General features: G+C 37.7%; 92 protein-coding genes, 6 tRNA genes and 1 pseudogene. 68 read left to right on the top strand and 31 right to left on the bottom strand.

What is annotated here, in order from left to right; all coding sequences use genetic code 11:
- Positions 1 to 362, top strand: a 362-nt coding sequence (locus B9T66_RS08820) for a hypothetical protein (protein ID WP_180763322.1), incomplete at its 5' end; no start/stop codon positions are given.
- Here B9T66_RS08820 and B9T66_RS03205 read toward each other — a convergent pair.
- Positions 363 to 788 (bottom strand): hypothetical protein, encoded by a 426-nt coding sequence (locus B9T66_RS03205; protein WP_095627554.1) that lies wholly within the window; start codon positions 786 to 788, stop codon positions 363 to 365.
- Positions 789 to 1,855: 1,067 nt separating this feature from the next.
- Here B9T66_RS03205 and B9T66_RS03200 point away from each other — a divergent pair.
- From B9T66_RS03200 to B9T66_RS03190, 3 genes are all read left to right on the top strand, one after another.
- A complete protein-coding gene (locus B9T66_RS03200; RefSeq protein WP_095627553.1) occupies positions 1,856 to 2,497 on the top strand; it encodes a hypothetical protein in 642 nt (213 codons plus the stop codon).
- Positions 2,498 to 2,840: 343 nt separating this feature from the next.
- Positions 2,841 to 3,473 carry a hypothetical protein gene (locus tag B9T66_RS03195; protein ID WP_095627552.1) on the top strand — a complete coding sequence of 211 codons (633 nt, stop codon included), beginning with the start codon at positions 2,841 to 2,843 and terminating at the stop codon, positions 3,471 to 3,473.
- A gap of 157 nt (positions 3,474 to 3,630) precedes the next feature.
- Positions 3,631 to 5,055, top strand: a complete 1,425-nt coding sequence (locus B9T66_RS03190) for a sodium-dependent transporter (protein WP_095627551.1) — start codon at positions 3,631 to 3,633, stop codon at positions 5,053 to 5,055.
- A 280-nt stretch (positions 5,056 to 5,335) separates the two neighbouring features.
- Here B9T66_RS03190 and B9T66_RS08755 read toward each other — a convergent pair whose 3' ends face one another.
- The 4 genes from B9T66_RS08755 to B9T66_RS03170 all read right to left on the bottom strand — a co-directional run bounded on the left by B9T66_RS08755 (position 5,336) and on the right by B9T66_RS03170 (position 9,661).
- Entirely contained in the window at positions 5,336 to 5,893 is a 558-nt protein-coding gene (locus B9T66_RS08755) for a hypothetical protein (protein ID WP_143429088.1), read from the bottom strand.
- A 928-nt stretch (positions 5,894 to 6,821) separates the two neighbouring features.
- Complete coding sequence (locus B9T66_RS03180; protein WP_095627549.1) at positions 6,822 to 8,165, bottom strand: UDP-glucose dehydrogenase family protein; 1,344 nt, start codon at positions 8,163 to 8,165, stop codon at positions 6,822 to 6,824.
- Positions 8,166 to 8,229: 64 nt separating this feature from the next.
- Positions 8,230 to 8,856, bottom strand: a complete 627-nt coding sequence (locus tag B9T66_RS09360; RefSeq protein ID WP_374220122.1) for a methyl-accepting chemotaxis protein — start codon at positions 8,854 to 8,856, stop codon at positions 8,230 to 8,232.
- A gap of 720 nt (positions 8,857 to 9,576) precedes the next feature.
- Positions 9,577 to 9,661, bottom strand: a tRNA-Leu gene (locus B9T66_RS03170).
- A gap of 124 nt (positions 9,662 to 9,785) precedes the next feature.
- Here B9T66_RS03170 and pgsA point away from each other — a divergent pair.
- From pgsA to mnmH, 4 genes are all read left to right on the top strand, one after another.
- Complete coding sequence (pgsA, locus tag B9T66_RS03165; RefSeq protein WP_095627547.1) at positions 9,786 to 10,331, top strand: CDP-diacylglycerol--glycerol-3-phosphate 3-phosphatidyltransferase; 546 nt, start codon at positions 9,786 to 9,788, stop codon at positions 10,329 to 10,331.
- A 3-nt stretch (positions 10,332 to 10,334) separates the two neighbouring features.
- On the top strand, positions 10,335 to 11,471 hold the full coding sequence (gene rseP / locus B9T66_RS03160; RefSeq protein WP_095627546.1) for an RIP metalloprotease RseP: 1,137 nt from the start codon (positions 10,335 to 10,337) through the stop codon (positions 11,469 to 11,471).
- 77 nt (positions 11,472 to 11,548) lie between these two features.
- Positions 11,549 to 12,028: an acyl-CoA thioesterase gene (locus B9T66_RS03155; RefSeq protein WP_095627545.1), complete on the top strand. Its 480-nt coding sequence runs from the start codon at positions 11,549 to 11,551 to the stop codon at positions 12,026 to 12,028.
- A 21-nt stretch (positions 12,029 to 12,049) separates the two neighbouring features.
- Positions 12,050 to 13,063, top strand: a complete 1,014-nt coding sequence (gene mnmH / locus B9T66_RS03150) for a tRNA 2-selenouridine(34) synthase MnmH (protein WP_095627544.1) — start codon at positions 12,050 to 12,052, stop codon at positions 13,061 to 13,063.
- Here the strand turns inward: mnmH and B9T66_RS03145 are convergent.
- Positions 13,053 to 13,601: a hypothetical protein gene (locus B9T66_RS03145; protein ID WP_095627543.1), complete on the bottom strand. Its 549-nt coding sequence runs from the start codon at positions 13,599 to 13,601 to the stop codon at positions 13,053 to 13,055. The two genes, mnmH and B9T66_RS03145, sit on opposite strands and share 11 nt — an antisense overlap.
- Positions 13,602 to 13,677: 76 nt before the next feature.
- The gene (gene purL / locus B9T66_RS03140; RefSeq protein WP_095627542.1) at positions 13,678 to 15,894 is read right to left on the bottom strand and encodes a phosphoribosylformylglycinamidine synthase subunit PurL; all 2,217 of its coding nucleotides are present in this window, start codon (positions 15,892 to 15,894) and stop codon (positions 13,678 to 13,680) included.
- A 163-nt stretch (positions 15,895 to 16,057) separates the two neighbouring features.
- Here purL and dapE point away from each other — a divergent pair, with 163 nt between their 5' ends.
- Positions 16,058 to 17,197 carry a succinyl-diaminopimelate desuccinylase gene (gene dapE / locus B9T66_RS03135; protein WP_095627541.1) on the top strand — a complete coding sequence of 380 codons (1,140 nt, stop codon included), beginning with the start codon at positions 16,058 to 16,060 and terminating at the stop codon, positions 17,195 to 17,197.
- 17 nt (positions 17,198 to 17,214) lie between these two features.
- Here dapE and B9T66_RS03130 read toward each other — a convergent pair whose 3' ends face one another.
- From B9T66_RS03130 to B9T66_RS03115, 4 genes are all read right to left on the bottom strand, one after another.
- A complete protein-coding gene (locus B9T66_RS03130) occupies positions 17,215 to 17,481 on the bottom strand; it encodes a putative Se/S carrier-like protein (RefSeq protein ID WP_095627540.1) in 267 nt (88 codons plus the stop codon).
- 9 nt (positions 17,482 to 17,490) lie between these two features.
- On the bottom strand, positions 17,491 to 19,290 hold the full coding sequence (gene oadA, locus B9T66_RS03125) for a sodium-extruding oxaloacetate decarboxylase subunit alpha (RefSeq protein ID WP_095627539.1): 1,800 nt from the start codon (positions 19,288 to 19,290) through the stop codon (positions 17,491 to 17,493).
- 109 nt (positions 19,291 to 19,399) lie between these two features.
- Positions 19,400 to 19,819 carry a toxin-antitoxin system YwqK family antitoxin gene (locus B9T66_RS03120; protein WP_095627538.1) on the bottom strand — a complete coding sequence of 140 codons (420 nt, stop codon included), beginning with the start codon at positions 19,817 to 19,819 and terminating at the stop codon, positions 19,400 to 19,402.
- A 13-nt stretch (positions 19,820 to 19,832) separates the two neighbouring features.
- Positions 19,833 to 20,783 (bottom strand): toxin-antitoxin system YwqK family antitoxin, encoded by a 951-nt coding sequence (locus B9T66_RS03115; protein ID WP_095627537.1) that lies wholly within the window; start codon positions 20,781 to 20,783, stop codon positions 19,833 to 19,835.
- Between the two features lie 197 nt (positions 20,784 to 20,980).
- Between B9T66_RS03115 and B9T66_RS03110 the strand changes: the two genes are divergently transcribed.
- The 26 genes from B9T66_RS03110 (at position 20,981) to fusA (ending at position 45,985) form a co-directional block, all read left to right on the top strand.
- Entirely contained in the window at positions 20,981 to 21,658 is a 678-nt protein-coding gene (locus B9T66_RS03110) for a uracil-DNA glycosylase family protein (RefSeq protein WP_095627536.1), read from the top strand.
- Positions 21,655 to 22,869 carry a hypothetical protein gene (locus tag B9T66_RS03105; RefSeq protein ID WP_095627535.1) on the top strand — a complete coding sequence of 405 codons (1,215 nt, stop codon included), beginning with the start codon at positions 21,655 to 21,657 and terminating at the stop codon, positions 22,867 to 22,869. Before B9T66_RS03110 ends, B9T66_RS03105 begins: the two co-directional genes overlap by 4 nt.
- Positions 22,856 to 23,248 (top strand): YkgJ family cysteine cluster protein, encoded by a 393-nt coding sequence (locus B9T66_RS03100; RefSeq protein ID WP_180763321.1) that lies wholly within the window; start codon positions 22,856 to 22,858, stop codon positions 23,246 to 23,248. The genes B9T66_RS03105 and B9T66_RS03100 overlap by 14 nt, the downstream gene beginning before the upstream one ends.
- Complete coding sequence (locus tag B9T66_RS03095) at positions 23,238 to 24,503, top strand: ATP-dependent nuclease (protein WP_095627534.1); 1,266 nt, start codon at positions 23,238 to 23,240, stop codon at positions 24,501 to 24,503. The genes B9T66_RS03100 and B9T66_RS03095 overlap by 11 nt, the downstream gene beginning before the upstream one ends.
- A gap of 67 nt (positions 24,504 to 24,570) precedes the next feature.
- A complete protein-coding gene (locus tag B9T66_RS03090) occupies positions 24,571 to 25,533 on the top strand; it encodes a chemotaxis protein (RefSeq protein WP_095627533.1) in 963 nt (320 codons plus the stop codon).
- Positions 25,534 to 25,555: 22 nt separating this feature from the next.
- Entirely contained in the window at positions 25,556 to 26,770 is a 1,215-nt protein-coding gene (nspC, locus tag B9T66_RS03085; protein ID WP_095627532.1) for a carboxynorspermidine decarboxylase, read from the top strand.
- Between the two features lie 25 nt (positions 26,771 to 26,795).
- Positions 26,796 to 27,755: a tRNA dihydrouridine synthase gene (locus B9T66_RS03080; RefSeq protein WP_095627558.1), complete on the top strand. Its 960-nt coding sequence runs from the start codon at positions 26,796 to 26,798 to the stop codon at positions 27,753 to 27,755.
- A 34-nt stretch (positions 27,756 to 27,789) separates the two neighbouring features.
- Positions 27,790 to 28,377: an HAD family hydrolase gene (locus tag B9T66_RS03075; protein WP_095627531.1), complete on the top strand. Its 588-nt coding sequence runs from the start codon at positions 27,790 to 27,792 to the stop codon at positions 28,375 to 28,377.
- Between the two features lie 9 nt (positions 28,378 to 28,386).
- Positions 28,387 to 28,971: a Holliday junction branch migration protein RuvA gene (gene ruvA / locus B9T66_RS03070; RefSeq protein ID WP_095627530.1), complete on the top strand. Its 585-nt coding sequence runs from the start codon at positions 28,387 to 28,389 to the stop codon at positions 28,969 to 28,971.
- Between the two features lie 79 nt (positions 28,972 to 29,050).
- Positions 29,051 to 29,126: transfer RNA gene (locus tag B9T66_RS03065), tRNA-Thr, on the top strand.
- Positions 29,127 to 29,183: 57 nt separating this feature from the next.
- Positions 29,184 to 29,268 (top strand) — tRNA-Tyr (locus B9T66_RS03060).
- Positions 29,269 to 29,336: 68 nt separating this feature from the next.
- A tRNA-Gly gene (locus B9T66_RS03055) sits at positions 29,337 to 29,413 on the top strand.
- Between the two features lie 105 nt (positions 29,414 to 29,518).
- Positions 29,519 to 29,593, top strand: a tRNA-Thr gene (locus tag B9T66_RS03050).
- Positions 29,594 to 29,670: 77 nt separating this feature from the next.
- Entirely contained in the window at positions 29,671 to 30,870 is a 1,200-nt protein-coding gene (gene tuf / locus B9T66_RS03045; RefSeq protein WP_095627529.1) for an elongation factor Tu, read from the top strand.
- Between the two features lie 8 nt (positions 30,871 to 30,878).
- Entirely contained in the window at positions 30,879 to 31,049 is a 171-nt protein-coding gene (gene rpmG, locus B9T66_RS03040) for a 50S ribosomal protein L33 (protein ID WP_095627528.1), read from the top strand.
- 18 nt (positions 31,050 to 31,067) lie between these two features.
- Positions 31,068 to 31,143, top strand: a tRNA-Trp gene (locus B9T66_RS03035).
- 60 nt (positions 31,144 to 31,203) lie between these two features.
- Positions 31,204 to 31,386 carry a preprotein translocase subunit SecE gene (gene secE, locus B9T66_RS03030; protein ID WP_095627527.1) on the top strand — a complete coding sequence of 61 codons (183 nt, stop codon included), beginning with the start codon at positions 31,204 to 31,206 and terminating at the stop codon, positions 31,384 to 31,386.
- Between the two features lie 31 nt (positions 31,387 to 31,417).
- Positions 31,418 to 31,933 carry a transcription termination/antitermination protein NusG gene (gene nusG / locus B9T66_RS03025; RefSeq protein WP_095627526.1) on the top strand — a complete coding sequence of 172 codons (516 nt, stop codon included), beginning with the start codon at positions 31,418 to 31,420 and terminating at the stop codon, positions 31,931 to 31,933.
- 32 nt (positions 31,934 to 31,965) lie between these two features.
- Entirely contained in the window at positions 31,966 to 32,391 is a 426-nt protein-coding gene (gene rplK / locus B9T66_RS03020; RefSeq protein WP_095627525.1) for a 50S ribosomal protein L11, read from the top strand.
- 20 nt (positions 32,392 to 32,411) lie between these two features.
- On the top strand, positions 32,412 to 33,116 hold the full coding sequence (gene rplA / locus B9T66_RS03015) for a 50S ribosomal protein L1 (protein ID WP_095627524.1): 705 nt from the start codon (positions 32,412 to 32,414) through the stop codon (positions 33,114 to 33,116).
- A gap of 93 nt (positions 33,117 to 33,209) precedes the next feature.
- Positions 33,210 to 33,692, top strand: coding sequence for a 50S ribosomal protein L10 (gene rplJ / locus B9T66_RS03010; protein WP_095627523.1), 483 nt, complete (start codon positions 33,210 to 33,212; stop codon positions 33,690 to 33,692).
- A gap of 30 nt (positions 33,693 to 33,722) precedes the next feature.
- Positions 33,723 to 34,100, top strand: coding sequence for a 50S ribosomal protein L7/L12 (gene rplL / locus B9T66_RS03005; RefSeq protein ID WP_095627522.1), 378 nt, complete (start codon positions 33,723 to 33,725; stop codon positions 34,098 to 34,100).
- A gap of 156 nt (positions 34,101 to 34,256) precedes the next feature.
- Positions 34,257 to 42,926 carry a DNA-directed RNA polymerase subunit beta/beta' gene (locus B9T66_RS03000; protein WP_095627521.1) on the top strand — a complete coding sequence of 2,890 codons (8,670 nt, stop codon included), beginning with the start codon at positions 34,257 to 34,259 and terminating at the stop codon, positions 42,924 to 42,926.
- An 82-nt stretch (positions 42,927 to 43,008) separates the two neighbouring features.
- Positions 43,009 to 43,398: a 30S ribosomal protein S12 gene (gene rpsL, locus B9T66_RS02995; RefSeq protein WP_095627520.1), complete on the top strand. Its 390-nt coding sequence runs from the start codon at positions 43,009 to 43,011 to the stop codon at positions 43,396 to 43,398.
- A 21-nt stretch (positions 43,399 to 43,419) separates the two neighbouring features.
- Positions 43,420 to 43,887: a 30S ribosomal protein S7 gene (gene rpsG, locus B9T66_RS02990; protein ID WP_095627519.1), complete on the top strand. Its 468-nt coding sequence runs from the start codon at positions 43,420 to 43,422 to the stop codon at positions 43,885 to 43,887.
- A gap of 19 nt (positions 43,888 to 43,906) precedes the next feature.
- Complete coding sequence (gene fusA, locus B9T66_RS02985; protein WP_095627518.1) at positions 43,907 to 45,985, top strand: elongation factor G; 2,079 nt, start codon at positions 43,907 to 43,909, stop codon at positions 45,983 to 45,985.
- Between the two features lie 88 nt (positions 45,986 to 46,073).
- Here the strand turns inward: fusA and B9T66_RS02980 are convergent, their stop codons facing one another.
- Positions 46,074 to 46,673 carry a DJ-1 family glyoxalase III gene (locus tag B9T66_RS02980; RefSeq protein ID WP_095627517.1) on the bottom strand — a complete coding sequence of 200 codons (600 nt, stop codon included), beginning with the start codon at positions 46,671 to 46,673 and terminating at the stop codon, positions 46,074 to 46,076.
- 83 nt (positions 46,674 to 46,756) lie between these two features.
- On the opposite strand from B9T66_RS02980, the gene B9T66_RS02975 reads away from it, so the two are divergent.
- From B9T66_RS02975 to B9T66_RS02885, 20 genes and pseudogenes are all read left to right on the top strand, one after another.
- Positions 46,757 to 47,053, top strand: coding sequence for an ATP-dependent Clp protease adaptor ClpS (locus B9T66_RS02975; RefSeq protein ID WP_095627516.1), 297 nt, complete (start codon positions 46,757 to 46,759; stop codon positions 47,051 to 47,053).
- A 9-nt stretch (positions 47,054 to 47,062) separates the two neighbouring features.
- Positions 47,063 to 49,255, top strand: coding sequence for an AAA family ATPase (locus B9T66_RS02970; RefSeq protein ID WP_095627515.1), 2,193 nt, complete (start codon positions 47,063 to 47,065; stop codon positions 49,253 to 49,255).
- Between the two features lie 27 nt (positions 49,256 to 49,282).
- The gene (locus tag B9T66_RS02965; RefSeq protein WP_180763320.1) at positions 49,283 to 50,206 is read left to right on the top strand and encodes a DNA ligase; all 924 of its coding nucleotides are present in this window, start codon (positions 49,283 to 49,285) and stop codon (positions 50,204 to 50,206) included.
- Positions 50,207 to 50,288: 82 nt separating this feature from the next.
- Positions 50,289 to 51,605 (top strand): diaminopimelate decarboxylase, encoded by a 1,317-nt coding sequence (gene lysA, locus B9T66_RS02960; protein WP_095627513.1) that lies wholly within the window; start codon positions 50,289 to 50,291, stop codon positions 51,603 to 51,605.
- Between the two features lies 1 nt (position 51,606).
- Positions 51,607 to 52,716 carry a prephenate dehydratase gene (gene pheA / locus B9T66_RS02955; RefSeq protein ID WP_095627512.1) on the top strand — a complete coding sequence of 370 codons (1,110 nt, stop codon included), beginning with the start codon at positions 51,607 to 51,609 and terminating at the stop codon, positions 52,714 to 52,716.
- A gap of 18 nt (positions 52,717 to 52,734) precedes the next feature.
- On the top strand, positions 52,735 to 53,700 hold the full coding sequence (locus B9T66_RS02950) for a DUF2156 domain-containing protein (protein WP_257874577.1): 966 nt from the start codon (positions 52,735 to 52,737) through the stop codon (positions 53,698 to 53,700).
- Positions 53,701 to 53,702: 2 nt separating this feature from the next.
- On the top strand, positions 53,703 to 56,498 hold the full coding sequence (locus tag B9T66_RS02945; protein ID WP_180763319.1) for a RecB-like helicase: 2,796 nt from the start codon (positions 53,703 to 53,705) through the stop codon (positions 56,496 to 56,498).
- Positions 56,499 to 56,577: 79 nt separating this feature from the next.
- Positions 56,578 to 57,981, top strand: coding sequence for an amidophosphoribosyltransferase (gene purF / locus B9T66_RS02940; RefSeq protein WP_095627510.1), 1,404 nt, complete (start codon positions 56,578 to 56,580; stop codon positions 57,979 to 57,981).
- 24 nt (positions 57,982 to 58,005) lie between these two features.
- Positions 58,006 to 58,968, top strand: a complete 963-nt coding sequence (locus B9T66_RS02935; RefSeq protein WP_095627509.1) for a TIGR01212 family radical SAM protein — start codon at positions 58,006 to 58,008, stop codon at positions 58,966 to 58,968.
- 20 nt (positions 58,969 to 58,988) lie between these two features.
- Positions 58,989 to 60,242 (top strand): MFS transporter, encoded by a 1,254-nt coding sequence (locus tag B9T66_RS02930; RefSeq protein ID WP_095627508.1) that lies wholly within the window; start codon positions 58,989 to 58,991, stop codon positions 60,240 to 60,242.
- A 73-nt stretch (positions 60,243 to 60,315) separates the two neighbouring features.
- Positions 60,316 to 61,350 carry an aldo/keto reductase gene (locus tag B9T66_RS02925; RefSeq protein WP_095627507.1) on the top strand — a complete coding sequence of 345 codons (1,035 nt, stop codon included), beginning with the start codon at positions 60,316 to 60,318 and terminating at the stop codon, positions 61,348 to 61,350.
- Positions 61,351 to 61,790: 440 nt separating this feature from the next.
- The gene (locus B9T66_RS02920) at positions 61,791 to 62,741 is read left to right on the top strand and encodes an HTH domain-containing protein (RefSeq protein WP_095627506.1); all 951 of its coding nucleotides are present in this window, start codon (positions 61,791 to 61,793) and stop codon (positions 62,739 to 62,741) included.
- A 13-nt stretch (positions 62,742 to 62,754) separates the two neighbouring features.
- Positions 62,755 to 63,390: pseudogene (gene guaA, locus B9T66_RS09015) on the top strand (glutamine-hydrolyzing GMP synthase); the annotation flags it as partial.
- Between the two features lie 447 nt (positions 63,391 to 63,837).
- Positions 63,838 to 65,430, top strand: coding sequence for a glutamine-hydrolyzing GMP synthase (gene guaA / locus B9T66_RS09010; RefSeq protein WP_374220121.1), 1,593 nt, complete (start codon positions 63,838 to 63,840; stop codon positions 65,428 to 65,430).
- A gap of 59 nt (positions 65,431 to 65,489) precedes the next feature.
- Positions 65,490 to 67,160 (top strand): DUF262 domain-containing protein, encoded by a 1,671-nt coding sequence (locus B9T66_RS02910; RefSeq protein WP_095627504.1) that lies wholly within the window; start codon positions 65,490 to 65,492, stop codon positions 67,158 to 67,160.
- Positions 67,157 to 69,370 (top strand): GmrSD restriction endonuclease domain-containing protein, encoded by a 2,214-nt coding sequence (locus tag B9T66_RS02905; RefSeq protein ID WP_095627503.1) that lies wholly within the window; start codon positions 67,157 to 67,159, stop codon positions 69,368 to 69,370. The genes B9T66_RS02910 and B9T66_RS02905 overlap by 4 nt, the downstream gene beginning before the upstream one ends.
- A 99-nt stretch (positions 69,371 to 69,469) precedes the next feature.
- Positions 69,470 to 70,309, top strand: coding sequence for a type II restriction endonuclease (locus tag B9T66_RS02900; protein ID WP_095627502.1), 840 nt, complete (start codon positions 69,470 to 69,472; stop codon positions 70,307 to 70,309).
- The gene (locus B9T66_RS02895) at positions 70,302 to 71,120 is read left to right on the top strand and encodes a DNA-methyltransferase (RefSeq protein ID WP_095627501.1); all 819 of its coding nucleotides are present in this window, start codon (positions 70,302 to 70,304) and stop codon (positions 71,118 to 71,120) included. The genes B9T66_RS02900 and B9T66_RS02895 overlap by 8 nt, the downstream gene beginning before the upstream one ends.
- Entirely contained in the window at positions 71,117 to 71,647 is a 531-nt protein-coding gene (locus B9T66_RS02890) for a hypothetical protein (protein ID WP_095627500.1), read from the top strand. The genes B9T66_RS02895 and B9T66_RS02890 overlap by 4 nt, the downstream gene beginning before the upstream one ends.
- Entirely contained in the window at positions 71,648 to 73,135 is a 1,488-nt protein-coding gene (locus B9T66_RS02885; protein WP_095627499.1) for a DNA/RNA helicase domain-containing protein, read from the top strand. It abuts the gene before it with no gap.
- A 405-nt stretch (positions 73,136 to 73,540) separates the two neighbouring features.
- Here the strand turns inward: B9T66_RS02885 and tcuB are convergent, their stop codons facing one another.
- The 6 genes from tcuB to B9T66_RS02855 all read right to left on the bottom strand — a co-directional run bounded on the left by tcuB (position 73,541) and on the right by B9T66_RS02855 (position 83,771).
- Positions 73,541 to 74,653, bottom strand: coding sequence for a tricarballylate utilization 4Fe-4S protein TcuB (tcuB, locus tag B9T66_RS02880; protein WP_143429087.1), 1,113 nt, complete (start codon positions 74,651 to 74,653; stop codon positions 73,541 to 73,543).
- A 9-nt stretch (positions 74,654 to 74,662) separates the two neighbouring features.
- Positions 74,663 to 76,060: an FAD-dependent tricarballylate dehydrogenase TcuA gene (gene tcuA, locus B9T66_RS02875; protein ID WP_095627498.1), complete on the bottom strand. Its 1,398-nt coding sequence runs from the start codon at positions 76,058 to 76,060 to the stop codon at positions 74,663 to 74,665.
- On the bottom strand, positions 76,057 to 77,367 hold the full coding sequence (locus B9T66_RS02870) for an MFS transporter (RefSeq protein WP_095627497.1): 1,311 nt from the start codon (positions 77,365 to 77,367) through the stop codon (positions 76,057 to 76,059). Before B9T66_RS02870 ends, tcuA begins: the two co-directional genes overlap by 4 nt.
- A gap of 275 nt (positions 77,368 to 77,642) precedes the next feature.
- Positions 77,643 to 79,433 (bottom strand): sodium:solute symporter family transporter, encoded by a 1,791-nt coding sequence (locus B9T66_RS02865; RefSeq protein ID WP_095627496.1) that lies wholly within the window; start codon positions 79,431 to 79,433, stop codon positions 77,643 to 77,645.
- A 12-nt stretch (positions 79,434 to 79,445) separates the two neighbouring features.
- Positions 79,446 to 82,925, bottom strand: coding sequence for a proline dehydrogenase family protein (locus B9T66_RS02860; RefSeq protein WP_095627495.1), 3,480 nt, complete (start codon positions 82,923 to 82,925; stop codon positions 79,446 to 79,448).
- A gap of 195 nt (positions 82,926 to 83,120) precedes the next feature.
- On the bottom strand, positions 83,121 to 83,771 hold the full coding sequence (locus B9T66_RS02855) for a GntR family transcriptional regulator (protein WP_095627494.1): 651 nt from the start codon (positions 83,769 to 83,771) through the stop codon (positions 83,121 to 83,123).
- Positions 83,772 to 84,072: 301 nt separating this feature from the next.
- Between B9T66_RS02855 and B9T66_RS02850 the strand changes: the two genes are divergently transcribed.
- Entirely contained in the window at positions 84,073 to 84,909 is an 837-nt protein-coding gene (locus B9T66_RS02850; protein ID WP_095627493.1) for an HpcH/HpaI aldolase/citrate lyase family protein, read from the top strand.
- Positions 84,910 to 84,996: 87 nt separating this feature from the next.
- On the opposite strand, the gene B9T66_RS02845 is transcribed toward B9T66_RS02850, so the two are convergent.
- The 5 genes from B9T66_RS02845 to lolA form a co-directional block, all read right to left on the bottom strand.
- Positions 84,997 to 86,850: a dynamin family protein gene (locus B9T66_RS02845; protein ID WP_095627492.1), complete on the bottom strand. Its 1,854-nt coding sequence runs from the start codon at positions 86,848 to 86,850 to the stop codon at positions 84,997 to 84,999.
- A complete protein-coding gene (locus tag B9T66_RS02840) occupies positions 86,847 to 89,069 on the bottom strand; it encodes a dynamin family protein (protein ID WP_095627491.1) in 2,223 nt (740 codons plus the stop codon). Before B9T66_RS02840 ends, B9T66_RS02845 begins: the two co-directional genes overlap by 4 nt.
- Positions 89,070 to 89,071: 2 nt before the next feature.
- Positions 89,072 to 89,605: a CiaD-like domain-containing protein gene (locus B9T66_RS02835; protein ID WP_095627490.1), complete on the bottom strand. Its 534-nt coding sequence runs from the start codon at positions 89,603 to 89,605 to the stop codon at positions 89,072 to 89,074.
- Complete coding sequence (locus B9T66_RS02830; RefSeq protein WP_095627489.1) at positions 89,596 to 89,847, bottom strand: tetratricopeptide repeat protein; 252 nt, start codon at positions 89,845 to 89,847, stop codon at positions 89,596 to 89,598. The genes B9T66_RS02835 and B9T66_RS02830 overlap by 10 nt, the downstream gene beginning before the upstream one ends.
- A 103-nt stretch (positions 89,848 to 89,950) precedes the next feature.
- Positions 89,951 to 90,508, bottom strand: a complete 558-nt coding sequence (gene lolA, locus B9T66_RS02825; RefSeq protein ID WP_180763318.1) for a LolA-like outer membrane lipoprotein chaperone — start codon at positions 90,506 to 90,508, stop codon at positions 89,951 to 89,953.
- Positions 90,509 to 90,628: 120 nt separating this feature from the next.
- On the opposite strand from lolA, the gene B9T66_RS02820 reads away from it, so the two are divergent.
- From B9T66_RS02820 to B9T66_RS02810, 3 genes are read left to right on the top strand one after another with little or no spacing between them, the layout of a single operon-like run.
- A complete protein-coding gene (locus B9T66_RS02820; RefSeq protein ID WP_095627487.1) occupies positions 90,629 to 92,050 on the top strand; it encodes an acetyl-CoA carboxylase subunit A in 1,422 nt (473 codons plus the stop codon).
- A gap of 1 nt (position 92,051) precedes the next feature.
- Positions 92,052 to 93,473, top strand: coding sequence for an NAD(P)H-hydrate dehydratase (locus B9T66_RS02815; protein WP_095627486.1), 1,422 nt, complete (start codon positions 92,052 to 92,054; stop codon positions 93,471 to 93,473).
- The gene (locus B9T66_RS02810; protein ID WP_095627485.1) at positions 93,466 to 94,248 is read left to right on the top strand and encodes a thiazole synthase; all 783 of its coding nucleotides are present in this window, start codon (positions 93,466 to 93,468) and stop codon (positions 94,246 to 94,248) included. Before B9T66_RS02815 ends, B9T66_RS02810 begins: the two co-directional genes overlap by 8 nt.
- Positions 94,249 to 94,283: 35 nt before the next feature.
- Here B9T66_RS02810 and B9T66_RS02805 read toward each other — a convergent pair whose 3' ends face one another.
- The 7 genes from B9T66_RS02805 to B9T66_RS02775 all read right to left on the bottom strand — a co-directional run bounded on the left by B9T66_RS02805 (position 94,284) and on the right by B9T66_RS02775 (position 102,137).
- Positions 94,284 to 95,420, bottom strand: coding sequence for a glycosyltransferase (locus B9T66_RS02805; protein ID WP_095627484.1), 1,137 nt, complete (start codon positions 95,418 to 95,420; stop codon positions 94,284 to 94,286).
- A gap of 146 nt (positions 95,421 to 95,566) precedes the next feature.
- The gene (locus B9T66_RS02800) at positions 95,567 to 96,910 is read right to left on the bottom strand and encodes a butyryl-CoA:acetate CoA-transferase (RefSeq protein ID WP_095627483.1); all 1,344 of its coding nucleotides are present in this window, start codon (positions 96,908 to 96,910) and stop codon (positions 95,567 to 95,569) included.
- Positions 96,911 to 96,955: 45 nt separating this feature from the next.
- Positions 96,956 to 98,410 carry a 2-methylcitrate dehydratase gene (gene prpD / locus B9T66_RS02795; protein ID WP_095627482.1) on the bottom strand — a complete coding sequence of 485 codons (1,455 nt, stop codon included), beginning with the start codon at positions 98,408 to 98,410 and terminating at the stop codon, positions 96,956 to 96,958.
- 80 nt (positions 98,411 to 98,490) lie between these two features.
- The gene (prpC, locus tag B9T66_RS02790; RefSeq protein WP_095627481.1) at positions 98,491 to 99,636 is read right to left on the bottom strand and encodes a bifunctional 2-methylcitrate synthase/citrate synthase; all 1,146 of its coding nucleotides are present in this window, start codon (positions 99,634 to 99,636) and stop codon (positions 98,491 to 98,493) included.
- Between the two features lie 20 nt (positions 99,637 to 99,656).
- Entirely contained in the window at positions 99,657 to 100,523 is an 867-nt protein-coding gene (gene prpB, locus B9T66_RS02785; protein WP_095627480.1) for a methylisocitrate lyase, read from the bottom strand.
- A 258-nt stretch (positions 100,524 to 100,781) separates the two neighbouring features.
- A complete protein-coding gene (locus tag B9T66_RS02780; RefSeq protein ID WP_095627479.1) occupies positions 100,782 to 101,279 on the bottom strand; it encodes a DinB family protein in 498 nt (165 codons plus the stop codon).
- A gap of 120 nt (positions 101,280 to 101,399) precedes the next feature.
- The gene (locus tag B9T66_RS02775; protein ID WP_095627478.1) at positions 101,400 to 102,137 is read right to left on the bottom strand and encodes a sulfite exporter TauE/SafE family protein; all 738 of its coding nucleotides are present in this window, start codon (positions 102,135 to 102,137) and stop codon (positions 101,400 to 101,402) included.
- Between the two features lie 166 nt (positions 102,138 to 102,303).
- Between B9T66_RS02775 and rpmE the strand changes: the two genes are divergently transcribed.
- The 9 genes from rpmE to B9T66_RS02730 are packed head-to-tail and all read left to right on the top strand — an operon-like array spanning position 102,304 to position 109,549.
- A complete protein-coding gene (gene rpmE / locus B9T66_RS02770) occupies positions 102,304 to 102,507 on the top strand; it encodes a 50S ribosomal protein L31 (RefSeq protein ID WP_095627477.1) in 204 nt (67 codons plus the stop codon).
- Positions 102,508 to 102,516: 9 nt separating this feature from the next.
- A complete protein-coding gene (rsmI, locus tag B9T66_RS02765; RefSeq protein ID WP_095627476.1) occupies positions 102,517 to 103,407 on the top strand; it encodes a 16S rRNA (cytidine(1402)-2'-O)-methyltransferase in 891 nt (296 codons plus the stop codon).
- A gap of 9 nt (positions 103,408 to 103,416) precedes the next feature.
- The gene (locus tag B9T66_RS02760; RefSeq protein ID WP_143429085.1) at positions 103,417 to 104,205 is read left to right on the top strand and encodes a TrmH family RNA methyltransferase; all 789 of its coding nucleotides are present in this window, start codon (positions 103,417 to 103,419) and stop codon (positions 104,203 to 104,205) included.
- 2 nt (positions 104,206 to 104,207) lie between these two features.
- Positions 104,208 to 105,344: a hypothetical protein gene (locus B9T66_RS02755; RefSeq protein ID WP_095627475.1), complete on the top strand. Its 1,137-nt coding sequence runs from the start codon at positions 104,208 to 104,210 to the stop codon at positions 105,342 to 105,344.
- A gap of 14 nt (positions 105,345 to 105,358) precedes the next feature.
- Positions 105,359 to 106,162 carry a hypothetical protein gene (locus B9T66_RS02750; protein ID WP_095627474.1) on the top strand — a complete coding sequence of 268 codons (804 nt, stop codon included), beginning with the start codon at positions 105,359 to 105,361 and terminating at the stop codon, positions 106,160 to 106,162.
- Positions 106,163 to 106,181: 19 nt separating this feature from the next.
- The gene (locus B9T66_RS02745) at positions 106,182 to 107,405 is read left to right on the top strand and encodes an LL-diaminopimelate aminotransferase (protein ID WP_095627473.1); all 1,224 of its coding nucleotides are present in this window, start codon (positions 106,182 to 106,184) and stop codon (positions 107,403 to 107,405) included.
- Between the two features lie 10 nt (positions 107,406 to 107,415).
- Entirely contained in the window at positions 107,416 to 108,696 is a 1,281-nt protein-coding gene (locus tag B9T66_RS02740) for a homoserine dehydrogenase (protein WP_095627472.1), read from the top strand.
- Between the two features lie 5 nt (positions 108,697 to 108,701).
- A complete protein-coding gene (locus B9T66_RS02735; RefSeq protein ID WP_095627471.1) occupies positions 108,702 to 109,040 on the top strand; it encodes a YraN family protein in 339 nt (112 codons plus the stop codon).
- A gap of 2 nt (positions 109,041 to 109,042) precedes the next feature.
- Positions 109,043 to 109,549, top strand: coding sequence for a 4Fe-4S binding protein (locus B9T66_RS02730; protein WP_095627470.1), 507 nt, complete (start codon positions 109,043 to 109,045; stop codon positions 109,547 to 109,549).
- A 73-nt stretch (positions 109,550 to 109,622) separates the two neighbouring features.
- Here the strand turns inward: B9T66_RS02730 and B9T66_RS02725 are convergent, their stop codons facing one another.
- Entirely contained in the window at positions 109,623 to 111,602 is a 1,980-nt protein-coding gene (locus B9T66_RS02725) for a methyl-accepting chemotaxis protein (RefSeq protein WP_095627469.1), read from the bottom strand.
- Positions 111,603 to 111,685 lie beyond the last annotated feature (83 nt).

The raw sequence follows: 111,685 nt of genomic DNA, 5'->3' as shown, positions 1-111,685 counted from the left end.
TTGATAGTAGCCTTAATGTATATGGTGGCTATAGAGTTGATATGGGAGATGCAAGTGCGGCAGCAGGTTATGCAGCAGGTGGTGTCAATGGTATGAGAACTGTAGGTGTGATAAATACTGCTAATAATTTTGTGCAAAATAGTTTCCAAAATGTAGCTTTCTATGCTCCAGGTGGAAGTGTTGCTAAGCTTGGCACAAATACAGGATTTATATCTTCTAATAGTAGATATGGTATGGGTGTAGGAAAGTATAACCAACAAATGGCTACACAAGGTATGAGGCAAGAACAAGGAGCAGCCTTAGGAGATACTAATGGGCTTGGGGGAGGAGGAATGAATGGGGGAGTAAAAAGTTTTGATTAATTAATCAATAACCCTATCCCCTCGTGACATAATGTTGTTTTTATATTCTCTAAGCTTTTTTAAATATAGAGGATTCTGAGCTTCCTCTCTAGTTTCATCAGCCCATATTGCACACAGATTGCCTTCTGCACCTGTAGGAGCTACAATTTTCCACTCTCCCCTTTCGATAAGGTCAGCCTGCTCATCTTGGGTCATATCTGGATAAATAGCTTTATGGAATCTAAGCCCCTCTTCATGATTTCTCAATCTCTCAATAACTTTTTCTTTACAGCCTCTATCCCAAGCCTTCCAATATGCTTCCCAATATGCCTTTTCCTCTATTTCTCTCAATCTAGCCTCTTCTGCTACGATTTCTTTTGCGATTTCATCTGCAGTGGGTGTGAATACTGCTGCCCACATTGCTGCACTTGCTATATTGCTAGCCATAGTGTCCTCCTTAGTTTTAATTTCTGTGTGGATTATAACAGAAAATATAGGTGGTTTCAAATAGGAAGTTCTCAAGTAGATTATAAAGAAAAAGTGGAATAGTGCCAGTAAAGAAAAGGTGGGGAGTGGTGCTAAAGCCCCACAATGCTTTAGCAGATTGTATTGTCTAAGGATACTTTAAGTGTGGGACTCTTATAATTTAATCCTAGAGTTTAAAGTTATGCTTACCTAAGTTTTATACTTAGGATAAGTAATGCCATTGACAAGATAAATATTATTATCGTATCTAGCATTATCTACCTCCTTTCGCTAAAGCCTTAAGCTTCTTTAAAAGGATTTCTTAGACACTGAGATTATATCAAAATAAATCGTGACTGACCAATACCTTGCCTATAAAGAGAGAGTTGAAGTGATGCTTGGAAGTGCTAAGAGTGGTTGGCAAACTAGATAGCATTAGATAATGATGTGGTGATTTGATGCTAAGGTGTTTGATGAGCTAGGTAGTGGCTTAGCTTGCTGTATAGTTTTTCCTCTTTAATGGCATATATACAAACAAGCTGGGAGGGTTGGATAAGATACCACCAACCGCTTGTGAGCTGGTGGTTTGGTGATCTTAGTAACACACATTGACTAATACAAAAAATATTAGTATAATGGCTACTAAGATTTTTCTGGAAATCTTATCCATAAGCCTTACCTCCTATTTTGGATTAAGGCTACTTCAAGAGGTCACTACCCTCTTGGAGCAACCTCGATACAATTATAACTAAAACTTTCTTTCTATTTCAAATAATATTTTGTTGTTCAGGTAGTTTGTGTTTTCGCGCTTAAAGGACTTTATTTGCAGAAGTATGCCTATAGTGCAGCGTGTGGTTGGCATATAAAATATAATCAGTGTTTTGGTATGGATAGTGTGGATCATACATACTAACTAGATTCAAAAAGGAGCGACAATGAAGTAGGGGAGTATGATAGAAATTATGGCTATATGGCGTATAACACAAAAAAGATAAGCCTAGTAAAATTTGAGAGTAGGCAATAATAAATTACATTGTAAGGAGAAAAACATGAAAAAGACTACATTAGCGGCATTATTTGGAATCTTGACATTAGGACAGGTATGCTTGGCACAAGAGGCAGGACAAGAAGCTACCACAAAACAAAATGTTGCACTAGAGAAAAAAGAGCACAATACCCAAGCAGATCCTAACAAAGGACATGAAATTACCACTGGGGATAATGGTATTTACACAACTATGACAATTCCTGGTTTGACAAGCTTTACGTTTGATAATGGACTTAGCACTTCTTATTTCAACTTTGATATACGAGCTGGATATTGGTATATGATTAATGACTATCTTGTAGCAAGAGGTGGAATAGGAATAGGTTTAGGTGTAATGACAAGTTCTGCACCTGGTGGCAATAGTGGTGGATCATTTGGAGGAATTTATGTCCCACTTGAAGCAGAAATAGGATTAGCTTCAAATTTCTATCTTTACAAACAAAACCCTGCACTTGCTATAGGACTTGGTGCTGAAATAGGCACAGTTCATAAAAAAGCAGAAGTGTATGCAAGAGTTAGAGTTCCATATACAGAAGGGCTTTCAATCAAACTTGGATATGGTTTTTATGGAGACATAAAACAAAATGGTATCCAACTTGATCCCTCAAGTGTCTATTCTATAGCACTTATAATGGGCTTTTAATATTTGGGGAAGTTTCCCCAACCCCCACTCATTGCGGGGAGATTCTGAATCTCTTTTATCTTGAGAATTTCTAAATGTATTATGTATTTAATATTAGTGGTTGTTTATAAATTTTGTTTTGTGCAGCGAATTTGGTTGATCTCGTAATGTATCGTAGGACTCATGCAGCATTTAGTTTGGATATATAGATGTATGTAAAATTTTAGAGACAAAATAATGTATAATATCTACAATCTTTAAGTGATTTTTCTAGGAGCAAAGATATATTTTAATTATGGTGCATGGCTGTAAATGGCTGTAAGAGGCGTGATTTTAGAGAATGGCGAAACAAAAGGACATGATGATGAAAATATTTGCTTTTTTGATATGTTTGTGTAGTGTGCTTGGTGCAGTGGATTATGCGACTTTGAGTGATTCTAAGATATACCAAAAATGGCTTAAAGATGCACAAAGTAATAGTGTATCAGGGATATGCACCAATCCGCAAGATAGGAGATGCCAAGAGGCTATTACTGAATCTTGTGAAACTTTTATAAATAATAGCGAAGATTATGAGTGGTGCAAAAATAAGATTATATCTACCAATACCACTGCTTATGGTGATTATACCACGCTCACAAATGACACACCTATGGCAATATCCGCTATAATACAAGCAGAAGATACTAGCGGACTTATGGCTATTATCCAAGCTATGCCAGATATTATGGGAGAGGATATAGCTACATTAGAAGAACAACAGGGAAGTAACTTTATAGCAGATACTTTTTGCTATGAGAATCTCTCCCCACAAAGCCTTGAGATTTTATTGCAAGTTGGCAAGTTAGATCCTAGAGACAGAAAATGCACGCTACATACATCACTTCTTGAAGGCATCAAACAAAAATGCAATGCATTGACGCATAATAAAGATTCTGATGCGCTAAAGAGTTGCGAGAGTATTCGTGCATTATTAGAGCAGTATGGCGCACAATAAGCCATAGGCTTATTTTGAGGTTTGTAGTAGCAAGGATAAGCACAAACAATATATCACGCAAATAGCACTCTCTTTTATCCCATAAGGTTTAGCGTATTATATAATCTTGGTTACAATGCCATTTCGTATTTTCTCACTCTAACTTTCAAGGGGAAGCATGACAACATTTTCTAAAATCGGTTTTATTATGGCGACACTTGGTAGCTCTATTGGTTTGGGGCATATTTGGCGCTTTCCTACTATGGCTGGACAAAATGGTGGTGCGGTGTTTATCATACTTTTTGTGTTTATCTCTGTGGCTATTGGTGTGTCTATGCTAGTGGCTGAAATGCTTATGGGTAATCGCACACACAAAAATGCACAAGATGCATTTTATGAGCTTGATGAGACTAAACATAAGCGATGGCATTATGCTGGGCTTACTGTGATTGGTGGTCCTCTTATCCTTACATTTTATGGTGTAGTTTTAGGTTGGGTATGTTATTACTTGGCGTCTGTGAGTTTTCATTTGCCCTCAAATATGGAAGAGAGTAAAGTAGTTTTTGGTGCGCTTACACAGAATTTTTGGGCACAGATTCTAAGTTTTGGTGTGGTGATGGCGCTTACAGCGTATTTTGTCGCAAAGGGTGTGAAAAGTGGTATAGAAAAGCTTAACTTTATTCTTATGCCTTTATTGTTTGTCATTTTCATAGGCTTATTGATATATGCGATAAGTATGGATAGCTTTGGGAAAAGTGTAAATTTTATGTTTGCTTCAGGCTTTGATTTTAATAGCATACAAGATCAGGGATTTATAGAATCTAGTAAGCAACTTTTTAGCTTTTTGTTTAATAAGATTACCCCAAGTGTGCTTGTAGATTCTATGGGACAGGTATTTTTTTCCTTGTCTCTTGGTATTGGCATTGTGATTACCTATGCTGCCTTTACACAAAAAAATCAAAACCTCTTTCACGCTGCGTTGTGGGTGCTTATCCCTGGTATTGTGATTTCTATCATTGCAGGTCTTACGATTTTTACTTTTGTGTTTGAATATGGTAGTGCAAGCGATGTAGGATCTGAAACAGGCTTAGTATTTATTACACTCCCTGTAATGTTTGAAAAAATGGGCACGACAGGGATTATAATTTGTATATTGTTTATGATAGGCTTGGGTTTTGCGGGTCTTTCTAGCACAATCTCGCTTCTTGAGCCATCTATCAAGTGGCTTGAGGATAAAACAGGTAAAAACAGAGTGTTTCTTTCATGGAGCTTGAGTGTGCTTATTTTTATTGTAGGAAGTGTGTTGATACTCTCTCTTAATGAAAGTCACAAGGAACTACAGATTATGGGCAAGAGTCTGTTTAAATGGGTGGATTGGATTAGTGCTAATGTGATTATGACATTTGGAGGAATTGCTGCTTGTGTATTTGTGGGCTATGCGATCAAAAAAGAGCATTTGCGAGAATGGACAAAGGACTATTTTGGTCCCGTTACGTTTGCATTCTGGCTTTTTGCTATCAGGATTTTAGCTCCACTTATGGTGCTTGCAATTTTTGTGTATGAGATTGTGAGTTTTGTGCATAAATTAATGTTGGTGCATTAGAAACTTATATTTGGTTTCTAATGCATGTGTCTTTGATAGTTATTTTTTAATTTTTCTGGCAATCTCATAACTTGGGTAGCTTTCCAAGGATTAGGTAATTTGCTTCAAAGTTTTGTAATTCCCATTATATCTGACCTGTAATTTAATAGAAAACCAACGCTTCTGTATTTCCTTCCGAGATAAGACTTATATTTTTCCATATAAGGATATGAGTTGAGTTATTTATGTGTGAATCGATATGGTACTCCCGAAAAATAAGAAATCACTAGTTTGTGATCCCTTATTTGCGTGATAGGACTATAAGTATGGATCCTGTATCTGTATAGATTGTTGCTTTTTCATCGATATTGAGTGCTAAATCCTTAAGTTGATTCTCCCAAGGTTCTTTTGGAAAATGACTTGCAAGAATCCATACGGTTTCGCAGCTAGAAGTATTTTGGAGAAGTTGTTGGAAAGATATGAGGTCAGAATCAAATACAGCATATGGGATTGCAAGATTGTCAAGTTGTGTATAATAGCTAAATGCTCGTTCAGATGCCTTATATACAAGCACACAAGCTTTCGGATTTAATTGTGTTGCAATTTGTTTAATAAAAGCATGGGTTTGCTGTATGTGATGTGTATTGGCACTCATTACTCGTATGTGTCGATAGAGCATAGGGAGTAAAAATATAATAATAAGACATAGTGTGCTTAAAATTCTATATATTCTGATGTGTTTGATTCGTGCATAGATATACCCCCCCCCTAAGGCACATATTAAAAAAAACATACTTGACATATAAAGTGAGAGCCTACCACCTATAATTCCATCATGTCCAAATGGGTATACGCGCATTAGGGAAAGTCCCACATAGATACCAAGCATACTTAGAATAGTTACGAAAAGATCTTGTCGTATCTTGTATAGGGCATAGAGTCCTACACAAGAAAGAAACATATAAAGGGGTATTACAAAACCTCTAGCAAATGGTGTAAACCCAAGGTAGATGTCTAAAAGGGTATTTTTAATGTAGGTTGGATACTCTAAGAGATTGTGTGGTAGAAAAAACCGTGCCCAATACTCGTAAAATCCTCCAACAGCTTGATATCGTATATAAAAAATATAATAAAACCCAAAGAAAATTAAAAGTGTTAAGAAATATGGAAAATTTACATAGATAAAAGTTTTTAAATTAGATTTATTTTGCCATATATAACCAATCACACATGCACATGTGACAAACATACTTGTATGGGAAAAGAGTATCGCTATGAGACTTATGAATATAAACCTTGACAAAGTAATACATTTTATATACAAATATAGGAGCAAAAAACCTAAAAATGCCTCGATACCATATTGTTTAAACTCTGTGCTGTAATGCAAGAGTCCCAAAGAACCACACACAAGTAAAATAAAAAATGTTTGTGTAAAGGAATCATGAAGTGTTCTTGAAATTTTAAAAGCCAAAAATAATGTGCCCAATGAAGAAACAAATGGCAAAAAATATAAGACATATTCATTTGCACCAAAAATTTCATATAGGGATTTTGTCCAAAGCAAGAATCCAAGAGGCACACTTTGTGTGAAAGGTAGGGGAGCAAAAAATATTTCTTGCCAAGTTGTATGTGTAATAGAAAATGTTAGGGAAGCTTCATCGAGCCATAAATCTTTATGAAATATGTATTGGTAGATTCTGGTACATACACTAGAAAATAAGGCGAATATCATTAACATTTGATAGATCGTAATTGTTTTATGGCGGTTTCCTAATAATTTTGTATCAGGGTTGAATGCTTGCATTTCTTACTCCTATTTGGTGATACTCAAAGCCTTTAGATTCTAAATGTAGCGTGTGGTAGATATTGCGTCCATCAAAGATAATAGGGCTTTTTAGTAATTTTGCTATTTCTTCAAAATCTGGGCTTCTAAACTCTCTCCACTCTGTGACAAGCACCATTGCATCACAATCTTTAAGCGCCTCATATTTGCCTGTCGTAAATGTAATATGTTCTAGTATGTCGCTAAGATAAAACTTCGCTTGTTCTATGGCTTTTGGATCATAAGCCTGTATCTGAGCACCACGCTTCACAAGCTCTCGTATAAGCACCAACGCACTTGCTTCACGCATATCATCGGTTTCTGGCTTAAAGGCTAATCCCCATATACCAAATTTTTTAGCCGATAAATCTTTGCCAAAACGCGCACATATCTTTTCTACCAAAAGCATTTTTTGTGCTGTATTGACCGAATCAATAGCTTGTAATATTTGTGGTGTGTAGCCAAAATCTAGCGCAACTTTTTCTAGGGCTTTGACATCTTTGGGAAAACAGCTTCCGCCATATCCGCACCCTGGATAGATAAAGCTATACCCAATGCGTGAATCTGATCCTATGCCAAGTCGCACATCATTGATATTGGCACCCACTCGCTCACAGATTTGACTCATTTCATTGATAAAGCTAATTTTGGTTGCAAGCATCGCATTTGCGGCATATTTTGTCATTTCAGCAGATTCTATACCCATGGCAATGAATCTATCACTTTTTACAAGAAATGGTGCATAAAGAGCTTTCATAATCTCTAAAGCCTTAGGAGAATCCGCACCTACTACAACTCTATCAGGGCTCATAAAATCCTTTATTGCCACGCCTTCTTTTAAGAATTCAGGGTTGCTTACTACATCAAAATTTTCTTGCATTCCGCGTTTTTGTAGCTCTTGTGTAATGATTTGACGCACCTTTCTAGCAGTGCCCACAGGCACGGTGGATTTATCCACGATTACCGCATAATCTGTAAGGTGTGCTCCTATGTCTTCTGCCACGGCACAGACATAGCGTAGGTCAGCGCTACCATCTTCTCCCATAGGAGTGCCTACTGCAATAAAAATTACTTCGGCATTGCTTAATGATTCTGTTTTGTCTGTGCTAAAGCGTAGAGTGCCTTTTTTGTGATTTTCTAGCACCATGGATTCTAATCCTGGTTCATAGATTGGAATAATACCTTTTTGGAGATTTGCAATTTTTGTAGAATCTACATCAAGACAGATGACATCATTACCCATTTGAGCAAAACACGCTCCAGCTACAAGTCCAACATAGCCACTACCGACAATCGTTACGCGCATACATTTCCTTTAGGAATTTAGATTCTAAAAGGCGGAATTGTAGCACACATAAACTTAAGCTTGTTTATGCGAGATTTTCTACGCTTTTTTTGAGCTCCCCAAAGCTATTTTGGATAGATAAAGATATGCTATGCACATTTTGAGAAGTTGTGAGATTATGTTTGGCAAAATCTAGGATTTTTTTCATATCTTCATTGATGATTGTGAGATCTTTGCTCATCACATCGCTATGATCGATAAGCTTTTGGGTAGTTTCAAAGCTTTCATTAAAGATATTCTCAAAAGTATCAATCTTGGTGTTTGCATCGTTGGTGCGTGAAAGCAGACTTTCTACATTTTCTTTATTTTCTATGATGACTTGCTTGCTTTCATTGACATCTTGAGTCATTGCTTTGACATTACTATCGATTTCACCAAGGCTGTGTTGGGTATTTTCTGCTAGTTTTCTTACTTCATCAGCTACCACGGCAAAGCCTCTTCCATGCTCTCCCGCTCTTGCAGCCTCAATAGCGGCATTAAGTGCTAAAAGATTTGTTTGATCAGCAATCGAGCGCACGGTTTCAACGATATTGATAATTGTATTGGTATTGTTTTCTAGAGATTCAAAGTGCGAGATGAGATTGGCATTTTGGCTAAAGATATTTTCTACCAGATTATATACATCTTTAAGGAGTGCCCTAATTTCTTGCATAGCAGTAAACATCGATTCTTGCTCGGATTTGGTTTGCAAAATTTCTTCGTTAAAGGTTTGCAAAAGCGTGCTTGTAGAATCTGCTTTTGTGTTTGTAGATTCTACGATAGTATTCATATCTTGCGTGAGGCTTTTAAGAGAATCTGCGATATTGCCAAGTCCGTTGATATCTGTTTGACCACTTTTGACTTTTTCATGTATAGTTTCTACTACGGCTTGTATGCGCGCCTTGAAGTCATCGATAAGTGCGAGAATCTTGCCATTTTCTGTGCTATATGAAGTATTAACCTTGATTTTTGAAGCTAGTGTGATAGATTTTAATTCCTTAGCAATGATTTTTGTCATATTCACACCCCAAGTCTTTTCATCAATATCGTGTATGATAAGTGCGACTACGATGACAAATTGCACAATTTGCCCTATGAGATTCTCAGTAAAGAGCAAGGCATTGGTTGCGAGTATAATAATGCCTAGAATGTGAATAATGCGCATACGAAAATAGAGTGATTTAAACATGATAACATCCTTTTTTAAAAAAAGTGCGTAATTCTAGCGTTAGAATCTTAATGTAAGCGTATAAATTCTAATGGTTTTTCTTTTTTGCTCTTTAGACAGGGAAGATTGTGATAGAGAAACCAAAAATTATTGATATACAAGAAAGAATGTGTCTAATGCAAAAAACAAGCAGGGAGAAAAATTGATTTTTTAATACTTAAGTAGTGGTGCGGAAGAGAGGACTTGAACCTCCATGCCTTGCGGCGCCAGATCCTAAGTCTGGTGCGTCTGCCAGTTTCGCCACTTCCGCGTTGCAAAAATAAAAGCGAAATTCTATAATGCAAATGTTAAATTTTGACTTAAATGCGTGAAAAATGATGCATGAAAATACACTTATTTTGTTATAATGCGGGGCAAAAACATAAGGATTTTCTTTGCGCCATATACCCAATATTTTAAGTATTTCTCGGATTTTGCTTGCCATATTGCTCCTTTTTATCGTGCTTGAGAGTGATAAGATTTTTCCTGCGTATATGGATACATCGTGGATTAATTACTTTGCTGCACTAACGTTTTGTATCGCGTCTTTGACTGATTTTTTTGATGGGTATATTGCAAGGGAATATCACCTCAAGTCATTATTTGGCGAAGTTTTTGATCCATTGGCTGATAAAATGCTTATTTTGTCTGCGTTTATTGCGCTTTTGGTGTTGCATCGTGCCTCACCTTGGCTTATTTTTTTAATCTTAAGTAGAGAATTTTTTATCACGGGATTGCGCGTAGTTGCGGCAGGTAGCGGTAAAAGTGTGGCAGCATCTAATGCTGGCAAATACAAGACAGGCGCACAAATTGCTGCAATCGCCTTTTTGTTGGCGGATTTTTTCCCCGGAGGGGAGGCATTGCTTTGGTTTGCGACATTTCTTACGCTGTATTCAGGATTAGAATACACAATAAGTTATTATAAAACTCTAAAGGCGTAGCGCGTGGGATTTATCCTCTCTTGCATTATTCTTGCATTTTTTATTTTGTTTCATGAGCTTGGGCATTTTTTGGTAGCGCGTTTGTGTGGCGTAAAGGTCGAGGTTTTTAGCATAGGATTTGGTAAGAAAATCTTTACCTTTACATATAGAGGCACACAATATGCAATTTCTGCCATACCATTGGGTGGATATGTCCAGCTAAAGGGACAACAAGAGGCATTTACACAAGCTACACAACCTAAAAAAGAATCTACAAACAAAGGCATAATCCATTCACACTCTACAGAGGATTTACAAGCAATGAGGCATAGCACTTTGGCACCAGCAGATTCATATCTTGCCAAATCGCCCATACAACGCATTGCCATACTTCTTGCAGGTTCGTTTTTTAATATCTTGTTAGGGTTTTTGTTGTATTTGTATGTGTGTTTACATGGGCTTGAAAGTGTGCCACCTATCGTAGGGGAAGTGCTAGATTCTACCCCCGCACAAGAAGCTAGAATAATAGCCGGAGATAGAATCTTAGCTATCAATGGCGTAGAAATTCGCACTTGGGATGAGTTATCAAAAAGGGTGCAAGATTCTAAGGGCGAGATTACTCTAAGTGTGCAGCGTGATTTGGAGCATATGGACATTATTCTTACGCCACATGTTATGCAATCACGTAATATATTTGGTGAGGTTATAGAACATAATGCCATAGGGATTCTTGCGACACAACAAACTCAAATCATTCGCTACACAGGCTTGCAAGCAATCACAAAGGCTTGGGAAAAAACTATAGAGGCTTCAAGGTTTATTATGCAGTCTTTGCAAAAGCTTCTTAGTGGTGTTGTTGGGGTGCAAAATGTCAGTAGCATTGTGGGTATCACACATACGATGTCCGCAGTCGCACAGAGCGATATGATAGCTTTTCTTACTTTGAGTGCGCTTATTTCTATCAATCTTGGAATCTTTAATCTCTTGCCCATTCCACCACTTGATGGCGGCCATATCCTTTTGACATTGTATCAAGCCATTATGCGTAGACCATTGCATATTAGTATCATAAATGGGATTGTGGCTGTGGGATTGGCATTGCTTTTGGGAATTATGGCACTTGGAATCTTTAATGATATAAATCGTATCATTGCACCATAAAAGCGCTACAAAAAACCCATATATTAACTTTCTTGGGTGCATAATAAGGGCTACATTACATTAAAAAGGTGGAAAGTATGGAAGATGTTTTTGACACGCGATGTTTGACAATGAGTATTCTAGCAAGTCCAAGTATGGCGAATTTTAGCGGTGTGGTGCATGGTGGTGAATTGATGAAGCTTCTTGATCAGGTGGCGTATGCATGTGCGACGCGTTATTGTGGGCACGGCGTAGTAACGCTAAGCGTAGATAATCTGATGTTTAAGCACCCCATTCCTATTGGATCGCTCATCACATTTCTTGCGAGCGTGAATTATGTAGGAAAGACAAGTTGTGAAGTAGGGATTAAGGTTGTAAGTGAGGATATCAAAAACCATTTTGTAACGCACTGCAACACTTGTTATTTTACAATGGTAGCTATTGACACAAAAACGGGTGAAAAAAAGACGATTCCACCTTTTGAGCCAAAAACTCCTCTTGAAATAAAGCGTTATGAAGAGGCGCTCAAACGTAAAAAAATGCGTGAGGAAAATGCCAAAAGCCTCAAATCAAAATAACTCTTAAATATCACACAAAGTATGCAAACCCTTAGCGCGCTAGAGTTTTTACAGACTAAAAGTTCTAGCGCTGCATCTTATGCAACAACCATTATTGATGTGCGTAGTCCTAGTGAGTTTGCGCATTCTCATATCCCAAATGCCATTAATTTAGCGGTTTTAGATGATGAGGAGCGTGCAAGGGTAGGCACATTGTATAAACATAATCCATTTGAGGCAAAACTTCTTGGAGCTGGACTGATTTGCCAAAATATCGCAAGTTTTCTCCCAACGTTTCTCTCAAATTTAGGGCTTACCCCCGCGCATATTATTAGAATCTATTGCGCTAGAGGCGGTATGCGTAGCCTTTCATTACAGACAATTTTGCATAATATTGGGTATCGCACTATTCGATTGCAAGGAGGATACAAGGCATATAGAAATGCTGTGCTTACAGATCTTGCGCGCACGCCAAATATGCAATTTTTTACCCTTGTAGGTCCTACTGGCAGTGGCAAGAGTGAGCTTCTTGCTTTGTATGAGTATGCGCTGGATATAGAATCTTTAGCAAAGCATTGTGGATCGAGTTTTGGAGCGATTTATGGAGCACAACCAAGTGTGGCAATGTTTGAAAATATGCTTTTTACGCGATTGGGGGAGTTGGAGGGTAAAAAAGTGCTTGTGGAGGGTGAGAGTAAAAAATTGGGAAATCTCATCGTGCCAAAAGCCCTCTATAATGCCTATCAAAGTGCGCCAAAAATCTATCTTCATACACCTATAGAGCTTCGCATACAAAGAATCTTAGGCTACTATCAGCATATTAGCGAGGAGTTTTTTGTCAATGCTATGCAAAAAATTGCACCTTTTATGCAAAAGAATTTTTGGCTTGAGGCTAAAGAGGCTTTTATGCGTGATGATAAATATATGGTTGCTCAGATTCTGCTAGAACACTATTATGATAAGGTGTATAAAAAGGAAGTATATGCGTATCGTATAGAATCTAGCAATTTACACGATGCACTAGATTCTATACGCGATATTATGGCTAGACACTAGCCCATATTGCAAGGGCAGTGAGCAATAAGCCAAGGGTAAATGTCAGCAACGCCTCTTTGCGTTTTTTCTTGCAAAATGAGGTTATGATGAGACCAGAGAAATAAAATATCATAAGAGAGATGGCAAAGCCAACGGCGATAATGTCAAAATAAAATTTGCCCTTTGCTTTGTGCATAAGCACCAAGATTCCATACAAGCCCCTATCAGTAACGCGCACAATCGCCTCTCCTTGCTTGTTTGTTGTGATACTTGCACTATAAGTAATAGATCCCATTGTTATATTGCCTTTTTGCACGCGAATGTCTGTGTTATTTGGGATTTTGAGATTATTGGCATGTAGCACAGAGAGGATTGTCGCTTGTTCTTCGCCTTGTTGGGGCATGGAGGGCAGGGTAAATTCTTGAATCTTTGCGTCGACATCTTCACGCACACCAAGAATATACAATGCTCCAGTCAAAACATAAATCAGTGCAACAGGGAGAAAAAAAAGACTCAAATACAAATGCACTTTCATCCATAGAGATTTATCAAATTTCATCTCACACTCCTTAGTTAAAGATTACGCGATTATATTTAAATATGTGTGATACAAATGTGAAATACACACACGTAAATCACACATTTTTTGCAAAACTCTCAAAATACAATTCTCTTGCCTTTTGGCTTGAGAGATGTAGGGAATCTATGCAAATATCTGTATCACTCACAACGCCAATTTCCCGCACCAATAATCCTAACTTGTTGGCTCTAGATTCTATAAAAGCACGATCTTGTGGCGCGACTTCTAGCACTACACAACTAGGACTTTGTGCAAAGAGTAGATCCCAAGATGCAAGCCCACTTTGCACACGCACGCCTTTGTCGCCCAAAAGCGCCATTTTTGTTAGGGCGATGGCTAATCCACCTTTGCCTACATCTTTGGCGCTTACAATTGCGGCATTATCCTCGCAGAGTAGATCCCACAGACGTGCTTCACGCGATAAATCTATGCGCGCAACCTCACCATAAATCTTGCCCTCACACAACTTTTGTGCGATACTTCCGGCAAAATCTGCTGTAATCTCACCCACTAACAACAAACTATTGCCTTGCGTTTTGAGAGCACTTGTGATAGTTTTTTGGGCATCTTGCACAACACCCACGCTTACAATACTAGGACTTGGATAAATATCAACTCCATCGCTTTGGTTATGGAGTGAGACATTACCACTTACTACCGGCGTATTGAGTGCCACACACGCTTCTTTGATCCCTTCACACGCTTCTTTAAATTCCCACATTACTTCGGGATTATTTGGCGAACCAAAATTAAGGCAATCACTTATGGCTTTTGGACGCACGCCCCTTGTTGCGCATTTGCGACCTGCTGCTGCCACGCTAAGTTTTGCTCCTTCTTTTGGGTTGAGGTAACACGCACGCACATCGCAACATACATTCATCGCCAAGCCAACGCCATTTTCTTTGACGCGCACTACGCTACCATCGCACATTCCCGGACCTATAATAGTGTTTGTTTGCACACTGCTATCATATTGGCTATACACCCATTTTTTGTCGCTAATCTCGACACTGCCTAACAATTTCTCAAAAACTTCTTGCGCACTTAGCTTTGTATGGAGTGTTTGCGCCTTTTGGGTTTCGCGCTTAGATTCTTTTAGTTCTTTAGAGAGTATAGGCGCATTATCGCTGAGTTTATCAATAGGGATTTGGGCACATTTTTCCCCATACCAATACAGCTCCATAACTCCGCTATTAGTAACTTCTCCAATCACAGCGACATCTAATTCCCATTTTTGAAAAATTTCTATGACTTTTTGCTCATAGCCCTTTTTGGCACAAATAAGCATGCGTTCTTGAGATTCACTTAGCATAAGTTCATAGGGATTCATGCCATTTTCTCGCATAGGCACTTTATCAAGATCTAGGCGCATACCACTTCCACTTTTTGCCGCCATTTCAAAACTAGAGCTTGTAAGCCCTGCTGCACCCATATCCTGAATCCCTACAATATAATCTTTTTGGAATAATTCTAAACAAGCCTCTAGCAGTAGTTTTTCGGCAAATGGATCGCCTACTTGCACGGTGGGACGCAACGCTTTAGAATCTGAAGTAAAGCTATCGCTACTCATCACCGCTCCACCTAGTCCATCTCGACCAGTTTTGCTTCCTACATACATCACAGGATTGCCTACACCTTCGGCTTTTGCATAAAAAATTTCCTCTTTTTTGGCTACACCTAGACAAAATGCATTAACCAAAATATTGCCATTGTAGCTAGATTCAAAGTCCATTTCTCCGCCAATTGTTGGCACACCCATACAATTACCATAACCACCTATGCCCTCAACCACGCCACGCAAAAGATAACGATGTTTTTTGCCTATCTCGCCTTGATTGGTTATATCTCCAAATCGTATCGAGTTAAGACTAGCCACTGGACGCGCACCCATTGTAAATATATCGCGCATAATACCGCCCACACCTGTAGCTGCACCGGCACATGGCTCGATAAAGCTTGGGTGGTTGTGAGATTCGATTTTAAAAACTGCGGCATATCCTCCGCCAATGTCTATCACACCGGCATTTTCACCAGGTCCTTGTATGACCCATGGAGCTTGTGTGGGAAAGCCACGCAAATATTTTTTGCTTGATTTATAGCTACAATGCTCGCTCCACATAGCCGAAAAAATTCCTATTTCTACGAGGTTTGGCACGCGTCCCAAAATTTCTACAATAGCTTTGTAATCATCATGACTTAGCTTGTGTGAATCCAAAATAGATTCTTTGTCGCTTTCTTGTATAGGTGCGTTTAGCGTAGTAATATCGCGCATATATTCTCCTTAGGGTGTAGGCATCACAATAAAAGGCGGTATTCTAGCATACAAACGCTTGTGCTATGCATAAGTGATTGCACTTTTTATGTTACAATCAGCTGTATAACAAAGGCTATGCCCCAAATACAATCCAAATCACGCTATATATGAAAGGAATTTTATGAATCTTAACCCCCTTTTGTTGTTAGAAAAGCTCGTGCAATACCCAAGTATCACCCCAAAGGAATGTGGTATATATGAGTTTGTGTTAGAAATTTTGACACAAACTTTGGGTGAGGGAGCATTTGAGGTTATCACGCAAGAGAAAGAGGGTGTGAAAAACCTTTTTATTTACACGCCACATCAAGCAGATGAGCATTTATGTTTTGCTGGGCATATTGATGTCGTGCCACCGGGTGAGGGTTGGAGTAGTGATCCATTTATGCCTACTTATGAGGGTGGGTATCTGTATGGGCGTGGTGTGCAGGATATGAAAAGTGGCGTGAGTGCGTTTATATGTGCCTTTAGGGATTTTTTGGCACAAAACCCTCATATCACACAAAAAATGCGATTTTCTCTTTTGCTTACAAGCGATGAGGAGGGTGATGGGACATATGGCACACAATATATGCTCCAAGAATTAGAATCTAAAGGCTTATTGCCTACTATGGCTATAGTAGCAGAGCCAACTGCGCATAGAATCTGTGGCGATACGATAAAGGTTGGGCGGCGTGGTAGTATCAATGGCAAGATAACTATTTTTGGCAAGCAAGGACATGTCGCCTATCCTCAAAATTGCATAAACCCTACAGAGCTTTTGGGAGCAAGGCTAGGCAAACTTGCTGGTGTGAATCTTGATGAGGGCGATACATATTTTGATCCAAGCAAACTTGTGATAACTGATATACGCGGTGGTATGGAGGTTGTGAATGTAACGCCAAATGAATTAAAGATTCTTTTTAATGTGCGTAATTCTCCCAAGACTACGATTAAAGATGTGGAATCGTATGTAAGAAGTGTGCTAGAAGGCTTAGAGTTTGACTTGCAGCTTAAGCAAAGTTCGGTAGGATTTTTGACAGATTCTATACTTGTGGATATGATGAGTGCATGTATCGCTTCTGTGTGTGGGAGAGAACCAGAGCTTAGCACAAGTGGTGGCACGAGTGATGCAAGGTTTTTTGGCGCTAGGAGCATACCAGTAGTGGAAGTGGGCGTGCCAAATGATACAATCCACGCCCTTAATGAGCGTGTTGTGCCTCAAGATGTGCAACGATTGTATGAAATTTTTATACATTTTTTAGGGCAATATGCTAAGCAATGAACTATTAGTGAGTTATCTCATAAAATGACTAGTTTGCATGTGCAGTTTTTGGCTGTTAGTTGTGAATCTAGGCGAGTATGTAGAGATTGTATATCTTGGGGTGTGTAGGTTTCATCGATACTTTCAAAATATAGCGCTAGTGTGCAATCGTTTGAATATTCTCTTGGTGCAGGGCAATATTCAAAGACTAGCCCAAATTCCTTAAAACTTGGACTGCCCAAAACTCTTCCAGTTTCAAATGCCTCACTCGTGCTTTTAAAAATACAATATCCACGAAACAGCATACCTAGAATCTAGCCTATAAACATAATCGCTGCGCCTGTTCCTACTTGCATACCTTCGGTGGCATAGATTTCTTTGACTACGCCATCAACTGCGGCAAGCACTTCATTTTCCATTTTCATTGCTTCAACGATTGCTAATGTATCGCCGACTTTTACGCTATCGCCTTGCTTGACTTTGATTTTGGTAAGTGTGCCGGGCATTGGACTTTGTGCATGTCCTACGCCTGTAGCTTGTGGCAAACCTGTGCGTGTGGGTTTGGGTTGTGTGGAATCTTTGTCTTGTGTGGTATCGAGATTTTCGACATACACTTCCCTAAGCTCTCCGTCAATACGCATAAAAAATGGACGCACACCCTCATTTTTCTCTCCGCTTCCTTCGATTTTTATGACATATTGTTCTCCATTAACGGTGATAGCGAATTCTTTTGGGAGTTTATCCACGCCTTTGTCTTCAAAGTTTTCTAGTGCTTCAGGTTGTAGGCAATTTTGGTTGCGTTCTTGGAGAAAAGTTTTGGCTACATTGCCAAATATAGCATATGAAATGACATCAGTTGGGCTTTTGGCAAAGTCTTTAGAATCTATGCGAGCTTGTGGCAATTCATCGCTCAACAAATCCGCAGGACGCACATCGATAGGCTGTGCATCGCCAAGCACTTTTGCGCTAAGTGTTTTTGAGATAGGCGCTGGTGTTTTGCCATATAGCCCTTTAACAATATTGCGTGTTTCTGTCGTGATTGTTTTGTAACGCTCACCCATAAGCACATTTAATACAGCTTGCGTGCCTACAATTTGGCTAGAAGGTGTCACAAGTGGGACAAAACCAAAATCCTCACGCACTTTTGGAATCTCTTTCATCACTTCATCCATTCTGTCTAGGGCATTTTGTTCTTTGAGTTGATTTGCCATATTTGAAATCATGCCGCCCGGAATTTGTGAGAGAAGCACACGCGTATCGATTTGATTATAGACAGATTCAAATTTTGCGTATTTACGGCGATTGCGTCGCAAGATTTCACTTGCCTCTTCCATAAGTTCTAATTTTAAGCCAGTATCATAAGGGGTATCTTTGAGTGTGGCAACCATAGATTGTGTGCATGGGTGGCTTGTGCCTTCAGCAAGGGCAGAGTTAGCTAGATCCAATACATCTACTCCTGCTTCAAGAGCCTTTAGGTGTGCCCCAAAAGCAAAACCAGCAGTAGCGTGTGTATGAAAGCTGATACTAACCCCTACTTCTTCTTTAAGTGCCTTGACAAGTTCATATGCCTTAAATGGTGTGATGAGTCCCGCCATATCCTTAATAGCAATGGAATCACAACCCATATTGACTAGTTCTTTAGCATACACAACAAAGCCTTGTGTTGTATGGATGGGTGAAGTTGTATAGCAGATAGCGCCTTGAGCGTGTTTATTATTTTTTTTGATAGATTCTATACTTGTTTTAAGATTTCGCGCATCATTAAATGCATCAAAGATTCTAAAAATATCCATACCAGCTTGTGCGCTTAATGTGATAAATTCTCGAACAACATCATCGGCATAATGTCGATATCCGATGAGGTTTTGCCCACGCAGGAGCATTTGTAATGGTGTGGTTTTGAAAATATCTTTAAATGTTGCTAGGCGTTCAAATGGATCCTCTTTTGTATAGCGTAAACATGCATCATATGTCGCTCCACCCCATACTTCCACGCTATAAAAGCCCACTTTTTCAAAGAGTTTGGCTGCCTCTACCATATCTTGTGTTCGCATTCTTGTAGCCAAAAGTGATTGATGTCCATCACGCAAGGAATTCTCTGTAATTTTTATCATTGTTTCACCTCTCAAAGTGTATTTGTAAACTGCATGGCTAGACTATTATATAGGAGTTTTTATAAAAAGCGTCATAATTTCACAAAATATTATATGATAGATGCCTTATTTACTCTCTACAGCTTTCGAAGATTTTGTGTATAATGTCTTTCTGTTCTTCTAACCCATGTATATTTGGAATCTCTTTGCCATCACCACACACACCAGAGACTATATTACCATTTTCATAAGTTACTTGTGCTTGTAAGCTTCCATTTTCATAATATTGTTTTACAACACCATGTAATTTACCATTTTCATATGGAATCTCGGATGCTAGTTTCCCATTTTCATAATATTCTTTTGCAACACCATGCTGCTTACCATTTTCATATGGAGCCTCATACGATACATTCCCATTTTCATAGTATCCTTTTTCCACACACCCGCTTATTTTATCTCGCTCACTTTTGCACTCTTGTAATGTTTGTGCTTGTATACATGCACACAACGCGACACAACCCACAGCATATAAAAGAATCTTTTTCATACAAACTCCTTGATTATTTCTTGCAGGTTGTAGAGATTTGGTTTTGAATGTCTCCCCAATATCCTAGCCCTTGTATATTTGGAATCTTTTTACCATCACCACACACACCAGAGACTATATTGCCATTTTCATAAGTTATTTGTGCTTGTAGATTCCCATTTTCATAATACCTTTCTTCCACACCATGTCGCATATTACTTTCAAATGGAGTTTTATATTTTAGATTCCCATTTTTATAATATATTTTTGTAACACCATGTTGCACACCATTTTCATATGGAGTCTCATACCATAGATTCCCATTTTCATAGTATTCTTTTTCCACACCATGTCGCTTTCCATTTTCATACGGAACCTCATGTTTTAGATTCCCATTTCCATAATACCACTTTTCTACGCCATGTCGCTCACCATTTTCAAATGAAATCTCATAATTGAGATTCCCATTTTCATAGTATTCTTTTGCAACACCATGCCATTCACCATTTTCAAATGGAGTCTCAGACCTTAGATTCCCATTTTCATAATACTCTTTTTCCACACCATGTTTTTTATCATTTTCGTATGGAGTCTCACGCACTAAATTCCCATTTTCATAATATTTTTTTAACATACCATGTGGCTTACCATTTTCATATGATGCCTCACTCATTAGTTTCCCATTGTCATCATAGTATTTTAGGGCACCATGTGGCTCACCATTTTTATATGGAATCTCGGACGCTAGTTTCCCATTTTCATAATACCTTTTTGCAATACCATGTTTTTTACCATTTTTGTATGGAGTCTCAAACCATAATCTCGCACCATATGCATCAACATACTCTTTTTCCACACACCCACTTATTTTATCTCGCTCATTTTTGCACTCTTGTAACTCTCGTGTTTGTGTAAATGCAAAATAACACACAACACAAAGCACTATAACCACACAACCCACAGCATATAAAAGAATCTTTTTCATACAAACTCCTGATAATAGATGTATTTGGTGTTTTTGTTTTTCGTGTAAGACTATTGTATCATATTGTAGTATCGATTATTATATTGCACGATATATCGCGATAAATCTCTGATAGATTCTAATGCTCAAAAAGTGTGTAGAATCAAAAACTTACACTATAATATGTAGTATGAATTTTACCTTACACAAGGATTGTAATGTCTGCGAGGATTTGGCAACTTTTGGCTTTAAAGCGACTATATCTCAAAAGAATGTGCGGAGAGCATTTTACACAGCTCCAAGAAAAAATGCCACAAAAAACGCATTCAATGACTTCTATCATGAATGGGCGCGGTGATGAGTTGGATTCTCTAATTGCTTCTTGTAGTCTATGCGCACGTTCTAAGCTTACCACAAAAAGAGTGAGTGGTTTTGTTAATCCTAGAGCCTTGATATGTTTTATTACAGCAAATCCTCTTGTGGAATCTACGCATAATCAACTTGTTTTTGCTCCTAACAAAAGTGCAACTATGCTACAAAATATGATTACTCATGTGTTCAAAATGTCGCCCCAAGCTTGTTCGATTCTCTCTTTGTTAAAATGTCCTGTAGAATCTACCCCACATATTGATGAAGTCTCAATGTGCTTGGAATTTTTGCATAAACAGCTTGAATGTATAGCGCCTAAGGTGATTGTGCTTTTTGGACGAGAGTGTGCACAATATATATTAGGACAGAATCTAGAGGGTGTGAGGGATTTTAGAGATTATGGTAGAATCTTGTGGCATAATAATCGCTCGTTTTTGCTTACCTATTCGTTAGGTGAGATTGTGCGTAATCCATCACTAAAGCCACAAGTTATGCAACATCTTTTGGTAGCTAAGGGAGTATTATGAGGGTTTTTGTCTTAGGTTGCTTGTTGTGTATGGGGTTGTGGGCAAAGAGTTATATTATCTCGCCTCTGCCTCTTCCTAAGCAAGAGATTATTGATTTTGAAGTGCGTTCGTGCGATAAACGATGCTTAAATAAACTCTATGAAGAGGGCTTGTATTTTTCATTTATTGGAAGATTCCAAGATGAGCAAGATTCTGATTTGCGATCTAAGCTTACTTTGGCGTTGCAAGAATTATCTATTCTTGATATACCTAGTGCCTCAAATGGTAATATCGCAAAGGTAAAACTTGCGCTTTTAATGCCCAAAAAAGTCATAGGGCGTTATTTTAGTGAAAGTATTGACATAATCCTCTCATATCTTATGACACGCGGTGTGGATTTTAGCTTTGAGGTATTTAATACTGATACAGAAGACACACAAGCGATTGAGCAAGCATATCAGCGTGCTATCAATGCTCAAAGCGACTTTGTGATTGGAATCTTTACCACTAGAGGTGCTATAGAGCTTGCAAAGAATATTAAAATTAGCATACCAATCTATTTACCTACGATCAACATTCACCAAATAGGCGATATAAAGATTCCTAAGAATCTATATTTTGGTGGTGTGGATTATGAAAGTCAAATAGAGCTTATTGCAAACCTTGCACGAGGTGAAAATATCGTAGCTTATAACGATAGTTCTCCTATGGGGCAGTATTTAGGATCGCTTTTGCGCGTAAAAGACACAAATATTATTTATGAGCAAAATATAGATTCTACGATAGCTAAGCGTTTTAACTCTACACTTGCACAACAAAAATCCTACCTTCAATCCAATGTCGTAGTATTTAATACTTCTGGAGCACGCACAGGACTTATGCTTTCGCAAATGTTTGTGAGCACCATAAAGCCTAAAAAAATGTTTTCTACACAAGTAAATTATGATTGGGCATTGCTAAATTCTGTGCAATATAGTGGCAAAGAAGAATTATATGTCATCAATGTGATTTCTGATATTAATCCGCAACTTTTGGAATATGCGTCTTTGTTGGGGAGAGACTTGAAATATAACTGGGTGAGTTATGCTACTGCTATAGGCGTAGAGCTTTTGTTGGGGGCGCAACTCTCTGATGAGGAGCGTTTTTTTCGTGAGCAATTTTTAGATAATCAGGTGCATTATACAAATAGAATCTATAAATTTTCTGGAAAGAGTTTTGATGAGTATCGTTAAAAAGGAAGGATTTAATTTTTCTTTTGATACACAAAAGTGCGAAGTGTGTGGCGGTAAATGCTGCACAGGAAGCGAAGGATATGTTTTTGTGAGCATTCAAGAAATGCTTGAGATAGCCCATATGCTTGGAATGGAGTTTGAGGAATTCACACACAAATTTGTGCGCAAGATTGGGTATAAGTTTTCATTTATTGAAAAGCCTTGTGATGATGGCTTAGCTTGTGTGTTTTATGACAATGGAAAGTGTAGGATTTATGCCAAACGCCCAAAGCAATGCAAAGATTTTCCATTTTGGGAGGGCTATAAACAAGAGAATCTAACATCACAAGATTCTAAGAGTTTGCAAAAAGAATGTATAGGAGTGTGTTTTGAGTCATAAGTTTTTGAGAATCTTGCTAGGCTTATTGTGTGCTATGAGCGTAGCATTTGGGGCATTTGATGAAGAAGATTATATGTTTAGGGCATTGGATTTGCAAGATCAGGGCAAAATTCAAGAAGCACGTGATATGTATCTTGTATTGTATGATGAGACAAAAAAACTTGAATACCTCAAAGAAAGCATCTTGCTTTCAAGTCGCTTTGAGCAGCCACATATTATTTTAAGCTATATCCAAGATTATAAACAACAAACCCAACAAGAGGACATAGAGATTAATAAAACACTCCTTGATGTATATCTTAAAACAAATGATTTAAACAAAGCCTTGCCTATCGCGCAAATGATAGCCACACAAGAAGATACGCCAATGATACATAATGTTTTGGGCGTGATTTATGCCAATCTTGGCGATTTACAGAGCGCTATTAATGAGTTTCAAGCACTCTATGAAGAGACAAAAGCACCAGAAGCCTTGCAAAGACTTGCAGTGTTGTATGGACAAACACAGCAATTCCAAAAGGGCATAGCGTTGCTTGATACATATTTTAGGGATAATGCGTGTGATGGTGAATTATGCGCAATGGCGATACAAATCTATGCTAAGGCTATGCAAGGGGATAAATTAGAATCTATTCTTAAAAAGCGCTATGAGGAAGATCCTACTATAGCAAATGCACAGAATCTTATTTATATTTATTCATTGCGCAAAAAATACAATGAAGCATTAAAAATCGCCTCTAGGTATCCTTTTGATCCAAAAATGCTTTTTGGTTTATATGTGGAAACAAAAGATTATAACAATGCCTATAAAACAGCTTTGGATATATATAAAAATTCTAAAGAATCTATATATTTAGGGTTTGCGCAGCTTTATAGGTTTGAAACTCTGACAAACAAAACAGATTCTAAAAAAGTTTTACCTATCTTACAAGATATGGATAAGGCAATCGAGCTTATTCAAAAAGATGGTGTGCCAGATAGCTTACAAAAAGAGAATCTTGGATTGTTTTATAATTTTATGGGATTTTTGTTGATTGATTTGGATTTAGATGTCGAAAAAGGTATCTCTTATGTGCAAAAAGCCTTAGAAATTGCACCAGGTAACATAGCATATTTGGATTCTTTGGCGTGGGGATATTATAAGCAAAAACATTGCAAGAGGGCAAAAGAAGTGTTTGCAAAGATTCCAAAAGAAAGTCTCTCTAGCGATGAAGAATTATTAAAACACGCTAAATCACTTGATTTATGTCAGTAAATAAGCCATTTTTTGTCGATGTTGTGTTACAATGCGAGGCAATTTTTTAGAAAGGGGCGTGTGAGAGATGTCTGCTAGTATGTCTAAAATCGATCAAGTAACCAGCCTACATAAAAATAACGAATTGCAGCTTTTGTGCTTTCGTTTAGAGAAAGACCGCGATTTGTATGCGGTGAATGTTTTTAAGATTCGTGAGGTGATCAAATATAATGGTGCGCTTACAATCATAAGCCACGAACCAAATGCACTTGTGGAGGGGTTGATTACTATTAGGGATCTTACTATCCCTCTTATTGATATGAAAAAATGGTTTTATTACGATCCTCGACAGAGAGATAGAGATCTACGCCAATACTCTATTAAACGCAACAAAGGTGAAGATGACATTATTATGATTTGTGAATTTTCACGATGGACAATAGGCGTGAGAATCTATGAAGCTGATAGAATCCTCAATAAAAAATGGACAGAAATTGAGCAAAGCGTAGGTGTAGGGGGCAATGGACAAAATGGCAAGCTAGTAAGTCGCACACGATATTTTGATGGACGCTTGGTGCAAGTGGTGGATATTGAAAAAATGCTCACCGATGTATTCCCATGGATAGAAAAAGAAAAAGAAGATGAAATGAAAAAAGTTTCACAAGTCCAAGCGACCAAGTCCGTGTTACTTGCAGATGATAGCCCAAGTGTTTTACGCACAATGCAAGTAATTCTAAATCGCATAGGCGTTGTGCATTATGATTTTGTGAATGGACGAAAACTTTTAGATTATCTGTTTGCCCCTACGACAGATATTAGTAGCATAGGTATGATTATCACAGACTTAGAAATGCCAGAAGTGAGCGGATTTGAGGTGATTAAACAAGTCAAAGCAAATGCCGCAACAGCACATATTCCTATCGTAGTTAATTCCTCTATGAGTGGTAGCAGTAACGAAGATATGGCACGCAGTCTTAATGCTGATGAATTTATCTCCAAATCCAATCCTGTGCAAATAGAAGCAGCTATCAAGCATCTTATGCTTCGATAGTTTTTGTGTATATATCATTATAATGAAAGAAGCTAGTAAGCGTGTGTCGCCAGATTGCCTAAATGCGATTGCTACGCCTTGTTATGTGCTAGAGCGTGATAGATTGATTGCAAATCTTGCTCTTTTAGAATCTGTGCAACATCGAAGCGGCGCAAAGATTCTCCTTGCGCTTAAAGGCTATGCATTTTGGCGTTGCTTTGAGGAATTGCGTGAGGCTTTGAGTGGAAGCACCGCAAGTGGATTATATGAGGCGCGTTTAGCGTATGAAGAAGTAGGTGGAAGAGAGCAAAATAAAGAAGTATGCGTATTTAGCCCTGCATACAAAGAAGTAGATTCTCTTTTACCTTATGCCACACACATTATTTTTAATTCTTTTGCGCAATGGCAAAAATTTTATCCTGCTATCCAAGCGCATAATCACGCCAATCCGACGCGCTATATTAGCGTTGGGTTGCGTGTAAATCCCCTATATAGCGAGGTTAGCCCTGAAATTTATAATCCTTGCGCGCCAAACTCTCGACTTGGTATTATTCCTAGTGAGTTTGAAAGGGGTGTGCAAGAATTCGGATTAGATGGCATTGATGGATTGCATTTTCATACACATTGTGAGCAAAATGCTGACGCACTGCAACGAACTTTGCTACATTTTTTACAATATTTTGGAGCATATTTGAATGGTAGAAAATGGGTAAATTTTGGTGGTGGGCATCACATCACGCGTGAAGATTATGATGTAGAGTTGCTAGTAAAACTTGTGCAAGACTTTAGGCAAACATATGGAGTAGAGGTCTTTTTGGAGCCTGGAGAGGCGGTAGGGTGGCAAGTTGGATTTCTTATTAGTGAAGTTGTGGATATAGTGCAAAATCAAGGAAACATCGCCATTCTTGATACAAGCGCTAGTGCGCATATGCCTGATTGTCTTGAAATGCCTTATCGACCAAGTGCCCTAAAGCTTAGCAATGGAGTTCTTGAATCTGATAAGGGGGAAAATGTTGGTGCATATCGCTATCGACTTGGGGGACCTACTTGTCTAGCTGGTGATGTGCTTGGGGATTTTAGTTTTGATACGCCACTACAGATTGGAGATAAGATTATTTTTGAAGATATGTTGCATTATACGATTGTAAAAAACAATACATTTAATGGTGTGCCATTGCCTTCTTTGGGCGTGATAGAAAATGGTAATTTTCGCACATTAAAGGAGTTTGATTATTTTGACTACAAACAACGTAACTAAGCCTATCGTTTTTGAAAATCTTCTTATGCTTGCTCCGCTCGCAGGTTACACAGATTTACCATTTCGTTCTGTGGTAAAAAAATTTGGTGTGGATATTACCGTGAGTGAAATGATAAGCTCACACGCTCTTGTGTATGCCAACAAAAAAACACTCAAAATGTTAGAAAAATCTCCTATAGAATCTCCATATGCTGTGCAAATAGCAGGTTCTAAACCAGAAGTTGTGCGATCAGCAGTAGAGATTCTCAACGCACAAGAAGGCATAGACATAATAGATCTTAATTGTGGTTGTCCAGCTCCAAAAGTGGCTAATCACGGCAATGGTAGCGGGTTATTAAAAGATTTGTCTTTGCTTGTAAAAATCGCAAATCTCATCAAGCAAACAAGCACAAAGTCTTATGTGAGTCTCAAACTTCGTTTGGGTTTTGATAAAAAGATTCCATTAGAAATTGCTGCGGCTATCAATGAAAGTAATGTGGATTATGTCGTGATACATGGACGCACACGTTGCGATGGTTATAAAAAAGATAAAATCGATTATGATAGCATCGCTGCCATTAAGCAACGTATTAACATACCATTGATTGCTAATGGCGAGATTGCAAGTGCTGCTGATGCAAGAATGGTGCTAGATAGGACAGGTGCTAATGGCGTGATGATAGGTAGAGCCGCGATTAAAGCACCTTGGATTTTTTGGCAGATTCGACATAATACAAATGAGATTCCGCCCATTGTCCGAAAAGACTTGATTTTGGAGCATTTTGATAAAATGGTGGAATTTTATGGTCCAAGGGGCGTGGTGATGTTTCGTAAGAATCTCCATGCATATAGCAAGAATTATCCAGGCGCAAGTGAATTTAGAAATATCGTAAATGCAATGAGTGATCCTAATGAGGCTCGTGCGCGCATTGAGGAATTTTTTGGGCAAGAGTATATAGCAGAGGAACTACCGCAACTTGTGCATCTTAATAAACGCACGAGTTAGTGTGTAGATTCTAAAGATTATGTAGGAATAGAGCGTGAAAAATATAGCATTTTTTGATTTTGATAAAACGATAACGACCAAAGATAGCTTATTTGTATTTGTGAAGTTTGCAGTAGGCAAATGGGCATTTTACAGAGGTTTTATTGCAAGATTTTGGATTTTGCTTGGCTATGTTGTAGGTTTGTATTCCAATGCCTACGCCAAAGAGTCGCTTATGCGATATTTTTTTAAGGGTTATAGCACAGCGGATTTTGCACTTTTGTGCGCGAATTTTCAAAGCACACTTTGTGGAATAACAAGAATCCAAGCGATGGAAAAAATAGCGTGGCACAAAGATAGAGGCGATGTTGTTGTGGTGGTGAGTGCGACGTTTGAGGAATATTTGAAGCCATTTTGTCAAAATATGGGGCTAGAATGTCTTGCAACCAAGCTAGAAGTCGTAAATGGCGTGCTAAGTGGGAATCTTGCGACACCAAATTGTTATGGAAAGCAAAAGGCAGTGCGTATCCAAGAAAGCTATGATCTTTCGCAATATGCAGAAATTTATGCATATGGGGATTCTAAGGGAGATTATGAGATGTTGGCATTAGCAACGCAGAGATTTTATAGAAAATTTTATTAAGGTAAAGCGATGATAGTTGCGCTAAAGGGTTATATTGAGAGATTAGAGCCTACATTTGTAGAGCTTGATGTGGGGGGCGTAGTGTATGGTTTGGGGATTTCTATTCATACAAGTATGCGTCTTAAGGATTGTTTAGATACATGTGTGAAAGTTTTGTGCGTGCAGATTATTCGCGAAGATTCACAAGCGCTTTTTGGATTTTTTGATGAAGTAGAGCGCTTGAGTTTTGAGCGTTTAATAAAAATTAATGGCGTTGGTCCAAAAGTTGCGTTAGCAATTCTTAGCACATATACGCCACAAAGTTTTGCCAAGATTTTAGAAGACAAGGACATACAAGCTTTGCAGCGCGTGCCGGGCATAGGTGCGAAAGGGGCTGGAAAGATTATGGTGGAGTTGGCGGGATTTTTTACTGAGCTCATAGAAGATAGGGTTGAGAAAAATACTACAAATAATATCAAGCATGAAGCAGCCCAAGCTTTAGAATCTTTGGGCTTTAAAAATGCGGATATTACTAATGCACTCAAAGAAGTGGGTGATGGGGAAGTAGCAGATGTCGTCAAGGAGGCGTTAAAAATTTTGGGTAAGAAAAAATAAGAAAACACGAATAAACCTTGACAAACATAGGTTTTGTGTATATAATTCGGACTTTTATTTTCATGGTTTTATCTTTTATGCTGGTTTAGCTCAGTTGGTAGAGCATCTGCCTTGTAAGCAGAGGGTCGGGGGTTCAAGTCCCTTAACCAGCTCCATTTTTCAAACTCTAGCAGTTTTCTGCTTTCAGTGTTTGACCAGTGTTAGCTATGTTTGGTGAGTTACTCAAGTGGCCAACGAGGGCAGACTGTAAATCTGCTGACTTTGTCTTCCGTGGTTCGAATCCACGACTCACCACCATTACATAGATTGGCTTTGTGTTAGCTAGGGATGAATGGTAGTCGAGATAGTTTGTTATTATAAGTGATGCGGGAATAGCTCAGTTGGCTAGAGCATCAGCCTTCCAAGCTGAGGGTCGCGGGTTCGAGCCCCGTTTCCCGCTCCATTTACTGGGAGCTGATTCTTTCATTGTCAAGTATATAGATGTGGATACGAGTGTATCACCACATACTTCAGAGAATCTAACCCTTTTTATGTCGTTGTTTTTGTTGCCCATATAGCTCAGTGGCAGAGCACTTCCTTGGTAAGGAAGAGGTCGGCGGTTCAATCCCGCTTATGGGCTCCAGTTTTTCTTGTAGAGAGAATCTTGAAGCTTTTTTGAGATGCGCTCTTAATACTACTAAAATTTTTAGGAGAGAGATTATGGCAAAGGAAAAGTTTAACAGAAGTAAGCCACACGTAAATGTCGGAACTATTGGACACGTGGATCATGGTAAGACTACTTTGAGTGCTGCAATTTCTGCTGTTTTGGCTACAAAAGGACTTGCAGAGCTTAAAGATTATGACAATATCGATAATGCCCCTGAAGAAAAAGAAAGAGGTATTACTATCGCAACTTCTCACATTGAGTATGAGACAGAAAATCGCCACTATGCGCATGTTGATTGTCCTGGACACGCAGACTATGTAAAAAACATGATTACTGGTGCTGCGCAAATGGATGGAGCTATTTTGGTTGTTTCTGCTGCAGATGGTCCTATGCCACAAACAAGAGAGCACATTTTGCTATCTCGCCAAGTGGGTGTTCCATACATTGTTGTGTTTTTGAATAAACAAGATATGGTTGATGATGCAGAGCTTTTGGAACTTGTGGAAATGGAAGTAAGAGAATTGCTTTCTAGCTATGAATTCCCTGGTGATGATACACCTATCGTTGCAGGTTCTGCGCTTAAAGCACTAGAAGAAGCAAAAGAAGGTAAAGTTGGTGAATGGGGTGAAAAAATCCTTAAACTTATGGATGAAGTAGATAGATACATTCCTACTCCTCAAAGAGATGTTGATAAAACATTCCTTATGCCAGTGGAAGATGTATTCTCAATCGCAGGTCGTGGAACTGTGGTAACTGGTAGAATTGAAAGAGGTGAAATCAAAGTTGGTGATGAAGTTGAAATTGTGGGAATTCGTGATACACAAAAAACAACTGTAACTGGCGTTGAAATGTTTAGAAAAGAGCTTGACAAAGGTGAAGCAGGGGATAACGTTGGTATCCTTTTAAGAGGAACAAAAAAAGAAGAAGTAGAAAGAGGTATGGTGCTATGTAAGCCAGGCTCTATTACACCTCATAAGAAATTTGAAGGCGAAATTTATGTGCTTTCTAAAGATGAGGGTGGACGCCATACACCATTCTTTAATGGATATAGACCACAATTTTATGTGCGCACTACTGACGTAACAGGTTCTATTCAGCTTCCTGATGGTGTAGAAATGGTTATGCCAGGTGATAACATTAAAATTACTGTTGAACTCATTAACCCAATCGCCCTTGAAGAAGGAACACGTTTTGCTATCCGAGAAGGTGGTAGAACAGTTGGTGCTGGTGTGGTAACTAAGATTATTGAATAGGGTTTGATATGGCTAAGGGAAATGTGGTAAAGATCGGTCTTAAATGTTCGGAGTGTGGTGATATTAACTATAGCACCACTAAGAATGCTAAGACTCATACAGAAAAACTGGAGCTTAGGAAGTTTTCTCCTCGTTTGAATAAACATACTATTCATAAGGAAGTAAAACTAAAAAGCTAGGTATTTACCTAGCTTTGTAGGTCAGTAGCTCCAATGGTAGAGCGTCGGTCTCCAAAACCGAGTGTTGGGGGTTCGAGTCCCTCCTGGCCTGCCATAAAGCTAAGTTTGAGTGTTTTAAAGTTGAGTATAGAGATTTAAAATTGTGGATGTGGCGATGAAAAAACTTGTAGCATATTATAGGAATGCAAAAGAAGAACTTGATAAGGTTATAAAACCTACAAAAGAACAGGTGAGAAATGCTTCTATATCTGTTATTACCGTTGTCGTTGTCATCACTTTGTTTTTAGCATTAGTTGATCTCATCTCATCTGTTTCTGTATCAAGTCTAGTATCTTAAGTTTAGATTGTAGTTTTTAAAGGGGTAGACTTTGGAATGGTATGCAATACAAACATATTCTGGCAGTGAACAATCTGTAAAAAGAGCTATTGAGAATCTTGCAATTGAAAATAGGATACAAGATAGATTCGAGCAGATTGTTGTTCCTACAGAAGCTATTTACGAAGATAAAAAGAAGCTAACACATAGAAGTGTATATCCTGGTTATGTGTTTGTGAAAGTTGATCTTGATACGAAATTGTGGCATATGATACAATCTCTACCAAGAGTTGGACGTTTCATCGGAGAGAGCAAGAAACCTACGCCGCTTAATGAAGTTGATGTTGAGAAGATACTTGACAAGATTAGAAATCCCGCAGAACCAAAACCTAAAGTTTTCTTTGAAAATGGCGAAGTTGTGCGTATTGTCGATGGTCCTTTTGCTAACTTTACTGGAACTGTCGAGGAATATGACATTGAGCATCGTAAATTGAAGCTTAATGTTTCTATTTTTAGTCGAAACACATTGGTGGAAATCCTGTATTCACAGGTAGAGAAAATCATCTGATACATTTATTTTACTAAGAGAGGATATGAATCATGGGAAAAAAAGTTATTGGTGAGCTTAAGTTACAAATACCTGCAGGAAAGGCTAATCCATCTCCTCCTGTTGGTCCAGCACTTGGACAAAGAGGTATTAACATTATGGAGTTTTGCAAAGCTTTTAATGAAAAAACCAAAGATATGGGGAATTTTAATATACCTGTATTGATTACCGTTTATCAAGACAAGAGCTTTAGTTTTATCACAAAGAAACCTCCAGTGACGGATTTGATTAAAAAAGCTATCAATCTTACTAAAGGTTCTGATAATCCTCTCAAAAATAAGGTAGGTAAGCTCACGCAAAAGCAATTACAAGAGATTGCAGAACAAAAACTTGAAGACCTAAATGCTGTGGATATAGATGCCGCAAAGAAAATTGTTGCCGGTAGTGCTAGAAGCATGGGTGTTGAAATAATAGATTAAATTTGTTACGGAGTTTAGAGATGGGAAAGAAAACAACAAAAAGGTTACAAGCTTTACAAGCAAAGATTGACACAAATAAGATTTATGATGTTGCAAGTGGGGTTAGTCTTGTTAAATCTTTGGCATCAGCAAAGTTTGATGAAACCGTAGAAATTGCTTTGAGACTTGGTGTTGATCCTCGACATGCCGATCAGATGATTCGTGGTGCAGTGGTATTGCCACATGGAACAGGTAAAAAAGTTCGTGTTGCTGTTTTTGCAAAAGGTATAAAAGCTGATGAAGCAAAGGTCGCAGGAGCAGATGTCGTAGGTGCTGATGATTTGGCTGAAGATATCAAAAATGGCAATATGGATTTTGATATGGTCATTGCTACACCAGATATGATGGCATTAGTAGGAAAAGTTGGTAGAATCTTGGGACCTAAGGGTTTGATGCCAAATCCTAAAACAGGGACAGTGACAGCTGATGTCAGTAAGGCTGTGGCAAATGCAAAAAGTGGTCAGGTAAACTTTCGTGTAGATAAAAAAGGTATTATTCATGCACCTGTTGGAAAGGTAAGTTTCCAAGAAGATAAGATCAAAGAAAACATGCTTGAGCTTGTGCGTGCGATTAATAGACTAAAACCTTCTTCTGCAAAGGGTAAATATATCAAAAGCAGCACATTATCTTTGACAATGAGTCCGGGAGTGAAGTTAGATTCACAAGAATTGATGGATACAAAATAAAGAGTTGTTATTTTTATCTTAGATCGAAGATCATCGGGGCTTTGTGCTTAAAAATTACACCCTATGTGAGATTTGGTCTGAAAGGAGAGAAGCATGACTAAGCAAAACAAGATTCAGGCTATACAAGACCTTACTTCTGAATTTCAAAATGCGAATTCTATGATCGTTTGTGATTATAGAGGTTTGAGTGTTGCGCAATTGGAAGCTTTGCGTTTAAAAGCAAGGGAAGAAGATATTAAAGTTCGTGTTATTAAAAATACACTTGCTAATATTGCTATGCGCAATGCACAATATCCGCAGTCAGAACTTAAGGGAACAAATATTTTCGTGTGGGGCAATGATCAAATTAAGCTTGCAAAAGTAGTTTGTAAGTTTGCAGATGCCAATGAAGATAAGTTTGTTGTGAAGTTTGGTTATTTTGATGGCAGTGTGGTCCAAAAAGATCATATTGTTTCTGTCTCAAAACTACCAAGCAAAGAAGAGCTTATTGGTATGTTGCTATCTGTTTGGACAGCGCCGGCAAGATATTTTGTTACAGGAATGGATAATCTAAGAAAGCAAAAAGAAGAAGCATAAAATAACATAAAAAAGCAAAAGGAGCGAAAAATGGCTATTTCAAAAGAAGAAGTGTTGGAATATATTGGCAATCTTTCAGTGTTGGAACTTTCAGAGCTTGTAAAAGCTTTTGAAGAGAAGTTTGGTGTGAGTGCTGCTCCTACCGTGGTAGCTGGAGCAGTAGCAGCAGGTGGTGGTGCAGGTGGTGCAGAAGAAAAAACAGAATTTAATATTATACTTGTTGATGCAGGTGCTAACAAAATTAATGTTATTAAAGCTGTTAGAGAAATCACAGGACTTGGTCTTAAAGAGGCTAAAGATGCCACAGAAAATACTCCAAGTACACTTAAAGAAGGTGTTAGCAAAGAAGATGCTGAAAACTTCAAAAAGAAACTTGAGGAAGCAGGTGCAAAAGTGGAAGTTAAATAAATTTCCCACACTTTTAGGTCCTAACGAGATGTTGCCCAATCTTGCTTAGTATAAGCGAGCTTGGGCTTTTTGTGTTTTTGGCACTTTGTAGAGGCTTTTGGGTGAAGCTTCTATAGAGTGCTACTCTTAAAAATCCATGTCATGAAGGTTGAGCAAATGTCAGAGCAAATAAAACAAAACAAAAGATTGCGCATAGATTTTACGAAAAATCCTCAGTTATTAGATGTTCCTGATCTATTGTCCTTGCAACGAGATAGTTATAATGATTTTTTGTTTGCGAATGCGACAAAAGAGAGTGGTATTGAAAAAGTTTTTAAATCCATTTTCCCTATCCAAGATGCTCAAAATCGTATTACTTTAGAATATGCTGGTTGTGAGTTTGGAAAGCCAAAATATACAACTAGAGAAGCTATGGAGCGTGGGATTACATATTCTATTCCGCTTAAAATAAAGATTCGACTTATTTTTTGGGAAAAAGATGAAAAAAGCGGAGAAAAACTTGCAGTAAAAGATGTGAAAGAACAAAGTATCTTTATCCGTGAAATTCCATTGATGACAGATAGGACAAGCTTTATTATCAATGGTGTTGAGCGCGTTGTAGTTAATCAGCTTCATAGAAGTCCAGGTGTTATTTTCAAAGAAGAAGAATCTAATACCGCGTCAAATAAACTTATTTATACCGGGCAAATTATTCCTGATAGAGGTGCTTGGTTATATTTTGAATATGATGCAAAAGACATTTTGTATGCGCGGATTAATAAGCGTAGAAAAATTCCTGTAACCGTTATTTTACGCGCTATTGGTTATACGAAACAAGATATCGTCAATATTTTTTATCCTTCATTGCATGTCCATTTTGAAAAAGACAAATGCTTTGTTCCTTTTAGTGTGGAAAATATAGGCGCTAAGGCGGAATTTGATATTAAAGATTCTAAAGGCAATCTGCTTTTAGCTTCAGGGAAAAGAGTAGGAAGTAAAAAACTTAAAGAACTTAAAGAACTTGAAAAAGATATAAAATGGATGGAATATCCAGTCCAAAGATTGAATGAGCGCTACCTTTCTGAAGCGATATATGATAAGAATGGTGAATTGCTTTTTGATATTTTGACACAACTTGATGAAAGCAAGATTCAAAAGATTCTAGAAAGTGGTGTGAAAGAATTTAAAATTGCAAATGATACCGCTAAGGGCTTGGATAATTCCTTGATGAATTCTTTTGTAAGTGATGTGGAGTCCCTGCGAAACCTTAAGCAAACAGAAAATATTGAAGATGAAAACGATCTCTCGGCTATTAGAATCTACAAGGTTATGCGTCCAGGAGAGCCTGTTACCAAGGATGTGGCAAAGACTTTTGTAAATCAACTCTTTTTTGATCCAGAGCGCTATGATCTTACGCGCGTTGGACGTATGAAAATGAATCACAAACTTGGTTTAGATGTGCCTGATTATGTGACAGTGCTTACGCATAATGACATTATCGCAACTATCAAATACCTTATGAATGTGCGTAATGGCGAGGGACATATTGATGATAGGGATCACTTAGGTAATAGAAGGATTCGATCTATTGGTGAGCTTTTGGCAAACGAGCTTCATACGGGGCTTGTGAAAATGCAAAAGGCTATTCGTGATAAATTAAGTTCCCTCAATGGTTCATTTGAGAATCTTATGCCTCATGACTTGATTAATTCCAAAATGATAACAAGCACAATTATGGAATTTTTTACAGGTGGGCAACTTTCTCAATTTATGGATCAAACAAACCCTCTTGCGGAGATTACGCATAAACGCAGACTTTCTGCGCTTGGAGAAGGTGGTCTTGTCAAAGAGCGTGTGGGCTTTGAAGCACGCGATGTGCACCCAACGCATTATGGTAGGATTTGCCCTATTGAGACTCCAGAGGGGCAAAATATTGGTTTGATTAATACGCTTTCAACCTTTACGCATGTCAATGATTTGGGCTTTATTGAAGCACCTTACAAAAAAGTCAAAGATGGCAAAGTAAGCAATGAAATCACCTATATTACAGCTGCTCAAGAAGAAGGGCTTATCATAGCTCCAGCTTCTACAAAAGTAGATAAAGATGGAAATATCATTGAGGATTTGATTGAAGCAAGACAAGATGGTGAAATTATTCTTGTGGAAAAATCCAAAGTAGAATTAATAGATTTAAGCCCAAGAATGCTTGTTGGTGTAGCCGCATCGCTCATTCCATTTTTGGAGCACGATGACGCTAACCGCGCATTGATGGGTTCAAACATGCAGCGCCAAGCAGTGCCATTACTTAAGCCTGATGCACCTGTTGTGGGGACTGGTATTGAAAAAGTGATTGCAAGAGATGCATGGGAAGCCATTAAGGCAAAACGAGGTGGAATTGTTGAAAAAGTCGATGCCAAAAGTATTTATATTCTAGGAGAAGACGAGAATGGTGCGTATATTGATTACTATTCGCTTTGCAAGAATCTCCGCACGAACCAAAATACATCTTTTTCTCAACGCCCAATCGTGCGAAAAGGTGATAGTGTCCAAGCAGGGCAGGTGATTGCTGATGGTCCAAGTATGGATAGCGGTGAGTTGGCACTTGGACAAAATATTCGCGTGGCTTTTATGCCTTGGAATGGATACAATTTTGAAGACGCGATTGTAGTTAGTGAGCGTCTTATCAAAGAAGATACCTTTACTTCTGTACATATTTATGAAAAAGAGATTGAAGCGCGTGAATTAAAACACGGAACAGAGGAGATTACTTCAGATATTCCGGGTGTCAAAGAAAGTGAGATAGCACATCTTGATGAAAGCGGTATTGTGCGCATTGGGACATATGTTTCTCAAGGTATGATTTTGGTGGGTAAGGTTTCACCAAAAGGTGAGGTTAAACCTACGCCAGAGGAGCGATTATTACGCGCTATTTTTGGTGAAAAAGCCGGACATGTTGTTAATAAATCTTTATATTGTCCTCCTTCTTTAGAGGGTGTAGTGGTAGATGTAAAAATCTTTACCAAAAAAGGCTATGAAAAGGATTTACGAGCTATTAGTGCTTATGAACAAGAAAAATCTGTGTTGGATATTGAACATCACGATAGACTAACAATGCTAAACCAAGAAGAGATGGTGAGAATCTCCACAATGCTTTCTAAGCAAAAGCTTGTGAGCGATGCAAGCATTGGCGATAAACAATTCAAAAAAGGGCAAAATATTCCTAAAGAAGATCTTGCAAATATTAATCGTTTTGCACTCAACACATTGATTAAAAGCTACTCTAAAGAGATGCAAGCAAAATATGAACAAATCAAAGCAAACTTCTTAGAGCAAAAGAAAGCCTTGGGTGAGGAGCACGAGGAGAAACTTTCTATTTTAGAAAAAGATGATATTTTGCCAAGTGGCGTTGTAAAGCTTGTAAAAATCTACATTGCAACAAAACGCAAGCTCAAAGTGGGCGATAAAATGGCGGGGCGACATGGAAATAAAGGTATCGTTTCTAATATCGTGCCATTAGTAGATATGCCTTACACCAAAGATGGCGAACCTGTGGATATTATTCTAAACCCACTTGGTGTGCCAAGCCGTATGAATATCGGACAGATTCTTGAGGTGCATTTGGGACTTGTAGGTAAGAATCTAGGTAGACAGATTGAGGATATTTTCACGCAACAAAGTCAATCATGGATTAAAGATTTGCGCAACAAAATGCTTGAAATCTCTGAGGTCGTAAATGCTGATAATCCAGTTGCTACGGAATTTTTGAAAAAACTCTCTGATGAAGAGTTAATGCTCTATGCCAAAGATTGGAGCAATGGCGTAAAATTTGCTATTCCAGTTTTTGAAGGCATTGAGCAAGAACGCTTCAATAAGCTTTTTGAGCTTGCAAAAATTGATATGGATGGTAAGACTGAACTATATGATGGTAGAACAGGCGAAAAGATGATTGAACGCGTTAATGTGGGATACATGTATATGCTTAAACTTCACCATCTTGTTGATGAAAAAGTGCATGCGCGAAGCACAGGACCATATAGCCTCGTAACCCAACAGCCAGTGGGTGGTAAGGCACTCTTTGGTGGACAAAGATTTGGTGAAATGGAAGTGTGGGCATTGGAAGCTTATGGTGCAGCTCATACGCTTAAAGAAATGCTCACTATCAAATCTGATGATACAGAGGGTAGAAAAGATGCTTACAAGGCTATTACAAGAGGCGAGCGCGTAGGCGAATCAAAGATTCCAGAGACATTTTATGTTTTGGCAAAAGAGCTTCAATCGCTTGTGCTTGATGTAAAAGTGTATGGTGATGAAGTCGATGAAGGTGGTATGCCTAAGCCATTGGTTATTAAAGAAGATGATCGCCCTAAAGATTTCAATGCATTCCAGCTTGTTTTAGCAAGTCCAGAGAGCATACGATCATGGAGTCGCGGTGAAGTTAAAAAACCAGAAACTATCAATTATCGCACGCTAAAGCCAGAGCGCGATGGATTATTCTGTGCAAAAATCTTTGGTCCTGTGAGAAATTATGAGTGTCTTTGTGGAAAATACAAAAAAATGCGCTATAAAGGCATGGTGTGTGAAAAGTGTGGTGTTGAAGTTACAGAATCTAAAGTAAGACGCTACAGAATGGGACATATTGAACTTGTGGCACCTGTGGCACATATTTGGTATGTAAGCTCATTGCCAAGTCGTATAGGCACATTGCTTGGTGTCAAGATGAAAGATCTTGAGCGTGTGTTGTATTATGAAGCATATATCGTAAAAGATCCTGGTGAGGCATCATATGATAATGAAGGCACAAAACCTATCATGAAATATGATGTTTTAAATGAAGAACAATACCAAAATATTTATCAACGCTTTGGAGATAAGGGCTTTGTAGCACAAATGGGTGCCGAGGCAGTGCGAGATCTGCTAGAGCAATTAGATTTGGTGGATTTGTTACAGAAATTACGTGAGGAGGCGAGATCTACAAACTCTGAGGCTAAGAAAAAAACTATTGTAAAACGCCTTAAAGTTGTAGAAAGCTTCATCAATTCTGGCAATCGTCCGGAGTGGATGATTCTCACCGCACTTCCTGTGTTGCCACCAGATTTGCGCCCACTTGTAGCACTTGATGGTGGAAAATTTGCGGTAAGTGATGTGAATGATTTGTATCGTCGCGTGATCAATAGAAATCAGCGCCTTAAGCGACTTATCGAACTAGATTCGCCAGAGATTATTATCCGCAATGAAAAGCGTATGCTTCAAGAAGCAGTAGATGCACTCTTTGACAATGGTAGAAATGCAAATGCCGTGAAAGGAGCAAATAAGCGTCCGCTTAAATCGCTTTCAGAAAATATAAAAGGAAAACAGGGAAGATTCCGTCAGAATCTACTTGGAAAACGCGTGGACTTTTCTGGACGAAGTGTTATTGTCGTAGGTCCAAACTTGCGTATGGATCAGTGTGGTTTGCCAAAAAATATGGCATTAGAATTGTTTAAACCGCATTTGTTTGCAAAGCTTGAAGAAAAAGGTTACGCTACTAACCTTAAACAAGCAACCAAAATGATTGCACAAAAAAATAATGAGGTGTGGGAGTGTTTGCAAGAGATTGTCGAGGATTATCCAGTGCTTTTAAACCGCGCACCGACATTGCATAAGCAATCTATCCAAGCTTTCCACCCAAAACTTATTGATGGTAAGGCTATTCAGCTTCATCCACTTGTGTGTTCAGCGTTTAATGCGGACTTTGATGGTGACCAAATGGCTGTGCATGTGCCTCTTTCTCAAGAAGCTATCGCAGAATGCAAGGTGCTTATGTTAAGCTCTATGAATATTTTGCTCCCTGCTAGTGGTAAGGCAGTAACCGTTCCTAGCCAAGATATGGTTTTGGGACTTTATTATTTGTCTTTGGAGAAAAAGGGCGCTAAGGGTGAGCATAAAATATTCTCAACTGCACAAGATGTGATGATTGCTATTGATTTAGGAGAGCTAGATATTAATGCTAAGATTCGTGTTTCTTATGAACGAAGGATTATAGAAACTACCGCAGGTCGTATGATTATTAGCTCTATTTTGCCGGATTTTGTGCCACTTAATCTTTGGAATAAAGTGCTTAAAAAGCAAGATATTGGTGCGCTTGTGGATTATGTCCATAAATATGGTGGATTAGGCATTACCGCTACTTTCCTTGATAACTTAAAGAATCTTGGATTTAAGTATGCGACAAAAGCAGGTATCTCGATTTCTGCACCTGATATCATCACACCTGATAAAAAACAAGCGATGATTGATGAGGCGCGTGCAAGTATTCAATCTGTGCAAAGAGTGTTTGATACAGGAAATATAACCGCACAAGAACGCCATAATAGGATTGTTAATATTTGGACACGCACAAGTGATGAAATGGGTAAAATCCTAGCTCAAAAAATCAAAGAGGATAAGCAAGGTTTTAACTCTATTCATATGATGGCAGATTCTGGTGCGCGTGGTAGTGCAGCACAGATACGACAGCTTTCAGCTATGCGTGGCTTGATGACTAAGCCAGATGGCACAATTATCGAGTCGCCTATTACCTCAAACTTTAAAGAGGGGCTAAATGTTCTTGAGTATTTTAACTCTACGCATGGTGCGAGAAAAGGTCTTGCGGATACCGCGCTTAAGACAGCAAACGCTGGATATTTGACAAGAAAGCTTATAGATGTGAGTCAAAATGTTAAGGTAACAATTGAGGATTGTGGCACACATGAAGGGGTTGAAATTTCAGATATTACCATTGGTGGATCACTTGTAGAATCTTTGCGCGAGAGTGTGCAAGGTAGAGTGTTAGCACGAGATGTGATTGATCCAATTACAAATGAAATTCTCTTTAGTGAGGGTGTGCTTATTGATGAAGAGATGGCATTGCGTATAGATGAAGCAGGTGTAAAAAATGTAACCATTCGCACCCCTGTAACATGTAAAGCGCCAAAGGGTGTTTGTGCTAAATGCTATGGGCTAAACCTTGGAGAATCCAAAATGGCAAAACCTGGCGATGCGGTTGGGGTATTGGCAGCACAAAGTATCGGTGAGCCTGGAACACAGCTCACACTAAGGACTTTCCACATCGGTGGGACTGCGAGCACAAGTCAAGAAGACGACACAATCATAGCAAATAAAGAAGGTTTTATCCGGTATTACAATATCAAAACCTTTAAAGACAAAGAGGGCAGACATATTGTGGCTAATAGGCGTAACGCTGCGGTATTGCTCGTGGAACCTAAGGTTAAGGTGCCTTTTGATGGTGTTGTGCATATTGAAAATGTTCATGATGAGGTTGTTATCACAATCGTTGGTGATAAAGATAAAGTGCATTACAATTTGCGAAAAGATGATATTGCCAAGAAAAATGAGCTCGCAGGTGTTACTGGTAAGGTTGATGGTAAGCTCCTTATCCCACACGATAGTGGTTACAAGGTAAGCGCTGGTGGTAGTATCGTGGATATTATCAAAGATAGCTGGAATGTGCCACATAGGATCCCATATGGTAGTGAGCTTAAAGTAGCTGATAATGCTCCAATTGCTTGTAAAATAGAAGCCAAAGAGAAGGGAATTGTGAAGTATTATTTCCTTAACTCTGATACTTTGGAGCGCAAACGAGATGTCAAAAAAGGTATGGTGATTGATGAAAAAGGTGTGTTTGCAGTGATTGCAGATGAGAACGATAGAGAATCTACACGCCATTATATCGCGCGAGATTCTAAGATTCTCATCGATGATAATAGTGCTGTAGATGTAGATAGCATCATCGCTGAACCTGTTAATAACGAAAATGTTGTGGTGGCAAAATGGGATTCTTATATCAACCCAACGATTGCAGAGGTAGCAGGTAGGGTAGAATATAGAGATATTATTTCTGGTATCACAGTGAATGAACAAGAAGATGCGATGACAGGCACAAAGATTTCTGTTGTGAGCGAGTATATTCCTGCAGATAAAAAGCCTGCTATTGTGCTAATTGATAAGGCTGGTAAGGAGCATTTCTATCCGCTAGAATCTAACACAACTATTACTATCCAAGATGGCGCAATGGTTGAGGAAGCAGAACTTTTGGCAAAAACACCTAAGGCATTGGTGAAATCCAAAGATATTACCGGTGGTTTGCCGCGCGTTTCAGAACTCTTTGAGGCAAGAAAACCAAAGGATATCGCGATACTTTCAGAAATCGATGGTGTTGTAAGCTTTGGTAAGGCAATAAGAGGCAAAGAGAGAATCATCGTTACCGCAGATGATGGTCGCGTAGCCGAATACCCTGTGGATAAAAATAAGAGAATCCTCGTGCGTGTTGGCGAATTTGTCCATGCGGGCGAAGCTATGACAGATGGTGTAGTTTCAAGCCATGATATTTTGCGAATCTCTGGTGAAAAAGCCTTGCACAAATATATCGTGAGCGAAGTGCAACAAGTCTATCGTCGACAAGGTGTGAATATCGCTGATAAACACATTGAGATTATTGTTTCACAAATGTTACGACAAGTGAAGATTATCGATAGTGGTGATACGAAGTTTATCGATGGCGATTTGATTAGTAAGCGCCATTTCAAAGAAGAAAACGATCGAATTTTGAAACTTGGTGGAGAACCAGCGATTGCGGAACCAGTATTGCTTGGTATCACAAGGGCAGCCATAGGTAGTGATTCTGTGATTTCAGCGGCGTCATTCCAAGAGACTACAAAAGTCTTGACAGAAGCAAGTATTGCAGCAAAAACAGATACGCTTGATGACCTAAAAGAAAATGTTGTGCTTGGTAGAATGATTCCAGTGGGAACTGGTCTTTACCACCACAAAAAATTCAAATATAGCGTCGATGAGGCAAAAGAGAGCTAATGTTGGCTCTCTCTAAGATAAATAAAAGTTTTGGTGGGCTATAATTCCACCATTTTTTACATTACTTTAGGAAAGGATATACGTGCCAACTATCAATCAGTTAATTCGGAAAGAGAGAAAAAAAGTTCTTAAAAAAACTAAGTCACCAGCGTTGTTAGAATGCCCACAAAGAAGAGGTGTTTGCACTCGTGTGTATACAACTACTCCAAAAAAACCAAACTCTGCGCTTAGAAAAGTAGCAAAGGTAAAACTCACATCTAAGTTTGAAGTCATTAGTTATATACCAGGGGAAGGACATAACCTTCAAGAACACTCTATCGTGCTTGTGCGTGGTGGTCGTGTAAAAGACTTGCCTGGTGTGAAGTATCATATCGTTCGTGGGGCTTTGGATACAGCGGGTGTTGCTAAGAGAACTGTTTCACGCAGTAAGTATGGTGCCAAAAAAGCCAAGAGTGGCGCTGATAAGAAATAAATCATTTAAGGAAGGTTTTGTATGAGAAGAAGAAAAGCTCCTGTTAGAGAGGTTTTGGGGGATCCTATCTATAATAATAAAGTAGTAACAAAGTTTATTAACAAAATGATGTATGATGGCAAGAAAAGTGTAAGCGAAAAAATCATCTATGCCGCTTTTGATAAAATTGAAGAAAAAAGTGGTGAAAAAGGAATTGAGGTTTTTGAAAAAGCTTTGGAAAAAGTTAAGCCACTTGTAGAAGTGCGCAGTCGTAGAGTAGGTGGTGCTACATATCAAGTGCCAGTAGAAGTTCGCCCTGCTAGACAACAATCACTTTCTATCCGATGGATTTTAGAAGCTACAAGAAAGCGCAATGAACGCACTATGGTAGAAAGATTGGCAAACGAATTAATGGATGCAGTTAATGATAGAGGTGCTGCATTTAAGAAAAGAGAAGATGTGCATAAAATGGCAGAAGCTAATAAAGCATTTGCGCATTATCGTTGGTAATATGAGTTAAGGACTAGATATGGCAAGACAAACTCCCCTAAATAGAATTAGAAATATAGGTATTGCAGCGCATATTGACGCCGGTAAAACAACGACTTCAGAAAGAATCTTGTTTTATACTGGGGTTAGCCACAAAATTGGTGAAGTGCATGATGGTGCCGCGACAATGGACTGGATGGAGCAAGAAAAAGAAAGAGGTATTACAATTACTTCTGCTGCGACAACTTGTTTTTGGAAAGATTATCAAATAAACCTTATCGACACTCCCGGACACGTGGATTTTACCATTGAAGTAGAACGCTCTATGCGTGTATTAGATGGCGCTGTAGCAGTGTTTTGTTCTGTGGGTGGTGTGCAACCACAAAGCGAAACCGTTTGGAGACAAGCTAATAAATATGGCGTGCCAAGAATGGTGTTTGTCAACAAAATGGATAGAATTGGAGCTAATTTCTATAATGTTGAAGCACAGATTAAACAACGTCTAAAGGCTAATCCTGTGCCGGTTAATATCCCAATTGGAGCAGAAGAAAACTTTAAGGGCGTAGTGGATCTTATTGCTATGAAGGCTATTGTTTGGAATGATGAATCTATGGGTGCTAAGTATGACATAGAAGAGATTCCAGCAGATCTTATGGATAAGGCGCAAGAGTATCGCGAAAAACTTCTTGAATCTGTGGCAGAGCAAGATGAAGTGTTGATGGAAAAATATCTTGGTGGTGAAGAACTTAGTGTTGAAGAAATTAAAAAAGGTATCAAGGCTGGTTGTCTTAATATGAGTCTTATTCCTATGCTTTGTGGTTCTAGCTTTAAAAACAAAGGTGTGCAAACACTTTTAGATGCAGTGGTAGATTTTCTTCCTGCGCCTACAGAGGTTGCAGAAATTAGAGGTATTAATCCAAAAGATGAGAGTGAGATTAGCGTAGAATCTAGTGACAAAGGTGCGTTTGCTGGTCTAGCATTTAAGATTATGACCGACCCATTTGTTGGGCAGCTTACATTCGTGCGTGCTTATAGAGGTATGTTAGAATCTGGAAGCTATGTGCTAAACTCTACCAAAGGTAAAAAAGAGCGTGTTGGTAGACTTTTAAAAATGCACTCAAATAAACGAGAAGACATTAAAGAAATTTATGCCGGTGAGATTTGTGCTTTTGTAGGTTTGAAAGATACACTTACTGGGGATACATTGTGTGATGAAAAAGAGCCGGTTATTTTGGAGAGAATGGAATTTCCAGAGCCAGTGATTCAAATTGCAGTTGAACCAAAGACAAAGGCAGACCAAGAAAAAATGTCTATTGCTTTAGGGAAGCTTGCTGAAGAAGATCCGAGCTTTAGGGTAAGCACACAAGAAGAAATAGGGCAAACACTCATCGGTGGTATGGGAGAATTGCACCTAGAGATTATTGTTGATAGATTAAAAAGAGAATTCAAAGTTGAAGCAGAAGTAGGACAACCTCAAGTTGCATTTAGAGAGACAGTGCGTAGTGCGGTAGAGCAAGAATGCAAATATGCTAAGCAATCCGGTGGTAGAGGACAATATGGACATGTCTTTATCCGCTTGGAGCCAAAAGAGCCTGGTAGTGGATATGAATTTGTGAATAATATTAGTGGTGGTGTGATTCCAAAAGAATATATCCCTGCTGTGGATAAGGGTATCCAAGAAGCTATGCAAAATGGTGTTTTGGCAGGGTATCCTGTGGTGGATTTCAAAGTTACGCTATATGATGGAAGCTATCACGAAGTGGATTCTTCAGAAATGGCATTTAAGATTGCTGGATCTATGGCATTTAAAGATGCGTGTAGGAAGGCTAATGCGGTGTTGTTAGAGCCACTTATGAAAGTAGAAGTAGAAGTTCCAGAAGAATACATGGGTGATGTGATAGGCGATTTAAATCGTAGAAGAGGACAAATCAATTCTATGGACGATCGCATGGGACTTAAAATTGTGAATGCCTTTGTGCCATTGGCTGAAATGTTTGGATACTCTACGGATTTGCGTTCTGCAACACAAGGGCGTGGTACTTACACAATGGAATTTGACCATTATGGAGAAGTTCCTAATAACATTGCCAAAGAGATCATGGAGAAACGCAACTCATAGATTCTCTTTGTCTCTCATATCCTTTACTTATGATATCTCTAAGTCTTTTACAAGACTTAGAGATAATATCCTTGCTTTTAGTTACTTATTATGTATGATATAACAAGCCCTCTGCTACTTTTTGCACTTGTGTATTTTGAAATGTCTGATCTATTTGATATGTAGCAAAATCCTCTGCTAATACAATATCTGCAAGTCTAAGTGCAAACTCCATAGCTGTCGCTGGTCCTTGAGAGGTGAGAATGCGATCTTCAAAATATACGTTTTGATGCATAAAGTTTGAAGTTTTGGCTTTATCTAGCACTTCGTGTTGGCATGATGGATAACAGGTAAAATTATTCTGTAACACACCAAAATGTGCTAAAACAATAGGAGAGGCACATAGAGCAGCAATAAGTTTATGTCGTTGGTAAAAATCTGTGAGAATCTCCCCTAGCTGATAATTCTGACACATGCGTTGCATATTTTCATAGCCACCTGCAAGCGCAATACATGCATAATCTTGGTAGCTTTTGCTTCCAAATATATCATCTGCATATAGCGTAATGTTATGCGCACCTACAACTTCTTTGTGAGATTCTAGTGAGAGAATCTCTACTGGGATTTGGACTCGGCGTAAAATATCCACAATGCTTATAAGCTCAATTTCTTCAAATCCTTTTGCAATTGGCACAATAACTTTTTTCATATAATCTCCTTTCTATGTATGTGGGAATGCGACATTATACAAAGTTTGGTAAAATGCTCTAAAAATTTAGGAGATAGCCTAGCATGCCACAAACTATCCAAGAAAGCGCTACAGATATTGCACTCGAAGAGCCAACGCTATATCAAGTTATTCTATTAAATGATGATTGGACCGCAATGGATTTTGTTGTGAGTGTATTGGTGCAAATTTTTGAAAAAAGCAACGATGAGGCAGTAGAGATTATGCTAAAAATCCACAAAGAAGGTTCTGGAGTATGTGGCATATATCCTTATGACATAGCTGAATTAAAAGCAAAGATTACTCTTGAATTGGCAAAGCAAAGTGGCTATCCACTTCGTGTAGAAACAAAACAACTTTAAAGGCATACAATGACACATAATTTACCTCTTATTATTAGTGAAGCAACAGAAATAGCAAAAGAAATGCAACATAATATTTTGACAACAGAACATATTTTTTTGGCACTTTTATATAGCAAGGAAGGTAGCGAGTTTTTGGGGAAGTTTGGTGGCAATGTGAGTGAAATGGCAAGTATCACCTATACATATCTCAAACGCTACATTCCAAGCGCTCAAAAACTTGATGATATGCCTATGCATACGCCATCTTTGGAGAGAATCTTTGGATTAATGATGGGGCATTTACAAGCGCAAGGAAGAAAAAAACAACCTGATATCGGAGATTTTATCGCTGCAGTGCTTGAAGAAAAGCAATGCTATAGTGCTAAGATTCTGCATTCTCAAGGCATTGATCGATATTCTGTGTTGACATATCTGACACAAGAACAAGAGCAAAAAGCTGCTAATGACGAACAAAAACAAGCAAGTTATCTTGCGCAATTTGCCAAAAATCTCACACAAGCTGCTATTGATGGGAAAATTGATCCTATCATTGGGCGTAGCGAGGAGATTTTGCGCATTAGTGAGATTTTGTGTAGGCGCAAAAAAAATAACCCCGTGCTTATTGGTGAATCTGGAGTAGGTAAGAGCGCGATAGCCGAAGGATTAGCATTAGAGATTAGCAAAAAACGAGTGCCACAAGCCTTGCATAATGCACAGATTTTTATGCTTGATCTTGCCGCTATGGTGTCTGGAAGTAAATATCGCGGAGATTTTGAAAAACGCCTTAAGGGTGTGCTAACCGAACTTGAAGCAATTCCAAATAGTATTGTATTTATTGATGAGATACACACGATTGTAGGTGCTGGTGCAGCAAATAGCTCAAGTCTTGATGCCTCCAATCTCCTTAAACCCGCTTTGGCTAATGGATCTTTGCGTTGCATTGGTGCGACAACCTTTAATGAATTTAAACAGACTTTTGACAAAGACAAAGCACTTTTGAGGCGTTTTTGTAAGGTAGAAGTTAAAGAACCTAGTGTAGAAGATTGTTATAAGATTTTAGAGGGTTTAAAGCCTATTTATGAAAAGTTTCATAATGTCAAATATACAGAATCTGCCTTGCACGCTTGTGTAGATCTCTCTCATCGTTATATTACAGATAGGTTTTTGCCTGATAAAGCAATTGATTTACTTGATGAAAGTGGTGCATATTTTAAGATAAATGCCACAGATTCTATCCCTGTCATCAAGCCAAAAGATATTGAACTTATCATCTCAAAGAGTGTGCATATCCCAAAAACGCAAGTCAATCGTGATGAAAGCAAAGTGCTTAAAAATTTAGAAAAAACGCTAAAAAAACGCATTTTTTCACAAGATAAAGCAATTACAGAAGTTGTGCGCGTCATCAAGAAAAATAAAGCCGGTTTAGGTGAATCTAATAAGCCTATTGGAAGTTTTGTATTTGCAGGACCAAGCGGTGTAGGGAAAACAGAGCTTAGCATAGAACTTGCCAAGGCATTAGGGATTGCATTTGTAAAATTTGATATGAGTGAATATATGGAGCCACATTCTATATCTCGGCTTATTGGAGCACCGGCAGGTTATGTGGGATTTGAGCAAGGGGGATTGCTTGTAGATTCTATACGAAAACATCCTTATTGTGTGTTATTGCTTGATGAGATTGAAAAGGCACATAGCGATATTTATAATGTGCTTTTACAGGTGCTAGATTCTGCGAGTTTGACAGATAATGCAGGTAATCGTGCGGATTTTAAAAATGTCATTGTGATTATGACAAGCAACGCTGGAAGCAAGGAAGGCAATACGCTAGGATTTAATGCTGATAATAAGGGCAGGAGTGAAGGAGCGATTAAACATCTTTTTTCTCCAGAATTTCGATCGCGTCTTGATGGAGTGGTGCATTTTAGCGCTCTTGGTGTGGAAGAATATCGCTTGATCGCACAAAAATATCTAGAGGATCTTAATGAGAATCTAGCAAGTAAAAATATTGAATTGTTGCCAGATTCTAAAGCACTGCAATATTTAGCAAATCAAAGTGTGGATAATACTTTAGGCGCTCGTGAGATACGACGATTGATAGATACGCAAATTAAACTACCACTTAGTGATGAAATTCTCTTTGGCAAACTGAAAAAAGGTGGCAAGGTAAAAATTACCACACAACATCAAGCTCTACACTTACAGGTGCTCACCCACTCATAAGTTTTGATGCGATACAAGAAACTTGCGATGTGTTTAGGATTTTGGAGCAAGGGTATGTGTCGCGTTGTCGGTATTATGTGCATATGTGCGTGTTATGCTTTTGGGTTAGAGGTTATAGAGTTTAGAATCTACCAAAAGCAATTGTTAGATTCTGTGCGTTATTTGGTGAGTGAAAAATATGATGGAGTTCGTGCTGTATGGGATTCAAAACATTTACAAACCAAAAGAGGCAATCTCATTTCCGCACCGCAGTGTTTTTTACAACAATTACCACCTTTTGGGCTTGATGGAGAATTATGGATAGGATATGGGAAGTTTGAGGAGATTCAAGGTCTTGTCAATACCAAAGATTCTATATGTGAGCAATGGGCTAGTGTGCAGTATCTTATCTTTGATTCTCCTAGTTGTGGAATTAAGGGAGGGGATTGCACATTGAGTGAGCGTTTGGAAGAAGTGAGAAAATTTATAGACACACATAAGCCACCAAATATACATCTTATCACACAACATACTATACAGCTCCAAGACAAAACCACATTTGATACATATGTGCATACTATGTTAAAAGAAGTTTTAGGGCGCGGTGGAGAAGGGCTTATCATTCGTCCTGATGAGTTGGGGTATCGTGCTGGTAGAGCCAAAAATGCCTTTAAACTCAAAGCTCATACCGATAGTGAATGCAAGGTGGTGGGCTATACACAAGGAAATGGACGATTACACGGAAAAATTGGTGCGCTTGTGTGTGAGCAGATTTTACAAAGCAATGCAGATGCGCCACTACCCAAAGCGTGGCATAATAAACACATAACATTTAAAATTGGTAGCGGACTTACTGACACTTTGCGCACCAATCCTCCAAAAATAGGCGCTATTATCACCTATCAATACACAGGTTTTAGTAAAAATGGCATTCCCAAACACACGAGATTTTTAAGGATATATGATGAGTAGGTATTTTTTGTGATTAAGGCTATTTTAAAGCTATGTGGTTAGAATAACCGCTTATCAAAACCCCTATGGAGCCTTAACAATTATGGATAATTCCCTAGATAATGCCTTACTTGCACATTGTGCAAAACAATATGGCACGCCTTTGTATGTATATGATTTTCAATCCATTACCACGCAATTTGAAGCCTTTAAGAATGCTTTTAAGGCGCGCAAGTCTCTCATTTGTTATGCCCTAAAGGCAAACTCTAATCTTAGTATTATTAATCACCTCGCTAAGCTTGGTTCAGGTGCGGATTGTGTGTCTATCGGTGAAGTGCGACGCGCAATTATGGCAGGAATCCCTAAATATAAAATTATTTATAGCGGCGTGGGTAAGCGTGATGATGAAATACGCGAGGCATTGATGAGTGATATTTTGTTTTTAAATGTCGAAAGCAGGGCAGAATTAGAGCGTATAGAATCTATTGCCAAAGATTTGGGTGTTGTGGCGAGAATCTCTGTGCGCGTTAATCCCAATATCGATGCTAAAACACATCCTTATATTTCCACAGGCTTACATGAAAATAAATTTGGCGTAGATATTCAAAGTGCTAAACAAATGTATATTTTTGCCAAAAATTCTCCCCACATAGAGCCCATAGGCATACATTTTCATATAGGTTCACAACTCACAGATTTAGATCCTATCAAGCAGGGTGCTAAAAAAATTGCCGAGCTTACCCATAGCCTTTTGGCGCTTAGGATTGATATTCGCTTTTTTGATGTAGGTGGTGGCGTAGGTATCCGCTATACAGATGAGTGCGAGATTTCATTATATGATTATGCGCAAGTGATTTTAGATGCGTTACGCGGACTTGATGTGACTATTATTTGCGAGCCAGGTAGATATATCGTGGGTAAAAGTGGCGTGCTTGTGAGTAGTGTGCTGTATGAAAAAGATAATGGACACAAGCGCTTTGTTATCATTGATGCCGCGATGAATGATCTTATGCGCCCAGCTCTTTATGATGCTATCCATACCATACAGATTGTGCAAAAAGATGGTGTAATATGCCAAGATTCACAAGAAACATCGCCACAATCCACCTCTACACAGACTTTTTCACAAGCTGATGTTGTTGGAGCGATTTGTGAATCTAGTGATTTTTTAGCAAAAAATGTCGAGTTACCACCTTTGGCACATGGTGATATTATTGCATTTGCAAATGCTGGAGCATATGGCTATAGTATGGCACACACCTATAACACAAGGGCACGAGCTCCAGAAGTAGGGGTGCTAGATAACAAAGATTTTCTTATTAAACCTGCCGATCGTTTTGAAACTATGGTGGCTGATGAGCTAGAAATCTTAGAAAAGAGGCGCGGGTTGGCAGTAGATTCTCTAGAAAGTGGGCGATAACATGGCACAGCACAATATCAATGATGATAAGCATTTGCAGACATTACGCAAGAGTATTGATGAGGTTGATACACAAATTTTACAATTACTCAAAAATCGTATGAAGCTTGTGCATCAAGTAGGAGTGCAAAAGCACCAAAGCGGTAGTTCTATCTATCGCCCAGAGCGTGAGAGGGCGATTATTGAGCGCTTGAGTGCAGAGCTTGGAGATGAGGACTTTTTGGATAAAAAGGCAGTAAGTGCGATTTATCAAGAAATTTTTGCAATTTCTCGCAATCTTGAAATGCGCCAAAAAGTCGCGTTTTTGGGTCCTATTGGGAGCTACACACATCAAGCAGCACGAGAGAGATTTGGTGCGATGAGTGAATATATCGCGCTAAATACTATTCCTGCGGTTTTTAAGGCACTTGAGCAAAAACGCGTGAAATATGGTGTCGTGCCTATTGAAAATAACACAAATGGCGTAGTTGGTGCTACCATAGATCACTTAAATAACTCTGATTTAAAGATTATTGCAGAGTTGGTGCTCCCTATTCATCATAGCTTTATTTCTAGATGTGAGCATTTAAGCCAGCTTCGTAGAATCTATTCCAAAGATATAGCATTTGGGCAATGTAGTGAATTTTTGAAATCACATAATTTAGATGAATTGGAGTTTATCTCTGTAGATTCGACAGCTAAAGCCGCGCAAATTGCAAGTGAGGATCCACAGAGTGCGGCGATTTGCTCCAAGGTTGCTGCTAAGTTGTATGAGATTCCTATAATGTTTGAAAATATCGAGGATACCCACGATAATCGCACACGCTTTGTGGTGGTGAGTGATTTTGTCAATGCACCAAGCGGTAATGACAAAACTTCTGTGTTTGCGACTTTACGAAATTATAAGGAAACGGCTGCACTCTTTGGCTTGTTAGAGGATTTTAAACATTTTGGTATCAATTTAACAAAGATAGATTCTCGCCCTATTAAGTCTAAGCATAGCTTTGCCTTTGGCTTTTTTATCGATTTTAAGGGACATTATCTTGATGAAAATGTCCAAGCACTTTTTGCAAAGCGCAAAGAAGAATTAAAGTGGCTTGGGAGCTATGTTGCAGGGTTTGATTTTGAATGAGATGATAAAGGTGAGGAAATGATTGAGTTTTCACCCATTACTTTAGATGCGCAAAAGATTTTTGGGCAATATATGATGCGAGATAATATCGCACTTTCTGATATGAATTTTACAAATTGTTTTATGTGGCGTCATGCGCGAGAGATACATTATGCGGTGCTGCAAGATACGCTGATTATTCAAACCTGCTATCAGGGTAGTGAGCCTTTTGTATTCTTCCCTATAGGTGCATCTTCTATTTCCCATGCATTGCGCGTTTTAGAGGCATTAAAGACGCATTATCGCGCACTTGGTTTTGGATTGCACCTTGCTTCACTTAGCAAACAGCAAGCTAGTGCGATAGATTCACATTTTGGGGTGCAGAGTGTGGCGGTGCGAGAAAAATTTGATTATATCTATGATGTAGCAGAGCTTATTGCGCTCAATGGGCGTAAATACCACAAGAAAAAAAATCATTTAAATGCTTTTTTGCAAGAATATGGTAATTTTGTGTTTGAGGAAATTAGTGCGCATAATATCCCTGCGATTCTTGAGGCATATGAGAAGTGGTTTGAGGCAAATCTAAATAAAAGTGATGGCTTACAATTTGAATACCTTGGGATACAAGATGCACTCAATTCGTATGAGAATCTAGGGCTACAGGGTGGCGTGATTTTTATTGATGGAAAAGTTGGGGCATTTAGCTTTGGTGAAGTGCTTGCGTGCAATTTGGCGTATGAACAAAGTGATCTTACACAGCCATCAAGTGGAGAATCTTATATAAACAAATCTGGCAAGGTTGCTGTTATGCATATTGAAAAAGCAGATTCACAATACCGCGGAATCTATCAAGCTATCAATCAGCAAGTGTTGCAACATTGTTTTAGTGATTGTGTGTGGGTCAATCGCGAAGAAGATTTGGGTATAGAGGGATTGCGCAAAGCAAAGCAAAGCTACCAACCTGCGTTTTTGCTTGAAAAATTTAAGGTTAGCATACAAGGATAAGTGTGGAGCAGTATCTAGCGCTTAGGGCTTCTGCTGGTAGTGGCAAGACTTTTGCTCTAGCGTTGCGCTATGTGTATTTATTGTGCAAGGGTGCTAAGCCCTATGAGATTTTAACGCTCACATTCACCAACAAAGCCTCGCACGAGATGCGTCATAGAATCTCTCAAAGCCTAAAAAATCTCCTCCAAGACACACAAAATAACACACTTACAGAGAATGTATTTTTTAAAGAACTCCAAAAAAATGGCATTACCCAAGACTTCATACAGCAACACATCGCACGCATTTATGATGAATTTAATCAAGCACATACGCGCATTACGACGCTAGATTCATTCTTTTATACGATTTTGCAAAAGTTTTGCTGGTATGTGGGTGTGGCAAGTGATTTTAAGATTGGTAGATATACGCAAAAAGATATTTATGAGCGATTTTTGCAATCTTTTAGTCCAAATGAATTACGCGATTTTGTGCGATTTTGTGATCAATATTTTGGCACAAACCAAAAGATTCTGAATTTTTTGGATATCTTGTGGCATTATGATGAGTTAGAGGAAGTTTTTTCGCATTTCACCACAAACACGCCACTAAAGCAAATCACACAAGCCATAGAATCTAAAGTCGCCTTTTTACAAGCAAAAATTACAAATATCGAGGGGATTAGCCAAAGCAGGATTAATGCTTTTGCAGACACAAAAATAGAAACTCTTGCTACCAAAAAATGGGTGATTGATGGCTCACAATATCATTATTTTAAAAAGTTAAAGATTCAATCCCTAGATTCAGAATTTGAAGCATTGCGAGAGTTACTTAGACAATATTTTTCTTGCAAGGAAAATGAGATTTTTTCGCGCGTGTTTTTATATATTGAAAGATTTAGAGCCATAAAAAATGCCTATCTTAGTCAAACAAATATTTTGAATTATCATGATATTACATATAAGGTTTTGGAGTTGTTATACACGCATCACGATCGCGCGTTTTTTTATTTTCGGCTTGATGATAAGATTATGCATATCTTGCTTGATGAGTTTCAAGACACAAGTGTTGTGCAATACCAAATCCTCTTGCCATTGATTGAAGAGATTCTCTCTGGTAGTGGAAGAATCCAAGATCGTAGTGTATTTATGGTGGGCGATACAAAACAGAGTATTTATGGCTTTAGAGGAGGCTTTAGCGAGGTATTTGACACAATGGCACAAAGACTTAAAGTTGATGAGTTAGCCTATAATTATCGCTCAAGTAATAATGTGCTAGAGTTTATTAATACGATTTTTGGCGCACAATATGGGGCAAGTTATATCCCCCAAAAACTCAAAAACCAAGATTCACAAGGCTATGTGTCGGTGCGATTTACAAACACACAAGATTCACAAGCAATGAGTGATGAGGTATGTGAGATTATCTATCAAAGCGTGTGCGAGTTATTAGAACATGGCGCTAAACTTGATGAAATTACGATTGTAACTTTTACAAATCAAGAAGTTGAGATGTTGCGTGATTTTCTCAAATTTCGTGATCCTAATTTGCAAATTATTGTTGAGACTTCACAAAATTTCTTTGATACGTTTCCGTGCAATGTGATTCTCAATGCCTTGTATTATGCCCATACCCAAAATATACTCTATAAATACAATATAGCTAAACTTTTGGGCAAGGAATTGTTTTGGAATCCGCCACTTCCTGCCTCTGTAACCAATTGTGCACAATATGTGTATGAAGTTATAGAATCTTTGCATTTAGGGTGTGTAGCAAGTATGCGATTTTTGGAGCAGGCGTGTGAGTATGAAAACATACAAGATTTTCTTCAAGCCTATGAGTTACTTGAAGTCAATGCACCAAAAGAAAGCTCTTATGGCATTAGGATTATGACTATCCATAAATCTAAGGGACTAGAGTTTAAACATCTTATTGTTAGTGATTCTCTAAAAACAAAGCTTGGCACATCATATAGCAAGATCGTGTATGAATATAAAGGCATTAATTTAGTGAATGCGTATTATGCATATGGTGGGCGAGAGAATATTGATAGTGCGTATAAAACCGCCAAGGACGCCAAAAATGCACTAGATGAGATAGAAAGCCTTAATCAACTCTATGTTGCTTTTACACGTGCAAAACAAAGCCTTATTGTTGCAGCCAAAAGTGCCAAATCGCGTTTTGAACGCCTAAATCTTACGCCTTGCACACAAGGGAGCTTAGAATCTAATGAGATTACGCCACACACACCCAAACAAACACAGGTGCTAAAAAATCCCTATACACCACTTCCAAAGCTTGGAAGACAAGGGGATTTTATGCGTATAGAATCTGATAATGAGCCACAAGAATTTTCTATAGAATCTATCCTCTTTGGAAAGGCATTGCATAGTTATTTTGAGTATTTGTTGGGGAAACAATGCACACCACAAGATACAGAGCAAATGCAACACATCGCGCGCAATCTCTATGGTTTTGTGCTTCCACAACATACGCTACAAGCAGTGCAAGATACATTTTTGCGTGCAATCCATAATCAAGAATTTATGGAGCTTTACACATCTCGCAAGGTGCATACAGAGGTATCATATTTGCATAATGGAAGATTTTTTAGGGTAGATGCTATTTTGCAAGATGATAATGAGCTGATTGTGCTAGATTACAAAAGCTCTCATCTTCCAAAAGATGAGCATTTTATGCAGGTCAAAGAATATGTAGATTTTTTAGGTATGCTAAGTGGTAAGCCTACAAAGGGTTATCTTATCTATCCTGCCAAAACGCAAATGTGCGTAGCGATTCAAGGAGGATTAGATATGTAGCCAAAATTACAAAGGGCGTTAGGCTATAGATGCATGTTTGTTATTTTTTATGTGAAAAGTTTGAACATAGGAGTAGAGAATGAAAGATTGGAATGAAGAGTGTGCGGTAGTAGGTGTTTATAATGTGAATAATGCCGCGATTTTAAGCTATTATTCGTTGTTTGCAATGCAGCACAGAGGGCAAGAAGCTAGTGGTATTAGCACCTCTGATGGCACAAAAATCACGACACTTAAAGGCAATGGTTTAGTGACAAAAGTTTTTGATGAAGAAAATCTCAAAAAACTTCAAGGTAAATCAAGCATAGGACACAATCGCTATTCTACTGCAGGAGAAGATTCTATTAATGAAGCACAACCTATTTTTGCACGCTATTCACTTGGTGAAATGGCAATCGTGCATAATGGCAACCTCACAAATGCCAAAGCAGTGCGTAAAATGCTCATAGATAAAGGTGCGATATTTCAAAGTCATCTTGATACAGAGAATCTTATTCATCTTATTGCCCACTCTCAAAAAGAACATCTCATAGATCGCATTATTGATGCGCTAAGTTATGTTGATGGCGCGTATTGTTTTGTGTTTCTTTCACGAAGCAAAATGTTTGTCGTGCGTGATCGCTATGGATTGCGTCCATTGAGTTTGGGCAAGATATATAATGATGATGGCAGCGTGGGGTATATCGTGGCAAGCGAAACTTGTGCCTTTGATCTTGTGGGGGCAGAGTATGTGCGTGATGTTGCACCCGGTGAAATGCTAATTTTTGAAGGAGCATATACACCACTTAATGCGTGTGAGCCAAAAAGCGTGCAGGTTTTTGCACCAAAACCTAAGCCGTGCGTGTTTGAGTATATGTATTTTTCTCGCCCTGATAGTCAAGTGTATGGCAAAAATGTGTATGAGATTCGCAAAAATATGGGGATTGAACTTGCCAAAGAGCATAAACTCAATGCTGATATTGTTATCCCTGTCCCAGATTCTGGAGTAGCAGCGGCACTTGGATACGCAAAGCAAAGTGGCATAGACTTTGAGCTTGGGATTATTAGAAATCACTATGTGGGACGGACATTTATCGAGCCTTTGCAAAGAATGCGTGAATTAAAAGTGCGACTTAAGCTTAATCCTATTTCTAGTGTTATACAAGGCAAAGAAATCATTGTGATTGATGATTCTGTAGTGCGTGGGACGACAAGTAAGCAGATTGTGCAGATTCTGCGTAAGGCAGGGGCGAAAAAAGTATATCTCCTTATTTCTGCGCCTCCTACCATATCGCCGTGCTATTATGGTGTGGATACACCTGATAAAGATCAGCTTATTTGTGCAAACAAAAGCATAGAGGAAGTGCGATCGTATATTGGGGCAGATTTTTTGGGCTTTTTGTCTATTGATGGTATGTTGCGTAGCATAGGAGGAAATCAAGAATTTTGCAAGGCGTGTTTTGATGGGCAGTATGTCGATGAATATTTACTCCAAAGTGCTAAATAGGGATAAAAATTTTAAGGAGTAAATATGCGTGTGATCCTTACTGTTGGGCGGTATTTTAAAAAGCGTTTTGGGAGTAGAGTGCGCAAGATCCCCATTTCTTTACAGGGCTTTACATGTCCAAATATCGATGGGAGTGTTGCAAAGGGAGGATGTATTTATTGCGATAACGAATCATTTTCGCCAAGTCTTGTGAAAATCGATAAGCGTAGTGAAGTGAAAATGAATTTTACACTCAAAAATAACCCACTTTTAGACAAACAACTTACACAACTTAGAGAACAATTTGCGTGGCATGCGGAGTTTCACGAGCGAAAATTTGGCATTTCAAAATATATGGTGTATTTTCAATCTTATACCAACACATATGCCCATATCGATACGCTTAAAGCCTTGTATGATTGCGCATTAGGGTTGCCCAATGTCGTGGGTATGAGCATTGGCACTCGGATTGATTGTGTGAGTGATGAGGTGCTAGATTTACTAGAGGGCTATGTCAAGGCAGGGAAAGAGATTTGGCTTGAATATGGGATTCAATCAGTATATAACAAAACCTTAGAGCTCACCAACAGAGGACATAGCATAGATGGTGCTAAGGAACTCTTTGCCAAAACTCGCGCTAGAGGGATAAAGGTGTGCGCACACATTATCTATGGATTGCCCCAAGAAACTGAAGAAATGATGTTGCATACACTAGATTGCGTTATAGAATGGGGGATTGATAGTATCAAGATTCACCCTATGTATGTTGTGAATGGAACGCGATTAGCAAAACTCTATAAAGATGGAGAATATAAACCTATTAGCTTAGAAATGTTTGGAGATCTTATCGTAGAATCTTTGCGTCGCCTACCACCTGAAGTCGTGGTGCAACGCATTAGCGCAGGAGCACACGATGAAACTCTTCTTGCGCCACAATGGTGTTTTGATAAAAATATTCAAATGCGTTACATACGCGATAGGCTAAAAGCAATAGGCATTGAATACTAAACTTTGTGCAAAGAAAATAGATGAGTGCCTATAACGCTTTAGCGTGGTTAAATTTCTTTATTGCTGATGTGCGTGATGGCTTAGGTCCTTATCTAGGCGTATTTTTAAAAAACTATCATTTCTCAGAGGGGCAAATTGGGCTTATTGGCACAATTACTTCTCTTTGCGCGTTGCTTTTTGGTGTGCCACTTGGAATCTTAGTCGATAAGACACCTTATAAACGCACACTTATTGCATTTTGTATTTGTGCTATTAGTGGTAGTGTGTTGTTAAACTTCTTGTATCCAACATTTCTTTTTACACTCATCGCACAACTTGCTATCGCTTTGTGTGGCGTGTTTCTCGCTCCTGCTTTTGCGGCGATAACGCTTGGGATTGTTGGTAGAGAGCAATATGCACTCCAAACAAGCAAAAATGAAGCTTACAAACACGCTGGGACTGCTTTTAGCGCAGGATTAAGCCTCGTGTGTGCTTGGTATTATGGGATAACCTCGATTTTTATCATCACTATTCTTATGGGAGTCTTTTCGTTATTATGTCTTGCATTGTTACGCAATGTCTCTATAAACCACGCTTTAGCAAGGGGTGATGAAGAATCTACTGCCACTATGCTTAAGCCAAAATCTCTTAAAAGAAGCTTTATGGATAAACGCATTATGGCGCTAAGTTTTGCAATGTTTTGCTTTCATCTTAGCAATGCTGCTATGCTTCCGCTTTTAAGTCAGCGCGCGCATACTTTGGGGATAGATTCAAGTGGTGCGTATGCAGCAGCTACTATTATCATCGCTCAAAGCACAATGATTCTTATCGCGCTTGTATGTGGCAAACTTATTGTAAATCCTTTGGGGGATTCTCATAGAGATTTGCACGATGATAGTAATTCCAAGCTCTCAAAAACCCTTTTTGCTCTTATGGCAATTTCTCTTTTAGGACTTTGTGTGCGTGCGATGATTGCGGCAAATTATGAGGGCTTGGGCGGTATGGTCGCTACACAGATTCTAGATGGAGTTGGTGCTGGGATTACAGGTGTGATTGTGCCTATTTTGGTGGCGATAGTCTTGCGTGGTAGTGGGCATATCAATGCCGGATTTAGTTTTGTGATGACTTGGGGTGGTATCGGTGGTGCATTAAGTGGAAGTTTGGGTGGTTTTGTAGCGCAGTATTTTGGGTATTTTTATGCATATATAGCTTTGGGTAGTGCAGCGTTGCTTGGGTTAATTGTGTGGAGTTTTTCTTGGGTTGTTTTTAGACATCTTGCACAAGTGCATTTTTGAATCTAGGGTTTGTTGAAATGTATCGCATGGCGTGTATAATGCCAAGTTTAATTATTTGTTATAGGAGATATGTATGAAATACAGATATTTAGGCAATAGTGGGCAAGTTATCCCAAATATGATGCTAGGAACTGCGACATTTGGAGGCAGCACAGAAGTTTTTAAAAAATGGGGTAGCACTCAAGTAGATGAGGCTAAGGCTTTGATTAAAGTGTGTATGGATTTGGGGTTTAATGCCTTTGATACCGCAGATTGTTATTCTCTTGGAGATTCTGAAATTATTTTGGGACAAGCCCTTAAGGACTACAAAAGATCTGAAGTTTTTATCTCTACAAAAACAGGTATGTGGATGAGCGATAATCCAAATGACATCGGCACTTCAAGATCAAAGATTTTACAAAGTGTTGAAGCGAGTTTGCAGAGATTGCAAACAGATTATATTGATTTGTATCATTTGCATTGCTATGATGCAAGAACTCCACATATAGAAGCCTTACAAACACTTAATGACTTAGTCAAATCAGGCAAAATACGCTATTTTGGAGTGAGCAATTATTCAGGTTGGCATTTGATGAAAATGCTTAGTGTTGCAGATGCCTATAATCTCCAAAGACCCGTGGTGCATCAAGCGTATTATTCGCTTGGTGCGAGAGAATTTGAAAATGAGTTAATGCCACTTGGCATAGAAGAAAAAATAGGCACACTTGTTTGGAGTCCTTTGAGTGGATCTCTGCTATCAGGTAAAATCACAAGAAGTAAGCAAAACATCGATGATTCTAGATTAGGAAGAGGCGGTGCTTGGGATATGGATAGAGAGCATTTATTAAGTATTGTAGATGAGTTAGAATCTATTAGCAAAGAAATTGGTCATTCAATAGCACAAATTGCACTTGCTTGGGTATTATCAAGACCGACAATTAGCTCCCTTGTGATAGGTGCTACAAAAGTTGAGCAATTAAAAGAAAATTTGCAAGCTAGTGAGTTACAGCTTGATGTAGAACATATCAAAAGATTAGATAAGGCTAGTCAAACAAAATTGGCATATCCATATTGGCATCAGAGATTTACGGTAGATAACAGAGATCCTTATCCTGTGAATCTGTATTAAAATTACTAACAACAAAGCCCCAACAAGCACAAAATTTTGCTTGGTAATGGGCTAACACAAGAACTAAAAATGCGTGATATTTTCATCACAAGATTTATCCCATTAAGCTTTAATGTATTGAGTCCTGCTTTGTGGGATTTTTCTTCACTTCTTTGTGAAAAATAATTTACAAGGATTTACCGAATAATCAGCCACAGGAAGATTGGATTTGCTCAAAATGCTTTTAGTTTGGATTTGAGTAAGTTTAAATTTGCTCATTTTTACCTTGCTTTTTGTAATGTTATTTACCTATTATCTAAAAATATTGTGTGAAAAATCTTTTTATACTTTTTAAGCTAGAATACTTGCATTTTAACAAAATTGCTTATACACTAGCCTTATGTCTTTAAGTAAAAATACAATATAATACCCCACATCAAAACCTAACAGCAGGGAATCCTATGGCAAAAATGACATTTTTGGAGTTAGCAAAGCAGATTTTGCAAGAAGCTAAGCAGCCTATGACTTACCAACAAATATGGGATATGGCTACGCAAAAGGGACTTATACAATTCTTAGACAGCACCAGTAAAATACCTTGGAAAACCTTGGCAGGTCAGCTTTATTTTAATACTAAAAGGCAAGATTCTATCTTTTTCATTACTACCAAGCGACCTACCACCTTTTGGCTCAAATCTCGCAAAGATGAACTCAAAGAAGATGTGCAAGAACTCATCACCAAAGAAGAAACAGAAAGCCTAAAAAACACCAAATACAAAGAGCGAGATTTGCACCCTTTGCTTGTGTATTATCTCGCAAATGCAACTGAATTTAGATTGCAATGCAAAACAATCTATCACGAAAAAAGCAAAAAACAAATAAGTGGCAAAGACAAATGGGAAAACCCCGATATTGCAGGCGTTTATATACCTTTTAATGATTATGAACCCCAAACCCTTGAAATCCTCAAACATATCAATCACAATGTGTACAGCCTCTTTTCGTTTGAATTAAAAGTCAAGGTAAATTTTGGGAATCTAAAAGAATCTTATTTCCAAGCAGTTTCTAATTCTAGTTGGGCAAATGAAGGCTATTTGGTGATTTTTGAAGACATAGAAGATGATGTGCTAGAGGAATTAAGGCGACTTAATGCAAGTTTTGGGATAGGAGTGATTAAGCTAGAGGCAAATCCTTTGGATTCTCGAGTGTTGTTGTCGGCAAAAAGAAGCGAGATTGATTTGCAAACTATGGATAGACTTGTGGATTCAAATCCTAATTTTAGGGAGTTTGTAGCGGATATCAACAAACAAATCAAAGTCGGAGCGGATACAAAAATCCAAGCTTGTTTTGATGAGGTGCTAGAGGAAGAAGCCCTAGAAAAATATCTCAAAAACACCATATATTTAGACTAAGTAAGGAAAGAAAATGAATAATGTTGAAATGTTAGTGCTTGACTTTGGGAGTCAATACACGCAGCTTATCGCTAGGAGACTTCGGGAGTTTGGCGTTTATACCGAGATCGTGCCTTATTTTGAAAGCATAGATTCTATCAAGGCTAAGAATCCTAAGGGCATTATTTTAAGTGGCGGTCCTGCGAGTGTGTATGAGGAGGGAGCGTATAAGCCTGATAACAAAGTCTTTGAGCTTGGCATTCCTGTGCTTGGGATTTGTTATGGTATGCAATATATCGCGTATCATTTTGGCGGTGCGGTGGTGCGAGCCAAAGAGCAGGAGTTTGGCAAGGCACAATTAGAGATTCTAGCTCCTGATACAGCACTTTTTGCAAATGTCAAAAATAATTCTATTGTGTGGATGAGTCACGCTGATAAGGTAGAAAAAATTCCGCAAGGCTTTAGTGAATTAGCCAAAAGTGTCAATACACATTATTGCGCCATAGCAGACACAAAGCGTCAAATCTATGCCTTGCAGTTTCACCCTGAAGTCGTGCATAGCGAGTGTGGTGGGGAGATTCTCAAAAATTTCGCGGTGAATATTTGCAGAGCAGACACAAGCTGGAATATGAAAAATTTTATCACCTATGAGATAGATAAGATTCGTAAAATCACAGGGATACTATCCCAAACACCCACATTCCAACGCACCAAGGATTGTGCGCAACAAGAGCAAATTTTTGCCCTATGGCAAGAGAGCTTCACAAAAGCACACGGATTTATGGGAGCAAAATTATTAGAGCATATTGCCACGACGCTAAAACAACGCATTCATAATTCAGAGCATTTTTTTGCTAGAAAAGATGATGTAGGAAATGTAAGTGCCTTTGGCTTTTGTGTGTATGTAGAGGATACAAGCGGCTATCGGTGCAATTTTGAGTGTTATATCATCGATAGGAATCTAACACAAAAAGAAGTAGTGCAATCTTTTTTAGATACGCTTATGCAATTTGAAAATGCACAGAGCTTCCACACACAATGGGATACACACGACAAAAAGGGGCTAAAGGTTTTTAGCGAACTTGGTTTTGAAAAAGGTGCGGTATGTGGTGATATGGTGGAGTTAGCTTTGGATTATGTAGCGACGACTACACAGCCACTACAACGATGCGGTTGGATTTACCGAGGGTATGATGCCTCTGATAAAGCCACACAAAAACTTTATCAAGATTATCATGACTTTGAGTGGGGCATTCCACAGCACGATGATAAGCGACTTTTTGAGCAACTTGTGCTAGAGGGTATGCAAGCAGGGCTTTCGTGGATCACGATACTTAAAAAACGTGAGGCTTTTAGGGCAGCCTTTGATGACTTTGATCCTCATATTGTAGCCACTTATGATGAGGCAAAGATACAAGAACTTATGGAAAATCCAGATATTATCCGCAATCGTGCCAAGATAGAATCTGCTATCAACAATGCCAAAAGATTCTTAGAGATTGAGCGTGAGTTTGGGAGCTTTGCGAAGTTTCTTTGGGATTATGTAGATAATACACCAATTATCAATCATTTCGAGAGTTTGGAGGAGATTCCCACACATACGCCACTTTCTGATACGATCGCAAATGATCTCAAAAAGCGAGGCTTTAGCTTTGTAGGAAGCACAGGGATTTATGCCTTTATGCAGTCTGTGGGGCTTGTGTGCGATCATTTGACAAGCTGTGCATTTGGGCATACAGATAAGGCTAAAGCATCTATTGACGAAGCAAAAAACAAGCTCCACGATGTATCGCCAAAAGCTAAACCTCACAAGGTGCTATGTGCGGTGAGTGGTGGGGTGGATTCTAGCGTCGTAGCTACCTTGCTTTATCGTGCGATTGGGGAAAACCTTATCCCTATTTTTGTGGATACTGGGCTTCTGCGTAAAGGCGAGAGAGAAGCGGTGGAGAAAATGTTTAGAGAAAACTTGCATGTGCCACTTATCACCATTGATGCAAGTGAAGAGTTTTTGGGATTGCTTAAAGGTGTGCGAGATCCTGAGAGTAAGCGTAAAATCATCGGTGAGACTTTTATCAAGGTTTTTGAAAGAGAGGCAAAAAAACATAATGCTAATGGCGAGATAAAATTCCTCGCACAAGGCACGCTGTATCCTGATGTAATCGAATCTGTGAGCGTAAAAGGACCAAGCAAAACGATAAAATCTCATCACAATGTAGGGGGCTTGCCTGAATGGATGAAATTTGAGCTAATCGAGCCACTAAGGGAGCTTTTCAAAGATGAGGTGAGGGCTTTGGGGCGAGAGCTTGGTATGCCAGAATCTATGCTTATGCGTCACCCATTCCCAGGACCAGGACTTGCTATTCGTATTATGGGAGAAGTCAATCAAGCGGATTTGGATCTTTTGAAAGAAGCGGATTGCATTTTTATAGAAGAGTTGCATAAGTGGAATCTATATGATAGCGTGTGGCAAGCGTTTTGTGTGCTTTTGAATGTCAAAAGCGTGGGGGTAATGGGCGATAACCGCACCTATGATAACACAATTTGTGTGCGAGCAGTAGAAGCGCTTGATGGAATGACAGCGACTTTTTCGCATTTGCCTCACGAATTTTTAGAATCTGTGTCTAATCGTATCATTAATGAAGTAGAGGGCATAAACCGCGTGGTGTATGACATTACTTCCAAACCACCAGGCACGATTGAGTGGGAGTAGGGAATGTAATATGCTGCAATTTTTGTTGTAAAATTTAGAGAAATTATAAAAGGGTAAAAATGAATCAAGAAAATCAATCTTTAAGAGCCATTGAGGATTTAAAAGACAAAAGCTTTATTGTTCCAAGCTATCAAAGAGGGTATCGCTGGGGTGAAAGAGAAGTTCAAGCTTTGTTGCAAGATATTTGTGATTTCGCACAAATGCAGAATCAACCTGATTTTTATTGCCTACAGCCTGTGGTTGTGAAAAACAATAAAGAAGAATATCAAATCATTGATGGGCAACAAAGATTAACGACAATATTTTTAATCATAAAATTCCTTGAAAATAAAGATTTCTTTCATATTTCCTATAAAACTCGTCTCAAGAGCACTGATTTTTTGAAAAATATCAAAGATAAAAGCAAAAAAGAAGTTGAAAATATAGATTTTTACCATTTTCATAAAGCCTATGAAGTTATACAAAAATTTTTCAAAGATGAAAACATTGATAAAGATGAATTCTTAAAGACATTGCTCAATAAATGTAAAGTTCTCTGGTATGAAATAGCCCCCAAAGAAAATGAAAATGAAGTCTTTATTCGCCTGAATATTGGAAAAATCCCTTTAGAAGAAGCAGAAAATATTAAAGCCTTATTTTTGAGTAAAAATGATGAATTAGATTCCGATGATTTGAAACGTAGGGCAGAACTTTGGTATCAAAGCGAGATTGAAGCGAGAAAAAATAGGGATTTTAGATATTGTGTATTAAATAAAATTAATGAGAAAGAAGATATAGAGAACAAAATTCTAAAAGATGATATTCAACGAATTGAGGCATATTTAAAATCACTTGTTCCCTATTCTAAAGAAAAGTATTATTTGTTTGAATATTTCTACAAATGCTATAAAAATGGGACACTCAATGACCAATGGAGTGAGTTAGAGAATGCAATCAGTACACTCTCTGGCTTTGCAAGTGGAGATGGGAATGACAAAATAGATAGAGAAATTTTTCACTATCTTGGATTTTTGATTTTAAGTGGAGAAAATATTTATTCCCTCTATAAAGAATGGAAAAATTATACCAACAAAGAATTATTTTCGCAAAAGCTTTTAGCAAAAATTCAAAATAAAATTTCAAAGATTGAAAATATGGAGCAACTACGGTATAAAAAAGATAATGCAAAAATAAAAGAGATTCTCTTACTTTTTAATTTGGAATATCTTATTCGTGAGGAAAGTTCCAATGAATATTTTAAATTCAATCGTTTTGTGCTGGAGCAATGGAGTTTAGAGCATATTTACGCTCAAAATTCTAAAAGTATAAAAGGCAAAGACAATGAAAGTATTACTCAATGGCTTGAGGAAACTTTATTATACATTGATGATGATAAGCTCAAGCAAGAAATTAAACAAAGCATCAAAGAATCTAATTTTGCCGATGAATTATTTAATGAAATTAATGACAATTTTAAAAACGATGAAACTTTACATACAATCCAAAATCTCACATTGCTTGACAAAGATTCAAATAGTCGAATTGGCAATCAAATATTTAGTCAAAAACGCAAAGCAATACAGAAACTCGGCGAACAGGACAAACTCATTCCCATTGCTACAAGAAAAGTGTTTGAAAAAGTATTTTCTGAAAACAAGAGTAATCCTGATATTTTTGAGCAAAAAGACCAAGAGGATTATCTTGCAGCTATCAAAGAGTCTTTAAAAAGATACACAAAGGAGAATAAATGAATCTCAAAGAATTGCTAGAAAAATATAGAATTGAAATTCCTATATTACAAAGAGACTACGCACAGGGCAGAAAGTCTCAAAGTAAAATTGCCAATGAGTTTTTATCTGCAATCTTTAATGTATTAAACGGCAAAAGGCAATCCTTACATATCGATTTTATTTATGGCTACCAAGAAAATGATAAATTTTTGCTCATTGATGGACAACAGCGTATTACAACGCTTTGGTTATTACATTTTTACCTTTATAAAAAAGCAGATTGTTTGGAGCAAATAAAAGATTTGTTGAAAAAGTTTTCTTACAACACGCGCACAAGCTCTGCAAATTTTTGCAAAAATTTATTGCAAAAAGACTTTGATTTAAACAAAAAACCAAGTGAAGCTATTAGGAATAAAGGTGGGGAGTTTGAGAAAGCAGAAAATCTCAATAATGACCCCACTATTAAAGCAATGCTAAATATGCTTGATTTAATCTTTGAAATAGTTGAGAATAAAAAAGATATTCAAAAACTTGTGGAAAATCTAGATAGTATCACCTTTGATTTATTTGATATGGGGAAGTTTGAGCTTGGTGAAGAGCTATATATCAAAATGAATGCAAGAGGCAAACAGCTTAGTAAATATGAAAACCTTAAGTCTTTTATTGAAAAAGATTCTAAAATCTCTAAAGAACAAGAACTTTTAAAGAATATAGATACCAATTGGAGTGATTATTTCTTTGATAGTAAAAATCCAGAAAAGTTTGATACACGAGGGTGTAATTTCCTTCATTATGCTACTCTCTTTTTTGCATTAGAAAGGGAGGAAATAGAATCTAAAGATATTAAAAAAGCTATTGAAAATCCTAATCAGCAGGTAAATGAATTTTATAAACCTTTGCAGGATATCGAGAATATCAAATTACTTAATAGGGTAATCAATTTATGTATTTTATTTGATACTCTAGAAATTAAGGAAGCTTTAAAAATAAAGGATTCCTATTTTTTTGATAAAATATTGAGCTATCCAGATATTTGCTATTTTTTCTCTATTTTATTTTTTATGAAAGAAAATATAGAGGTAGAGAATATTGATAAATCTGCATTTAATGATTATTTAAGAGTGTGTAGGCATTTTATTGAAAATCATCGCCTTGATAAACCAGAAGAGCATATACCCCAATTTTTTAGATTATTTAAACATCTCTCGCAAGGACATCAAAATATTTATCAATTTTTAGCAAATAGTCCTACACATAGTTTTCATTCCAATATTTACCATTTAGAAGCAAGAAAAGCAAAACTGATTTTGGCTAGTCGTGAGGGAGGAGAAAATTGGGAGGAAATACTCAACCAGACAAGTGAGCATAAAATTTTAAAAGGTTGGGTGGATTTCCTCCTTGATTTTAGTGATGAAGAGTTTGATTTTGAATCTTATAGCAAAAAATCCGAATTTTTAAAACAACCAAACCTATATAAATTTCAGCAATATGCGAATATAACAATGCAAATTTTAGATAAGGAGGGATTTTTAGATAAGAATCTTACGCTTTTTCAAAGAGCCTTTTTATGTATAGGGGATTTTAGTTTTTCTTATACAAATTACTTTTATGGCAATTCCCCCTATGATATTTTTAGAGATAGGGAAGCCTTAAATTGGATTCTTAAAGGAGATAAAAATGATTCAAATTGGCCTTATTTCAAGCAGTTTTTAGACACTTTGCTAGAGTGCAAAGGTAAAAATTTAATCGATAAAATGCAAGAGATAATTGAACAAAAAACTGATTTATCACAAAAAGAATGGTGGGAGCAACTTTTAATTGGAGAGTCAGCACTATTTGATTTCCTTAATGAGAGAAAAGAGACTTTTCAAAGATATTCTAGAATCCGATACTTCTATCTGGAGTATAGTGTTAATAAGGTTGAACTTTTACCCGGTTTAAGAAATATAACAAATGTAAAAGATTTGCTTGATTATGGTTTCTACTGCTATTGTGAAGATAAAGGTTTAAAAGTTTCAGATTATGAATGTGGTGATAAACAATATGGAGATAAATTTGATTTGTCACCACATTTTTCTTTAGATGATATGGAAGTTTTATGCAATAGTATGGAATCAAAGATTTACTTTGACGAAAAAGAATATCCAATCAATCTTGAAAAAGGCAGTAATATTTTTAATGAATTTGATAGAATTTTAAAGTTAATTGATGAGGACAGAGTTATCAAATGAACCACTTTCTAAATCAAAGCATAGAACTTGCAAATCAAATTCTGTCTCAAACCACCAGGCACGATTGAGTGGGAGTAGGGAAGGATTTTAGGATTTAAAATGAAGAATGTATTATGTTTTGATGATTTTGTCAGTTCTTTGCAACCCACGAATAGAGCTCTTGATTTTTATGTAGATTGGGAAAAATGTATACAAAATGTAGATAAAGTAAAAATTTCACTCAATCATCTTAATTTTCTGCTCGGTGTGCAGCAATGTGAATTGCAAGAAAAGATTACAGTGTTGTTTGATGAGTATCCTAAAGCTTTTCAAGTATTGCCTTTGTTAATTGCTATTAGAAAGTCTAGTAATGAGCAATTGTTGGATGAGAATAATAAAGTGTGTGATATGAATTCTTATCTAACAGAACCGCAAAAAATTTATAAGTTTATTTGTGAAAGTGGGTTGGATAAAATTTTTAGCGATAGGAAAATAAAAGATTTAAACGATTTTGTTTTTGGGATAGAAGTTGGTCTTGACACAAATGCACGAAAAAATCGTGGTGGTAGTGTGATGGAGGCTATAATAAGTAATATTTTTACAAAGGCAGGCTTAGATTTTAAAGAGCAAGTTTATATTGGTGAATTTTCAAAGCTTTATAAAACTTTTGGTGATGATGTAAAAAAATTTGATTTTGTAATTTTTACTCCTGATAAAACTTATTGTATAGAATGTAATTTTTATACAAGTGGGGGAAGTAAATTGAATGAAGTTGCAAGAGCTTATCAAGATTTGGTTGTAAAATTTGAAACTTTTGATGAATATGAATTTATCTGGATAACAGATGGAAAGGGGTGGTTAGAAGCTAAAAATAAGCTAGCAGAGGCTTATAAAAAAGTAGAAATTTACAATCTCTCTAATATTGATGAATTTGTATCAAAGGTTAAAAAAAATGTCTAATGCTACTTTTGCTAGTAAGGATGCTTTATTTTCTCTCTATCAAGGGGATTGCAATGAGATATTGCCAAGCTTTAGAGACAAAATAGATTTGATATTTGCCGATCCACCTTATTTTTTATCAAATGATGGTTTGAGTATTCAAAGTGGAAAAATTGTAAGCGTAAATAAGGGGCAATGGGATAAGGGCGACAATATAGATGAAATAGATGCTTTTAATCTTACTTGGATACAAAATGCAAAGCTTGCATTGAAAGATACCGGTAGCATTCTTATTAGTGGAACTTATCATAATATTTTTTCACTTGGTAGGATTTTGCAAAAGCTTGATTTTAAGATTCTAAATATCATTACATGGCAAAAGACTAATCCACCGCCAAATTTTAGTTGTAGGTATCTTACGCATTCTACAGAACAGGTTATTTGGGCTAGAAAAAGTGCTAAACATAAACATATTTTTAATTATGAACTTTTAAAGCAATTAAATGACAATAAACAAATGCGAGATGTTTGGACTTTTCCTGCTATCGCTCCTTGGGAAAAAGTAAATGGTAAGCATCCTACGCAAAAACCTCTTGCTTTGCTTGCACGTTTAATTTTAATGGCAAGCAATGGGGATTCTGTAATTTGCGATCCATTTAGCGGGAGCTCTACCACTGGAATTGCAGCAAATTTGCTTAAAAGAAGATTTATAGGTATAGAGAAAGAAAATGAATTTATAGATATATCTATAAAAAGAAAAATGGAGTTAGAAAATAATTTTAAAACCATATATTCAAAAATAAAAGATTTAAATATAAAAGGATTATTGTGATACAAGGTGGAATGGGTGGAGGCAATACACAAACTGGATTAATTTTTGAGGGGCAAGTTGATTTAGCAATGTTTATATCACAACAAGAAGACTATGCAATAAACGAAAAGCAAGAGGTATTTTTTAACAATAAAAAAATAGCAAGGATTTTTAAAAAGCACAAACTTTATGATTTTTTAAAAGAATTAGACATTAATTGGAAAGAGTGCATTTCTAGAAAACTTTTGCCTGATGATAGTATTTATGTAATCATTAATAATACTTTGCATATTATTGAATGTAAATTTCAAAGTGTAGAAGGATCTGCGGACGAGAAACTGCAAACTTGTGATTTTAAGAAAAAGCAATACCAAAAGTTATTTTCTAGAGCAAATGTTGAGGTGGAATATATTTATCTCTTAAATGATTGGTTTAGAAAGCCTGAATATAAAGATGTGTTAGATTATATTATTAGTGTGCGATGTCAGTATTATTTTAATTACATTCCACTGCAAAAACTTGGGTTGCCAATGATAGAAAGCAATTAAATGTCTAAACAAAACCTATTAAATCTTGCCAATATAATTAAATATGGTTTGGTAGATAAAGCAAATGTGACTCATTGTTTGAATATTGCAAAGTGCAAAAAACATGAATTGGAAGATATTAATATTTTATGCAATCTTATGAAAAAGAGCTCTTCAGAATTACAAATTTTTGAAAATTATTATGTTGGCTATCAGATACCACAAATTGGTAAAGAATTCGATTTGCTAAAAATTGGAAGCAATGCTGTTGTAAATATAGAATTAAAACATGAAGAAATTAAAGAGGATAAGATTGTAAAGCAGCTTCAAAGAAATTATTATTATTTATCAGCAATAAGAGATAAAGTATATTGTTATGTTTTTATTGCTAGTAAGCAACAATTTTACTATTACAATAATCAATCAAAAAGTATTGTTGATATAACTATAAAAAAGATGCTAGACATTATAGCAAACATGGATGATGTAAACAAGCATCTAGATCAGTTGTTTGTGCCAACACGATACTTAGTTTCTCCTTTTAATAATACTATTGAATTTTTAAATGAGCAATACTTTCTTACAGATCATCAAGAGGGGATTAAAAAGAGAATTATAACAAATATAGACAAACATAAAATATTTTCAATTTCAGGCAGTGCTGGAACAGGGAAAACACTACTAACTTATGATATTGCAAGAACACTTATACGTGAGAATTATAAAGTAATCGTAGTTCATTGTGCCTTGATAAATGATGGTGTTCATAAATTAAACGATAATGGCATGAATATCGTTTCAATTAAAGATTTTAATAGTCTATTAAAAAATAATAATGTCAAATATGATGTCGTAATTTTTGATGAAGCACAGCGTATCGGTAATGAAATTGATGATATTTTTGAGCAATTAAGTGAAAGCATACTTATTTTTTCACATGATGTGAGACAAAGACTTAATAAAAAGAACAATGCTGAGGAAGTGGTCGGAAAAATTAAGCAAAAAGCAAAAATTCGCTCTGAATTAACAAACAAAATTAGACACAATAAAGAATTGTATTCTTTTATCAGGAAGCTATTTGATTTTAATAAATTAAAAGGTGATAATTTGACAGGACAGGACTATAAAAATATATCTATTTTCTATACAGAAGATATACAAGAAGCAGGGAGATACATAGATTATCTAGAAAGCAATGATTGGAAATATATTTATCTTTCAACAAGTTTATTTACAGAAGAGAACTTAGATGCCATAAGATTTAATTCTAAGACAAGCGCACATCAAGCTATAGGACAAGAATATGATAGGGTTGTAGTGGCAATCACTCAAGACTTTTACTATACACAGGATAACAAACTTCAGTATAAAGCAGCATCTCATTATCCTCCAATTGAAACGCTTTTTCAAGCTATTACAAGAACCAAGAAAGAGTTAACAATTGTCATTATAAACAATAAAAGCGTGTATCAAAGGTGTATAAATATTATGAATGCAAATAAAATTTAAGCATAACAAAAGATTTTATTCAAAAATCTATTTTGGGCAATGTATAAATCTCTCTGAAGCCTCTTAAGAAAATATTTAGTTTTATGGGATTTTGGCGAGAAAGTGAGGTAAATTAGGGAGTTAAAAAAGATACTTACACCAAGAATAAGCTAAAAAAAAGATATTGAATCTAGAAATAAAGAAATTTATCAAAGATTATATGAGTTTTTTAAAGAATATATTTAGGATATTCTTATTTTTTGTAAGTGTGTATTTGCACCACAAGCGAGGCAAAATGATACCTTTGTCTTGTATCGTAATGTTTTTAAAAGATTCTAAACCAAAGCCCTTGAAATATTAGGCGATGTTTTTAAGTGTATCCAAATACGCTATGCATATAAGATATGGATAACCTAAGAAGAAGCCTTAAGCTTCTTCTTGTGCATTGTATTTGAGCAATGCTATAAAGCGATAAAAAATATGCACGAATTTCGAGTATGGAATCATAAGGAAAAAGACCATAATGCAGCTTAAGTGAAACCACAATGCATAAGATAGTAGAGCACTTTCTTTGACAAACATCAACAACAATCCACTAAAACTTGCGATAAATAGCATAAACAAAAAGGCATAATCCATACTTACACTTTTTTCATCTACAATTTCTCTATCAGCTATAAGCTTTAGCACAAACAATCCCAAAACACCAATACAAAGCGCAACCCCACCAATGCTACCAAAAATCTTGGGAAGTTGTGTTATGTCATAAGGCGCAGAGAGATGTAAAAAATGATGATAAAACGCTCCTAAGCTTGTCGCGATAAAACAAAATACAAATCCATATGCCGTAAAATGGTGAAAGATTCTGCGTGCGTTGCTTCTTTTGTCATTTGGATATGTGCAGCCCTCGCTTTTATGCCCACCAAGATATTTTAGCGTGAGCGCATCTTTGAGACTTCGCACAAACACTCTAGCATTCACACCGCTTAATTCAATAGCCCTAGCAAATTTCACAAATCCAGTGATTAAAGCCACCAAGACAAAAATAGAAACAATACTAAAGGTGCTTACCATATATTCATAAGGTATCACGGCAAAAAAGTCTCCTCTTGCTTGTTCTCCTGCCATTGTTTGCGTAGAAGCTACAAAAAATCCAGCAAATAGCGCTACAACAAGCAAAATCGTTGTCAGCCACGCACTGCTATCAAACGCTCTACCTAAAAAGTTTGGAAAGGCGTATTTTTTGTAGCTTTCTTTGCGCACTTGTGCAAATTGTGTAGGAATAGAGACATTAAACTCATGCGGAGGAGCGTATTGACAATCATAAAAGCACTCACTGCACTGATGACAAAGGTTTGCTAGATAATCAATTTGCCTATCTGAAAATTCTCGATATTTTTCCATTGCCGGAAATACCGCACAAAGCCCCTCGCAATACCGACAAGAATTGCAAATCACGCAAGATTTTGTCGCGATAGTATAAATGTTTGAATCATCTTTGGTTTCTTTGATAGTCCAAATAGGTTGTGTTGTTTGCATACTTACTCCTTATATACTTTTGGCGGCATTTTGTCCAGCTAATCTACCAAACACCGTTCCAATGCTCATACCAAAACCTGCTACATAGCCTTGTGTCAAGATATTTCCTGCCATAATTTCTCCAGCAGCAAAGAGATTGGCAAAGAGATTCTCATCACTCGCATAGACTTGAGCATTTTTATTGACTTTGACACCCATATATGTAAAGGTAACGCCCGGTCGCAATGGATAGGCATAAAAAGGTGGGGTATCAATTCTCAATGCCCAATGCGTTTTTTCTACTTCTAAGCCTTTAGTATGACAATTATCTTGAATTGTATGATTAAAATCTCCATCAACCACACTTGCGTTATATTCGGTTATGGTTTGTTGCAAGGCTTTAGAATCTAGTCCAATTTTTTGGGCTAACTCCTCGATACTTTGTGCAACAATAGGAGGGAAAAGAGAAGGCATATAGCATTTTTGCACTTTAGAATCTGTGATAGAAAAAGCAATTTGATCTTCTTGTTGTGCAACAAGTCTTCCCCATATCGCATATCGCTTAGGCCAAAAATCCTCACCCTCATCATAGAATCTTTTTGCATATTTATTAACCACAATCCCCAAAGAAACGCAATCCACCCTTGAGGCAATCCCTCCGTCATATTTTGGTGTTCTTGCATCGATAGCCACCATATGTCCTTGTGTTGGATCTCCAATGATTTTCGCATTTCCTTTTTGCAGTGCTTGTAGCATTTTGCCTTGATTAAATCGTGTGCCACGAATGATAAAGTTTCTTGCTTTTTCACCCCACGCTTCTTCAAGCCATTCTAGGTTTGATTCAAACCCACCGCTTGCAATAATAAAGGCTTTTGCAACAAATCGCAATTCTTCTTTAGATTGCTTATCTAAAACAATCACTTCTTTGCAAGTTTTGTCTTCTATGATTAAGTCTAAAGCCTCGTGTTCATAAAAAATCTCAATTCCTAGCTCATTTGCACAGGCAAAATACGCATTTACTAAAGACTTTCCACCACCAAGAAAAAAGGCATTTGTCCGACCCAAATGCAAAGTCCCACGCATAGAGGGTTGGAATCTAACGCCGTGATTTTTCGCCCACACTACCGCTTCTGGTGTGTGAGAAATAACAAATCTTGCATATTCTTCGTTTGTTTGTCCTTTTGTAACCTTAAAGACATCATCAAAAAATTCATCTTCACTATATGTATCAGTCAAAACATCAGTTGGAGCATCGTGCATAGAACGCAAGTTTCGTGTGTGTTGGGAGTTGCCCCCTCGCCATTTTTTTGGCGAAGATTCTAAGAGAGCAACTTTAAGATTATTATTTGCTTCTTTGGCGCTGATAGCCGCACACAATGCAGCATTACCACCGCCAATAACAATAATATCAAATTCTTTTAATTTCATTGATGTTCTCCTTGTTGTTGTCTATCATAAAAACCACCTCTTCTAAAAATAACCACACTGGCTATAAAAGAGCAAATCGCAGCAAAGGTAAGCCAAAGCGCTGGAGACGCTGGATTGCCTGTATATTTAGTAAGGAAAGTTGAAACCGCAGGAGTAAAGCCTCCAAAAATTGCTACCGTAATAGAATATGAAAAGGAGAATCCTAAGGCTTTTACGTGTTTTGGCATTATTTCAGATAATGCACACACCATCGCTCCATTGTATCCACCAAAAATAAAGCTAAACCAAAGCTCCACCAAAACAAATTTACCAAAAGTTAATGTGCCACTCTCTGCCATTCCTGCTAACCAACCCAACATAGGATAAGCAGAAATCATACCCAAAAAAGTCATAAGCAACGCGACTTTTTTGCGACCAATTTTATCACCTACAAATCCAGAGACAGGCAACCAAAAAAGATTGCTCACCCCTACAATCGCAGTTACAATAAACGCCTCTAATTTAGTAAAGTTCAAAATATTGCTTGCAAAATGTGGCGTAAAGGAGGTAACAAAATAAAATGTAACCGTTGTCATCATTACAAAAAATACCCCAGCAATAATAACAGGAAAATTTTCTGCCATATTCTCAAAGATTGCTGCAAAAGTTTTAGGGGCATGATGTTTTTTTGCCTCAAATTCAGGTGTTTCTTCTAACGTGCGTCTAATATAAAAAATAAATGGCACAACAAGACAACCAATGATAAAAGGTATCCTCCAACCCCACGCTTCCATAATGGCATCCCCAATCCAATAGTGCAATCCAACCCCAATAGCTCCTGCAAAAATGGTGGCAACTTGTTGGCTACCACTTTGCCATGAAACATAGAATCCTCGCAAGTGTTTTGGTGCAATTTCAGCAAGATACACGCTTGCCCCACCTACTTCAGCTCCAGCACTAAAACCTTGCAAAAGTCGTCCAATCACAACAATAATTGGTGCCAAAACCCCAATACTCTCATAACCCGGACACAACGCAATAGTAAGTGTGCCTATTGCCATTAAAGTAAGCGTAACCAAAAGTCCTTTTTTACGACCATGTTTGTCCATATATCCACCAAGCACAATCGCACCCAACGGACGCATTAAAAATCCCACTCCAAAAGCTAAAAAGCTTTGCATAATGGAAAGAAACTCATTTTCTGCAGGGAAGAAAATCTTTGCAATAAAAGCAGCATAGAATCCATACACCGCAAAATCATACATTTCCAAAAAGTTACCACTTGATACGCGAAAAATCGCTTTAGCATCTTCTCTTGCTCTTGACATAAATGCTCCTTTCTGTTTTGAATTTTGTAGAACAATGTTGCTCTACCTGTAATGATTGTAAAAAAAATTTTTCTTTTTTAATATTAAAAAGAATTCTTTTGTATACAAAAATTTATTTTTGTTACAAAAAAACACAATAGGAATCCATTCTCTAATACATATAGGTTTTATGCGTGTAGAAATGTGGCGTTGGGAAGCATAAAAGAATGCTAAATTTTAATAAGGTTTATATCTTGAAGAGTGTTTTGAGGGTCAGAAGCGTAGAGGACTTCTGACTAAAGGTTCTTTAACATTTTTTGATAAGCGTCTTTAGTTCCAGGACGCACATCACTCATAAGACTAAAAATAACAATGGCTAGAGATGCTATCAAAAATCCCGGAATAATCTCATAGATACCCGTATAACCAAAAAATTGCTTCCATAGCACCACTACAGCCGCACCACTAATCATTCCTGCAATGGCACCAATTCTTGTCATTCTGCTCCAAAAGAGTGAAAAAATCATCACAGATCCAAAAGACGCTCCAAACCCCGCCCAAGCATAAGCTACAATACTTAAAACACTTGAATCTTTATCAGTAGAAATAACAAATGCAATCAAGGCGACTATAAGCACCCCGATTTTACCTAGGCGTAATACCATGGCGCTAGAAGCCTCTTGTTTGAAAATTTTTTTATAAAAATCCTCTGCAATCGTGGAACTAGAAACAAGTAGCTGTGAGCTAGCTGTGCTCATAATAGCTGCCAAAATTGCACTCAATAGGATTCCAGCAATCCATGGGTTAAATAATAATTGAGACATCATAATAAAAATTCTTTCTGGATCTGCTAAGGTGAGATTAAATTTATTGATGTAGGCTATACCTAGTACACCAATAGAGCAAGATGCAGCAAGGCAAATAATCATCCAACTTATACCAATAAAAGTTGCTTTTGATACATCTTTGGTTGATCGAATTGACATAAAACGCACAAGGATATGAGGTTGCCCAAAATAACCAATCCCCCAAGCAAGGGCAGAAATAATACTAATTAATGACACACCACTAAGCCATTGTAATCTCTCTTTTGCTGCAAAAGGTATTTTTGAGAATGCCAAAAGCAACGAAGTTAAAGTTTCACTATCATTGGTTTCTACTGCTAATTCAAGTCTTTTAGCAAGATCGCTTGAAGTAATTAAAGAGTTTAAATCTTGATTAAAAAGCATCAAAATTTGTGTATCATTTTTAAGATTTTTATCGAGATTGGCAGCGCTAATATTACGATCTTGAGTATTTTTAAGCGCTGCAATTAAAGATTGTATTTTTTCTTGAGATTCTGTAGATTGGAGATTACTGAGTATGCTTGGGATTTGCCCTTGAATTTCTACGATCTTTTTGCTCGAATCATCAGAGAGACTAATATATTTCTTTGCTTCACTCAAACCCCCAATGTGTGAAAGCATTACAAGTGGTAAGATGACAAGTGCAGAAAGCATTAGTAAGCCCTGAATCATGTCTGTCCAACACACCGCCTTATAACCTCCAAAAAAGGTATAGGCTACAATAATCAAAGTTCCTGTAGTGAGTGCATAAGAATATTTAATCCCAAAGACTTCCTCAAAAAGTTTCGCACCACTTACAAGCCCCGATGAAACATAAAAAGTAAAGAAAATAAGAATCACCACCGCGCAAACCACGCGTAAAATATGTTTATCATCGCTAAAGCGTGTCTCAAAATAATCGGGAATTGTCAATGAATCAGCTACAACACTCGTATAAATGCGAAGTCTCTTGGCGACAAAAATCCAATTCAAACTTGCTCCTATAGTTAAACCTATGGCAATGTAGCTATCGATAAACCCACTTATATATAATGCTCCCGGTAAGCCCATAAGCAACCATCCGCTCATATCTGAAGCTCCAGCACTTAGTGCTGAAACCACAGGACCCATAGAACGCCCACCTAGAAAATAATCTTCACTACTTTTATTTTGTCGGTAAAAATAAAAACCTATAAAAAGCATTAAAGTTGCATAAGCAACAAACATAACTGCAATAGGCGTATTGATTCTTACAGCTTCCATTATGTCCTCCTGTTATTTTTCTAAAGCTCGGATTCCTAAATTTCCATAGCGATGATAAGATATACTCACAGATTTTTCATTGTGATAGAATAGAAGCTCAAATCGACCATTTATAAGTGGCTTCTCTCTAATAATAATCTTAGCCAATCTTGAAGCTTCCTTATAAATCTTATCATCAACATTTGGTATCAAGTGGTAGCGGATTCTTTCATAATTTGAAATTTTATTCACAAAATCCTCTTGTGTTTCTTCTAAGAACTCAACTTTAAAGCCTAGCTTTTGACACAATTCCTTTGCTTTTTGTATGTATGGATTTTCTTCAAAGCTTACTAAAAGCTCTATTGTTGCTATATTTGCAGCCAAAATAACCCCCAAAATATCTCTTAGGCTATCCTCTTTGCAAACCCTGTAAGCTAGATTTTTAATCTTAGTGTAAGAAAAGAGATTATCCTCGCCCCTAATATCAACATAATCTTTTGCTACAGAAAATTCATTTTTATAATGATAGGCATAAGATTGTGCCATTTTATCAAGCTCACTCATTCCCAAATCTTTAAGTGTTGTTGAAATTCTATTTTCAAGCAAATGATTATCTGCTTCTTCTTGGGTAATTTCTAAAAATTGCGTAATGTAGTTATAAATTCCCACCTTTCTACCAAAACCTATGGCTGATTTTTTCACTCCACCAAAAGGCTGGCGAAGCACGATAGCACCAGTAGTTGGCTTATTGATATAAATATTTCCTGCTTCTATATGCGTATGGAAATACTCCCATTCTCTTTCATCAAGACTTTCAAAACCAGCTGTCAAACCATATCCTGTAGCATTAACTATCTCAATAGCTTCCTTAAGATCTTTTGCCCTCATCACACTAAGAATGGGCGCAAAAAGCTCTGTCATATGCGTAAAATCACCTTTTTTGGTGCCATATTTTATGCCCGGACTCATTAAATGTTTATTGTCATCTATAAATTTTGGTTTTAACGCCCATTCTTCATAAGGCTTCAATTCATCTAAGGCTCTTTGGACTTTTGGATCAATTTCATCACAAAGTGCTGCAATTTTATTTTTAAATTCAAAAGGTGAGCCAACTAGCATAGATGAAGCTGCATCCACAAGGGTTTTTTTGAATTCTTTATCATTATAAACCTCATCTTCAAGAACAAGCAAAGAAGTAGCTGAACACTTCTGTCCTGAATTTGAAAAAGCAGAGTGGATAATGTTTTTAATCGCACTATCCCTATCGGCAAATTTTGAGACAATGGTAGCATTTTTACCGCCAGTTTCTGCGCTTAAAAGCAAGGTTGGGTTAGCTTCTAGCATCCTATAGGCTGTCTCTTCTCCTCCTGTGAGAATAGCAAATTTTATCGCTTCATTAGTGAGTAAATATTTTGAAATATCACTTCCTTTTGAAGGCAAGAAAATAAGGGCATCTTTTGGCACTCCAGCTTCCCACAAACATTCACATATCATATACCCTGTGAGTGTAGATAAAGATGAAGGCTTATAAATCACTGCATTACCTGCTGCCAATGGAGCTACTATTGTCCCCACTGAGATTCCAACAGGGAAATTCCAAGGGGCTATTGTTACTCCAACACCTTTGGGTGCAAATTTTGTTTTTGGATTTTGCTTGATTAATGTAGCCAAAGAATGAGGATAGAATTCAGTAAAATCAATAGCTTCACTCACTTCAGGATCAATTTCTAAAAAAGTCTTTCCTACTTCTAGGGCTGCAATTCCTATTAAATCCCCTCTTTTTTCCCTCATAATCTTAGCTGCCTTGGCTAAAATTTGATGAATCTCATCAAAACTTTTTTCTTTAAATTTAGAATTTCTAGCAACTTCTAGGGCTTGTTTAATCTCTTTTTCACCGGCTAAATGCACTTGAGCAATCAAACGATTTTTAATCTTATCTCTTACTTCTATGTGTTTTAAATCCGCCTTTTTAATCACTTCAGAAATCACAGGATAGACTTTATAGGCTTCTAAATTTTCATATTTTTCTTTGATTTTTTTTGCCCATTCTCTATTTTGAGGCAAAATAAAATCTGTATCACTTTCATTTTTGAATACCTTAGTTTCATAGGCGCTTTTGATTGTTGGTTCTTTATTTCTATCTTGCGTTCTATGGGTGCTATTATCCAAATTTTTGATGCCTTCAAGGCTTTTTAAAAACAATGCTTTTTGTGCTTGCCAATTTGCATCACCTACCTTTAAATTAAAGAAATATCGCATAAAGTTATCTTCACTTGTATTTTCATCAAGTCTTCGAACAAGATAAGCTATGGCATTATTAAAATGTGCTTCATCACACACGGGCGCATACAAAATAAGATTATGAAGTTTAGAAATCTCATAAGAACATTGCAAACTCATACCCTCAAGCATTTCAAAGGTGAAGCTTTCAAACGCGTTTGCTTCCTTGATTCTTGTATAGGCATAAGCAATTTCAAAAATGTTATGACTTGCTATACCAATGTTGATATATTTATAATTTTCATCTTGTAAGATAAAATCAAGCATTTTATTATAATTACTATCTGTATCAATCTTTTTAGAGAAAGTAGGAAGCTCCCAGCCCCTTTGACTAGCGATTGTCTCCTCACTCTCCATATTTGCACCTTTTACAAAGCGAATTTTTATAGGTTTTTTACCTTCCTGCACTCTTTGTTTTGAAAAAGCAAAGAGTTTTTTAAGATATTCATAAGAATCCGGTATATAAGCCTGTAAAACAATACCTGCTTTAATATTAAATTTAGAAAGACTTTCCATAAAGGCAGCAACTGTTAGCTCAAGATCCCGAAATTCTTCCATATCAAGATTGATAAATTTCTCCACACCTTGCCTTTTTTCCTCCACTTCGGCTAGGGCATAAAGATGATCGAGTCTTTTTACCACTTCATTTTTTGAATATTCAAAGTCTATAATGTTGATTTGTGAAAAAATAGTGGTGATTTTGATAGAAATATATGTAATAAAGCTTGATTGCAAAGCTTCTTCATACTTTTGGATTCTATATTGCGATTCTGCTTCACCCAAGACCTCTTCACCAATTAAATTTACATTTAAAGTAATGTGATCATTTTGTTTTCTTTTTTCTATGTGAGGTTTTAAAAAGTTTTTATCTGCATCTAACACCATAGCACTTGTATCTTTTCTCAAATGAGAGACAAAAAAGGGAACAGAAACATTTGGCGCGAATCGACCCAAAGTAATAAAACTATAAAGCAAGAATTTCTCAAAAGGCGAGAAAAAGTCTGCTATACCAAATTTATTTAAAGTATGTTCTATTAACTCAAAAGAGGCTCTTTTATCTTTGCACCTAAAAGAGCGATCCAAAAGCTCTATAAGCATAACTTTATTTTTGGGATTGTTAAGTAATTTTTGCATTTTGCCATGAAATTCTTGCTCACTTTGTGAAATATTTGCTTCAATCTTGCTTTGTAGCTCTTCAGCAAATTTAAGAGATTCTTCTATTACTTGTTCCATGATCACTCCCTTTTTGAAATTCATTACCTTGCTTTATTCTATAAAAAACAATAGGGTTTCAGAAATAAAGTTACATCAAAACTCATATTAGTGTATATTTTAGTAACATTAATAATACTAATAAACCTCAATCATGGTATTGAATGAGGAATCAAGTAATGAGATAAAAGGAAATATAAATGTAGGATGTGTGAACTAAGATTTATTTTTTAAAACTCTCTCAAGGCGTATTTTGTAGGCTTGATGAATATGAAATCGTGCCATTTCTTGTGCTTTTTTTTCATCACCTTTTCTAATGGCTTCAAAAATATTTGCATGTTCCATATAAGTTTCTTGGATTCTCTCTGGCTTTGCCAAAGTGCTTTCTCCAAGCAAGATAAGGGATTTATCCAAATTTTGCATAATTTTAAAAAGGTAATTATTATTAGAGCAACGATAAATCATCTCGTGAAACAACACATTATTAGCTCTTGCTTCTGCAATATCACTAATATGTTTTTGTTCTTCTATGATATTGTGCAAAATTTCTATCTCAACCTTAGAGACAAACAAAGTTGCCAATCGTGCTGCTTCTCCCTCTAAAAACTCGCGCATTTCATAAAGTTTGGTAATAGAAATTAAGTCCAAACCAGAAACCATTAATCCCTTTTTTCCATCTTGGACTAAGATACCCTCATTAACCAAGATTCCCAATGCCTCTCGTATAGGCGTTCTGCTTAATCCTGTTTCTTGAATCAAATCCTGTTCTTTGATTCTATCCTTGGGTTTAAATTTGCCTTGTTTAATGGATTCTATGATGTAATCATAGATTTTATCACTAGAATTTTTTTGGTTACTTTTTTGCATGAACACTTCTTTTGTTTGATTTGTTTGACACATTATAACTTAAAATTTTATTCTTGATAGAGTAGATTTGGTTTCTGATGTGTATTTTGTATACTTAGATAACGCTAATGTATATTTTGATATGATGTTGCTAAACGTTGCGTGAAAGTTGCATACTCAAACTTATAGTAAAAGAAAGTATGTTGCATTCAATAGAATACATTTTAATATTTTAGTATATTTTTGTTTAAAAATTTTGTATTTCTGCTATAATCTTTGCTAGATCTATTACAGATTACATTCTTTTTTTAAAGGATATACAATGTCTAATTCTACTTATCCCAAGGCTAAAAGCCTCCTTTTTGTTTCTAGTATCAAGCCAGAGAATTTTATGCCAAGTTTTGAAAGTGAAGCCGATGCCATTATTTTGGATTTGGAAGATTCTGTGCCAAGTGAGCGCAAAGATGAGGGTAGAGCTAATGTTTTGCGTTTTTGTCTCGATAATGCACAATATAAATTTTTTGTTCGTGTCAATGATGCGCAAAGTCCATTTTTTGCAGATGATATGAAGTTTTTGCTAGAGCTTGGTTTAGATAAGCTTCATGGTGTTATGTTGGCTAAAACTGAGCAAAAAGCACATATAGAATCTGTCATCAATGCACTTGGAGAGATTCCATTACTTTTGCTTATCGAAAGCGCATTGGGTGTGCAAAATTTACCTATCACAGCCTCACAACCATGTGTAAAACAGCTCGCTTTTGGGGCATTTGATATGATTTTGGATTTGGGCTTGAGAGATGGTGAAGGTAAGGATTTTATGCTTAATTATGTGCGCACACAAATGGCATTGGCTAGTAGAATCAATAATCTGTTGCCTCCTATTAATCGTGTTTTCCCAAATACTAGAGATGAGTCAAGACTTAAGACAAATATGGAATTAGCGTATTCTATGGGTTTTGGAGGATCATTGACATTTTATCCAAATCAGCTTGCAATTATTAATGCAATTTTTGCTCAAGGCAATAATCAAATTGAATGGGCAAAAGAAATATTGCGCTTAGTAGAGCTTCATAAGGGAGAAACATTTAGCTTTGAGGGCAATGTAGTGGATATTCCTATGATTAAAAAAGCGCAAGGTATTTTAGAAAGAAAATACTAAAACATAGAGGGTGGTTAGTCCTTGATATTTAGGATTCTCACCCTGTGTGTGGCATAAGTAGTAGGCTTGTAGTCGCAAATGCAAGGGCTATATTGTGTAAGAAGATTGTAATTTTTGGATATGGTCTTTTAGCTGTGTGAGAATCTGTGTATTGAGTGTTTTTATAGTTTGTAATGTTTGTATGTGTTGCTCACTCACGGATTTGAGTGCAGATTGTGTATCTCGTATAAGGGCTTTGGCGATGTTGTTGTGCAAAAAAAGCCGATCCTGATAGTATTCAAACCCTATTGCATTATTTAGCATATCACGAATATTTTCCATATTTGGTTCATAAAGTGGAAATGTGTCGCTGTCTTTTTGGTGATTTTGGATTCCTTGTTTGATTTTAGAATCTATTTCAAGACACACAAGTTTAATGGCATTTTTTAGTGTTTTGTCCAAAAGTTGCGCGAGTGCTTGTGTTTGACCTTGTAGAGAGGTTTTGAGTATGTCTATGGTGGCTTGAAATGCTAGAGGAATTTCATGAAAACATAAAAACCATTCTTGCAAATGCGATGGGAGACTTGAGACATAGGGTAAAAAGAGGGGTGTATGTCGTTGGTGCGTGTGTAAAGCGCGGTTTTCCCATTCTTGCAAGATTGTCGTAAATGATGGGAGAGTATCAAGAAATTCCATGCCAAAGTGCTTTATTGCACCAAAAAGGGTATGCCATTGTGATGTAAGTGGGTTATCTTGTCTCTGCAAGGTATTTAGCACCGAATCTAGTGGCAATATATACACATCTTTTTCATATTCTTGTGTCGTTTTTAGTCCTATAGCATTCTTTCGCGCCTTGCTAAAAGAAAGCTTGGTTCGCTCCAATGCACCAAAAAGTTGCTGCGTGAGCGTGAGCAAACGCGAATCTAATGCACCAAAAAGTTGTTGGGATTGTTTGATAAGTTCTTGGTTCATCTCCAATGCGCCATATGATTCTAGGCTTGTTGCTAGGTTGTTGAGATGAATTTGTGGGATATGCAAACGCCGATAATATTTAAGCACTAATCCACGCAAGACATACAATGTTTTATGCACCTTGTTTTGCGTTTTTTGTGGCATAAGGTGCGTGTGAATAAATTCCAACACTTCATTAAAGCCAGATTCTATATAAAGCGTTTCTTTCTCGTCATTTGTGATTTGGGATTGTTTTTGGGATTTTGCCTTGAGTGCATTTTTGGCAGAAATTGCGATAATGTTTTCAAAAATTCCGCTAAATGCTTCTTGTGCATAACGCAAACTCGTATGAAGTTCGGTAGCATTTTTTAATCTATCTTTTTGGTTTAGCACACATAAACTTTTAGCGCGATAATGTCGGATATGTGTATTGAGGATTTCGCGTTCGCTATTTTTGCCAACATTATCAATGAGGCTTACCCAAATGATTCCATCGACTTCTTGGAGGATTGTATTGGTTATGTCGGTATCTTCTTGATTTTGGGAGTTAAAACCTGGTGTGTCCAAAAATGTAACTTCTTGGAGAAGTGGCACGGGTGCATAGAGTTTGTAATGGCTAATTTGTGTATTTATCGTTGGCTGCACTTGTTCTAAAAACTCAAGTGGTGCAAAAGTATGTGTGCCATCTTTATAAAAAATCTCTAGGTGCAAATTTTCCCCATAGCTAATCTCACACACTTTGGAGGTAAGCGGTATGATTCCACTAGGTAGGATTTCTTGTTCAAGCAACGCATTTAAAAAAGTGCTTTTACCGCTAGAGAATTGTCCTATTACCGCAATTTTTAGCGGTGCGTCAAGCTGTGTAAGAAGTTTTTGAAATAGTGCAGAATCTGTAGAATCTAGCACAAAATGTTGGCTAAGAAGTGTGCGTGTAGCAATGATGCTTTTGGCTAGAGGATTTTGGTAGGCAAGCGCGCTAAATTGGGTGATAAAATCTTGCAAAACACTCATTCTAGCTCCTTATAGGCTTGTGTGATACGCTCTTTAAGTTGTATGATAGAATCTAGCTTGGAGGCAAGAGCATCTTTTGTTTCTTGATTATTGCTTTTTTCAAATTGTTCTAGGGCTTTTTGCAATGCCTCATTTTTGTGTGCGATTTGGCGTTGAAAGTCTTGTGCGATAGCCATACTAATGCTATCAAAAAACTCCAATAATGCTTGTTTTGTATGTGTGGATTTAGTAAAGATTAATTCGCTAAATTGCTTAAAGGTATCGCTAAATAGTGAATCTAGCTTATTTGCAAGTGCGCTTGATGATTTAAGCGTAAAAACCTCTTGGCTTAGTGTATGCACAAAATGTGCAATTTGTTCATCTTTGGCATAAAAACTAAAGCTTGGTGGTGTGTGCGAGAGATTGAGATTTATGCAAAATTCTTGCAATTTTGTATCCACTTCTTGGATAAGATGTGTGATTTTGGTGTTAAGTTTGTATTTGTATTCGCGTGTGATGTCTGTAAAAATATCTTTGAGCGCGATACTAAAGAGTTCATTAAGATCGTCTTTGGTAATACTGCGGTTTTGTTTTGTCGCGTATGTGAGGTTTTGTGTAACGCGCTCTTTTAGTCTATCTTGAGAAGTTTGGAGCGACATTGTGATAAAGTCATTGAGAATCTTGAGTGTGCTTTGGAGTTCTTGTTTTTGGGTTGTAATTGTCTGGGCAATATGTGCAGATTTCTTTTCTAGTAGGGCATTTTGTGCTTGTTGTTGAGCGATAAAATCTTGTAATTCCTCTTTACTTGCATGTAAAATCTTAGATTCTAAAGAGAGATTTTGTGTGATGTCTTGGGCAATGTTGGCAAAAGATTTGAGACAAAGATAGGCTATATCACGCGCTTTAAGGCTATTTTCACCTAAAAGCATAGTATCTAGGTATTCTTCGATAGCCAAAATACCTGTTTGCTCTATAGGCATTGGTGCAACATCTTGTGTGCGTGCCATAAGGGCGTTATAACTAGAGATTGGCAAAAATGTAATGCGCGAAAGAATTGCGTGTGAATCAAGGCTTTGAGAAATTTTTACAATAGCATTTTGGAGACTTTGCTTTGTGTATTCTAAACTTTGGTGTAGCTCCTCTGGTGTGATGAGATCTGATCGTGTGAGCACCACAAGAAGTCGTGAAATATTGCGCTCTATGAGAGTTTCTAGTATAAAATCCACATCAACTTGTGTCGCGGCACAACTTGCATTCATAAGGTGAATGAGCAAATCACAATCTTTAATATAGTCTTTGGTAATTTCTTCACGCTTAGTAATTGGATCATCTAATCCGGGTGTATCGACTATATGCACGCCACCTTGCAAAAATTTTAGAGGAGTAAAAAGCTCTACTTTTTTGATGAGGTTGCACATTTTGCTTGTGTGATTGGCTGAAGTATAGGCGTTAAGCTCGTGAAGTTCAATGTGTTTTTGTAAGCCTTGTGGCGTGATGTATTCTTGTAATGTATCTGCAAATGCTTCTTGTGTTTGTTGCACAAAGCGCCTAAGTCCTTCATCGGTAGCTGAATCTAGCAGAATCTCCTCCCATTCTTTTTGATTCCAAAAATGCACCTTAGCATATTGTGTTGTATCGTATTGTAACACCGTGAGATTGGCAGTCTCTGGGATCGTAGAGCTTCCCAAAATTTCCTCACCAAGTAACGCATTTAAAAAGGTGCTTTTTCCTGCGCTAAGCACTCCTGTAACGCCTATGGAAAATTTTTGCTCTTTTGTGTTGTGCCATATTTTGTGGAGGGCTTGTGTTTGAGAATCTTGAGTGCATAGGCTTTGGAGAGCTTGGTAAAATTCTTCTATGCGCGCGTGTATGTGGCAAAGATCTTTTTGGGTAGAGTGCGTGTGCGTGGGAGTTTGTGAATCTTGTTTGTGTGATTGGATACTAAGCAAAAGATGATGAAAATACGCCTTGCTAATGACTTGTGCTTCACAGAGTGTGAGAAAATGTTTCATAAGTGTAGCATACAGAGGCTGTGTAAGTTTGGGGGTGATAAGATGTTTTATTGTATTAAGATCATTGATAGTAGGGGTTTTGTCAAAAAATTGTGTAAAAAAATCCTGCATAACCTGTGTTTGGCTAAATTTTGGCAAAAGCGCTTCATCACACGCATAGACAAGAGCAAGCATTTCATCATTTTCTAAGAGATATGTATCTAGCTTGTGTAGCTGCTCTTGTGTCATATCTATAATCCTTTTTTACTGGTATCCTCAAGATTTTCTAGGCGTTTGGCAATAACACTTAATTGGTATTGTAAAAAATTGAGCACCATTGTGAGTTTTTGTGGATCTTGTTGTGGCATACTCAAACCCTCAAAAAGCACCAATAAGCGATCTTGCAAGAGTTTTAGAAATGTTTTTTCATCATTGAGGGCTTGTTTGTTGTGAGATTCATTAATTACAGAAATCATAGAGGGTTTTAAGCGTGTCTTGGGGTTAGTATGTGTTGTTTGGATTTGGTTTGTTGTGTGATTTGTGGATGTAGGTGGTGTGTTTGTGGCTACTTTGTCTTGTGTAAAAGGTCCTTGAAGCATTGTATTAAGGGTTTTTAGATCCATAGGTTCTGTATTAGTATCTATAGATTCAGGTGTGAGCTGCGTTGTTTGTGTGTGTGAATCTTGTGTTGTGGCTTTGTGTGTTGGAGAATGCGCTGGTGTATCTAAAGTGTTATCACTCTCAAGTGTGTTAATTGTCTCTAAGATAATATCTTTTAGTTCCATTGGAGTAACCATTCTTGAAATTTTTTATTTTGTGCGGGATTTGCAAGTTGTGCAAAAACCTCTAGCCATTGAGGATTAGCAAGTGTGCTCGTGGAGTTTGTGCTTAGGCGTATGACACCCAAACGCGCTTCTTGATTATCTGGCTGAAGTTCTAGGATATCTTGATAGATTTTGAGCGCATCTTCTTTTAAGCCTTGATTTTCATAAATCGTTGCTAGGGTAATGGTTTTTATGCTACTCATATCTGTCCTTAGTTAGAAAAGCTTGTGTATTCAAAGCGCGGATTATATCATTTTGTTATGGATTCTAACATGAAAATACAGCAAAAATTTTTCAAATTTTGCTTTATTTTGGTGTGATGATATCTACGCCTTGTGGTGGGTTAAAGACAAAAAGTGAATCTACAAGTTTTGGGTTTATTTTATGGTGGCTAAACACAATGCGCGTGGTTTGCTGGAGTGAATCTTCATAGCTAATTTCAAGTGGCATTCCTTTAGAATCAAGGACTATCGCATATAGCGTATCATCGATTGTGGTGGTGTATTTGCCTGTAGGCTTACCATTAGAATCTAGCTCCGGAGTAGCTTTGTCTAAAATCTCAAATATATCACTTTGTGTTGTAAGTTCACTGATATGCACCTGCTTTAGTGGTGGTTCATAAACGCTAATTTTCCCTTCATTGACATATACTTCTTTTTGCATAGGGGGTTCATAAATCCACTTTGCTTTATTTGGTGCTTTGGCTTGTAGCGTGCCAAAATAACTCGCCTCTGCACCATCTTGGGTGATGATGATTTGTTCAAAATCAGCCTCAAGGCTTTTGAGGTTTTTTTGAATCTGCGCACCAAAAAGTGGCGCAATAAGACACATAACAAAAACATACATTGTGCAATACTTTTTCATAATCGTCGTTCCTTTTTGTTGATTGCGATACAAAAGTTCTCGCATTATACAGAAATTAAAGCAAAACACAACCAAACTAAGATACAATGTTTGCTTAAAGCAAATATCAAGGATAAAGCAATGTTAAGTAAGATTCTCATCGCAAATCGTGGCGAAATAGCTGTGCGAATTATTCGTGCTTGTAGGGATTTACACATACAAAGTGTGGCTATTTATTCTCGTGCTGATAGAGATTCTATGCATGTAAAAATGGCTGATGAATCTTATGAGATTAGTGATGATCCATTGCGTGGGTATCTTGATGCGGATCTTATCGTGGAAGCAGCGCTCAAGATGGGTGCGGATGCGATCCACCCAGGGTATGGATTTTTGAGTGAAAATGCTGCGTTTGCGCGTAAAGTGCAAGAAGCAAAGCTTATTTGGATTGGTCCAAATGCTGATGTGATTACCAAAATGGGCGATAAAAATCAAGCGCGATCAATCATGCAACAAAATGGCATTCCTATCGTGCCTGGCACAGAACCGCTCAATCACCTTAGTATGGAAAAAATCGCAAAAATCGCACAAAAAATCGGTTATCCTGTGATTTTAAAAGCAAGTGCTGGTGGTGGTGGGCGAGGCATACGCGTTGTTACCCAAGAGCAAGATTTGGAAGAAAACTTTAATGCATGCAAGCGTGAGGCTATGGCATTTTTTAAAAATGATGATGTATTTATGGAAAAATACATTAGCAACCCACGCCACATAGAGTTTCAAATCCTAGCTGATAATTATGGCAATGTCATTCATCTTATGGAGCGTGATTGCTCAATCCAAAGACGCCATCAAAAACTTATCGAAATTGCTCCTAGCCCTCTTATTAGTGAAGATTTGCGACGCAGAATGGGTGCTACTGCTGTAGCAGCTGCTAAGGCTGTGCATTATACAAATGCCGGAACAGTGGAGTTTTTGCTTGATGATTATAATAGATTCTATTTTATGGAGATGAATACGCGTATCCAAGTTGAGCATGGGATCACAGAGGAGATTACAGGACTAGATCTCATAGGGCGACAGATTCGGATTGCTAGTGGAGAGATTTTGGATCTTACACAAAATGACATTCATACGCAGGGTTATGCGATTGAAGCGCGTATCAATGCTGAAGATGTGAATAATGACTTTGTCCCAAATCCTGGCAAGGTTACGACATATTATCCTGCACTTGGTCCTTTTGTGCGCGTGGATAGCTGTATTTATAAGGATTATGTGATACCACCTTTTTATGATTCTATGGTGGCAAAACTTATCGTGCGCGCTTCAAGTTACGATCTTGCTGTCAATAAATTAGATAGGGCATTGCAAGAATTTACCATTAGAGGCGTAAAGACGACAATCCCATTTTTGCGCAATATCTGTAAAGACAAAGATTTTAGGCGCGGAGACTTTGATACATCATTTTTAGAAACCAAGATAGATTCACTTATTTCTGAAGATAGCAAAAATACAGATGATATGGTAGTAGCCATAGCTGCAGCTATTGCGAGTAGGTGCGGAGAATAAAATGCAAAATGTTTATCAAGATGTCAAATCTTTAGATAAGCGCATATGCGATCGTTTTGAGCTCACGCCACAGATTCTAGTAGAAAATGCTGCCAATGCGCTTGTAACGCTTATCAAACAAAAGACACATAGTAAAAGCGTTGTAACGATTATCTGTGGGAGTGGAGATAATGGTGCCGATGGTTATGCACTTGCACGAAAACTTACTGGTAGCTATCGTGTGAGAATCTACCAAGCCTTAGAGCCTAAAAGTCCTTTGTGTGTGGAGATGTGCCAAAAAGCACGATTATTTGAAGATATACGATTTATCACTAAACTCACACCTTGTGATGTTGTGGTGGATTGCCTTTTTGGTAGTGGATTTAGAGGCAAAATGAGTGAAGAATTTGAGCAAATCTTAAAACTTGCTAACTCTATCGCACCGCTACGAATTGCGTGCGATATACCAAGTGGGCTTAGCTTGGATTCTGAAGAAGATACCACGATTTTTCGTGCTCACCACACGATGTGTATGGGTGCGATCAAATATGCGCTATTGCTTGATATTGCAAAGGATTTTGTGGGGGAGATTCATATCGCTGAACTTGGTGTTTCGCGTCAAAATTATGAGATTGCTTCGCCTATTAGACTTTTAGAATCTCATGATCTCATATTGCCTACACGCACAAGTCAAAATGCGCACAAAGGAGATTTTGGGCATTTGTGTGTGTATGCTGGGAGCAAAAGTGGCGCAGCGATTCTTGCCGCACAAAGTGCCTTGCATTTTGGTGCTGGACTTGTAAGCGTGATAGGTGATAAACTCACATTGCCGTATGAGCTTATGGCAAGTAAAGCGATACCACAAAATACTACTGCATTTGCGTTTGGTATGGGGTTAGGAGAGATTGCACCAAAAATCTTGAGTGAAAATACCCAACGCACAGAGCCTTGCGTGATTGATGCTGATGCTTTGTATTGCTCGGAGCTTAAGGAGCTTTTGGAATACAGAAGTTTGCTTGAAAGCACCCAAAGGCAAATCGTGCTTACGCCACACCCTAAGGAATTTGTCGCACTTCTTGAGGTTTGTGGGTTTGGTAGTGTGAGACTAAATGCTACCAATCGTTTGGAATATGTTTTGCAATTTACTCAAAGATATCCTGAAGTTACGCTTTTACTCAAAGGTGCAAATACGCTCATTGCGCATAAGGAAAGAGTGTATATTAACCCACTTGGGAGCGTGGCTCTTGCTAAGGGTGGTAGTGGCGATGTGCTTGCTGGTATGATAGGTGCGCTTTTGGCACAGGGGCATAGTGGTATAGAATCTGCAATCCACGCCTCTCTCGCACACGCATTGGCAAGTCATCTTGAAACTAGCACATATGCACTCACACCCCAAAAACTCATACAAAATCTTGCAAAATTAGAAAGGAAATATTATGAATGATGTTTTGACAATTGGGAATAAGGAATTCCACTCACGCCTTATCGTAGGAAGCGGAAAGTATAAGGATTTTCAGACTACTAGGGAAGCTACTTTGGCATCAGGTGCGGAGATGATCACCGTGGCAGTGCGACGCGTCAATATTCTTAACAAAGATGAGGAAAATTTATTAGATTATTTTAAGGATACCAATATAAGTTTTTTACCAAATTCCGCAGGGTGTGTCAATGCCAAAGAAGCAATCACACTTTTTAGGCTTGTGCGTGAGGCTTGTGGGATTGAGTTTATAAAGCTAGAAATTATCGGTGATACACAAAAAACGCTCTATCCTGATGTGATAGAGACACTAAAAGCGTGTGAGATTCTCGCAAAAGAAGGGTTTGTAGTGTTGGCTTATACCAATGATGATCCCATAGTGGCTAAGCAATTAGAATCTGCTGGGGCAAGTGCGGTTATGCCACTTGCTGCACCTATTGGTAGCGGACTTGGAATCCAAAATAGATATAATATTATGTTTATCAAAGATACTCTTAAAGTGCCTGTGATTGTCGATGCGGGGATAGGTTGCGCTTCTGATGCGAGTGTTGCTATGGAGTTGGGAGCTGATGGTGTGCTCACAAATACAGCTATAGCCACCGCTCAAAATCCCATTCTTATGGCAGAAGCAATGAGAGATGCTATAAAAGCCGGACGCAAAAGCTTTTTAGCCGGACGCATGGAGAAAAAGCCTTATGCAAGTGCCTCATCACCCACAAGTGGCATGCCAAAGCTTCTCTAGGGGGTTGTGGCAACACTAATTTGGATTCTTAGCTATTAAACACTGTGAATGGATTTATCATTTATGTTTTGGTCCATAAGGCGTATATAGAGATCTTTTAGCGAAGAGATCATTTTTTCTTTAGTAAAGTGTTCTTGGAAGCGTTGTATAGCATTTTTGGAGTAAAAGTCATGATTTTTTGAGATTTCTAAAACTGCTTGTGCTAAGGCTTTTGGATCTTTTGGCGGAACAACTATACCACTATAGCCATTTTGATTGACCCAATCTACTCCTGATCCCTCGATTGAACAAGATACTACCGGAACACCATGACTCATTGCTTCTATCTGGACAAGCCCAAAGGCTTCGTTTTTTGTAATTGATGAAAGGATAAAAATACCACTCTTAGCATATAACTCAGGGAGATCTTTATCAGCTATAAAACCTAAAAAACTTATTCTATGGTTAAGATTTAAGTCAGATACAAGAGCCTTGAGACTAGATTCTAATTCTCCTTTTCCCCCAATACACAAACAATAGTCTTGCGGTAGATATTGCATCATTTTAATAGCATATTCAAAGCCTTTGTAACCAACAAGACGTCCTAATGCAAAAAGGAGTTTTGGATTGCGAATAGGAGAGCTTTGAATGGATTGTGGACTTTGAATCCCAGATGGTATAGCGACACATTTATCTTGATAGGCTTTGAGAAATGGTGATTGTTTTATATACTTTGGACTTGTACCGATTATTGCATTTGCACGCTTAAGTAACCAGGATTGCAGTGGTTTGTAAAGCTGTAGAAGATATTTTTGTTTAATGATGTCTGAATGCCAATGTAAAATAACTATTTTATCGTGCAAATTTGCACATAAAAGTGCAAGATTTGCCATAGGATCTGGCAAATGTAAATGAATGATATCATAAGCTTTGCCAACATTTTTTAGAAAATAAATCATTTGTGGTGTAATAGAGGTATTAGCCACTTTACCATAACTTTTAGTGCGATAAATTCTAGCCTTAGAATCTAAGATATCAAGCTGAAAGGACTTGATTGAATTTGAACACAATACATCGCAAGTTAAGCCACTAGCATTAATGCCATTACAAATGTCTTGCATAGTAGTCTCTATACCTCCAACTACTGGAGGATAAAACTTACCTACTTGTAGAATTTTTGGAACATTTTTCATATTACCCAACCGATAAAATTTTAAGGTATTATAGGCATTGTGGGCTTAGATTTTACTAAGAATATGTCTTTTGTGTATGATTTGGTGATTGTTGGCTAGGGGGTGAGCCCTAGCGCTAGTTATATGCTTATGCGCGTATTGTAGGATTAGACAATCTTATTGCTTTGTCGCCAAATTTTCATTTTTTGGGCTTGTGCGATGAGTTCCTCCCGAAAATCTGGGTGTGCCACCGATATGATTGCTTCGCATTTGTGCCAAGTTGATAACCCTTTGAGATTGACTTTGCCATATTCTGTCACGAGATAATGCACATTTGCGCGTGTGGCAGTAACAATGCTTCCAGATTCTAGGGTTGGTAAGATACGTGATTTGAGTGTTCCGTCTTTTGCGACAAATGTTGAGGTGCAGCAAATAAAGCTCTTGCCATTTTTGGCTAGATATGCACCTAGCACGAAATCAAGTTGTCCACCAGCCCCACTAATGTGTCTAGTGCCAGAAGATTCTGAATTTATTTGCCCAAATAAATCCACATCTACAGCATTGTTGATAGAGACAAAGTTATCTAGCGCTGAAATAGTGCGTATGTCATTGGTATAATCTACTGGCGCACTCATACACTCGGGATTGTCATCTAAGAAATCATAGAGTTTTTGGCTTCCCATAGCAAATGAGTATGTCTGTCTCCCTCTATCAATAGTTTTTTTGCTACCATTGATTTTACCTGCCAAGCTCATCTCAACAAATGCATCCGCATACATTTCAGTATGCACGCCCAAATTTTTGAGATCAGACTTAGCGATATAAGATCCCACAATATTTGGCATACCACCAATGCCTAATTGTATGCAGCTTCCATCGCGAATCTCTTCTACAATGAGCTTTGCTATTATGTTATCTGCGTCCGTTGTTTTGGCTGGTGGGAGCGCTATAGGTTGTGGATTTGAGCCCTCTACGATTATATCGACTTGAGAAATATGCACATCCGCGCCCATTCCACCTAGACATCGTGGTAGGTTTGTATTCACTTCGACAATAACAATATCTGCCATTTCTACGCAAGCTTGCATATGAGAGGCTGAAGGTCCAAAGTTAAAATACCCATGCTTATCCATAGGCGCAACTTGCATAATCACGACATTTGGGCGTGGCGCATTATCACGATAGTAGCGTGGCAACTCCGAATAACGCATAGGCACATAAAATCCAAGCCCTTGATCGATGAGTTTGCGCCCTATACCGCTTGCATGCCAAGTATACCAAGAAACATGAGGTGTTGGATTCTCGACTCGAAAGACTTGTGGGACTTGCAAGAGTATGCCACCACGCAATTTTACATCTTGCAAATCTTTGATACGCTCACTTAGGGCTTGATCACAAGCTACAGGAGTAGTGATCGCCCAACCATAATCCACCCAATCTCCAGATTTTATAACACTAACCGCTTGTTGTGCGGTTTTGAGTTTTTGCCGATATATTTCTCGAAAATCCATATAACCTCCTCCTGATTATGTTTGGAATCTATATCCTAGCTTTTATTAAAGCGCAAAGAGATCGCTAAATTCGTTGAATGGCATAGATTCTAATGTCGCTTGATTGGCGCAAACTTCCTTGATTTTGGCACATTTTTTAGGACTAAGTTTGCGTGCGATATTGCGCTCAAATTTTGCCACAAGGACTGGAATCCCCTCATCTCTGCGTCGTTTGTGACCGATAGGATATTCTACTTCTACTTTTTGGCTTTGGCTACCATCTTTGTAGAAAATTTGCACAGCATTGGCAATAGAGCGTTTATCAGATTCAAGATATTCTTTTGTGTAGCGATCATCAACTTCTACTACCATTTTATCACGCAAGGCATCGATGCGTGGATCGCTTGCCACACTATCTTCATAATCATTAGCAGTTAAGCGTCCAAAAATGAGTGGCACAGCTACCATGTATTGGATACAATGATCTCTATCTGCAGGGTTTGCAAGAGGTCCTACTTTGTTAATGATTCTATGTCCAGATTCTTGTGTAGTAATGACAATTTTTTCTACAGAATCTAACTTGTCTTTGACTTCATCGTGAAGTTTTAGTGCGCATTCTACAGCAGTTTGTGCGTGGAATTCGGCTGGGAAACTGATTTTAAAGAGCACATTTTCCATTACATAGCTACCAAATTCTTGTGGAATAGTAAGCTTTTGTCCTCTCATTTTGACATCTTCAAATCCCCAAAATTTTGCACTTAATGCGCTTGGGTAGCCCATTTCACCACTTAAGGCTTTGAGTGCTAGATTCACGCCTCGGCTACTTGCATCTCCTGCTGCCCAACTTTTGCGACTTCCTGTATTTGGTGCATGGCGGTAAGTTCGTAATGCACCACCATCAATAAATGCGTGACTTACAGCATTTCTTATTTCCTCAAAATTTCCTCCAAGCATAGCACAAGCTACAGCAGTAGAGGCAATGCGCACGAGCAATACATGATCTAATCCCACTTTATTAAAGCAATTATCAAGTGCCAAAACCCCTTGAATCTCATGAGCTTTGATCATCGCACTAAGCGCGTCTTTTACCGTGAGTGGTGCTTTGCCTTGAGCGATATTTTTGCGACTCATATAGTCGGCTACCGCCCAAATCGCACCTAAATTATCGCTTGGGTGTCCCCATTCTGCTGCAAGCCAAGTATCATTAAAATCTAACCATCTAACCATAGCACCCACATTAAATGCTGCTCTTTCTGGTTCTAGTTGGTAGCTAGTGCCTGGAATCTTTGCTCCCAATGGGCGGAATTCCGCACCTTCAACTACTGGTCCCAAAAGCTTTGTGCAAGCTGGAAATTCTAATGCCAAAAGTCCGCACCCAATAGTGTCCATAAGACAATAGCGTGCAGTTTCATACGCAAGTTTAGAATCTATTTTAAACTCTAGTGCGTATTTTGCAATTTTTGTCAATAACTCATCAAACTCTGGTCGTTTTGTATCTAAAATACCCATATCAGCACTCATCGTGTTCTCCTTAGAAAGTAAATGTTTATGTGATTTGCGAGTTATCTTTGGGAGATAACTCACTTGTTTTGCGCTAAATTTTAGCGATCCTCAATTTTTACATACGCTCTATTTTCTGGTCCTGTGTATTCAGAGCTAGGGCGTATGAGTTTGTTATCCGCGCGTTGTTCATATACATGCGCAAGCCAACCACTTGTGCGACTCATAATAAATATCGGTGTGAAGTATGAGGTTGGAATCCCCATAAAGTGATAAGCACTCGCGCTATAAAAGTCAAGATTTGGGAAAAGTTTTTTCTCGTCCCACATAATCTTTTCTATCGCCTCGCTAATAGGATAGAGAAGTTTGGTATCACCTACATCATCACCAAGCTTTTTGCTCCATTCTTTGATGACAACATTTCTAGGATCGGCTTTGACATATACGCGATGTCCAAATCCCATAATTTTTGCTTTGTTAGCAAGTTTTTCATAGATTCCTTTTGTCGCTTCTTCCACGCTTTTAAACTCTTCTAAAAGTTCCATAGCGGCTTCATTTGCTCCACCATGTAGCGGTCCTCGTAGAGCGCCAATTGCCGCAGTGATAGCCGAATACACATCTGAAAGTGTCGCACTTACTACACGCGCTGTAAAAGTAGATGCATTAAACTCGTGCTCCGCATAGAGAATAAGGCTTACATGCATAGCTTTTACCCAAAGCTCCTTTGGCTCTTTGTTGTGTAGTTTTTCTAGGAAATATCCCCCGATAGAATCTTGTTTAGATTCTGTGTTTAATTCTGTCCCGCTTTTGTGCCAATGATGCCAAAAAAGTAAGATTGAAGGAAAAATTCCAAGTAAGCGAATCCCAATTTTTAGCTGATCAGGGAAACTCATTTTAGCCACACTGAGATTTTCTTGCTCCAAACATCCCAAAACAGAGCAACCCGTTCTCATCACATCCATTGGGTGTGCGTCTTTTGGTAAAAGCTTGAGGGCTTCACGCATTTCTTTTGGTAACGCTCTTGCCTTGATGAGTTCTGCTTTAAAATCCACCAACTCTGCTTTTGTAGGCAATGTCCCTTTAAGAAGAAGGTATGCCACCTCTTCAAACTCTGCATATTTTGCCAAGTCATAAATGTCATAACCGCGGTAATTTAATCCATGTCCTGTTCCAACGGTGCAAATTGCTGATTTTCCAGCAATAACTCCAGCGAGTCCGCCAACTTTTCCTTTTGCTGCTTCTCCCATAATATCTCCTTTAGGTAAGATTACTTTTTAAATAAAGCATCAAGTTTTTGCTCATAAGCATGGTAGCCAAGCATTTCATAAAGCTCATCACGCGTTTGCATTTTTTCAATACTCGCTTTTTGTGATCCATTTTTGAGAATGTCATTAAAGACTTCTAGTGCGGCTTTATTCATTGCTCTAGCTGCAGAGAGTGGATATAACACCATAGAGATTCCGACATTTTTAAGTTCATCGGTTGTGAAATATGGTGTTTTTCCAAATTCTGTGATATTTGCCAACACAGGGACTTTGATGACATCTGTAAATTGTTTATACTCTTCAAGAGTGTGGATTGCTTCAGCAAAAATCATATCCGCCCCTGCTTCCACATAGGCTAAAGCCCTTTCAATTGCTGCTTGTTGTCCCTCACTCGCGTGTGCATCGGTGCGCGCCATCACGACAAATTCAGAATCTATCTTGCCATCAATCGCTGCTTTTATCCTATCGCACATTTCATCTTTGCTTACAAGTTCTTTGTTTGGGCGATGTCCGCAACGCTTTTGGGCAACTTGATCTTCTATATGACAACCAGCTGCGCCACTTCTTGTCAAATCTTTAATTGTTCTTGCAATATTAAATGCACCACCCCAACCTGTATCTGCATCGACAAGCAATGGTAAATCGCTCACAGCAGTGATTCTTCTCACATCAATACAGACATCTTCTAATGAACTAATGCCAAGATCAGGCACACCCAAACTCATAGCAGCCAACGCACCACCACTAAGGTATAGGGCTTTGGCACCACTTTTTTGTGCTTGAATTGCCGAATATGCATTAATCACGCCCAGAATCTGTAGGGGATGATTGTTTTTGACTGCTTCTCTAAATTTTTTTCCAGCACTCATGTAACTTTCTCCTTTGCTTCCCAATTTAAGATTACTTCAAATCGTAACCTGCTTTTATTGTAAGCAAAAAGTTTTAAATTAGGCTAGTGACTATCTTCAATTTTTTACAAAAATGTAGGATTTTTTTTGAATCTAATGTGTGAAAAAAGGAGTTTTTCCCTTAAGGTAGGGAAATATATCATGTTACATTAAGAAACACAAAGAAAGAAATACAAAGAAAATTTCAAGGGCATATGCGACTTTTTGTGAAGAGTCGCATTACATACCTAACATACCGGCAAAATCATTTGGCACATTCATAATGTCTAATATCGCAGCAATTTGTCCTCTGTGGTGTGTGCCGTGATTAAGGATACTCAAAAAATACTGCGCTATGGATTTTTTAAAGCTTATACCAGGAAATGAGAGTTCTCGCACAGCACTAAAATCTGCGATTGAATCTACAAGATCAATGATAAGTCTATCTGCTTGTCTGCGTAGAGTGATAAGGGATTCAAAACTTTTGTTTTGCAAGCCACTAGCAAGAGCATCTTGCAAAGGTTTGGTATCTAATGGATTTGGTGCATAAGAATTGATGATACCTAATAAAATCGCTATATCAGCTTCCAAGATATGAATAAAAGTGCCTATGATTGAGGTGTAATACACGCCGACATCTTTTTGGAGGTCGCTAGGGCTTAGTGTTTCTAAAACTTTTAGCATGTTATCATTTGCAAATTGATTGTAACGTGCTTGTAGTGTGAGTATTTCTCGCATATTATTCTCCTTGTCGTGGGTTAATAAAAGTCGGTATTCTAGTATGAGATTCTAAATGCATGTTAGGGGCTTAGTATAAATTGTGCTGTAGGGATTTAGGGGAATGTTTGGTGGTAGAGGTTAAAGCAATGCGATATTGCTAAAGATTCCCCAGCCACCATAACCCACCATACACAACCCAGCCAAAGTATTAAAAATTGCAGGTTTTATGATACGCATAAGACTTGATGCAAAGAGTGCAAATGGATACATAACAAAAGCAGTTGCAAGTCCAAAAATTCCCATTATCATAGCTCCACCAAAAGCATTGCCACTTGCTATGGCGCTAATGAGAAAAAAATACACAATGCCACAAGGCAGGATTCCATTTAACATACCTAGTAAAAAAAATGATAATGTGGAGCGTGATGCAAGCAAATAAGTAAAAAGCCTAAAAATTACAAAGCTATGTTTTTTAGCGGATTGTGTGTGTGTGGAATCTTTGGTAGAATCTTGTGGGGTGGGATTGGCAGGAAAGATAGAAAATTCAAAGATTCTCAAAAATTTTGGAAATAGCAAATATGCAAACCCAAAGATAAGCAAGAGCGCACCTACGCATATGCCTACAATGGCTTTGGTATGCATATTTTGTGTAAAGATTGCACCAAAACTTCCAAAGATTGCTCCCAAAAGCATATACATACACACACGCCCACAGACATATAAAAAATGTAAAAAAGCATTATGTGCTAGAGCGTGGGGGTTGTGAATCTTGGCGCGTGTATAGGCGATAACTAATCCTCCACACATACCTACGCAATGCCCTAGTGATGAAATAAACGCGATACTAAAAATACTCAATACATCAAAATATTGCAAATGCCTTACCTTAATTTCAAAGTGATTTTTATAGCCTTGCTAGAATCTAGAGTGATTGTAACTTGTGTATGGTTATCGTTTTCTTAATGATAATTTAAAAGTTTTTTAATAATTTTTTGCTACAATCCCAAGTTTTTAAAACTACATTTCTTAAAGAGGTTTGGAGATGAAAAAAGGTATTCACCCAGAATATGTTCCATGCAAGGTAACTTGTGTTACAAGTGGCAAAGAAATTGAAGTATTAAGCACTAAACCACAGCTTCGCGTTGATATTTCAAGTTTTTGTCATCCATTTTATACAGGAAGTGACAAAATCGCTGATGCGACAGGTAGAGTAGAGAAGTTCCGCCAAAAGTATAATCTCAAATAATTCTGTGTTGTGCTTACGATCCTCCCAGCCCCTATTGGTAATCTTTTAGACATTAGCCTTAGGAGTTTACAGGCTCTAGCACAAGCTCAAGTTGTGTTGTGTGAAGATACACGCATAACAAAAAAACTCTATACGCTACTTTTGGAGCGATCGCTTTTTGGTGATTTACTAGATTCAGTAGCACTCTCTCATAAACGTTTTATTTCACTACATTCTCATAACGAAGAACACATATTAGAGACTTTTGATCGGGAATTTTTTAGTCAAAATGTCGTATATTTGAGTGATGCGGGTATGCCCACTATCAGTGATCCGGGTGCGAAACTTGTGCAATGGTGTATCACTCATGACATAGCATATGATGTCTTGCCCGGTGCAAGTGCCCTTAATGTGTGTTTTGCCTCTAGTGGTATAGAATCTCAAGGCTTTTTCTTCGGTGGTTTTTTGCCACACAAGCAATCCCAAAGACAGCAAATCCTCCGACATTATGCCATGCTTGGTGTGCCTTGTATTTGGTATGAAAGCCCACATAGAATCCTCCAAAGCCTAAAAGACATAGAGATTGTATTGCCAAATGCTTATTTGTGCGTATGCAAGGAGCTTAGCAAGATTCACCAAGCAAGATTTTTTGGTAATGCTACAGAGATTTTGCGACAATTAGAGAGGACAAAGATTCTTGGAGAATGGGTGCTATGCCTTGTAGATGAAAGCAAGGAAGAACCAAGTTTGCGTTTAAGCGAGGTAGAAGCACTCGATATAGCGCCAAAAGCAAAGGCTAAGATTCTTGCGCATTTGACACAAAGAAATGTCAAGGAGTGTTACCAAGAGCTTTTAGAATCTCATACGATGAAACCCCACAGAGAATCTAGCCATACCACAGACACTTCGCTTTTACCATAAGGAATAGTTGTGATTGTTTTTGGGAAGCAGCCTGTAAGCTATGTGCTAGCACATCACAAGGAAAAGATTCAAGAAATCTATGTTGCCAAAGATTTACCAAAAGATCAATTCGCGCGCCTTAAACAAATGCATAAACCCATAAAGATTTTAGATTTTAAAAAAGCCCAAGCCCTCGCACACGGACGCAATCATCAAGGCGTGTTATTGCAGGTTATGTATGAACCTAGCAAAGACATACGCCCTATGCTTGAGCTTGATACACTAGTGATATTGTGTGGATTAAGTGATGTGGGCAATATCGGTGCAATTGTGCGTAGCGCTTATGCGTTGGGGGCTGCAGGTGTGGTGTTGTGCGATGTAAATTTGCAAAAAAATGCGCTAGAAGGCATTATGCGATCTAGTGCAGGAGCACTTTTGGATATGCCATTTTGCGTCATTCCGCGTGCGCTTGATTGTATCAATGAGCTAAAAATGGCGGATTTTAGGCTTTTTGGTGCTGATATGGCAGGGGAGAGTATCCATAGTTTTATACAAGCAAACATATCCCCTTCATCTGTGCCACAATCCTTATCCCAAACATCGCTAAATTCGCAAAAACAAGGTATAATAACTCCTTTGAAATCACAATACAAAAAATGGGCGTTGTTTATGGGAAGCGAGGGAGAGGGGCTTAGTGCCAAAGTTTCTAAAAAATTAGATACAATACTTAGCATTCCTATGGCACACACTTTTGATTCGTTAAATGTAGCACACGCGTGTGCTATTTTGTTACATAGATTATTATCGCTTAAGGGTTAGTAATGAAAGACAAAACATTAGATGAGCAACTTGAATATCTCAAGGGAATTGGGATTAAGGAAATCAATAAAACAACAAGACTTGCTACAAATAAAATTGATGATATTTTACAAAAGCGTTTTGACAAGATAGAAGATGTGCGTGTCAAGGGCTTTGTGAGTATGTTGGAGCGTGAATACGGACTTGATTTGTCCGATTGGCTCAAAGAGTATGCCCTCTATCACAATAAAATTTCTCAACCAGAGCCACAGCCAGAAGTAACTCCTAAGGCAAGTTCTGTTGTAGATATTGATATCAAACAAAAGTCTCAAGCACCCAAAGCTCCTAAGGAAGTTTCGACAATGATTAAAGATTTGAAACTTCCCAAAAAAGATTTACAAGAAGCAACAAACACTAAACAGCCTACTAGCGAACAAAAAAACAATGTAGCAAATGTAGTGTTTTTTGTGTTTTTGGGTGCTATTGTGGTGGGTTGTGTGTTGTATTTGGGATACAAGATGTTTATGAAGCCAGCACCCATTGTCAAAAAGGCGGATATGCCAAAACCACAGACTTCAGAAATTGTTATCTTAGAGGATACACAAGCTAGTGATACTGCATCTGACAATGAGGTAACTAATGATGAAGCATCTAGTAATGAGATGACAAGAAATCAGGATTTGCAATCTCAATCTCTTGTAGATTCTCCAGATTCACAAGGCACTGCAAATGCCCAAGCTAGTAATACAAGCGATTATGATGGAATCTACATAGATTTTAATGCCTTACCACAAAATCCTCAAACTTCTATACAAGAGACACCGCTTCCAGAGCAACTTCCACAGCGAGCAATTGTAGATAGAGCTTTGCCTCAACCTATTCCAAAACTTACTATTATGCCAAATAGTGCATTATGGGTGGGTGTAGTGGATCTTACCAATGACAAATCCACACAACTTAATCTTAATAATACTTATGATATTGATCTTGATAGGCGCTATATTTTTGTGTTTGGACATAGTGATTTTGAGAGTTTGGTAGATAATCAAACATTCCAGCACAGGACACAAAATTTTGTGCGTTTTTATTATGATGGCACATCTCTTAAAGAAATAAACTATGCCACATATAGACGGCTTCACCCTCAGGATAATTGGTAATGCAAGGTTAGTAGATGAAAAAATATTTTGTGTTTGTTTTGTGTTTGCAATTACTTTGGGGCGATGTGCTTGATGAAAAAATAAAAAATCTCATCGGCGAGAAAAACTACCAAGTAAATGCAAATTTTATCCAAAATATTTTTCGCGACAAAAGTCTTTTTTATACTAATGGCGGCATTAATATGAAAAATGTCGTCCAAGCACTTAAAAATAATGGTTTGCTTATTCTTAAATTTTCAAGTCCTCTTGAGGTGCAACTTAACTTTGTTGCACGCACGAGTCCTATATTGCTAACACGCACGATAAATGACATACTCTCTAGTATGGGATATGCGTTTTTTAATGTCCAAAAGGCAGATTATAACAATGGTATTACCTCGCTTAGCTTTGTGTTTGTAACCGAACACACGCCCGATCTTAGTATTATTATGAGTGAGTTAGAAAAGCGCGGAATACGCTGCATTGACATCAAACATCAGAATGCACAAAATTGGGAATATCTCTTAGAGATTGATAATCCACAGATTCCAAATGCACGACTTTTGCTTACCAATCAACCCCTTGCCTTGCGCGATGTGTCTGGTCAATATTGGCTTAGCCTCCAAACACAAGGCAAGATTAAAATCTCTGCACAATCTAAATGGTATCCTCGTATCGTGCTTTATGATAGAAATTTGCGAATTTTAGATTCGATTTTGAGCCAAGATTCTAAAACAAGCGTGAGCGTCAAAGTCCCACAAGGTGTAAGCTTTGTGATGATTACTGATGGGAATAATCCTATGAATCTTAGAAGTGGCATTAATGTGGAGTATGATTAGGTTAAATAAGGAGTGAAGAATGTTTGATGAGATCGAATTTGAAAAAATAAAGCGTTTGCCAAAGTATGTGTTTGCCGCGATAAATGAAATCAAGCTACAAATGCGACAAAATGGCGAAGATGTGATTGATTTTTCTATGGGTAACCCAGATGGTGCGACTCCGCAACATATTGTTGATAAACTTTGTGAAGCTGCCAACAAACCAAAAAATCACGGCTATTCTGTAAGCAAGGGAATTTATAAACTTCGTTTGGCGATTTGCAATTGGTATAAACGCACGTATAATGTAGATTTAGATCCCGAACTTGAAGCGTGTGTAACAATGGGAAGCAAAGAGGGTTATGCACATCTTATCCAAGCCATAACAAATCCCGGTGATAGCGCGGTAGTGCCTGAACCAGCGTATCCTATTCATTCTTATGCCTTTATTCTTAATGGTGCTAATGTGCATAATTTTCCTATCAAGTGGAATGAAAATATGGAGCTTGATGAGGAGGAATTTTTTGCTTCTTTGACACAAACACTTTGCGAAAATGTGCCAAAACCAAAATTTGTTGTGGTAAATTTTCCACACAATCCGACTACAACTATTGTGTATAAACGCTTTTATGAGCGTCTTGTGGCACTTGCTAAAAAAGAGAGATTCTATATTATTTCGGATATTGCGTATGCTGAATTATGTTTTGGGGATTATAAAACACCAAGCATTTTGGAGATTGAGGGCGCTAAAGATGTCGCTGTAGAGACTTATACGCTAAGTAAAACCTATAATATGGCAGGGTGGCGTGTAGGGTTTGTTGTGGGCAATCCTAAGATTGTGCAGGCTTTGCAAAAAATCAAAAGTTGGCTTGATTATGGAATCTACACACCTATGCAAATAGCCGCTACAATTGCGCTAGATGGCGATCAAAGTTGTATTGAAGAGATAAAAGAAAAGTATCAAACGCGTATGGAAGTTTTGATACAATCTTTTAAAGATGCGGGGTGGGAGATTCAAAAACCAAAGGCGAGTATGTTTATTTGGGCAAAGATTCCCTCAGTGGTAGAGCATTTGGGCAGTATGGAGTTTTGTAAGCAATTGTTGCAGGAAGCAAAAATTGCATTAAGTCCGGGTGTTGGATTCGGACATCATGGTGAAGGATATGTGCGTATCGCGCTTATTGAAAATCAAAAGCGTATTCGCCAAGCTGCGCGTAATCTCAAGGTATTTTTGAAGCGTTTTGAAGATACAAAGCAAAAATAAGTAGGATTGTATGCGAAGCTTAAATATAGGTATCATTGGTGTTGGTGTAGTAGGAAGTGCAGTTGTTAAGATTCTAGAGCAAAACAAAGCCCTTATTAGTGCGCGTGCCGGTGCAGAATTTTGTCTGAAAAAAGGCGTGGTGCGAGATATTGCCAAGGCTAAAAAAAGGCTTGGTGATTATGTGATACCTCTTAGCACGGATATAAATGATGTGCTAGAAGATGAAAGCATTGATGTTGTCTTAGAGTTAATGGGTGGTGTGCATGACGCCTATGAAGTTGCCAAAAAGACACTTCAAAAAGGCAAGGCACTTATCACCGCCAATAAGGCTATGTTAGCGTATCATCGCTTTGAGCTAGAGCAAATTGCAGGAGATATTCCTATAGGTTTTGAAGCGAGTGTGGGTGGTGGGATTCCTATCATTCGCACATTAAAAGATGGGTTAGGATCAAATCATATTTTGGCGCTGAATGCGATTTTAAATGGCACAAGTAATTATATTTTGACACAAATGTTTGAGCATAACAAAAGCTTTGCAAATGCGCTTAAAGAAGCACAAGATTTAGGGTATGCCGAGGCTGATCCTACGCTAGATATTAATGGCTATGACGCTGGCGCAAAGCTACTTATTCTTGCTTCTTTGGCATATGGTATTAATGCAGTGCCTGAAGATATTTTGATTGAAGGTATTGAGGGTATCACTACCGATGATATGGAATTTGCCAAAGAGTTTGGCTATGTGATTAAGCTCTTAGGTATTGCCAAACGACAAGATGATACACTTGAATTGCGTGTGCACCCTACGCTTATTAATCGAGATTGTATGATTGGCAAGGTAAGTGGTGTGATGAATGGCATTAGTGTGTTGGGAGATTGTGTTGGGGAAAGTATGTATTATGGTGCTGGAGCTGGTGGTGAGGCTACGGCAAGTTCTGTAATTTCAGATCTTATTGAAATTGCGCGTGATACACATTCTAGTATGCTTGGATTTTCAGAATCTATCCAAACCTCGCTTAGCTTAAAAGCCCCAAAAGACATTCTTTCTAAATATTATATTCGCCTTTATACACAAGATAAGCCTGGGGTGCTAAGCCAAATAGCACAGATTCTAGGGGATAATCATATTTCTATCAAGGCATTTTTACAAAAAGAACATCAAGATAAGGGAGTAGCAAAACTTTTGTTTTCTACACACACAAGTAAAGAATCAGACATAAACAACGCCCTAGCCGCCTTTACATCTCTCTCAAGTGTGCTTAGTGAGCCTTATAAAATCCGCATACAAGACTAAATGTTATGAGCAGAGCTAAGGGATTACAGGCTGAAAGTGAGGCTTGTGCATATCTTGAGGGCTTAGGATTTGAAATTATTGAGCGTAATTTTTTTGCCCGTTATGGTGAGATTGATATTATTGCCAAGCGTGCAAACCTCTTGCATTTTATAGAAGTTAAGAGTGGCATAGGGTTTGAGCCTGTGTTTAATATCACTCCTGCCAAGATTGCCAAGGTGCAAAAGGCGGTGCGTATATATCTTGCCAAATATCCCTCAAGATTGCCTTATTGTATTGATGCGCTTATTGTGCGTTATGGGGAGCAGATAGAATTTGAACTCTTAGAAAATATTACACAAGGTTAGATATGCAAAAGCGTGGTGGAATTTTTGGTGTATTTAGTGCGACTTTTGGGAGAAAAGCAGATTTTATCCCTTTGCCTTATGTGAAAAACCTCCACGCATTACACAAGTGTGCGCAATGTGAGGGAAAATGTGCCACAAGCTGCCCAGAACATATTATTATTAAGAATGCCAATAGCACCCCATATCTTAATTTTATGATCGCTGGTTGCGTATTTTGTGAGCAATGCGCTCACGCATGTCAAGAATTATGGGGCGATGAGGCACCTTTGGAAATAGTGCATACACAACAACCTTCTGCTATTGCAGCTAAGGTTTCTATTGATCCTCTTACATGTTTGGCGTGGCAAAAGACTCTGTGTATGAGTTGCAAAGATGCCTGTGGAGAAAATGCAGTTATATTTAGCGGGGGATTGTATCCTGAAATAGATTTAGGGCGATGCAGTGCTTGTGGGTTATGCTATGCAAGATGTCCAAGTTTTAGCATTACCATAAAAGGCACACTTACATAAATCTTATCTTGTAGTGGCTAGATTCTTATATTATATATGTATTAATCCCCATTACTTAGGGGATTAGTGTGTCTTAAAATTTCTTTTTCTTCACATCATCAAGAATCTCTGTGGCAATGACATTGACTTCTTGTGTGATGTCGTTTGTTGTATGCGCGATCTCAACATTTTGTTGTGTTTGAGTTTCTAGTTGTGAGATAGATATATTAATTTGGTGTAAGCCCTCAGTTTGCTCAAGAATAGATTCTGCGACCTCATTAGAAGACTGCACCAAAACATTTACATTAGCCTCGATTTCGCCTAGAGATTTTGTTGTTTTTTCTGCTAGTTTTCTTACTTCATCAGCAACAACGGCAAATCCTCTTCCATGTTCTCCTGCTCTTGCGGCTTCAATAGCAGCATTAAGTGCCAAGAGGTTTGTTTGATCAGCAATGTCTTTAATCACGCCTACGATATTTTTAATATCCTCTGCTTGTTTTGTTGTTTCTGTGGTTTTGTCATTGACACTTTGCATTGATGAGCTTATTTCTTCTACGGCAGCGGCAGATTGTTCGAGCGCACTTGCTTGAGATTGAGAGCCTTCTAGTAATTTATGCATAGAATCTTGAAGATTCTGGGCTTTATCACTGAGGATTTTTGCGTGGTCTGCAGAGACTTGGAGCATATTAACAATGACTTGAGCAAGAGTATTGACATTGTTTTGCAAACCAATAGGATTAGAGATTCTGTGAGAGAAATCATTGGCTTCAAATTTACCAAAGATCTTTTTAATCTCATCGAGATCCGAACCCAACAGATTGCGCAGTGTTTTTATCATTTCATTTAGCGAATTACGCAAACGATTTGTTTGTGGATTGTTGCTTTGGAGAGTGATAGTTTTCGTGAATTTGCCAATTTTGACATCTTCGACTATGCTTAGGGCTTCATTGACAAGCTCTCTGTCTTTTGTAATAGAATCACGAATATTTTGTATTTCGTAATTAATGGCTTGTGCCATTTTGCCAAATTCATCATTAGATTTGATCGTGATTGGCGTGATAGAATCACTTGTATGATTAAGAAAGGCAAAAAACGCCTTTAATCCATCTGAAATATGTGTAAGAGGCTTTAAGAAATATTGCACAATAAAGCCCAAAATCGCGATGATTACGATCATAAAGACAAATGAAAAAAGCACTTGATGTATGATAAGTGTGCCTAAAATTTCCCCATAATCATCAGTAGAATTTGCCGTGCATATGAGCCACCCTCCATTGCTACTGCGCGTGCATAATCCTATGCGTTCATCGCCATGTAGGTTATATTTCATGAGATCAGTTGGCTCTCCTTTGAATTTTTCTGCTAATGCAGAATATCGCTCAATGACGTCTTTTAGCTCCGGATCATCAGACATTATTAGTTCAGGGTTGGAGTGTGAAATAATATGATTGTTTTTGTCTGTGAGAAAAAATGTTGTGCTAGGTGTAGTTTTGAGTTTATTCATACTTTCTTGAAGCTCATCTAGGAATATATTACCCCCTATTACTGCTACAAGTTTATTATTGACAAATACAGGTGCATATGCAGTTGTGATAAGTTTGCCAGTTGTGATGTCGTGATAGGGCGTAGAAAGTCCAGATTTACCACTTGCCTTAGCTTCTTTAAACCAAGCTCTTGTGCGCGAGTCAAAGTTATCCTTGGCAGGTGTAAGAATCCAAGGTTGATTGTTGGAGATATCATCAGTTTTGATAAGTAGTCCATCTGCCTCATATCCGATAAATAGCGCATCAATTTGTGTGTAAGTAAATGCATCTTTTAGCATAGCTCGGAGATGTTCTACAGAAAGATCACTGCTTTTTTCTATTTCTTTGGCAAAAATCTCTACACCTTTAATTTTGGTAGTAAAAAATTCATGGACAAAACTTTCGGCGTTTCGTATGGTTTCTTGTTTGCCAGCAGTAATGCTTGTGAGAATGTCTTGTTTAGAAGTATTGTAGTTTATGGTGATAAAGATTCCAAAACCCAAAATAATGAATACAAGGATAGAACAGATGATCTTTTTGCTAATGCTCATAAAAACCCCCTTGAGTGTTGATAGAGTAATGTCTTAATAATAATCATGTTATAAAATAAAGTCAATAAATTTCTTGTATTTAT

It is taken from the genome of Helicobacter sp. TUL (assembly GCF_002287135.1).
Classification (GTDB): Bacteria; Campylobacterota; Campylobacteria; order Campylobacterales; family Helicobacteraceae; genus Helicobacter_F.
Note: the sequence above shows the minus strand (reverse complement) of the source record. Positions and strands in the feature narration are given on the sequence as shown.

What these genes read in the sequence shown, in the direction of transcription:
- B9T66_RS03205 (WP_095627554.1), bottom strand. Translation starts at nt 788, where the DNA reads ATGGCTAGCAATATAGCAAGTGCAGCAATGTGGGCAGCAGTATTCACA.
- B9T66_RS03200 (WP_095627553.1), top strand. Translation starts at nt 1,856, where the DNA reads ATGAAAAAGACTACATTAGCGGCATTATTTGGAATCTTGACATTAGGA.
- B9T66_RS03195 (WP_095627552.1), top strand. Translation starts at nt 2,841, where the DNA reads ATGAAAATATTTGCTTTTTTGATATGTTTGTGTAGTGTGCTTGGTGCA.
- B9T66_RS03190 (WP_095627551.1), top strand. Translation starts at nt 3,631, where the DNA reads ATGACAACATTTTCTAAAATCGGTTTTATTATGGCGACACTTGGTAGC.
- B9T66_RS08755 (WP_143429088.1), bottom strand. Translation starts at nt 5,893, where the DNA reads ATGCGCGTATACCCATTTGGACATGATGGAATTATAGGTGGTAGGCTC.
- B9T66_RS03180 (WP_095627549.1), bottom strand. Translation starts at nt 8,165, where the DNA reads ATGCGCGTAACGATTGTCGGTAGTGGCTATGTTGGACTTGTAGCTGGA.
- B9T66_RS09360 (WP_374220122.1), bottom strand. Translation starts at nt 8,856, where the DNA reads ATGCAAGAAATTAGGGCACTCCTTAAAGATGTATATAATCTGGTAGAA.
- B9T66_RS03155 (WP_095627545.1), top strand. Translation starts at nt 11,549, where the DNA reads ATGGAAGATGTTTTTGACACGCGATGTTTGACAATGAGTATTCTAGCA.
- mnmH (WP_095627544.1), top strand. Translation starts at nt 12,050, where the DNA reads ATGCAAACCCTTAGCGCGCTAGAGTTTTTACAGACTAAAAGTTCTAGC.
- B9T66_RS03145 (WP_095627543.1), bottom strand. Translation starts at nt 13,601, where the DNA reads ATGAAATTTGATAAATCTCTATGGATGAAAGTGCATTTGTATTTGAGT.
- purL (WP_095627542.1), bottom strand. Translation starts at nt 15,894, where the DNA reads ATGCGCGATATTACTACGCTAAACGCACCTATACAAGAAAGCGACAAA.
- dapE (WP_095627541.1), top strand. Translation starts at nt 16,058, where the DNA reads ATGAATCTTAACCCCCTTTTGTTGTTAGAAAAGCTCGTGCAATACCCA.
- B9T66_RS03130 (WP_095627540.1), bottom strand. Translation starts at nt 17,481, where the DNA reads ATGCTGTTTCGTGGATATTGTATTTTTAAAAGCACGAGTGAGGCATTT.
- oadA (WP_095627539.1), bottom strand. Translation starts at nt 19,290, where the DNA reads ATGATAAAAATTACAGAGAATTCCTTGCGTGATGGACATCAATCACTT.
- B9T66_RS03120 (WP_095627538.1), bottom strand. Translation starts at nt 19,819, where the DNA reads ATGAAAAAGATTCTTTTATATGCTGTGGGTTGTGTCGCGTTGTGTGCA.
- B9T66_RS03115 (WP_095627537.1), bottom strand. Translation starts at nt 20,783, where the DNA reads ATGAAAAAGATTCTTTTATATGCTGTGGGTTGTGTGGTTATAGTGCTT.
- B9T66_RS03110 (WP_095627536.1), top strand. Translation starts at nt 20,981, where the DNA reads ATGTCTGCGAGGATTTGGCAACTTTTGGCTTTAAAGCGACTATATCTC.
- B9T66_RS03105 (WP_095627535.1), top strand. Translation starts at nt 21,655, where the DNA reads ATGAGGGTTTTTGTCTTAGGTTGCTTGTTGTGTATGGGGTTGTGGGCA.
- B9T66_RS03100 (WP_180763321.1), top strand. Translation starts at nt 22,856, where the DNA reads ATGAGTATCGTTAAAAAGGAAGGATTTAATTTTTCTTTTGATACACAA.
- B9T66_RS03090 (WP_095627533.1), top strand. Translation starts at nt 24,571, where the DNA reads ATGTCTGCTAGTATGTCTAAAATCGATCAAGTAACCAGCCTACATAAA.
- nspC (WP_095627532.1), top strand. Translation starts at nt 25,556, where the DNA reads ATGAAAGAAGCTAGTAAGCGTGTGTCGCCAGATTGCCTAAATGCGATT.
- B9T66_RS03080 (WP_095627558.1), top strand. Translation starts at nt 26,796, where the DNA reads ATGCTTGCTCCGCTCGCAGGTTACACAGATTTACCATTTCGTTCTGTG.
- ruvA (WP_095627530.1), top strand. Translation starts at nt 28,387, where the DNA reads ATGATAGTTGCGCTAAAGGGTTATATTGAGAGATTAGAGCCTACATTT.
- tuf (WP_095627529.1), top strand. Translation starts at nt 29,671, where the DNA reads ATGGCAAAGGAAAAGTTTAACAGAAGTAAGCCACACGTAAATGTCGGA.
- rpmG (WP_095627528.1), top strand. Translation starts at nt 30,879, where the DNA reads ATGGCTAAGGGAAATGTGGTAAAGATCGGTCTTAAATGTTCGGAGTGT.
- secE (WP_095627527.1), top strand. Translation starts at nt 31,204, where the DNA reads ATGAAAAAACTTGTAGCATATTATAGGAATGCAAAAGAAGAACTTGAT.
- rplK (WP_095627525.1), top strand. Translation starts at nt 31,966, where the DNA reads ATGGGAAAAAAAGTTATTGGTGAGCTTAAGTTACAAATACCTGCAGGA.
- rplA (WP_095627524.1), top strand. Translation starts at nt 32,412, where the DNA reads ATGGGAAAGAAAACAACAAAAAGGTTACAAGCTTTACAAGCAAAGATT.
- rplJ (WP_095627523.1), top strand. Translation starts at nt 33,210, where the DNA reads ATGACTAAGCAAAACAAGATTCAGGCTATACAAGACCTTACTTCTGAA.
- rplL (WP_095627522.1), top strand. Translation starts at nt 33,723, where the DNA reads ATGGCTATTTCAAAAGAAGAAGTGTTGGAATATATTGGCAATCTTTCA.
- B9T66_RS03000 (WP_095627521.1), top strand. Translation starts at nt 34,257, where the DNA reads ATGTCAGAGCAAATAAAACAAAACAAAAGATTGCGCATAGATTTTACG.
- rpsG (WP_095627519.1), top strand. Translation starts at nt 43,420, where the DNA reads ATGAGAAGAAGAAAAGCTCCTGTTAGAGAGGTTTTGGGGGATCCTATC.
- fusA (WP_095627518.1), top strand. Translation starts at nt 43,907, where the DNA reads ATGGCAAGACAAACTCCCCTAAATAGAATTAGAAATATAGGTATTGCA.
- B9T66_RS02980 (WP_095627517.1), bottom strand. Translation starts at nt 46,673, where the DNA reads ATGAAAAAAGTTATTGTGCCAATTGCAAAAGGATTTGAAGAAATTGAG.
- B9T66_RS02975 (WP_095627516.1), top strand. Translation starts at nt 46,757, where the DNA reads ATGCCACAAACTATCCAAGAAAGCGCTACAGATATTGCACTCGAAGAG.
- B9T66_RS02970 (WP_095627515.1), top strand. Translation starts at nt 47,063, where the DNA reads ATGACACATAATTTACCTCTTATTATTAGTGAAGCAACAGAAATAGCA.
- B9T66_RS02965 (WP_180763320.1), top strand. Translation starts at nt 49,283, where the DNA reads ATGTGTTTAGGATTTTGGAGCAAGGGTATGTGTCGCGTTGTCGGTATT.
- lysA (WP_095627513.1), top strand. Translation starts at nt 50,289, where the DNA reads ATGGATAATTCCCTAGATAATGCCTTACTTGCACATTGTGCAAAACAA.
- pheA (WP_095627512.1), top strand. Translation starts at nt 51,607, where the DNA reads ATGGCACAGCACAATATCAATGATGATAAGCATTTGCAGACATTACGC.
- B9T66_RS02950 (WP_257874577.1), top strand. Translation starts at nt 52,735, where the DNA reads ATGATTGAGTTTTCACCCATTACTTTAGATGCGCAAAAGATTTTTGGG.
- purF (WP_095627510.1), top strand. Translation starts at nt 56,578, where the DNA reads ATGAAAGATTGGAATGAAGAGTGTGCGGTAGTAGGTGTTTATAATGTG.
- B9T66_RS02935 (WP_095627509.1), top strand. Translation starts at nt 58,006, where the DNA reads ATGCGTGTGATCCTTACTGTTGGGCGGTATTTTAAAAAGCGTTTTGGG.
- B9T66_RS02930 (WP_095627508.1), top strand. Translation starts at nt 58,989, where the DNA reads ATGAGTGCCTATAACGCTTTAGCGTGGTTAAATTTCTTTATTGCTGAT.
- B9T66_RS02925 (WP_095627507.1), top strand. Translation starts at nt 60,316, where the DNA reads ATGAAATACAGATATTTAGGCAATAGTGGGCAAGTTATCCCAAATATG.
- B9T66_RS02920 (WP_095627506.1), top strand. Translation starts at nt 61,791, where the DNA reads ATGGCAAAAATGACATTTTTGGAGTTAGCAAAGCAGATTTTGCAAGAA.
- B9T66_RS02910 (WP_095627504.1), top strand. Translation starts at nt 65,490, where the DNA reads ATGAATCAAGAAAATCAATCTTTAAGAGCCATTGAGGATTTAAAAGAC.
- B9T66_RS02905 (WP_095627503.1), top strand. Translation starts at nt 67,157, where the DNA reads ATGAATCTCAAAGAATTGCTAGAAAAATATAGAATTGAAATTCCTATA.
- B9T66_RS02900 (WP_095627502.1), top strand. Translation starts at nt 69,470, where the DNA reads ATGAAGAATGTATTATGTTTTGATGATTTTGTCAGTTCTTTGCAACCC.
- B9T66_RS02895 (WP_095627501.1), top strand. Translation starts at nt 70,302, where the DNA reads ATGTCTAATGCTACTTTTGCTAGTAAGGATGCTTTATTTTCTCTCTAT.
- B9T66_RS02885 (WP_095627499.1), top strand. Translation starts at nt 71,648, where the DNA reads ATGTCTAAACAAAACCTATTAAATCTTGCCAATATAATTAAATATGGT.
- tcuB (WP_143429087.1), bottom strand. Translation starts at nt 74,653, where the DNA reads ATGCAAACAACACAACCTATTTGGACTATCAAAGAAACCAAAGATGAT.
- tcuA (WP_095627498.1), bottom strand. Translation starts at nt 76,060, where the DNA reads ATGAAATTAAAAGAATTTGATATTATTGTTATTGGCGGTGGTAATGCT.
- B9T66_RS02870 (WP_095627497.1), bottom strand. Translation starts at nt 77,367, where the DNA reads ATGTCAAGAGCAAGAGAAGATGCTAAAGCGATTTTTCGCGTATCAAGT.
- B9T66_RS02865 (WP_095627496.1), bottom strand. Translation starts at nt 79,433, where the DNA reads ATGGAAGCTGTAAGAATCAATACGCCTATTGCAGTTATGTTTGTTGCT.
- B9T66_RS02860 (WP_095627495.1), bottom strand. Translation starts at nt 82,925, where the DNA reads ATGGAACAAGTAATAGAAGAATCTCTTAAATTTGCTGAAGAGCTACAA.
- B9T66_RS02855 (WP_095627494.1), bottom strand. Translation starts at nt 83,771, where the DNA reads ATGCAAAAAAGTAACCAAAAAAATTCTAGTGATAAAATCTATGATTAC.
- B9T66_RS02850 (WP_095627493.1), top strand. Translation starts at nt 84,073, where the DNA reads ATGTCTAATTCTACTTATCCCAAGGCTAAAAGCCTCCTTTTTGTTTCT.
- B9T66_RS02845 (WP_095627492.1), bottom strand. Translation starts at nt 86,850, where the DNA reads ATGAGTGTTTTGCAAGATTTTATCACCCAATTTAGCGCGCTTGCCTAC.
- B9T66_RS02840 (WP_095627491.1), bottom strand. Translation starts at nt 89,069, where the DNA reads ATGACACAAGAGCAGCTACACAAGCTAGATACATATCTCTTAGAAAAT.
- B9T66_RS02835 (WP_095627490.1), bottom strand. Translation starts at nt 89,605, where the DNA reads ATGGAACTAAAAGATATTATCTTAGAGACAATTAACACACTTGAGAGT.
- B9T66_RS02830 (WP_095627489.1), bottom strand. Translation starts at nt 89,847, where the DNA reads ATGAGTAGCATAAAAACCATTACCCTAGCAACGATTTATGAAAATCAA.
- lolA (WP_180763318.1), bottom strand. Translation starts at nt 90,508, where the DNA reads ATGAAAAAGTATTGCACAATGTATGTTTTTGTTATGTGTCTTATTGCG.
- B9T66_RS02820 (WP_095627487.1), top strand. Translation starts at nt 90,629, where the DNA reads ATGTTAAGTAAGATTCTCATCGCAAATCGTGGCGAAATAGCTGTGCGA.
- B9T66_RS02815 (WP_095627486.1), top strand. Translation starts at nt 92,052, where the DNA reads ATGCAAAATGTTTATCAAGATGTCAAATCTTTAGATAAGCGCATATGC.
- B9T66_RS02810 (WP_095627485.1), top strand. Translation starts at nt 93,466, where the DNA reads ATGAATGATGTTTTGACAATTGGGAATAAGGAATTCCACTCACGCCTT.
- B9T66_RS02805 (WP_095627484.1), bottom strand. Translation starts at nt 95,420, where the DNA reads ATGAAAAATGTTCCAAAAATTCTACAAGTAGGTAAGTTTTATCCTCCA.
- B9T66_RS02800 (WP_095627483.1), bottom strand. Translation starts at nt 96,910, where the DNA reads ATGGATTTTCGAGAAATATATCGGCAAAAACTCAAAACCGCACAACAA.
- prpD (WP_095627482.1), bottom strand. Translation starts at nt 98,410, where the DNA reads ATGAGTGCTGATATGGGTATTTTAGATACAAAACGACCAGAGTTTGAT.
- prpC (WP_095627481.1), bottom strand. Translation starts at nt 99,636, where the DNA reads ATGGGAGAAGCAGCAAAAGGAAAAGTTGGCGGACTCGCTGGAGTTATT.
- prpB (WP_095627480.1), bottom strand. Translation starts at nt 100,523, where the DNA reads ATGAGTGCTGGAAAAAAATTTAGAGAAGCAGTCAAAAACAATCATCCC.
- B9T66_RS02780 (WP_095627479.1), bottom strand. Translation starts at nt 101,279, where the DNA reads ATGCGAGAAATACTCACACTACAAGCACGTTACAATCAATTTGCAAAT.
- rpmE (WP_095627477.1), top strand. Translation starts at nt 102,304, where the DNA reads ATGAAAAAAGGTATTCACCCAGAATATGTTCCATGCAAGGTAACTTGT.
- B9T66_RS02755 (WP_095627475.1), top strand. Translation starts at nt 104,208, where the DNA reads ATGAAAGACAAAACATTAGATGAGCAACTTGAATATCTCAAGGGAATT.
- B9T66_RS02750 (WP_095627474.1), top strand. Translation starts at nt 105,359, where the DNA reads ATGAAAAAATATTTTGTGTTTGTTTTGTGTTTGCAATTACTTTGGGGC.
- B9T66_RS02745 (WP_095627473.1), top strand. Translation starts at nt 106,182, where the DNA reads ATGTTTGATGAGATCGAATTTGAAAAAATAAAGCGTTTGCCAAAGTAT.
- B9T66_RS02740 (WP_095627472.1), top strand. Translation starts at nt 107,416, where the DNA reads ATGCGAAGCTTAAATATAGGTATCATTGGTGTTGGTGTAGTAGGAAGT.
- B9T66_RS02735 (WP_095627471.1), top strand. Translation starts at nt 108,702, where the DNA reads ATGAGCAGAGCTAAGGGATTACAGGCTGAAAGTGAGGCTTGTGCATAT.
- B9T66_RS02730 (WP_095627470.1), top strand. Translation starts at nt 109,043, where the DNA reads ATGCAAAAGCGTGGTGGAATTTTTGGTGTATTTAGTGCGACTTTTGGG.
- B9T66_RS02725 (WP_095627469.1), bottom strand. Translation starts at nt 111,602, where the DNA reads ATGAGCATTAGCAAAAAGATCATCTGTTCTATCCTTGTATTCATTATT.